At 70.7% G+C, this 112,401-nt stretch carries 104 protein-coding genes and 3 pseudogenes (1 of these 107 running past the window's edge); 72 read left to right on the forward strand and 35 right to left on the reverse strand.

Annotated elements, in window-relative coordinates:
• The 6 genes and pseudogenes from arc to prcA form a co-directional block, all read left to right on the forward strand.
• Nucleotides 1-1,532 carry the 3' portion of a proteasome ATPase gene (gene arc, locus ACFY1U_RS26525; protein WP_099927637.1) on the forward strand. It extends 235 nt beyond the left edge of the window, so 1,532 of the gene's 1,767 nt are visible here — the last part of the coding sequence; the start codon falls outside the window, past its left edge; its stop codon occupies nt 1,530-1,532.
• 245 nt (nt 1,533-1,777) lie between these two features.
• A complete protein-coding gene (gene dop, locus ACFY1U_RS26530) occupies nt 1,778-3,289 on the forward strand; it encodes a depupylase/deamidase Dop (protein ID WP_390696635.1) in 1,512 nt (503 codons plus the stop codon).
• Nucleotides 3,290-3,445: 156 nt separating this feature from the next.
• Nucleotides 3,446-3,664: a ubiquitin-like protein Pup gene (locus ACFY1U_RS26535; RefSeq protein WP_016325855.1), complete on the forward strand. Its 219-nt coding sequence runs from the start codon at nt 3,446-3,448 to the stop codon at nt 3,662-3,664.
• 9 nt (nt 3,665-3,673) lie between these two features.
• Nucleotides 3,674-4,262: pseudogene (locus tag ACFY1U_RS26540) on the forward strand (endonuclease VII domain-containing protein).
• Entirely contained in the window at nt 4,214-5,059 is an 846-nt protein-coding gene (gene prcB / locus ACFY1U_RS26545; RefSeq protein WP_390696636.1) for a proteasome subunit beta, read from the forward strand. The pseudogene ACFY1U_RS26540 and the gene prcB overlap by 49 nt, the downstream one beginning before the upstream one ends.
• Nucleotides 5,060-5,120: 61 nt before the next feature.
• Nucleotides 5,121-5,873: a proteasome subunit alpha gene (gene prcA / locus ACFY1U_RS26550; protein ID WP_390696637.1), complete on the forward strand. Its 753-nt coding sequence runs from the start codon at nt 5,121-5,123 to the stop codon at nt 5,871-5,873.
• A 71-nt stretch (nt 5,874-5,944) separates the two neighbouring features.
• Here prcA and ACFY1U_RS26555 read toward each other — a convergent pair whose 3' ends face one another.
• Nucleotides 5,945-6,961 carry a LacI family DNA-binding transcriptional regulator gene (locus ACFY1U_RS26555; RefSeq protein WP_390696638.1) on the reverse strand — a complete coding sequence of 339 codons (1,017 nt, stop codon included), beginning with the start codon at nt 6,959-6,961 and terminating at the stop codon, nt 5,945-5,947.
• A gap of 108 nt (nt 6,962-7,069) precedes the next feature.
• Between ACFY1U_RS26555 and ACFY1U_RS26560 the strand changes: the two genes are divergently transcribed.
• The 11 genes from ACFY1U_RS26560 (at nt 7,070) to ACFY1U_RS26610 (ending at nt 18,452) form a co-directional block, all read left to right on the forward strand.
• On the forward strand, nt 7,070-8,329 hold the full coding sequence (locus ACFY1U_RS26560) for an MFS transporter (RefSeq protein ID WP_390696639.1): 1,260 nt from the start codon (nt 7,070-7,072) through the stop codon (nt 8,327-8,329).
• Nucleotides 8,330-8,338: 9 nt separating this feature from the next.
• Nucleotides 8,339-9,700: a Pup--protein ligase gene (pafA, locus tag ACFY1U_RS26565; RefSeq protein WP_340382033.1), complete on the forward strand. Its 1,362-nt coding sequence runs from the start codon at nt 8,339-8,341 to the stop codon at nt 9,698-9,700.
• Between the two features lie 135 nt (nt 9,701-9,835).
• A complete protein-coding gene (locus ACFY1U_RS26570) occupies nt 9,836-10,837 on the forward strand; it encodes an FKBP-type peptidyl-prolyl cis-trans isomerase (RefSeq protein WP_390696640.1) in 1,002 nt (333 codons plus the stop codon).
• 60 nt (nt 10,838-10,897) lie between these two features.
• Complete coding sequence (locus ACFY1U_RS26575; protein WP_030945962.1) at nt 10,898-11,269, forward strand: FKBP-type peptidyl-prolyl cis-trans isomerase; 372 nt, start codon at nt 10,898-10,900, stop codon at nt 11,267-11,269.
• A gap of 130 nt (nt 11,270-11,399) precedes the next feature.
• A complete protein-coding gene (locus ACFY1U_RS26580) occupies nt 11,400-12,353 on the forward strand; it encodes a WYL domain-containing protein (protein ID WP_099927628.1) in 954 nt (317 codons plus the stop codon).
• An 18-nt stretch (nt 12,354-12,371) separates the two neighbouring features.
• Nucleotides 12,372-13,397: a helix-turn-helix transcriptional regulator gene (locus ACFY1U_RS26585; RefSeq protein ID WP_390696641.1), complete on the forward strand. Its 1,026-nt coding sequence runs from the start codon at nt 12,372-12,374 to the stop codon at nt 13,395-13,397.
• An 82-nt stretch (nt 13,398-13,479) separates the two neighbouring features.
• Entirely contained in the window at nt 13,480-13,764 is a 285-nt protein-coding gene (locus tag ACFY1U_RS26590; protein ID WP_266953660.1) for a hypothetical protein, read from the forward strand.
• Between the two features lie 10 nt (nt 13,765-13,774).
• On the forward strand, nt 13,775-13,969 hold the full coding sequence (locus ACFY1U_RS26595; RefSeq protein WP_390696642.1) for a hypothetical protein: 195 nt from the start codon (nt 13,775-13,777) through the stop codon (nt 13,967-13,969).
• A gap of 261 nt (nt 13,970-14,230) precedes the next feature.
• Complete coding sequence (gene tatA / locus ACFY1U_RS26600; protein ID WP_390696643.1) at nt 14,231-14,518, forward strand: Sec-independent protein translocase subunit TatA; 288 nt, start codon at nt 14,231-14,233, stop codon at nt 14,516-14,518.
• Nucleotides 14,519-14,610: 92 nt separating this feature from the next.
• A complete protein-coding gene (tatC, locus tag ACFY1U_RS26605; protein ID WP_390696865.1) occupies nt 14,611-15,492 on the forward strand; it encodes a twin-arginine translocase subunit TatC in 882 nt (293 codons plus the stop codon).
• 98 nt (nt 15,493-15,590) lie between these two features.
• Complete coding sequence (locus ACFY1U_RS26610; protein ID WP_390696644.1) at nt 15,591-18,452, forward strand: DEAD/DEAH box helicase; 2,862 nt, start codon at nt 15,591-15,593, stop codon at nt 18,450-18,452.
• Here the strand turns inward: ACFY1U_RS26610 and atzF are convergent.
• Genes atzF through ACFY1U_RS26630 form a run of 4 tightly spaced genes read right to left on the reverse strand, consistent with a single transcriptional unit; the run spans nt 18,434 to nt 25,072 of the window.
• Nucleotides 18,434-20,143 (reverse strand): allophanate hydrolase, encoded by a 1,710-nt coding sequence (atzF, locus tag ACFY1U_RS26615; RefSeq protein ID WP_390696866.1) that lies wholly within the window; start codon nt 20,141-20,143, stop codon nt 18,434-18,436. The genes ACFY1U_RS26610 and atzF overlap by 19 nt on opposite strands.
• Nucleotides 20,140-23,652, reverse strand: coding sequence for a 5-oxoprolinase/urea amidolyase family protein (locus tag ACFY1U_RS26620; RefSeq protein ID WP_390696645.1), 3,513 nt, complete (start codon nt 23,650-23,652; stop codon nt 20,140-20,142). The genes atzF and ACFY1U_RS26620 overlap by 4 nt, the downstream gene beginning before the upstream one ends.
• Nucleotides 23,649-24,251, reverse strand: a complete 603-nt coding sequence (locus ACFY1U_RS26625; RefSeq protein WP_390696646.1) for an urea amidolyase associated protein UAAP2 — start codon at nt 24,249-24,251, stop codon at nt 23,649-23,651. Before ACFY1U_RS26625 ends, ACFY1U_RS26620 begins: the two co-directional genes overlap by 4 nt.
• Complete coding sequence (locus ACFY1U_RS26630; protein ID WP_390696647.1) at nt 24,248-25,072, reverse strand: urea amidolyase associated protein UAAP1; 825 nt, start codon at nt 25,070-25,072, stop codon at nt 24,248-24,250. Before ACFY1U_RS26630 ends, ACFY1U_RS26625 begins: the two co-directional genes overlap by 4 nt.
• Before the next feature lie 605 nt (nt 25,073-25,677).
• Here ACFY1U_RS26630 and ACFY1U_RS26635 point away from each other — a divergent pair.
• The 6 genes from ACFY1U_RS26635 (at nt 25,678) to ACFY1U_RS26660 (ending at nt 31,267) form a co-directional block, all read left to right on the forward strand.
• Complete coding sequence (locus tag ACFY1U_RS26635; protein WP_390696648.1) at nt 25,678-26,313, forward strand: TetR/AcrR family transcriptional regulator; 636 nt, start codon at nt 25,678-25,680, stop codon at nt 26,311-26,313.
• Between the two features lie 316 nt (nt 26,314-26,629).
• A complete protein-coding gene (locus ACFY1U_RS26640) occupies nt 26,630-28,222 on the forward strand; it encodes a sensor histidine kinase (protein ID WP_390696649.1) in 1,593 nt (530 codons plus the stop codon).
• Complete coding sequence (locus ACFY1U_RS26645) at nt 28,219-28,626, forward strand: roadblock/LC7 domain-containing protein (RefSeq protein WP_016434374.1); 408 nt, start codon at nt 28,219-28,221, stop codon at nt 28,624-28,626. The genes ACFY1U_RS26640 and ACFY1U_RS26645 overlap by 4 nt, the downstream gene beginning before the upstream one ends.
• Nucleotides 28,623-29,045 carry a DUF742 domain-containing protein gene (locus tag ACFY1U_RS26650; protein WP_390696650.1) on the forward strand — a complete coding sequence of 141 codons (423 nt, stop codon included), beginning with the start codon at nt 28,623-28,625 and terminating at the stop codon, nt 29,043-29,045. The genes ACFY1U_RS26645 and ACFY1U_RS26650 overlap by 4 nt, the downstream gene beginning before the upstream one ends.
• Entirely contained in the window at nt 29,026-29,646 is a 621-nt protein-coding gene (locus ACFY1U_RS26655; protein WP_390696651.1) for an ATP/GTP-binding protein, read from the forward strand. Before ACFY1U_RS26650 ends, ACFY1U_RS26655 begins: the two co-directional genes overlap by 20 nt.
• Before the next feature lie 130 nt (nt 29,647-29,776).
• The gene (locus ACFY1U_RS26660) at nt 29,777-31,267 is read left to right on the forward strand and encodes a cytochrome P450 (RefSeq protein ID WP_390696652.1); all 1,491 of its coding nucleotides are present in this window, start codon (nt 29,777-29,779) and stop codon (nt 31,265-31,267) included.
• Here the strand turns inward: ACFY1U_RS26660 and ACFY1U_RS26665 are convergent.
• On the reverse strand, nt 31,261-32,211 hold the full coding sequence (locus ACFY1U_RS26665) for an RluA family pseudouridine synthase (RefSeq protein WP_390696653.1): 951 nt from the start codon (nt 32,209-32,211) through the stop codon (nt 31,261-31,263). The two genes, ACFY1U_RS26660 and ACFY1U_RS26665, sit on opposite strands and share 7 nt — an antisense overlap.
• A gap of 68 nt (nt 32,212-32,279) precedes the next feature.
• Here ACFY1U_RS26665 and ACFY1U_RS26670 point away from each other — a divergent pair, with 68 nt between their 5' ends.
• Nucleotides 32,280-32,861 (forward strand): GNAT family N-acetyltransferase, encoded by a 582-nt coding sequence (locus ACFY1U_RS26670; RefSeq protein ID WP_390696654.1) that lies wholly within the window; start codon nt 32,280-32,282, stop codon nt 32,859-32,861.
• 54 nt (nt 32,862-32,915) lie between these two features.
• Here the strand turns inward: ACFY1U_RS26670 and ACFY1U_RS26675 are convergent, their stop codons facing one another.
• Nucleotides 32,916-34,202: a hypothetical protein gene (locus tag ACFY1U_RS26675; protein ID WP_390696655.1), complete on the reverse strand. Its 1,287-nt coding sequence runs from the start codon at nt 34,200-34,202 to the stop codon at nt 32,916-32,918.
• A gap of 239 nt (nt 34,203-34,441) precedes the next feature.
• Entirely contained in the window at nt 34,442-36,001 is a 1,560-nt protein-coding gene (locus ACFY1U_RS26680) for an amino acid permease (RefSeq protein ID WP_390696656.1), read from the reverse strand.
• A gap of 252 nt (nt 36,002-36,253) precedes the next feature.
• Here ACFY1U_RS26680 and ACFY1U_RS26685 point away from each other — a divergent pair, with 252 nt between their 5' ends.
• From ACFY1U_RS26685 to ACFY1U_RS26695, 3 genes are all read left to right on the forward strand, one after another.
• Entirely contained in the window at nt 36,254-36,874 is a 621-nt protein-coding gene (locus ACFY1U_RS26685; protein ID WP_390696657.1) for a PadR family transcriptional regulator, read from the forward strand.
• A 184-nt stretch (nt 36,875-37,058) separates the two neighbouring features.
• On the forward strand, nt 37,059-38,075 hold the full coding sequence (locus ACFY1U_RS26690) for an ATP-binding cassette domain-containing protein (RefSeq protein WP_390696658.1): 1,017 nt from the start codon (nt 37,059-37,061) through the stop codon (nt 38,073-38,075).
• Nucleotides 38,072-38,848: an ABC transporter permease gene (locus ACFY1U_RS26695; protein ID WP_390696659.1), complete on the forward strand. Its 777-nt coding sequence runs from the start codon at nt 38,072-38,074 to the stop codon at nt 38,846-38,848. The genes ACFY1U_RS26690 and ACFY1U_RS26695 overlap by 4 nt, the downstream gene beginning before the upstream one ends.
• A gap of 70 nt (nt 38,849-38,918) precedes the next feature.
• Here ACFY1U_RS26695 and ACFY1U_RS26700 read toward each other — a convergent pair whose 3' ends face one another.
• From ACFY1U_RS26700 to ACFY1U_RS26710, 3 genes are all read right to left on the reverse strand, one after another.
• A complete protein-coding gene (locus tag ACFY1U_RS26700) occupies nt 38,919-39,767 on the reverse strand; it encodes a siderophore-interacting protein (RefSeq protein ID WP_390696660.1) in 849 nt (282 codons plus the stop codon).
• 102 nt (nt 39,768-39,869) lie between these two features.
• Nucleotides 39,870-40,799, reverse strand: a complete 930-nt coding sequence (locus tag ACFY1U_RS26705) for a 5'-3' exonuclease H3TH domain-containing protein (RefSeq protein WP_390696867.1) — start codon at nt 40,797-40,799, stop codon at nt 39,870-39,872.
• 21 nt (nt 40,800-40,820) lie between these two features.
• Nucleotides 40,821-41,174, reverse strand: a complete 354-nt coding sequence (locus tag ACFY1U_RS26710) for a hypothetical protein (RefSeq protein ID WP_390696661.1) — start codon at nt 41,172-41,174, stop codon at nt 40,821-40,823.
• A 141-nt stretch (nt 41,175-41,315) separates the two neighbouring features.
• On the opposite strand from ACFY1U_RS26710, the gene ACFY1U_RS26715 reads away from it, so the two are divergent.
• The 4 genes from ACFY1U_RS26715 (at nt 41,316) to ACFY1U_RS26730 (ending at nt 46,957) form a co-directional block, all read left to right on the forward strand.
• Nucleotides 41,316-42,365, forward strand: coding sequence for a glycine betaine/L-proline ABC transporter ATP-binding protein (locus tag ACFY1U_RS26715; RefSeq protein ID WP_390696662.1), 1,050 nt, complete (start codon nt 41,316-41,318; stop codon nt 42,363-42,365).
• Nucleotides 42,358-44,967, forward strand: a complete 2,610-nt coding sequence (locus ACFY1U_RS26720) for an ABC transporter permease/substrate binding protein (protein WP_390696663.1) — start codon at nt 42,358-42,360, stop codon at nt 44,965-44,967. Before ACFY1U_RS26715 ends, ACFY1U_RS26720 begins: the two co-directional genes overlap by 8 nt.
• A gap of 689 nt (nt 44,968-45,656) precedes the next feature.
• Nucleotides 45,657-46,232, forward strand: a complete 576-nt coding sequence (locus ACFY1U_RS26725; RefSeq protein WP_390696664.1) for a helix-turn-helix domain-containing protein — start codon at nt 45,657-45,659, stop codon at nt 46,230-46,232.
• Between the two features lie 5 nt (nt 46,233-46,237).
• Entirely contained in the window at nt 46,238-46,957 is a 720-nt protein-coding gene (locus ACFY1U_RS26730) for a helical backbone metal receptor (protein WP_390696665.1), read from the forward strand.
• Here the strand turns inward: ACFY1U_RS26730 and ACFY1U_RS26735 are convergent.
• A complete protein-coding gene (locus tag ACFY1U_RS26735) occupies nt 46,869-48,041 on the reverse strand; it encodes a TDT family transporter (RefSeq protein ID WP_390696666.1) in 1,173 nt (390 codons plus the stop codon). The two genes, ACFY1U_RS26730 and ACFY1U_RS26735, sit on opposite strands and share 89 nt — an antisense overlap.
• A 69-nt stretch (nt 48,042-48,110) precedes the next feature.
• On the opposite strand from ACFY1U_RS26735, the gene ACFY1U_RS26740 reads away from it, so the two are divergent.
• Both ACFY1U_RS26740 and ACFY1U_RS26745 read left to right on the forward strand, forming a co-directional pair.
• Nucleotides 48,111-49,034, forward strand: a complete 924-nt coding sequence (locus tag ACFY1U_RS26740; protein ID WP_390696667.1) for a LysR family transcriptional regulator — start codon at nt 48,111-48,113, stop codon at nt 49,032-49,034.
• A gap of 257 nt (nt 49,035-49,291) precedes the next feature.
• Nucleotides 49,292-50,257: an aminoglycoside phosphotransferase family protein gene (locus tag ACFY1U_RS26745; protein ID WP_390696668.1), complete on the forward strand. Its 966-nt coding sequence runs from the start codon at nt 49,292-49,294 to the stop codon at nt 50,255-50,257.
• On the opposite strand, the gene ACFY1U_RS26750 is transcribed toward ACFY1U_RS26745, so the two are convergent.
• Nucleotides 50,232-50,945: a gamma-glutamyl-gamma-aminobutyrate hydrolase family protein gene (locus tag ACFY1U_RS26750; RefSeq protein ID WP_390696669.1), complete on the reverse strand. Its 714-nt coding sequence runs from the start codon at nt 50,943-50,945 to the stop codon at nt 50,232-50,234. The two genes, ACFY1U_RS26745 and ACFY1U_RS26750, sit on opposite strands and share 26 nt — an antisense overlap.
• An 85-nt stretch (nt 50,946-51,030) precedes the next feature.
• Entirely contained in the window at nt 51,031-51,765 is a 735-nt protein-coding gene (locus ACFY1U_RS26755; RefSeq protein WP_351466300.1) for an FCD domain-containing protein, read from the reverse strand.
• 95 nt (nt 51,766-51,860) lie between these two features.
• On the opposite strand from ACFY1U_RS26755, the gene ACFY1U_RS26760 reads away from it, so the two are divergent.
• The 4 genes from ACFY1U_RS26760 to ACFY1U_RS26775 are packed head-to-tail and all read left to right on the forward strand — an operon-like array spanning nt 51,861 to nt 56,656.
• Nucleotides 51,861-53,231 carry a glutamine synthetase family protein gene (locus ACFY1U_RS26760; RefSeq protein ID WP_390696670.1) on the forward strand — a complete coding sequence of 457 codons (1,371 nt, stop codon included), beginning with the start codon at nt 51,861-51,863 and terminating at the stop codon, nt 53,229-53,231.
• Nucleotides 53,232-53,238: 7 nt separating this feature from the next.
• Complete coding sequence (locus ACFY1U_RS26765; RefSeq protein ID WP_390696671.1) at nt 53,239-54,603, forward strand: aldehyde dehydrogenase family protein; 1,365 nt, start codon at nt 53,239-53,241, stop codon at nt 54,601-54,603.
• A 6-nt stretch (nt 54,604-54,609) separates the two neighbouring features.
• Nucleotides 54,610-55,392, forward strand: coding sequence for a 3-oxoacyl-ACP reductase (locus tag ACFY1U_RS26770; RefSeq protein ID WP_115909236.1), 783 nt, complete (start codon nt 54,610-54,612; stop codon nt 55,390-55,392).
• A gap of 25 nt (nt 55,393-55,417) precedes the next feature.
• Entirely contained in the window at nt 55,418-56,656 is a 1,239-nt protein-coding gene (locus ACFY1U_RS26775; protein WP_390696672.1) for a haloacid dehalogenase-like hydrolase, read from the forward strand.
• 29 nt (nt 56,657-56,685) lie between these two features.
• On the opposite strand, the gene ACFY1U_RS26780 is transcribed toward ACFY1U_RS26775, so the two are convergent.
• Nucleotides 56,686-57,888, reverse strand: a complete 1,203-nt coding sequence (locus ACFY1U_RS26780; RefSeq protein ID WP_390696673.1) for an amino acid deaminase/aldolase — start codon at nt 57,886-57,888, stop codon at nt 56,686-56,688.
• Between the two features lie 1,219 nt (nt 57,889-59,107).
• On the opposite strand from ACFY1U_RS26780, the gene ACFY1U_RS26785 reads away from it, so the two are divergent.
• Entirely contained in the window at nt 59,108-60,229 is a 1,122-nt protein-coding gene (locus ACFY1U_RS26785; protein ID WP_390696674.1) for a hypothetical protein, read from the forward strand.
• The gene (gene mycP / locus ACFY1U_RS26790; RefSeq protein ID WP_390696675.1) at nt 60,226-61,392 is read left to right on the forward strand and encodes a type VII secretion-associated serine protease mycosin; all 1,167 of its coding nucleotides are present in this window, start codon (nt 60,226-60,228) and stop codon (nt 61,390-61,392) included. Before ACFY1U_RS26785 ends, mycP begins: the two co-directional genes overlap by 4 nt.
• A gap of 13 nt (nt 61,393-61,405) precedes the next feature.
• Here mycP and ACFY1U_RS26795 read toward each other — a convergent pair whose 3' ends face one another.
• On the reverse strand, nt 61,406-62,410 hold the full coding sequence (locus ACFY1U_RS26795) for a serine hydrolase (RefSeq protein ID WP_390696676.1): 1,005 nt from the start codon (nt 62,408-62,410) through the stop codon (nt 61,406-61,408).
• Between the two features lie 160 nt (nt 62,411-62,570).
• Here ACFY1U_RS26795 and ACFY1U_RS26800 point away from each other — a divergent pair, with 160 nt between their 5' ends.
• A complete protein-coding gene (locus ACFY1U_RS26800; protein ID WP_390696677.1) occupies nt 62,571-63,299 on the forward strand; it encodes an SseB family protein in 729 nt (242 codons plus the stop codon).
• Nucleotides 63,300-63,303: 4 nt separating this feature from the next.
• Here the strand turns inward: ACFY1U_RS26800 and ACFY1U_RS26805 are convergent, their stop codons facing one another.
• Nucleotides 63,304-63,672 (reverse strand): DUF1844 domain-containing protein, encoded by a 369-nt coding sequence (locus ACFY1U_RS26805; protein ID WP_266953624.1) that lies wholly within the window; start codon nt 63,670-63,672, stop codon nt 63,304-63,306.
• Between the two features lie 338 nt (nt 63,673-64,010).
• On the opposite strand from ACFY1U_RS26805, the pseudogene infC reads away from it, so the two are divergent.
• From infC to ACFY1U_RS26855, 10 genes and pseudogenes are all read left to right on the forward strand, one after another.
• Nucleotides 64,011-64,710: pseudogene (infC, locus tag ACFY1U_RS26810) on the forward strand (translation initiation factor IF-3).
• Nucleotides 64,711-64,821: 111 nt separating this feature from the next.
• On the forward strand, nt 64,822-65,016 hold the full coding sequence (gene rpmI, locus ACFY1U_RS26815; protein ID WP_004933563.1) for a 50S ribosomal protein L35: 195 nt from the start codon (nt 64,822-64,824) through the stop codon (nt 65,014-65,016).
• Between the two features lie 111 nt (nt 65,017-65,127).
• A complete protein-coding gene (gene rplT / locus ACFY1U_RS26820; protein ID WP_004933571.1) occupies nt 65,128-65,511 on the forward strand; it encodes a 50S ribosomal protein L20 in 384 nt (127 codons plus the stop codon).
• A gap of 92 nt (nt 65,512-65,603) precedes the next feature.
• The gene (locus tag ACFY1U_RS26825) at nt 65,604-66,452 is read left to right on the forward strand and encodes a TrmH family RNA methyltransferase (protein ID WP_390696678.1); all 849 of its coding nucleotides are present in this window, start codon (nt 65,604-65,606) and stop codon (nt 66,450-66,452) included.
• Nucleotides 66,453-66,507: 55 nt separating this feature from the next.
• Nucleotides 66,508-67,653 (forward strand): ATP-binding protein, encoded by a 1,146-nt coding sequence (locus ACFY1U_RS26830; RefSeq protein ID WP_390696679.1) that lies wholly within the window; start codon nt 66,508-66,510, stop codon nt 67,651-67,653.
• 150 nt (nt 67,654-67,803) lie between these two features.
• Nucleotides 67,804-68,925: a phenylalanine--tRNA ligase subunit alpha gene (gene pheS, locus ACFY1U_RS26835; RefSeq protein WP_365835940.1), complete on the forward strand. Its 1,122-nt coding sequence runs from the start codon at nt 67,804-67,806 to the stop codon at nt 68,923-68,925.
• A complete protein-coding gene (gene pheT / locus ACFY1U_RS26840; protein ID WP_390696680.1) occupies nt 68,925-71,438 on the forward strand; it encodes a phenylalanine--tRNA ligase subunit beta in 2,514 nt (837 codons plus the stop codon). The genes pheS and pheT overlap by 1 nt, the downstream gene beginning before the upstream one ends.
• A gap of 302 nt (nt 71,439-71,740) precedes the next feature.
• Nucleotides 71,741-72,868: a PP2C family protein-serine/threonine phosphatase gene (locus ACFY1U_RS26845; RefSeq protein WP_390696681.1), complete on the forward strand. Its 1,128-nt coding sequence runs from the start codon at nt 71,741-71,743 to the stop codon at nt 72,866-72,868.
• 265 nt (nt 72,869-73,133) lie between these two features.
• A complete protein-coding gene (locus ACFY1U_RS26850; RefSeq protein WP_390696682.1) occupies nt 73,134-74,474 on the forward strand; it encodes a transcriptional regulator in 1,341 nt (446 codons plus the stop codon).
• A 74-nt stretch (nt 74,475-74,548) separates the two neighbouring features.
• Complete coding sequence (locus ACFY1U_RS26855; protein ID WP_344405642.1) at nt 74,549-75,088, forward strand: NUDIX hydrolase; 540 nt, start codon at nt 74,549-74,551, stop codon at nt 75,086-75,088.
• Between the two features lie 53 nt (nt 75,089-75,141).
• On the opposite strand, the gene ACFY1U_RS26860 is transcribed toward ACFY1U_RS26855, so the two are convergent.
• Entirely contained in the window at nt 75,142-75,399 is a 258-nt protein-coding gene (locus ACFY1U_RS26860) for a hypothetical protein (protein ID WP_390696683.1), read from the reverse strand.
• Nucleotides 75,400-75,623: 224 nt separating this feature from the next.
• The gene (locus tag ACFY1U_RS26865; protein WP_390696684.1) at nt 75,624-76,484 is read right to left on the reverse strand and encodes a 3-hydroxybutyryl-CoA dehydrogenase; all 861 of its coding nucleotides are present in this window, start codon (nt 76,482-76,484) and stop codon (nt 75,624-75,626) included.
• Nucleotides 76,485-76,669: 185 nt separating this feature from the next.
• On the opposite strand from ACFY1U_RS26865, the gene ACFY1U_RS26870 reads away from it, so the two are divergent.
• Nucleotides 76,670-77,929 (forward strand): glycoside hydrolase family 10 protein, encoded by a 1,260-nt coding sequence (locus tag ACFY1U_RS26870; RefSeq protein WP_390696685.1) that lies wholly within the window; start codon nt 76,670-76,672, stop codon nt 77,927-77,929.
• A 19-nt stretch (nt 77,930-77,948) separates the two neighbouring features.
• On the opposite strand, the gene ACFY1U_RS26875 is transcribed toward ACFY1U_RS26870, so the two are convergent.
• Entirely contained in the window at nt 77,949-78,143 is a 195-nt protein-coding gene (locus ACFY1U_RS26875; RefSeq protein WP_099927555.1) for a DUF1918 domain-containing protein, read from the reverse strand.
• Nucleotides 78,144-78,238: 95 nt separating this feature from the next.
• Nucleotides 78,239-79,189 carry a DMT family transporter gene (locus ACFY1U_RS26880; protein WP_390696686.1) on the reverse strand — a complete coding sequence of 317 codons (951 nt, stop codon included), beginning with the start codon at nt 79,187-79,189 and terminating at the stop codon, nt 78,239-78,241.
• On the opposite strand from ACFY1U_RS26880, the gene ACFY1U_RS26885 reads away from it, so the two are divergent.
• The 3 genes from ACFY1U_RS26885 to ACFY1U_RS26895 all read left to right on the forward strand — a co-directional run bounded on the left by ACFY1U_RS26885 (nt 79,188) and on the right by ACFY1U_RS26895 (nt 81,901).
• Nucleotides 79,188-80,627, forward strand: coding sequence for a PLP-dependent aminotransferase family protein (locus ACFY1U_RS26885; RefSeq protein ID WP_390696687.1), 1,440 nt, complete (start codon nt 79,188-79,190; stop codon nt 80,625-80,627). The two genes, ACFY1U_RS26880 and ACFY1U_RS26885, sit on opposite strands and share 2 nt — an antisense overlap.
• Before the next feature lie 139 nt (nt 80,628-80,766).
• Nucleotides 80,767-81,204 (forward strand): GNAT family N-acetyltransferase, encoded by a 438-nt coding sequence (locus ACFY1U_RS26890; protein WP_390696688.1) that lies wholly within the window; start codon nt 80,767-80,769, stop codon nt 81,202-81,204.
• A 103-nt stretch (nt 81,205-81,307) separates the two neighbouring features.
• Nucleotides 81,308-81,901, forward strand: coding sequence for a histidine phosphatase family protein (locus tag ACFY1U_RS26895; RefSeq protein WP_390696689.1), 594 nt, complete (start codon nt 81,308-81,310; stop codon nt 81,899-81,901).
• On the opposite strand, the gene ACFY1U_RS26900 is transcribed toward ACFY1U_RS26895, so the two are convergent.
• Both ACFY1U_RS26900 and ACFY1U_RS26905 read right to left on the reverse strand, forming a co-directional pair.
• Nucleotides 81,883-82,326 carry a DUF6314 family protein gene (locus tag ACFY1U_RS26900; protein WP_390696690.1) on the reverse strand — a complete coding sequence of 148 codons (444 nt, stop codon included), beginning with the start codon at nt 82,324-82,326 and terminating at the stop codon, nt 81,883-81,885. The genes ACFY1U_RS26895 and ACFY1U_RS26900 overlap by 19 nt on opposite strands.
• Nucleotides 82,327-82,328: 2 nt before the next feature.
• Entirely contained in the window at nt 82,329-82,604 is a 276-nt protein-coding gene (locus ACFY1U_RS26905; RefSeq protein ID WP_390696691.1) for a hypothetical protein, read from the reverse strand.
• Between the two features lie 33 nt (nt 82,605-82,637).
• Between ACFY1U_RS26905 and ACFY1U_RS26910 the strand changes: the two are divergent.
• Nucleotides 82,638-82,971 (forward strand): annotated as a pseudogene (locus tag ACFY1U_RS26910) (alpha-L-arabinofuranosidase C-terminal domain-containing protein); the annotation flags it as partial.
• Here ACFY1U_RS26910 and ACFY1U_RS26915 read toward each other — a convergent pair.
• Genes ACFY1U_RS26915 through ACFY1U_RS26925 form a run of 3 tightly spaced genes read right to left on the reverse strand, consistent with a single transcriptional unit; the run spans nt 82,961 to nt 85,112 of the window.
• On the reverse strand, nt 82,961-83,401 hold the full coding sequence (locus ACFY1U_RS26915; RefSeq protein WP_390696692.1) for a carboxymuconolactone decarboxylase family protein: 441 nt from the start codon (nt 83,399-83,401) through the stop codon (nt 82,961-82,963). The pseudogene ACFY1U_RS26910 and the gene ACFY1U_RS26915 overlap by 11 nt on opposite strands.
• On the reverse strand, nt 83,398-83,829 hold the full coding sequence (locus ACFY1U_RS26920; RefSeq protein ID WP_390696693.1) for a MerR family transcriptional regulator: 432 nt from the start codon (nt 83,827-83,829) through the stop codon (nt 83,398-83,400). Before ACFY1U_RS26920 ends, ACFY1U_RS26915 begins: the two co-directional genes overlap by 4 nt.
• Nucleotides 83,830-83,879: 50 nt before the next feature.
• The gene (locus tag ACFY1U_RS26925) at nt 83,880-85,112 is read right to left on the reverse strand and encodes a cysteine desulfurase (RefSeq protein ID WP_390696694.1); all 1,233 of its coding nucleotides are present in this window, start codon (nt 85,110-85,112) and stop codon (nt 83,880-83,882) included.
• An 81-nt stretch (nt 85,113-85,193) separates the two neighbouring features.
• Here ACFY1U_RS26925 and ACFY1U_RS26930 point away from each other — a divergent pair, with 81 nt between their 5' ends.
• From ACFY1U_RS26930 to ACFY1U_RS26970, 9 genes are all read left to right on the forward strand, one after another.
• Nucleotides 85,194-85,790, forward strand: a complete 597-nt coding sequence (locus ACFY1U_RS26930) for an ABATE domain-containing protein (RefSeq protein ID WP_390696695.1) — start codon at nt 85,194-85,196, stop codon at nt 85,788-85,790.
• Nucleotides 85,791-85,963: 173 nt separating this feature from the next.
• Nucleotides 85,964-88,558 (forward strand): YfhO family protein, encoded by a 2,595-nt coding sequence (locus ACFY1U_RS26935; RefSeq protein WP_390696696.1) that lies wholly within the window; start codon nt 85,964-85,966, stop codon nt 88,556-88,558.
• A gap of 22 nt (nt 88,559-88,580) precedes the next feature.
• Nucleotides 88,581-89,531: a glycosyltransferase family 2 protein gene (locus ACFY1U_RS26940; RefSeq protein ID WP_390696697.1), complete on the forward strand. Its 951-nt coding sequence runs from the start codon at nt 88,581-88,583 to the stop codon at nt 89,529-89,531.
• 26 nt (nt 89,532-89,557) lie between these two features.
• Entirely contained in the window at nt 89,558-89,929 is a 372-nt protein-coding gene (locus tag ACFY1U_RS26945; protein WP_390696698.1) for a GtrA family protein, read from the forward strand.
• 45 nt (nt 89,930-89,974) lie between these two features.
• On the forward strand, nt 89,975-91,003 hold the full coding sequence (gene argC / locus ACFY1U_RS26950) for an N-acetyl-gamma-glutamyl-phosphate reductase (RefSeq protein ID WP_390696699.1): 1,029 nt from the start codon (nt 89,975-89,977) through the stop codon (nt 91,001-91,003).
• Nucleotides 91,000-92,151, forward strand: coding sequence for a bifunctional glutamate N-acetyltransferase/amino-acid acetyltransferase ArgJ (gene argJ / locus ACFY1U_RS26955; protein WP_390696700.1), 1,152 nt, complete (start codon nt 91,000-91,002; stop codon nt 92,149-92,151). Before argC ends, argJ begins: the two co-directional genes overlap by 4 nt.
• Nucleotides 92,148-93,062, forward strand: coding sequence for an acetylglutamate kinase (gene argB, locus ACFY1U_RS26960; RefSeq protein ID WP_115909264.1), 915 nt, complete (start codon nt 92,148-92,150; stop codon nt 93,060-93,062). Before argJ ends, argB begins: the two co-directional genes overlap by 4 nt.
• Nucleotides 93,059-94,252 (forward strand): acetylornithine transaminase, encoded by a 1,194-nt coding sequence (locus ACFY1U_RS26965; protein WP_390696701.1) that lies wholly within the window; start codon nt 93,059-93,061, stop codon nt 94,250-94,252. The genes argB and ACFY1U_RS26965 overlap by 4 nt, the downstream gene beginning before the upstream one ends.
• 7 nt (nt 94,253-94,259) lie before the next feature.
• A complete protein-coding gene (locus ACFY1U_RS26970) occupies nt 94,260-94,799 on the forward strand; it encodes an arginine repressor (protein ID WP_115909266.1) in 540 nt (179 codons plus the stop codon).
• An 83-nt stretch (nt 94,800-94,882) separates the two neighbouring features.
• Here ACFY1U_RS26970 and ACFY1U_RS26975 read toward each other — a convergent pair whose 3' ends face one another.
• The 5 genes from ACFY1U_RS26975 to ACFY1U_RS26995 all read right to left on the reverse strand — a co-directional run bounded on the left by ACFY1U_RS26975 (nt 94,883) and on the right by ACFY1U_RS26995 (nt 99,854).
• A complete protein-coding gene (locus tag ACFY1U_RS26975; protein ID WP_390696868.1) occupies nt 94,883-95,623 on the reverse strand; it encodes an FAD:protein FMN transferase in 741 nt (246 codons plus the stop codon).
• A 55-nt stretch (nt 95,624-95,678) separates the two neighbouring features.
• A complete protein-coding gene (locus ACFY1U_RS26980; RefSeq protein ID WP_390696702.1) occupies nt 95,679-96,500 on the reverse strand; it encodes an FMN-binding protein in 822 nt (273 codons plus the stop codon).
• A gap of 30 nt (nt 96,501-96,530) precedes the next feature.
• Nucleotides 96,531-97,913 (reverse strand): ferric reductase-like transmembrane domain-containing protein, encoded by a 1,383-nt coding sequence (locus ACFY1U_RS26985; protein ID WP_390696703.1) that lies wholly within the window; start codon nt 97,911-97,913, stop codon nt 96,531-96,533.
• A 74-nt stretch (nt 97,914-97,987) separates the two neighbouring features.
• Nucleotides 97,988-98,485 (reverse strand): FMN-binding protein, encoded by a 498-nt coding sequence (locus ACFY1U_RS26990; protein WP_390696704.1) that lies wholly within the window; start codon nt 98,483-98,485, stop codon nt 97,988-97,990.
• Between the two features lie 16 nt (nt 98,486-98,501).
• Entirely contained in the window at nt 98,502-99,854 is a 1,353-nt protein-coding gene (locus ACFY1U_RS26995) for a ferric reductase-like transmembrane domain-containing protein (RefSeq protein ID WP_390696705.1), read from the reverse strand.
• Between the two features lie 150 nt (nt 99,855-100,004).
• Between ACFY1U_RS26995 and ACFY1U_RS27000 the strand changes: the two genes are divergently transcribed.
• Nucleotides 100,005-100,745, forward strand: a complete 741-nt coding sequence (locus ACFY1U_RS27000) for a response regulator transcription factor (RefSeq protein WP_390696706.1) — start codon at nt 100,005-100,007, stop codon at nt 100,743-100,745.
• Nucleotides 100,742-102,202 carry a sensor histidine kinase gene (locus tag ACFY1U_RS27005; protein ID WP_390696707.1) on the forward strand — a complete coding sequence of 487 codons (1,461 nt, stop codon included), beginning with the start codon at nt 100,742-100,744 and terminating at the stop codon, nt 102,200-102,202. Before ACFY1U_RS27000 ends, ACFY1U_RS27005 begins: the two co-directional genes overlap by 4 nt.
• Here the strand turns inward: ACFY1U_RS27005 and ACFY1U_RS27010 are convergent.
• The 3 genes from ACFY1U_RS27010 to ACFY1U_RS27020 form a co-directional block, all read right to left on the reverse strand.
• A complete protein-coding gene (locus tag ACFY1U_RS27010; RefSeq protein WP_390696708.1) occupies nt 102,189-102,899 on the reverse strand; it encodes a L,D-transpeptidase in 711 nt (236 codons plus the stop codon). The two genes, ACFY1U_RS27005 and ACFY1U_RS27010, sit on opposite strands and share 14 nt — an antisense overlap.
• 3 nt (nt 102,900-102,902) lie before the next feature.
• On the reverse strand, nt 102,903-103,490 hold the full coding sequence (locus ACFY1U_RS27015; protein ID WP_390696709.1) for a pyridoxamine 5'-phosphate oxidase family protein: 588 nt from the start codon (nt 103,488-103,490) through the stop codon (nt 102,903-102,905).
• A gap of 125 nt (nt 103,491-103,615) precedes the next feature.
• On the reverse strand, nt 103,616-104,500 hold the full coding sequence (locus tag ACFY1U_RS27020; protein WP_390696710.1) for a hypothetical protein: 885 nt from the start codon (nt 104,498-104,500) through the stop codon (nt 103,616-103,618).
• Nucleotides 104,501-104,699: 199 nt separating this feature from the next.
• On the opposite strand from ACFY1U_RS27020, the gene ACFY1U_RS27025 reads away from it, so the two are divergent.
• The 6 genes from ACFY1U_RS27025 to ACFY1U_RS27050 all read left to right on the forward strand — a co-directional run bounded on the left by ACFY1U_RS27025 (nt 104,700) and on the right by ACFY1U_RS27050 (nt 111,625).
• On the forward strand, nt 104,700-105,896 hold the full coding sequence (locus ACFY1U_RS27025; protein WP_390696711.1) for an argininosuccinate synthase: 1,197 nt from the start codon (nt 104,700-104,702) through the stop codon (nt 105,894-105,896).
• Between the two features lie 67 nt (nt 105,897-105,963).
• Nucleotides 105,964-107,394, forward strand: coding sequence for an argininosuccinate lyase (gene argH / locus ACFY1U_RS27030; protein WP_390696712.1), 1,431 nt, complete (start codon nt 105,964-105,966; stop codon nt 107,392-107,394).
• Between the two features lie 195 nt (nt 107,395-107,589).
• Entirely contained in the window at nt 107,590-108,408 is an 819-nt protein-coding gene (locus ACFY1U_RS27035) for an alpha/beta fold hydrolase (protein ID WP_390696713.1), read from the forward strand.
• A 95-nt stretch (nt 108,409-108,503) separates the two neighbouring features.
• The gene (locus tag ACFY1U_RS27040; protein WP_390696714.1) at nt 108,504-109,475 is read left to right on the forward strand and encodes an aldo/keto reductase; all 972 of its coding nucleotides are present in this window, start codon (nt 108,504-108,506) and stop codon (nt 109,473-109,475) included.
• Between the two features lie 81 nt (nt 109,476-109,556).
• Nucleotides 109,557-110,105 (forward strand): TetR/AcrR family transcriptional regulator, encoded by a 549-nt coding sequence (locus ACFY1U_RS27045; protein WP_390696715.1) that lies wholly within the window; start codon nt 109,557-109,559, stop codon nt 110,103-110,105.
• Complete coding sequence (locus ACFY1U_RS27050; RefSeq protein ID WP_390696716.1) at nt 110,102-111,625, forward strand: MFS transporter; 1,524 nt, start codon at nt 110,102-110,104, stop codon at nt 111,623-111,625. Before ACFY1U_RS27045 ends, ACFY1U_RS27050 begins: the two co-directional genes overlap by 4 nt.
• Before the next feature lie 69 nt (nt 111,626-111,694).
• Here ACFY1U_RS27050 and ACFY1U_RS27055 read toward each other — a convergent pair whose 3' ends face one another.
• Entirely contained in the window at nt 111,695-112,366 is a 672-nt protein-coding gene (locus tag ACFY1U_RS27055; protein ID WP_115909279.1) for a lysophospholipid acyltransferase family protein, read from the reverse strand.
• Between the last annotated feature and the right edge of the window lie 35 nt (nt 112,367-112,401).

The following is a 112,401-nucleotide window of genomic DNA, read 5'->3' on the forward strand; positions in this document are numbered from 1 at the left end:
ACCAGATCGTGGCCCTCAAGGAAGAGGTCGACCGGCTCGCACAGCCACCGGCCGGCTTCGGAGTCTTCCTCACGGCGAACGAGGACGGCACGGCCGACATCTTCACCGGAGGCCGCAAACTCCGCGTGAACGTCAGCCCCAGCGTCGACCTCGAAGAGCTGAGGCGCGGCCAGGAAGTAATGCTCAACGAAGCGCTCAACGTGGTCGAGGCCATGGAGTTCGAGCGCGTCGGGGACATCGTCACCCTCAAGGAGATCCTCGAGGACGGCGAACGCGCCCTGGTGCTCGGGCACACCGATGAGGAGCGGGTGGTACGGCTCGCCGAGCCACTGCTGGACGTGAACATCCGCCCCGGTGACGCCCTGCTGCTCGAACCCCGATCCGGCTATGTCTACGAGATCGTTCCGAAGAGCGAGGTCGAGGAACTCGTCCTCGAGGAAGTTCCCGACATCGGCTACGAGCAGATCGGCGGTCTCGGCGGCCAGATCGAGGCCATCCGCGACGCGGTCGAGCTGCCGTACCTCTACCCGGACCTGTTCAAGGAGCACGAACTGCGGCCGCCCAAGGGCGTCCTGCTGTACGGGCCCCCCGGATGCGGAAAGACGCTCATCGCCAAGGCCGTCGCCAACTCGCTGGCCAAGAAGGTCGCCGAAGTCACCGGCCAGGCCGCCGGCAAGAGCTTCTTCCTCAACATCAAGGGCCCCGAGCTCCTCAACAAGTACGTCGGCGAGACCGAGCGGCAGATCCGCCTCGTCTTCCAGCGTGCGCGGGAGAAGGCCAGCGAGGGCACACCCGTCATCGTCTTCTTCGACGAGATGGAATCCCTCTTCCGCACCCGTGGCTCCGGTGTCAGCTCGGACGTGGAGAACACCATCGTCCCCCAGCTGCTCGCCGAGATCGACGGCGTGGAAGGCCTGCAGAACGTGGTCGTGATCGGCGCCTCCAACCGAGAGGACATGATCGACCCCGCCATCCTGCGACCCGGCCGCCTCGATGTGAAAATCAAGATCGAGCGCCCCGACGCCGAAGCCGCCAAGGACATCTTCGGCAAGTACCTCACAGAACGCCTCCCCCTGCACGCCGACGACCTCGGCGAACACGGCGGCAGCAAGACGACCACCGTCGAAAGCATGATCCAGACGGCCGTCGAGCACATGTACGCGGAATCCGAGGAGAACCGCTTCCTGGAGGTCACCTACGCCAACGGCGACAAGGAAGTCCTCTACTTCAAGGACTTCAACTCCGGCGCCATGATCGAGAACATCGTCGGCCGCGCCAAGAAGATGGCGATCAAGGACTTCCTCGACCACAACCAGAAGGGCCTCCGCGTCTCCCACCTCCTCCAGGCATGCGTGGACGAGTTCAAGGAGAACGAAGACCTCCCCAACACCACCAACCCGGACGACTGGGCCCGAATCTCCGGAAAGAAGGGCGAACGGATCGTCTACATCCGCACCCTCATCACCGGAAAGCAGGGCGCCGACACCGGACGCTCCATCGACACGGTGGCGAACACCGGTCAGTACCTGTAAAAAACAGGGCGGCTGCGGGTGCCCTCACCGGGTACCCGCAGTCGACTGTTTTTCAGGCCAAGACCGCAACAAGAGGCGCGCAAGGCAATGACGCAAATGATCTCCCCACCAGCGCAAAGCCGTTCTAGGCTCTTCGGTACCGCCGAGTCGCGCAGTGCGGGGACGGGCACCGCACACGCACCGGAGCGCCAGCGGTACTTGAGCAGCGTCCCCGACCGAGGGCGCCGCCGGGCAAGGAGGGCCGCATGACCGTACGGCGAGTAATGGGCATCGAGACGGAGTACGGCATCTCCGTCCCCGGCCACCCCAACGCCAATGCCATGCTCACCTCGTCCCAGATCGTCAACGCCTACGCGGCGGCGATGCACCGGGCCCGCCGGGCCCGCTGGGACTTCGAGGAGGAGAACCCGCTGCGCGACGCGCGAGGCTTCGACCTCGCCCGCGAGGCCGCCGACGCCAGCCAGCTCACCGACGAGGACATCGGCCTCGCCAACGTCATCCTCACCAACGGCGCACGACTCTACGTCGACCACGCACACCCCGAATACAGCGCCCCCGAGGTCACCAACCCCCGCGACGCCGTCCTCTGGGACAAGGCCGGCGAACGCATCATGGCCGAAGCCGCCGAACGGGCGGCCGCCCTCCCTGGCGCCCAGCCGATCCACCTCTACAAGAACAACACCGACAACAAGGGCGCCTCCTACGGCACACACGAGAACTACCTGATGAAACGGGAAACCCCGTTCTCGGACATCGTGCGCCACCTCACGCCCTTCTTCGTCTCCCGCCAGGTCGTCACCGGAGCCGGCCGCGTCGGCATCGGCCAGGACGGCCACGAACACGGCTTCCAGCTCAGCCAGCGCGCCGACTACTTCGAGGTCGAGGTAGGCCTGGAGACCACCCTCAAGCGCCCCATCATCAACACCCGCGACGAGCCCCACGCCGACGCCGAGAAGTACCGCCGCCTGCACGTGATCATCGGCGACGCGAACCTCTCCGAGATCTCCACCTACCTCAAGCTCGGCACGACGGCGCTCGTCCTGTCCATGATCGAAGACGGCTTCATCGCCGTCGACCTCGCCGTGGACCAGCCCGTCCGCACCCTCCACCAGGTCTCCCACGACCCCACCCTCAAGCGCCTTGTCACCCTCCGCAGCGGCCGCACACTCACCGCCGTCCAGCTCCAGATGGAGTACTTCGAGCTCTCCCGCAAATACGTCGAGGAGCGCTTCGGCTCGGACGCCGACGACCAGACCAAGGACGTCCTGGCCCGCTGGGAGGACACCCTCAACCGCCTGGAGAACGACCCCATGAGCCTCGCCGGCGAACTGGACTGGGTCGCGAAGCGGGAACTCATGGAGGGCTACCGGCGCCGCGACGGCCTCGACTGGGACGCCGCAAAGCTCCACCTCCTCGACCTCCAGTACGCCGACGTACGCCCCGAAAAGGGCCTCTACAACCGTCTCGCGGCCCGCGGCCGCATGAAGCGCCTCCTGGACGAGAACGAGGTCGAGAGGGCCCGTACGAAGCCCCCGGAGGACACCCGCGCCTACTTCCGCGGACGCTGCCTGGAGCAGTACGCGGACGACGTCGCGGCCGCCTCCTGGGACTCCGTGATCTTCGACCTCCCGGGCCGGGACTCGCTCCAACGCGTCCCAACCCTGGAACCGCTTCGCGGAACGCGAAATCACGTCAAGGAGCTCCTGGACCGCTGCCGTACGGCGGAAGACCTGGTCAGGGTGCTGTCCGGCGGCTGAGCAGGCGCCAGGGCGGAACCGGCCGGACAGGGTGGAAAGTCCATCGTCCGGGAATCATCGAGGTGGCCCCCGTACGTTGTAGCAACTGCGGGGCCGATGTCGGACCCTGCTTGTAGGGTCTGATCAAGAACGTCGAACCGAGCGGGGTGAGGGGTTATGGCGACCAAGGACACCGGCGGCGGCCAGCAGAAGGCGACGCGCTCCACTGAGGAGGTCGAGGAGCAGGCGCAGGATGCGCAGGCATCCGAGGACCTCAAGGAGCGCCAGGAGAAGCTGAGCGATGACGTGGACTCCGTCCTGGACGAGATTGACGACGTCTTGGAGGAAAATGCGGAGGATTTCGTACGTTCGTTCGTTCAAAAGGGTGGACAGTAAGACACATCCATGAACGACGGGGGGTTGAAGAAGTGCTCGGCATGCCAGGAGTTGCTCCCGGTCGGCGCATTCGCGGCGAACAGATCGCGGCCTGACGGTTTGCAGGCCAATTGCCGTGAATGCGCGGCCGAGTACTACCGGCGGCGCCAGGAAGCCAGGGGTAGGACGGTTCGGGAGAAGGTGGACGTGCCCGAGGGGCACAAGCTCTGCCGGACATGCGGCGAGATCAAACCCCACAGCGAGTGGCATCGCAACGCAACTGCGTCTGACGGTCTCTCGACGCGCTGCAAGGCGTGCCGAGCCGCCCAGAGTCGGCAGGACCATCTGAAGCGCCAGTACGGCATCACCGAAGCCGAACGTGACGAGTTGATCGCCTCAACGGGGCGTCTGCTGCATATGTTTGTCGGCTGTGCCCGAGCATGTGGATCACTGCCACAAGACGGGTAGGGTCCGAGGCGTACTGTGCTTCAGCTGCAATGCCGCACTGGGGCAGTTCAAGGATCGGCCCGATGCCATAAGGCGGGCTGCTGCTTATGTGGAAGGAATCGCGTGGAAGCCAACACTCGTAGCACCGGGCGTCTACCAGCTGCCTTCCTGACGCCTGGGTCGTCGTCCTTCATGGACTTCCTGTCCGAGCACCAGCCGGAGATGCTTCCGGGCAACCGGCAGCTGCCGCCCACCCAGGGGGTCATCGAGGCGCCGCATGGCACGACCATCGTGGCCGTGACGTTCCCGGGTGGTGTCGTGCTCGCCGGTGACCGTCGCGCCACCATGGGCAACATCATCGCGCAGCGGGACATCGAGAAGGTGTTCCCGGCCGATGAGTACTCGGCGGTGGGCATCGCCGGTACCGCTGGCCTGGCTGTCGAGATGGTCAAGCTGTTCCAGCTCGAGCTGGAGCACTTCGAGAAGGTCGAGGGGGCGCAGCTCTCGCTGGAGGGCAAGGCGAACCGGCTGTCGACCATGATCCGTTCCAACCTCGGCATGGCCATGCAGGGCCTGGCCGTGGTTCCCCTGTTCGCCGGTTATGACGTGGACCGTGAGAAGGGGCGCATCTTCTCCTATGACGTGACGGGCGGCCGCAGCGAGGAGCACGGTTATGCGGCCACGGGCTCCGGTTCGATCTTCGCGCGCGGTGCCATGAAGAAGCTCTTCCGTGACGACCTGTCCGAGGACCAGGCCACGACGCTTGTGGTGCAGGCCCTCTATGACGCGGCTGATGACGACTCGGCGACCGGTGGTCCCGATGTCGCTCGCCGGATCTATCCGATTGTGACCGTGATCACCGAGGACGGTTTCCGCCGGCTGAACGAGGAGGAGTCCTCCGAGATCGCCCGTTCGATCCTGGAGCGGCGGCTGGAGCAGCCCGACGGTCCGCGGGCCGCGCTGCTGTAGCCGGGTGACCGGCTCTTGTGAAGGTGATCGCGTGACTTCGACAGAAAGGGACGGATAACCGGTGTCGACGCCGTTCTATGTCTCACCCCAGCAGGCCATGGCCGACCGGGCGGAGTACGCCCGTAAGGGCATCGCCCGTGGTCGCAGCCTGGTCGTGTTGCAGTATGCCGACGGCATCGTCTTTGTCGGCGAGAACCCGTCCCGTGCGCTGCACAAGTTCAGCGAGATCTATGACCGGATCGGTTTTGCGGCCGCCGGCAAGTACAACGAGTACGAGAATCTGCGGATCGGTGGTGTGCGGTACGCCGATCTTCGTGGTTACACCTATGACCGTGATGACGTGACTGCCCGCGGTCTTGCCAACGTGTATGCCCAGACGCTGGGCACGATCTTCTCCAGTGCGGCCGAGAAGCCGTACGAGGTGGAGCTGGTCGTTGCGGAGGTCGGGGAGACGCCCGAGGGTGATCAGATCTATCGGTTGCCGCATGACGGGTCGATCGTGGACGAGCACGGTTCGGTCGCGGTCGGTGGTAATTCCGAGCAGATCAGTACCTATCTCGATCAGCAGCACCGTGAGGGCATGTCGCTCGCGGAGGGGCTGAAGCTGGCCGTGCAGGCGCTGTCCCGCGATACGAACGGCACGCAGCGGGACATCCCCGCTGAGCGTCTGGAGGTCGCGGTGCTGGACCGTACGCGGCCGCAGGCGCGGAAGTTCAAGCGGATCGTGGGCCGCCAGCTGTCCCGGCTCCTGGAGGCCGACGGAGCGGCCACCGAGGCCGAGAGCAGTGCGGAGGAGGGCTCGGACGAGGAGTAGTCCGCCTCACCCTCATCCCCGTCCCGCTTCTTGTGTGCCCCGGTCGTCGATGCGGCCGGGGCGCAGGGCGTTCAGGGGGTGCTGGGCGGTGCTGTCGAGCCTCGTACGACGAGTTGGACGGGGATGTCGCCGGCGTCGGGCACGCGTCCCTCCAGGACTGCGAGCAGGGCTTCCATGCCGCGCTCGCCGAAGAGTTCGGCGTCCAGACGGACGGTCGTGAGTTCGGGGTCGAGGGCGGTGGCGAGGGCGAGGTCGTCGAGGCCGGTGACGGAGATGTCGTCGGGGATGCGCAGGCCGAGTCGGCGGGCTGCTTTGTAGGCGCCGGCGGCGAGTTTGTCGTCGTCGCAGACCAGGGCGGTGGGCCGGGGTCCGGGGGCGGACAGGGCTGCTTCGGCGGCGGTGAGGGCGCCTTCGATGGAGATGGGTGCCCGGGTGGTCCGCAGGGAGGTGCCGACGACGGCGCCGACCCGGGCGGCCAGTTCATGTGCGCGTACTTCGAAGGTCCAGGACGCCACGTCCGCCGCGAGGTGCAGGAAGTGGCGGTGGCCCAGGCTCAGGAGGTGTTCGGCGACCTGTCGGACGCCGTCCGTGATGTCGAGGTTCACGGTGGCCGCGCCCAGGCTGCCCTTCGGGTCGCTGTCGAGCATCACGAGGGGGAGTTGGTCGCCGCGGATGGCGGTGAGGGCGTCGGCGGCCATGGAGGAGGCGATGACGCCGTCGAGGGCGGCCTGGGCGGAGGCGAAGGGGTCGCGGGCGGGGCCGATGCCTTCGGGGGAGGGGTAGAGGACGACGCCGAAGCCGTGGTCGGCGGCGACTCGGGCGGCGCCTGTGTAGACGCCGGCGAAGAACTCCGTGGTGAGGGCCGGGACCACGAGGAGGACGGTGCGGGTGCGGCCCAGGCGGAGGTTGCGGGCGGCGAGGTTGGGCCGGTAGCCGAGGTCGCGGGCGGCTTCGCGTACGCGTTCGGCGGTCGCTGCCGAGACGCGGCCGCGCCATTTGTCGCCGAGTACCAGGGAGACGGCGGCCTGGGAGACGCCGGCGGCCTGGGCGACGTCACGGCTGGTGGGTCGGGTGCTGCCGGTTGCCACCGTGGGCCTGCTCCTTCGTCTGGACTGGTGAACAGCGCACATGGTACGTATGACAGAGGACGTTATACGTAAAACTTCCGGCGTCGGTCCGGGTGAGGGGGAGCGGAGATGGCTGCGGGATACGTGGAGATCCTCAGGACTCGGCACGCCGCGCGTCTGCTCGCCGGCACGCTGGTGGGCCGGCTGCCCTGTGCCGTCGCCGCGATCGCCGTCGTGCTGTTCGTGCGGGCGGAGGGCGGAACCTACAGCCTGGCCGGCGGGCTCGCGGCAGTGTACGGGGTCGCCAATGCCGTCGGGCAGCCGTTGCTCGGGCGGCTGGTGGATCTGTACGGGCAGCCGCGGGTCCAGCTGCCCGCCGCGCTCGGCTCCGCGCTGGCCATGTCCGGGTTCGCTTTCGCCGGTATCGATCCGCCGGCGCTCGCGTACGCGTGCGTGGCGCTCGCCGGTCTGTTCACGCCTCCCCTGGAGGGTGGTCTGCGGGCGCTGTGGTCGTCGGTGCTGCCGGGCGAGGGGCAGGTGCAGACGGCGTATGCGTTGGACGCCGTCGCCCAGGAAGTCATGTTCACCGTCGGCCCGTTGCTGGTGACGCTCTGCGTGTCGCTGTGGTCGGCGCAGGTGGCGCTGGTGCTCGTCAATGTCGTCGGAGTGCTCGGTGCCCTCTCCGTGGTCGTCTCACCGCCCTCGCGGGCGTGGCGTTCGGCGCCGCGTGAGGCGCACTGGCTGGGTGCGCTGCGCTCCCCGGGGCTGCTCGTGCTGCTGGGTGCGTTTCTGGCGGTGGGGATGGCGCTGGGGGCCATTGCGGTCGCGGCCGTGGCGTATGCGGACGGCCACGGCGGGGATGCGGTGTACGGGTGGCTGATGGCGGCGATCGGTCTCGGGGCTCTCGTGGGTGGTACGGCGTACGGGGCGCGGCAGTGGAGCGGTGCGCCGGAGCGGCGACTGCGGGTGCTGGTGGCGCTTCTGGCGGTGTGTTATCTGCCGCTCACTCTGATGCCGGGTCCGGTGGCGATGACGGTGCTCGCGGCGGTTGCGGGGCTCTTCCTCGCACCGTGTCTGGCGTGTGCGTTCGTCCTCGTCGACCGGCACGCGCCGCGTGGCACGGTCACCGAGGCGTTCTCGTGGATTGTGACGACGTTCACAGTGGGTTCCTCGGTGGGAACGGGCCTGGCGGGCCCGGTCGTCGAGTGGGGCGGGGCGGTGTGGGGGTTCGCCGTGCCGGGTGTCGCGGGGGCCGTGGCGTTGCTGGTTCTGCTGGCCACCGGGCGGGTCCTCGCAGCTCCCGCGGGGCGTGCGGTGGTTGCGGCTTCATCGGAAAATGATCCAAACCGTGCCGTCGAACCCCGTTTCAGCTCAGGGGATCGGGCGTAATGTTCAGTCATGGACCGCCGCATTTTCGGGCTGGAGAACGAGTACGGCGTCACGTGTACGTTCAGGGGACAGCGCCGCCTGTCTCCCGACGAGGTGGCGCGGTACCTCTTCCGCCGTGTCGTGTCATGGGGCCGCAGCAGCAATGTCTTTCTGCGAAACGGCGCCCGCCTCTATCTCGACGTGGGCTCACATCCGGAATACGCGACACCGGAATGTGACAACGTGACCGAGCTGGTCACCCACGACAAAGCGGGCGAGCGCATTCTCGAAGGACTCCTGGTGGACGCCGAACGACGCCTGCACGAGGAGGGAATCGCGGGCGACGTCTACCTCTTCAAGAACAACACCGACTCGGCGGGCAACTCCTACGGCTGCCACGAGAACTATCTCGTCGCACGTCATGGGGAGTTCTCCCGGCTCGCGGACATTCTCATCCCGTTCCTCGTCACCAGGCAGCTTCTGTGCGGTGCCGGCAAGGTGCTGCAGACTCCGCGGGGCGCGGTGTACTGCGTCAGTCAGCGGGCCGAGCACATCTGGGAGGGCGTCTCCTCGGCGACGACCCGTTCGAGGCCGATCATCAACACGCGCGACGAGCCGCACGCGGACGCCGAGCGCTATCGCCGTCTGCATGTCATCGTGGGCGACTCGAACATGTCCGAGACGACCATGCTGCTCAAGGTCGGGGCGACCGACCTGGTGCTGCGCATGATCGAGGCGGGCACGGTGATGCGGGACCTGACCCTGGAGAACCCGATCCGGGCGATCCGTGAGGTCAGCCACGACATCACGGGCCGGCGCAAGGTGCGTCTGGCGAGCGGCCGCGAGGCGTCCGCCCTCGAGGTGCAGCGCGAGTACTACGAGAAGGCCGTGGACTTCTGCGAGCGCCGCGGTATCCGCACCGGCACCGTCGAGCAGGTCCTGGAGCTGTGGGGCCGCACGCTGGACGCGATCGAGGCGGAGGACCTCGACCGGATCGGCACCGAGATCGACTGGGTGATGAAGTACAAGCTCATCGAGCGGTACCGGGCCAAGCACAACATGACCATGTCGCATCCGAGGGTCGCGCAGATAGACCTCGCGTATCACGACATTCACCGTCGTCGTGGCCTGTACTACCTGCTCGAGAGGAAGGGTCAAGCGACGCGGATCTGCAACGACTTGAAGATCTTCGAGGGCAAGTCGGTTCCGCCGCAGACCACTCGGGCCAGGCTGCGCGGTGACTTCATCCGCAGGGCCCAGGAACAGCGTCGGGACTTCACGGTCGACTGGGTCCATCTGAAGCTCAACGACCAGGCACAGCGCACGGTGTTGTGCAAGGACCCGTTCCGTTCCGTGGACGACCGGGTGGAGAAGCTGATCGCAGGAATGTGAGCTATGTGAACAACGCGTTCCGGTGAAAGGCCGGAACGCAACACGGGCGCCGTACGTTTCCCGTACGGCGCCCTCCTCACGCCGTAGAGTTGCGCGCACGCCATCCACAAGATCGACCGATACGAGGCCTTAACCGTGCGCCGACGCTCCCTTCTCATCGCCGTACCCGCAGGACTGGTCACACTCGCCGGATGCGGTGGCGGCAAGTCCGCCTCGAGCAAGGCCGAAGCGAGTCCGTCGCCCTCCGCACCGGCCACGTCCGCCGCGCCGCCGCCGAAGATCGTCGGCGGGCCGCTGCCGGCGATCACGGCGGGCACGAAGTTCGGTGAGAAGCCGACCGTCGCCAAGGGCACCGGCGAGCCGTCGAAGAATCTCGCGGTCAAGACGCTCATCGCGGGCGGGGGGAAGACGGTCGCGGAGAACGACTATGTGCAGGCCCATTACCTCGGCCAGATCTGGGACACGGCGAAGGTCTTCGACAACTCCTACGACCGCAAGACACCGCTGATCATCCAGCTCGCCGAGGGCAGCATCATCGACGGCTGGCGGTACGGCCTGACGGGCAAGAAGGCCGGCAGCCGTGTCCAGATGGCCGTCCCGCCCACCTGGGGGTACGGCACCTCGGGCAACTCGCAGGCGGGCATCAAGGGCACCGACACGCTGGTGTTCGTGGTGGACGTGCAGGCCACGTTCAACGCCAAGAGCTCCGCCAAGGGCACGGACGTGGCGCAGAAGGACGCGGCGCTGCCCAAGGTCGGCACCAACACCGACGGCGCGGCGCCCTCCATCGACGTACCCAAGAAGGCCGCGCCCACCAAGCTGGTGGCGAACTACGTCATCGAGGGCGACGGCCCCGTGGTCGGCGCGCAGGACACCGTGCTGGTGCAGTACAAGGGCGTGTTCTGGGACTCGGGCAAGGAGTTCGACTCCTCGTACAGCCGGGGGGCGCTGACGTCGTTCGGGCTGCAGCAGGTCGTCAAGGGCTGGGGGCAGGGCCTGACCGGCAAGAAGGTCGGCAGCCGGGTCCTCATCGTCGTCCCGCCGAACCTGGGCTACGGGGACAAGCCGCCGGCCGGCAGCGGCATCAAGAAGGACTCCGTGCTGGTCTTCTCGGTCGACATCCTGGCCAAGATGTAACGGCTCGGTGATGTAAGACTGTGCGTGTTGCCTTTCCGCAGACAAGCAGGAGCTAGAGACGTGAGCATCGAGAAGCCCGAGATCGACTTCCCGGGCGGCGAGCCCCCGGCGGACCTCGAGATCAAGGACATCTGGGAGGGCGACGGCGCGGTGGCGCAGGCGGGCCAGACCGTCACCGTCCACTACGTGGGCGTCGCCTTCAGCACCGGTGAGGAGTTCGACGCGAGCTGGAACCGTGGGACGCCGTTCCGCTTCCCGCTCGGTGGCGGCCGTGTCATCAAGGGCTGGGATCTGGGCGTGCAGGGCATGAAGGTCGGCGGCCGTCGTCAGCTGACGATTCCCGCCCACCTCGCCTACGGCAACCAGAGCCCGACCCCGGCGATCAAGCCGGGCGAGACGCTGATCTTCGTGGTCGACCTCGTCGCGGTCTGATCGCCGCCGCGACCGGACCCGATCACCTGGGGCCCATGCCTGTCCGGGCATGGGCCCTCGGCTTTTGCCGCGCCACCCGGGGGCGGTACGGTCATCGTCGTAAAGCACCATAGGGAGGCGAAGGGCGTCGATGGCCATTGCCAAGGCCGAGCGGCTGATGAACCTGGCGCTGTGTCTGCTCGGGACGCGGCGGCCGCTCAGCAAGCGCGAGCTTCGTGAGTCCATCGAGGCCTACCTCGAAGCGGGCAGTGACGACTCCTTCAGCCGGATGTTCGAGCGGGACAAGGACGATCTGCGCGAACTCGGCCTGGTCATCGAGACGGTGGAGAACCTCGACGGCGAGGTGGGCTATCTGGCCCGCCGTGACAGCAACCGCCTGCCGCCCATCACGCTCGACGCCGAGGAGGCCGCCGCCCTCGGTCTCGCCGCCAAGGTGTGGCAGCAGGCCCGGCTCGCGGGTGCGGCCAGCGGCGCGCTGCAGAAGCTGCGCGCGGCGGGGCTGCCCGAGGACGTCGACCCGTATGAGGCGCACGGCGCGCTGGAGCCCCGTATCCCGGTGCACGAGGTCGCGTTCGAGCCGCTGATGCTGGCCTGCCGCGATCGCCGTCCGGTCGTCTTCGACTACCGCAAGGCCACCGCCGCCCACCCCGAGCCCCGGCATGTGGAGCCGTGGGCGCTGGAGTGCTGGCGCGGCCATTGGTATCTGGCCGGCTGGGACCGCGACCGGGGGGCCGAGCGGGTCTTCAGGCTGTCGCGGATCACCGGCAAGGTGCGCAGCCGCAGCGGGCAGTTCACGGCGGAGATTCCCGATGTCGTCACCGTCCGGGAGACCGTCGCCAGCTGGGCGGGTGAGACCGCCGACCGCTCCGCCCTGATCCGGCTGCGCTCGGGCGCGGGCTACCCCCTTCGGGCGAAGGCCACCGCGGTGCGGGAACTCGGCGACGGCTGGGACGAGTTGGAGATTCCGTACGGGCATGGGCTGGACGCCTGGCTGGTGGAGTTCGGGCCGGACGTGGTGGTCCTCGAGCCGGCCGAGCTGCGCGCGGACGTGGTGGACCGGCTGCGTGCCGTGGCCAAGGGCTGAGGGGGAGCGAGCAGGACAGTGGCAGGCAAACCGGTCAGGCCCGTGAACGCCATCGACCAGACCCGGCGGATGCTCTCCCTGGTGACGTATCTGAAGGAGCGTCCCGGGGCGCGGGTGGAGGACGTCGCGCGCGCCTTCGGCATCAGTGAGGACGAGCTGGTCTCCGACCTGGATGTGCTGCCCATGTGCGGCACCAGCTTCCGCGGCGGCGACCTGCTCGACATCGACACCGACGGCGAGCGGATCTGGTGGCACAACCCTGCTGCCCTCGGCGAGGAAACAGCGGATCCGCTGCGGCTGGCCGCCGACGAGGCGACGGCACTGCTGGTGGCCGCCCGCGCGGTGTCCACCCTGCCCGGGCTGCGGGAGAGTGACCGGCAGGCGCTGCTGCGCGCCACCGCCAAACTGGAGGCCGCGGCCGGTGAGGCGGCGGGCGCCAGCTCCCGGCTGTCGGTGACCTTCGAGTCCGAGGGCGGCGTGTTCGCCGACGTCGACCGGGCGATCTCGGAGCGCCGCCGCCTGTGGATCCGCTACTACTCGCCCGCCCGTGACGAGCTCACCGAGCGAGAGATCGACCCCATCCGCCTCGTCAGCGTCGGGCACACGTATGTGGAGGCCTGGTGCCGGCGCTCCGAGGCGCGCCGCACCTTCCGGCTGGACCGGGTCGCCGAGATCAGGATCCTGGACGAGCCGTCCGCACCGCCGGAGATCGAGCTCAGGGACCTGTCTCAGGCGCTGGTGCAGCCGGCCGCCGAGGACCCGGAGGTCGTCGTCGAGGTCGGCCCGGGCGGCCGCTGGGTCGCCGAGTACTACCCGCACGACAGCGCGGATGAGCTTGCGGACGGCGGACTGCGTATCACCCTGCGGACCCCGGATCCGGCGTCCCTGCGGCGACTGGCGCTGCGGCTCGGGCGGGACGGCCGGATCGTCTCGCCGCCCGAACTCGCCGACAGCGCCCGCCGGGCGGCCCGTGAGGCGCTGGCGGCGTACGACGGCGTCGAGGCGCGGAGTCCGCACGCAGGGCATGCGGGTCACGACGGGTAGTCCGGCGGGCGGGAGTGAGCTGGAAGGGGCGTCGGCCGCGGGGCCCCGGAGGCGATCGGCCTAGGGAAGAGGAGCAGGGGCTTTGAGCGAGTCGTCGGTGTCTGGTGCGGGGGGCATGTCGGTGGCGGCCGCCTTCGCCGGGATGAGAAGCGTGACCCCGGTGACGTTCAGGGCGGGCTGCCCGGACTGCCGCGGCAGCTTCGAGCTCGCCGCCGCGGCCCTGCGCCTGGCGATCGGCGCCACCAGCCGTACGACGTTCTACTCCTTCACCTGCCCCGACTGCGGCGCCTCGGTCCGCAAGCCGGCCGGGGAGCGCATCGTCGAGCTGCTGACCGGCGGCGGGGTCAGGACCCTGCGGACCGTCTAGGCTCGACGTCATGTTCTGGCCGATGTTCGCGGTAGCTGTGGGGTTCCTGGGTCTCGCCGTGCTCGGGGTGTTCGCCGTGCGGGTGTTCGTCGAGGCCCAGCGCCTCGGCCGGCAGGTCACGGAGTCCGCGCGCCGTATCAACCAGGCCGCCGAGGACCTCGAGCGGGCGGCCGTGAGCACCGCCCGCGCCGTGGACTCCCTCTGAGCACCGCTGTGCGAGGCGTGTGAGTGGTGCGCCCCAGGCGGTTTGGGTCACTTCGACCTGTCATCGGGGCCATCATGGCGGGTACGCTGCTGGTCGCGGACCGGAGAACGAGGCCCGGATCGCGGACCGGGAGTACGCACGGGGATTGCCTCACGTTTACCCCTGAGCGTTACGATCGCTGCCAGCACGGCCGATCGGACACTTGTCCGACTGGTCGGACAGCACCCCACCCCAGCCGCCTCGGTGAGAAGGTAAAGACTTATGTTCGGAAGGCTCGGCGCCCCCGAGATCATTCTCATCCTTATCGTCGTCGTCCTGCTTTTCGGCGCGAAGAAGCTTCCCGACATGGCGCGCTCGCTCGGCAAGTCCGCTCGCATCCTCAAGAGCGAGGCCAAGGCGATGAAGGAAGAGGGCAGCAGCACGGCCACCCCGGCCGGCCCGCCCAACACCGACGAGCAGCCCCCGGCTCAGCGCACCATCCAGGCCGCCCCCGGCGACGTGACGAGCTCGCGCCCGGTCAGCGAGCCGACGGACACCACCAAGCGCTGACGCAGGGCCGGACACTTCCGGTCCGCCGCACGAGATGAGGACGTGGGTTGCTCAAGTCTGCCCGCAAGAAGGAGAAGGATCCCGAGGGGCGGATGCCGCTCGTGGATCACCTTCGTGAGCTCCGCAACCGGCTCGCGAAGGGCATGCTGGCCATCACGGTCGTATCCGTGGTGGCTGCCTTTTACAGCTCGCAGCTGATGACCTTCCTCATGAGCCCGGTGCCGAAGTGCACGAAGGGTCTGGGGGAGTCCACCGGCGGCCACTGCGCCGTCATCGCGTACACCGACCTGTTGTCCCCCTTCACCACCACGGTGAAGGTGGTCTTCATGGCGGGCATCGTGCTCTCCAGCCCGGTCTGGCTCTACCAGCTCTGGGCGTTCGTGGCACCGGGCCTGCACAAGCACGAGCGGAAGTACACGTACTGGTTCGTGTCGGCCGCCGTACCGCTCTTCCTGGCCGGTGCCTGGCTCGCCTACACGATCCTGCCCATCAGCATGCGCGTGCTCCTCGGGATCACGCCCGACGGCTCGGCGAACATCCTGCCGATGGACAAGATCCTGGACTTCATCGTCCGGATGATCCTCATCTTCGGAGGAGCCTTCGAGCTGCCTCTGATCCTGGTCATGCTCAACTTCGCGGGCATCGTGAGCGGCCGCCGGATGGTCAGCTGGTGGCGCGGTGTCGTCATGGGCGTCTTCGTCTTCGGAGCGGTGGCCACCCCCACCACCGACCCCTTCGGCATGATCGCGCTGGCCGGGCCCATCGTGGTCCTGTACTTCATCGCGGTCGGCGTCGCCATGCTGAACGACAAGCGCCGCCGCCGGGCCAATCCCGACGCCGAGCTGGACGACGACGAGGCCTCCGACCTCGACCTGACACCGCAGCCCATCGGCGAGGTCGAGCGCGTCTCGGCGGCGCCGGCCGCGCCCGAGCAGGCCCATGGGAGCGTCAACGGCTACGACGACGTCACCTGAGCCCCGCCCCGCGGCAACGGCATGAGCAAGGGCCGGACGGAAGACCCGTCCGGCCCTTGTGCTGTGCGCGGACAGTCCCCAGGGGTCCGGAACGGATAATGATCGTCCTGTTGTCAGTGCGGCCCGGTACGCTCGAAAGCACGATGACAGAGGACCTCTCCCCGGCTGAGCGGTACGCGGCTGCCCGCAGGCGCGCTGCCGAACAGGCCACCGCGCTCGCCTCCTTCCGCGAGATGTACGACTTCGGCCTCGACCCCTTCCAGACAGAGGCCTGCCAGGCGCTCGAAGCGGGCAAGGGCGTGCTGGTCGCAGCGCCCACCGGCTCCGGCAAGACGATCGTGGGCGAGTTCGCCGTCCACCTCGCCCTGATGCAGGGCAAGAAGTGCTTCTACACGACACCCATCAAGGCGCTGTCGAACCAGAAGTACGCCGACCTGTGCCGCCGTTACGGGGACGGCATGGTCGGACTGCTCACCGGCGACAACAGCATCAACCCCGACGCCCCGGTGGTCGTGATGACCACCGAGGTGCTGCGGAACATGCTGTACGCGGGCTCGCAGACCCTCCTCGGCCTCGGCTACGTGGTCATGGACGAGGTGCACTACCTCTCCGACCGCTTCCGCGGCGCCGTATGGGAAGAGGTGATCATCCACCTGCCCGAGTCGGTGACTCTGGTGTCCCTGTCGGCGACCGTGTCCAACGCCGAGGAGTTCGGTGACTGGCTCGACACCGTCCGTGGCGACACCGAGGTGATCGTCTCCGAGCACCGGCCCGTGCCGCTGTTCCAGCACGTGCTCGCCGGACGCCGGATGTACGACCTGTTCGAGGAGGGCGAGGGCCACAAGAAGGCCGTCAACCCCGACCTCACACGCCTGGCCCGGATGGAAGCCCAGCGACCGTCGTACCAGGACCGCAGACGGGGCCGGGCGATGCGCGAGGCCGACCGCGAGCGGGAGCGCAGACAGCGCTCGCGGGTGTGGACCCCGGGGCGCCCCGAGGTCATCGAGCGGCTCGACGCCGAGGGCCTGCTGCCCGCCATCACCTTCATCTTCAGCCGGGCCGCCTGCGAGGCCGCCGTACAGCAGTGTCTGTACGCCGGGCTGCGGCTCAACGACGACGAGGCGCGCGCGAAGGTCCGCGACCTCGTCGAGGAGCGCACCGCGGCCATCCCCACCGAGGATCTGCACGTCCTCGGATACTACGAGTGGCTGGAGGGCCTGGAGCGCGGTATCGCGGCCCACCACGCGGGCATGCTGCCGACGTTCAAGGAGGTCGTCGAGGAGCTGTTCGTGCGAGGGCTGGTCAAGGCCGTGTTCGCGACCGAGACCCTCGCGCTCGGCATCAACATGCCCGCACGCTCGGTGGTCTTGGAGAAACTCGTCAAGTGGAACGGCGAACAGCACGCCGACATCACACCCGGCGAGTACACGCAGCTGACCGGCCGTGCGGGCCGGCGCGGCATCGACGTCGAGGGACACGCCGTCGTCCTGTGGCAGCGCGGGATGAGCCCCGAGCACCTCGCCGGGCTGGCCGGCACGCGCACCTACCCGCTGCGCTCCAGCTTCAAGCCCTCGTACAACATGGCCGTCAACCTGGTCGAGCAGTTCGGCCGGCACCGCTCGCGTGAACTCCTCGAGACGTCCTTCGCGCAGTTCCAGGCCGACAAGTCGGTCGTCGGGATCTCCCGGCAGGTGCAGCGCAACGAGGAGGGCCTGGAGGGCTACAAGGCCTCCATGACCTGCCACCTGGGCGACTTCGAGGAGTACGCGCGGCTGCGCCGCGAGCTCAAGGACCGGGAGACCGAGCTGGCCCGGCAGGGCGCGGCCGAGCGGCGGGCCGAGGCCGCCGTCGCGCTGGAGAAGCTCAAGCCGGGTGACGTCATCCATGTGCCGACGGGCAAGTACGCCGGTCTGGCGCTGGTGCTGGATCCGGGGCTGCCCGCCGGGCGCTCCAACGGCCACCGGGGCTTCGAGCACCACGACGGACCACGGCCGCTGGTCCTGACGGCCGAGCGGCAGGTCAAGCGGCTCGCCTCGATGGACTTCCCGGTGCCGGTCGAGGCGCTGGAGCGGATGCGCATCCCGAAGTCCTTCAACCCGCGCTCCCCGCAGTCGCGTCGGGACCTCGCCTCCGCGCTGCGCTCCAAGGCCGGGCACATTCCGCCGGAGCGGGCCCGCAAGAAGCGCTCCCAGGCGGCCGACGACCGCGAGATCGCAAGGCTGCGGACGGCCATTCGGGCGCACCCCTGCCACGGGTGCAACGAGCGTGAGGACCACGCCCGCTGGGCCGAGCGCTACCACCGGCTGCTGCGGGACACCTCGCAGCTGGAGCGCCGTATCGAGGGCCGCACGAACACCATCGCGCGGACCTTCGACCGGATCGTGGCGCTGCTGACCGAGCTGGACTACCTGCGCGGTGACGAGGTCACCGAGCACGGCAAGCGGCTGGCACGGCTGTACGGCGAACTCGACCTGCTGGCCAGTGAATGCCTGCGAGCGGGTGTCTGGAACGGGCTCGGCCCCGCCGAACTGGCCGCCTGCGTCTCGGCGTTGGTGTACGAGTCACGGGTGGGCGACGACGCCATGGCGCCGAAGCTGCCCACCGGCAAGGTGAAGGCCGCGCTGGGCGAGATGGTGCGGATCTGGGGACGGCTGGACGCCCTGGAGGAGGACTTCCGGATCAACCAGACCGAGGGCGTGGGCCAGCGGGAGCCGGACCTCGGGTTCGCCTGGGCCGCCTACATGTGGGCCAGCGGCAAGGGGCTCGACGAGGTGCTGCGGGAGGCCGAGATGCCGGCCGGGGACTTCGTACGGTGGTGCAAGCAGGTCATCGACGTGCTCGGGCAGATCTCGGCGGCGGCCCCCGTCTCCGGCGGGGAGAACTCGACGGTCGCGAAGAACGCCCGCAAGGCGGTCGACCTGCTGCTGCGGGGGGTTGTCGCCTACTCGTCCGTGGGGTGATGGTGCGTCGGCGGGTGCGGGCGGTTCACATGGTTCCGCCAGCTTCCGTACGACGTGATGTCCTCGGCGTCCGTGAGGGCGGACGGTTCGCACAGGAAACCGGGGACCTCGGTTCCGTCCGCCAGTTCGACGCTGCCCAAGGTCATCGGGCGGGGGAGGGCCGCCAGCAGGCGGCCGAGACCCTCCGCCGGTAGGCGCCAGACCTCCGCCTCGATCGCGGCGCCGCCCTCTCCGACATGGACCAGGCCCGGCTTCGACGGGGTCGTGCGCAGGGCGTGCAGGCGGTAGACCGGGGCCGTTGTCGTCGTACGGTCCAGGCGGGCGCCCAGCGCCAGGAGCTGGGGGTTCAGCGGCTGGCCGGTCAGGTGTGCGCCGACCACCGCCAACCGGGCCTCCGGCTGGAGCAGGGCGGCGATCCGCGCCAGGCGGTCGTCCGTGAACGCCGGGCCGATCAGCATCACGCCGAACGGCAGACCGGCCACCTCGCCCGCCGGGACGGCGGCCGCCGCCAGGTCGAAGAGATTGGTGGAGTTGGTGAAGCGGCCCAGGCGGGCGTTGGCGCCCAGCGGGTCGGCGGCCACGGCAGCGAGGGTCGGATGGCCCGGGGTGGTGGGCAGCAGCAGGGCGTCCGCGTCGGCCAGTTCCGCCAGGGCGCGGGTGCGCAGGGCGGCCAGGCGGTCGGTGTCGGCGTAGAGCCGGTGGGCCGGGATGTCGCGGGCGCGGGTGAGGATGCCGGCGACGGTGGGGTCCAGGCCCGCGACACCGTCCGCGAGCGCCTTGTCGACAAAGCTGCCGACCGCCGTGTAGCGCTCGGCCACGAACGCGCCCTCGTAGAGCATCGCCGCGGCCTCGGTGAACGGGGTCAGATCGAGGGTGCGGAGGTCGGCTCCGGCGGCCTCGAGCCGCCGTACCGCTGCCTCGTACGCCTCCGCCCAGCCCTGGTCCAGCTCGCCGAGCTGTTCCCTCGGCGGGACTGCGACGCGCCATGGGCCGGGGGCGCGCTGGGGGAGCGGCGGGAGTTCGCGGTCCGGCGGGCAGGCCATGAAGGACAGCGCCTGCTCGGCCTCCGGGAGGGTGCGGGCGAACACCGTGACACAGTCGATCGAGGCACAGGCGGGGACCACTCCCGCCGTCGGGACCAGACCGCGGGTCGGTTTCAGGCCGACGATGCCGTTGAACGCGGCCGGGACCCGGCCCGAGCCCGCGGTGTCCGTGCCCAGCGCGAGGTCGACGATGCCCAGGGCCACGGCGACGGCCGAGCCGGAGCTGGAGCCGCCGCTGATCCTGGCGGGATCGTGCGCGTTGCGGACCGCGCCGTGGGGCGAGCGCGTGCCCACCAGGCCCGTCGCGAACTGGTCCAGGTTCGTCGTGCCCAGCACGATCGCGCCCGCCGCGCGCAGCCGGGCGACGACCGGCGCGTCCGCCTCCGGCTGGTAGGCGTACGCCGGGCAGCCCGCGGTGGTGGGCAGCCCGGCCACGTCGATGTTGCCCTTCGCCGCGAACAGGCGACCGGCAAGGGGAAGTCGCTCACCCGCCGCCGTACGGGCGTCGATCGCGGCCGCCTCCTTCTCGACCTCGGCCTGCGGGCGCAGGCCGATCCAGATCTCGGGGCGGTCCACCGCCTCGATGCGGGCGTAGGCGGCACGGACACGGTTCACAGCGGACATCTCTTGCTCCTCGGTGTGGTTCAGTGCGCCGCCGGGGCCAGGACGAGAAGTGCCGTCCCCGCCTCCACCTGGTCGCCCGGTCGGGCCAGGATCTCCGCCACCACGCCGTCCACCGGCGCGTGCACCCTGGACTCCATCTTCATCGCCTCCAGGGCGAGCAGAGGCTGCCCGGCGCTCACCTCGTCGCCCGGCTCGACGTTCAACTGCCAGACGGACGCGGCGAATTCGGCCTCCACCAGTCGGCCGCCCGCCGGGACGGTCACCTCGGCCGGGGGAGCGGCCGGTGCGGCCGCCGCCTCGGCCCGGGTGAACTCGCCTGCGGCCTCCCACGCGTCCCGCTCCGCGGCGAAGGCCCGCTGCTGCCGGGCCCGGAACTCACCGATCGACGCGGAGTTCTCCTCCAGGAAGACCTGGTACTCGGCGAGCGAGAAGGTGCCCTCCTCGATGCGCGGTACGAAGCGGCCGGAGGTGATGTCCGCGCGCAGGCCGAGGAGTTCGTCCGCGTCCACCGGATACCACCGGATGCGGTCGAAGAAGCGCAGCAGCCAGGGCGAGCCCGGCTCGAACGCGCCGCGCTGCTGCCATCCCGACCACACCTGCGTCGTACGGCCCACGAACTGGTAGCCGCCCGGGCCCTCCATCCCGTAGACGCACAGGTAGGCCCCGCCGATGCCGACCGAGTTCTCGGCGGTCCAGGTGCGTGCCGGGTTGTACTTCGTGGTCACCAGGCGGTGGCGGGGGTCGAGCGGGGTCGCCACAGGGGCGCCCAGGTACACGTCTCCCAGGCCCAGAACGAGGTACTCCGCGTCGAAGACCGTGTCGTACACGTCGGTGACCGACTCCAGGCCGTTGACCCGGCGGATGAACTCGATGTTCCACGGGCACCAGGGGGCGTCGTCGCGGACGCCCGCCATGTAGCGGGCGATCGCCTCGCGGGTCGCCGGGTCGTCCCAGGAGAGGGGGAGGTGGACGGTGCGGGAGGGGACGACGAGTTCGTCGGTGGGCGGCAGCGTCGCCGTGATCTCCCGTACGGCGGCGAGAAGCCGATGCAGCGGCAGGCGGCCCGGGTCCGTCTGGATCTGCAGGGAGCGGATGCCCGGTGTGAGGTCCGTGATGCCGTCGGGGCCCTCCTCGGCCACCGCCTCCATCAGCGCATGGACACGCATCCGCAGCGCCAGGTCGAGCTGCATGGGCCCGAATTCGACCAGCAGGTTGTCGTCGCCGCTGCGGCGGTAGGTGATGTCCCCGTCACGGGCCAGCACGCCGCCGTCGACGATGTCCGCGCGGGGCGAGCCGTCGACGGTCACCGGCGCGAAGCGCACCGTGTCGCCCGGACGCAGCTGGCCCAGCTTCCACCGCTCCCCGCTGAGAACCGTCGCCGGGCAGACGAACCCGCCGAGGGAGGGGCCGTCCGGGCCGAGCAGCACCGGCATGTCGCCGGTGTAGTCGACGGCGCCGACGGAATACGGGGTGTCGTGGATGTTGGACGGGTGCAGGCCCGCCTCGCCGCCGTCGGTGCGCGCCCAGCGCGGCTTGGGACCGACCAGCCGTACGCCCGTGCGGGCCGAGTTGAAGTGGACCTTCCAGTCGGCGGCGTAGAAGTCGCGGATGTCGTCCTCGGTGAAGAACTCCGGTGCCGCATGGGGGCCTTCGACCGCGCCTATGTGCCATACGGCGGTGAAGGACGGGCGGTCCGGCACAGGCACGGGGGAGCCGTCGGCGACCGTGCCGCCGTGCAGCACGTCGCCCGTGCGCAGCGCCCGGCCGCCGTGCCCTCCGAACCGGCCCAGGGTGAAGGTGCTCGCGCTGCCGAGGAAGGCCGGTACGTCCAGGCCGCCGGCGAGGAGCACGTACGTGCGCAGGCCGTGCTGTGCGGGCGCGCCGATCTCCAGTACGGCGCCTGCGGGCACCGTCACCGGCTCCCACTGCGCGACGGGCGTGCCGTCGACCGTGACCTCGGCCGGGGCGCCCGTCACGCACACCGTCGTCGGGTGTGTGAACCGCAACGACGGCCCCTGCAGCGTGCATTCGAGGCCCGGGGCGCCCTCCTGGTTGCCGAGCGCCCGGTTGCCGAGCCGGAAGGACAGGTCGTCCATCGGGCCGCACGGCGGCACGCCGACCTGCCAGTAGCCGGTGCGGCCCGGCCAGTCCTGCACGGTGGTGAGGGTGCCGCCGGAGACGACCTCGATGCGCGGTGTCGGATCGGTCACCGAGGCCAGCGTCGCCGTGGAGTGACCGGCGGCCCTGACATCGGGGTGGTCCAGCGCCGCGCGCACCAGGCCCAGGTTGGTCTCGATGCCGTCGACGCGGGTGCGCTCCAGCGCCTCGTCCAGTCGCTGGAGCGCGTGGGCGCGATCGGGGCCGTAGGCGATGACCTTGGCGATCATCGGGTCGTACGACGTCGTCACCTCGGTGCCGGTCTCCACCCAGCCGTCGACGCGTACGCCCGGCGGGAACTCGACCCTGGTCAACAGGCCCGCGCTGGGCCGGTGGTCGCGTGAGGGGTCCTCGGCGTAGAGGCGGGCCTCGACGGCGTGGCCGCGGGGTGCGCCCGGTTCGCGTACGACGTCGGACTCGCCACGGGCCAGGCGCAGCATCCAGGCGACGAGGTCGACGCCGTAGATCTCCTCCGTGACCGGATGCTCCACCTGGAGGCGGGTGTTGACCTCGAGGAAGTACGCCTCCTCGCTGGCGGCGTCGTAGACGAACTCGACGGTTCCGGCGGACCGGTAGCCGACCGATGCGCACAGGTCGCGGGCGCTCGCGGCCAGTTGATCGCGTACACGATCCGGGAGGCCCGGGGCGGGGGCCTCCTCCAGCACTTTCTGGTTGCGGCGCTGGAGGGAGCAGTCGCGGTCGCCGAAGGTGACGACCCGGCCCTCTCCGTCGCCGAAGACCTGCACCTCGACATGGCGGGCGTGCTCGACGAGCCGTTCCAGGAAGACGCCGGCCAAGGAGAAGGAGGCGGCGGCGACGCGCTGCACCCGCTCCCAGGCGTCGGTCAGTTCGTCGGCGGATCGACAAGCCGACATACCGATACCGCCGCCACCGCCGGTCGCCTTGAGCATGACCGGGTAGCCGATCACGGCGGCCCGCGCGAGCGCCTCCTCGACGGAGCCCAGCAGGCCCGTTCCCGGAGCCAGCGGCACCCCTGCCATGTGGGCCGCCGCGCGCGCCGTGTGCTTGGCGCCGAACAGCTCCAGCTGCTCGGGCGTCGGTCCGACGAACACGATCCCGGCGTCCTCGCAGCGGCGCGCGAAGGCCGCGTCCTCGGACAGGAAGCCGTAGCCCGGGTGGATCGCACCCGCGCCGCTGTCCTTGGCCGCCTTCAGCACCAGGTCGGCGTCGAGATACGACTCCTTCGCGGGCGCCGGGCCGAGGCGTACCGCCTCGTCGGCGAGCCGCACGTGGGGCGCGGAGCGGTCCGCGTCGGAGTACACGGCGACCGTGCGCAGGCCGAGTTCGCGGGCGGTGCGGATGATCCGGACCGCGATCTCGCCGCGGTTGGCGACCAGTAGCGTGTCGAAGCTCATCCGGCTTCCCCGATCGTCATCTCCACCGCCGTCGGCTCGAAGCCGTTGCACGGGTTGTTGATCTGGGGGCAGTTGGAGACCAGGACGAGGACATCGCGCTCGGCGCGCAGGGTCAGCTTCAGGCCCGGCGCCGAGAGGCCGTCGACGATGCCGAGGGTGCCGTCCTTCTCGACGGGCACGTTCATGTACCAGTTGATGTTGGAGACGAGGTCGCGCTTGCCGAGGCCGTGCCTGGCGCCCTCCGCGAGGAAGTTGTCCACGCAGGCGTGCTGGGACCAGGTGTGGTGGCCGTAGCGGAGGGTGTTGGACTCCTTGGAGCAGGCGCCGCCGACGGTGTCGTGGCGGCCGACGTCGTCGGCGGTCAGCGTCATCAGCGGGGTGTGCTCGTTGGACATCAGCACGCTGCCCGTGGTCAGGAAGATGCTGCCCTGGGCGTGGATGGTGTCGGGGGCGCTGTAGCGGACCGAGGTGTCGTGGGCGTCGTAGACGAGGAAGTCGACGGCCTGGTTGCCGTGCAGGTCGGTGATGGTCAGCGTCTGGCCCGTGCGGATCACGGACGACCAGGCGGCGCGGGCGGGAACCACGGTCTTCGCGCTCATGCGAGCCCCCTCGCGGAAAGGAATTCGGCGGTGTTGAGGAAGGCGCGGCGGCCTTCGGGCGTGGCCTCCCACAGCGGGTCGCCCGGCGGGGTCGGTGCGGCGCGCCAGGCGAGGACCTCCAGCGGGGTGCTGACGTAGTCGGGGCGCGGGTCGGCCGGGTGCGGCACATTGGCGATCAGTACGGTGACGTCCTGTTCGGCGCGGAGCGTCACGCTGCCGCCCGGGCCGGTGGACCCGGTGAAGTCCAGGGCGCCGTCCTCGCGCACCTCCACGCCCTGGAAGAACGACAGCGACGGCGGCAGGTCGCGCGGCTGTAGGCCGTTCTTCGCGGCCGCCAGCTTGAACAGCTCCCGGCCCGCGGGGGAGGCGGACTGCGGGGTGCCGTCGCCGTACCGCCGCGTGTTGCGTACGAGGGTGGAGGTGCCGCACAGCGCGTCGTGCCGCCCGGAGGCGTCGGCGACGACGCTCGCGAGCACGCGCCCCTGGTCGGACAGCAGGAGCCGGCCCTCGCCGAGGTAGGCGTTCCACTGGACCTTCACCGTGTCGGCGACGTTCAGCCGTTCCCAGGGCCGGTCGGCCACGAACAGCAGCAGATGGGCGCAGGCATCGCCGTTGAGGTCGGTCAGGCGCAGCTCGGTGCCGCGGGCGAGCACCCGGTGGGTGTAGTTGCCGCCCGCCACTGTCTCCGCCCACACCAGATGGCCCGCCGCGCAGGGCGGGTCGGGCCAGTCGGCCGCCGGGACGACGGGCATGGCCTCGGCATGGGTGCCCTCCTGGGCGCGTGCGTGGTCGCGGGCTCCGTAAGTGGTCGCTGTCGCCATCGCGGGACCTCCGGCTCCGGTGTCGTCTCTTCCGGGGTTGTTTCTGTCGCCCGACAGAAATTAGGAGCCGGTCGGGTCGCGAGCATTGCCCAAGCGTTGCCAGCGGGTTACCGAGCCCTCACGGGGACCGTCGGGAGATCACAAGAGGCCGCGGGTCTGCCCGGGTGCCGCCTGGCGGTGGCCGGGGTCGCCCGAAGACGCCTGGGGGCGCGGAGGCGAACAGCCGGCAGCGCAGGCTGCGCCGGGCCGTGCCGAGCGCGCGCAGCCCGGCCACCGCCCCGGTACCGAGGCCCGCGCCCGCGACTCCGGTGCGGCTTGGGGTCCTGGAGGTGGGCCGGTGTTGCTCGGGGTCTCGGGGGTGGGCCGAGGTCCGGGGGTCCTGGGGGTGGGCCGAGGTCCGGGAGTCCTGGAGGTGGGCTCGGTGTGGCCCGGGACTGGAGGGGGCCCGGGCGCCTGGGGGCCTCGAGGCGGCTGCTGGAGCCCCGAGATGCCCGAATGCCGCCCGGAGCTCGCCGGAGACCGCACAAAGGCCCCCAGGCCGCCGGTGGATCTCCGGTGAACCCGCGGGAGATCACCCTGCCCCGCCGTGTGCGAGGATCGAACGCATGGGAACGCCGGGTGAAGGAGGCGGCCGCCGGGTCGGCAGGCCGCGGGCCGCGCAACGGCCGGACAGTGGTCTGCAGCCGCGCGACGAACTTCTCGCGGCCGCCGCCGAGTTGTTCACCACCCGTGGGTACGCGGCCACCACCACCCGCGCGGTCGCCGAGCGCGCGGGGATGCGGCAGGCCTCCATGTACCACTACGTCTCCGGCAAGGAGGAACTCCTCGCCGAGTTGCTGGAGTCCACGGTCACGCCCTCGCTGACCTACGCCCGGCAGCTCCTCGCCGATGACGCGACCCCACCCGAGAACCGGCTGTGGGAGCTGTGCCGGACGGACGTGGAACTGCTGTGCGGCGGCCCGCACAACCTCGGCGGGCTGTATCTGCTGCCCGAGGTGCGGGCCGAGCGGTTCGCCGGCTTCCACGCTGTGCGCGCCGAACTCAAGGACGCCTACCGGCAGTTGCTCGCCGGCACGGCCGCCGGAAGCGCGCTCGCCAAGACCGAGCTCGATCTCCGTACGGACCTGTTGTTCGGTCTGATCGAGGGCGTGATCCTCGTGCACCGCTCCGACCCCGACCGCCCGGTGTCGGTGTTCGCCGAGGCCACGGCGGACGCGGCGCTGCGGATCGCCGGCATCTGACCGACAACCGCGGAACCTGATCTTCACTCGTCACGGCGAGTGGTTTTCGTACGCCCGTACGTCGTGACGTGGCGTGTTCGAGCGACCGCTGAGTGTGTAAATGGAGCCGAGAGTACCCCTTGGTCCGGTCCCATTTCAGGTGCTTGCTGAATATGACACGGCGATGATCCGGTCGGACTAAGCTCGCCCGCAGCGCACCGAGTTGAGGCATATTCGTGCGCTTGTTCCCAAAAATACCGAAGATCCAGCGCAGTCCCATGCGTACCCCACTTGCAAGCTCCCCAGACACCCAGCCGATCTTTTTCAGAGGGCCTACATGGTGAGTGTTCAATCCCCTCCCGGGCGCCGTGAACTTCCTTACGCGCGCGTGCTGTTGCTGCCCGCCATACTGATGGCCGCAGCGACCGGAACAGCCGTCGCCCTGGTGGCCGTGCCGGCCCGCGCGGCCGTCGTGTGGTGCGGCGCCGTCGCCACGCTCCTGGTGATCGCGACGGCGGCCGAAGCGGTACGCCGCGGCCGCACCCTGCGGGCCGAGCGCGAGGAGAGCGCCCGTCACCGTGCGTACATGGAACGGCGGATCGCCGGACACGAACAGGAGATCCACCGCCTCTCGCACGAGATCGTCCCCACCGCCATCGAATACCTGCGCGGCGGGCATACGCCCAGAGAAGTGGTCCGCCTCCTCGGCGACATCGACCCCGCCTACGGCGACCTGCCCAAGGCCCAGGTGGCCTTGGTCAGGCGGATGCTCGACATCATCGACACCGAGGAAGCCCTGCGGGACTCCTCGGCGCGCTCCTTCGTCAACATCGCCCGCCGCGTCCAGGCGATCGTGCACCAGCAGGCCAAGGAACTCCGGGAGATGGAGGAGGACCACGGCCGCAACCCCGAGGTCTTCGACGACCTGCTGCGCATCGACCACGGCACCGCGCTGATCGGCCGCCTCGCCGACTCCATCGCGGTGCTCGGCGGCGGCCGCCCCGGCCGCCAGTGGCCACAGCCCGTACCGCTGTACAGCGTGCTGCGCGGCGCCATGTCCCGGATCCTGGAGTACAAGCGCATCTCGCTCGACAACATCGCCAAGGTCAACATCCGCGGCATCTCCGTCGAGCCGGTCATCCACGCCTGCGCCGAACTCCTCGACAACGCCACGCGCTACTCGCCGCCGCAGACCAAGGTCCACGTCATCGCGACCGAGGTGCAGACCGGCATCGCCATCGAGATCGAGGACGCCGGCGTCAGCCTCAGCGAGGAGGCCCGCGCCAAGGCCGAGTCCATGCTGGAACGCGCCAAGGCCGGCGTCGACCTCCAGGAACTCGGCGACTCCCCCCGCCTGGGCCTGGCCGTCGTGGGCCGCCTGTGCAAGGCGTTCGACATGCAGATCTCGCTGCGCGCCTCCGCGTACGGCGGAGTCCGTGCCGTCCTCGTGATCCCGCGTGTGATGGTGACCAGCGACGAGGCGCCCGGCCTCGCGCACGGCATCGGCGCCACCGCGGCGCCCAAGCTCGAACTCGGTGCGCTCGAAGGTCCCAAGCGCGCACCGAAGAGGCGGCGTCCCACCAGCCCGCGCATCCCGGCCGGCGTGTCCATGGAGGACGAGATCCCCGAGGTCACGGAGTGGACCGCGGGCGGCCTGCCGCAGCGCCGCAGCCGGGTCAAGATCCCGCTCAGCCAGCGGCTCGCCGAACAGGCCGCCGCCGAAGCGGCCGAGCGGGAGGCCCTGGCGAGCAGGCCCGCCTGGGCGACGCCCGTGCCCGAGCCGGAGCCGCAGACCAAGGAAACCGAACCCGGGCTGTGGGTCGAGGCGTTCTGGGAGGGCCTCAAGGGCGACCCGGACCCGACCGCATTCACCCAGCCGACCAACGAGCCGGCCCATGTCGAGGCCGACGACGAGAGGGACCACAAGTGATCCAGCAGCGAGCCAACTTCGACTGGATGCTCAAGGATCTCGCCGACGGAGTACCGGGCATCGAGATGATCGTGGTGCTCTCCGCCGACGGCCTGCGCATCGCTCGCTACGGGGGCGATCCGGACGCCGCCGACCGCGTCGCCGCGGCCTGCGCGGGACTGCAGAGCCTGGCGGGCGCCGTCGCCCATGAGATCCCGGGCAGCGACGGCCGGATGAAGCTGGTCATCATCGAGATCAACGGCGGCTACTTCTATCTGATGGCCGCCGGAGCCAACGCCTACCTCGCGGTGCTCTCCGACGTGGTCGCCGAACCCGGTCTGATGAGCAACCGCATGCGCGATCTCGTCGTACGCATCGGGGCCCATCTCACGAGCCCGCCCCGGCGCAACGGGCAGACCGTATGACTCCTCCGCAACGCCGGCGGCGACATCCCGGTCAGGACACCGCGGCACCTTCCCTGACACCCCTCTCCAAAGAGGGCAAAGGCAAAGACGGCGACGAGAAGGCCCCGGAGCGGCTCTACGTCGTCGCCGGACCGGACGGGGAGCGCGCCGACATCGACCTCGTCACGTTAATCGTGGCGCGCGCCGACCCGCCGCCCTCCGCCCCTCCGGAGCAGACGGCGATGCTCCGGCTCTGCACGGCCCCCCTGTCGGTGGCCGAGCTCTCGGCCTATCTGAGCCTGCCGTTCAGCGTGGTGACCGTACTGCTGACCGACATGCTGACGGCAGAACTGGTGCAGGCGCGCGCCCCGATCGTGCGGCAGGCGCTCCCCGACCGTTCCCTTCTCGAAGCGGTGATGCATGGACTTCAAAGGCTCTGACACCATCCCCGGACCACGAACAGAGGATCATCTGCCGCACACGGCCCAGGCCGCGGTGAAGATCGTGATCGTGGGCGGCTTCGGAGTCGGCAAGACGACGATGGTCGGCTCGGTCAGCGAGATCAGGCCGCTGACCACCGAGGAGACCATGACGCAGGCCGGCGTCGGGGTCGACGACAACTACGGCTCCGAGTCCAAGACGGCCACCACCGTGGCCATGGACTTCGGCCGTATCAGCATCACCGACCAACTGGTGCTGTACCTCTTCGGCACGCCTGGCCAGGAACGCTTCTGGTTCCTGTGGAACGGCCTGTTCGAGGGCGCGCTCGGCGCGGTCGTGCTGATCGACACCCGCCGGCTCGAGGTCAGCTTCGACGTCATAGGGCGGCTGGAGGAGCGCGGCGTCCCCTTCGTGGTCGCCGTCAACTCCTTCCCGGACGCGCCCCGTTACCCCATCTCCGATCTGCGCACCGCACTCGACCTGGCCGAGGAGATCCCGATCATCGACTGCGACGCGCGTCGCCGGGCCTCCAGCCGGGACGTCCTGATGACGCTGCTGCGCTTCCTGCATGCACTGGCGCGGGCCAAGGCCGGCACATAAGCCCCGCGCACTACTTCTCCCGTATACCCGGCCATCCCACATTCCGGGCCATCCCGTGGTCCCGGCTTCGCTCGAACCGGGCCCCATCACCTCCTGTACACCGGATCCAATCAGCTTCGGAGCGACGATCGTGACGCCTGAACCCCTCTCCCCGACCGGTACGGACGAGTCCCTGGCCGGCCCGCCTCCGGGCTGCCCCGCGCACGGAAAAGGCATCGGCCCCGGCGGACTGCGCCGGCTGTACGGCCCCGGGGCGGAGAACCTGGGAGCCGTGTACGAGAAGCTCCGCGAGGAGCACGGTCCCGTGGCTCCCGCGCTGCTGCACGAGGACGTGCCGATCTGGGTGGTGCTCGGTCACAGCGAGAACCTGCAGATGGTGAGCACGCCCGCGCAGTTCTGCAAGAACAACAGGTTGTGGAACCCGATGCGGGACGGGACGGTCAAGCCCGACCACCCGCTCATGCCGCACTTCGCCTGGCAGCCCATCTGCGCCCACGCCGAAGGCGACGAGCACGTGCGGCTTCGCGGGGCGGTCACTGCCGCCATGTCGACCATCAACCAACGGGGCGTCCGCCGCCACATCAACCACGCGACCCAGCACCTCGTGAACAAGTTCTGCGAGAAGGGCAGGGCTGACCTGGTCGGCCAGTTCGCCGAATACCTGCCGATGGCGGTGATGTGCGAGGTCCTCGGCATGGCCGACGAATACAACGATCGGATGGTGCACGCCGCCCGCGACATGCTCAAGGGCACCGAGACCTCCATCGCCAGCAACGCGTATGTCATGGACGTCCTGATGCGGCTCACTGCCCGCCGCCGGGCCGAACCCGAGGACGACTTCACCAGCCACCTGATCAACAACGAGGCGCGGCTCAACGACGAGGAGGTCGGCCAGCACCTGCGCGTCGTCCTGATGGCGGCGTACGAGGCCACCACCAACCTCATCGCCAACGTGCTGCGCATGGTGCTCACCCACCCGGGGTTCCGCGCCCAGCTCAACGGAGGCCAGATGACCGTGCCCCAGGCGGTCGAGCAGTCCCTGTGGGACGAGCCGCCGTTCAGCACCGTCTTCGCCTACTTCGCCAAGCAGGACACCGAGCTGGGCGGCCAGCGCATCCGCAAGGGCGACGGCCTCCTCCTGGGCATCGCGCCGGGCAACGTGGACCCGCGCGTCCGTCCGGACCTGTCGGCCAACATGATGGGCAACCGCTCCCACCTCGCCTTCAGCGGCGGCCCGCACGAGTGCCCGGGCCAGGACATCGGCCGCGCCATCGCCGACGTCGGCGTCGACGCGCTGCTGAACCGTCTTCCCGACGTCCAACTCGACTGTGACGAGGACGAGTTGCAGTGGGTGACGGGCATCTCGAACCGCCACCTGGTGGAACTGCCGGTCCGCTTCGAGCCGAAGCCACGGCAGGACGTGAAGGCCAAGCCCGGCCTCGCCCCCGTCCCGGCGCAGCGCACCGACTGGCAGGTCGGCAGCAAGCAGCCCGAGCCGGTCGCCCCCGCCCCCGAGCTGCAGCCGGCGGCACCGCCCCAGCAGGCCGCGTCGGCACCTGAGCAGCCGGCTCGCCCGAAGGGTGCCTGGCGGCGCCTCCTGACCTGGTGGCGCGGCTACTGACCAGCCCAGCCGCCGTAGGAGCTCCAGGCCTCCAGAGTCCGCGCACTCCGGAACCTGTGCTCCACCCCAGTGACCGGATCGGTGAACTCCAGCGTCCGCGCCAGCAGTTGGAGCGGTCGCCGGAAGTCACCGGCCGGCATGGGGTCGGTCACCACCGGGTAGAGCGGATCGCCGAGGATGGGCACCCCGAGCGCGTTCATATGGACACGGAGCTGATGGGTCTGCCCGGTGCTGGGAATCAGCCGGTACCGCCCCAGGCCGTCGGCACGGTGCTCGACCAGCTCCACCCTGCTGACCGCGTTCGGCTCGCCCTCCACCTCGTAGGCGGCGAGTACCCCACGCTCCTTCACGATGCGGCTGCGCACCGTCCGGGGAAGGTCGAGACCCGGATCGTACGGCGCCACCGCCTCGTACTCCTTCGCTATCCGCCGGTCGCGGAACAGTGCCTGGTACGCGCCGCGTTCCTCGGGCCGCACCGTGAACAGCACGAGCCCGGCGGTGAGCCGGTCCAGCCGGTGCGCGGCCCCCAGCGTGGGCAGGCCCAGTTCCCGGCGCAGGCGCGCGAGCACGGTCTCGGTGACGTGGCTGCCGCGCGGGGTGGTAGCCAGGAAGTGCGGCTTGTCCGCGACGACGATGTGCTCGTCCCGGTGCACGACCCGAAGCGGGTCCGGCACCGGTACCTCCTCGGGCAGCTCGCGGTGGAACCACAGAAACATGCCGGGTTCGTACGCCGCGTCGGGCGCGACGGCCCGCCCGTCGGTTCCGACGATCTGCCCCGCGTCGAACATCCCGTCGACGGCCCCTGCGCCCGCCCCGCTCAGCCGCTCGACCAGATGCTCGCGCACGGTGGCCCACGGCCCCCCGGCGGGCAGCCGCACCCGCACCGGATCCACCCCTCGCCGTTGCGGCAGCGGGGCGGGCGGGATCCGTGGCTTGCGTCTCATCACGATCAAGCGTACGGCGCCGGAAAAAACGGTTGGACCGGCCGCGCCCCACGGGCAGGATGCGGATCATGCCGTACACCACCGGACCCGTGCTGCCCTCTGGAAGCCTCGCCCGATCCCCGCAGCCTGTGCTCTCCACCGGCGACGGGCTGGTGCTGCGCCCCTGGCGGGCCGAGGACGCGCCCGCAGTGCACGAGACCTTCCAGGATCCGCTCATGCACCAGTGGCATCTGCGGACCAGCGACTCGGAGGCGGAGGCCGCGGGCTGGATCGAGGGATGGCTGAAGGAGTGGGAAGGCGAGCGCATCGCCCAGTGGGCCGTGACCGACGCAGACAGCGACCGGCTGCTGGGGCGGGTGGCGCTGCGCGAGATCGTGCTCTTCGACGGTCTGGCCAAGGTCGCGTACTGGACCACGGCGGCGGCCCGCGGCCGGGGCGTCGCCGCACGTGCGACCGGCACCCTCACCCGCTGGGCCTTCGAGGAGATCGGCTTTCACCGCCTCGAACTCCTGCACGCCGCCGCCAACTTGGCCTCCTGCCGGGTCGCAGCCAAGACCGGCTTCGCCCTGGAAGGGGTCAAGCGCAGCGCCTTCCTGCACCCCGACGGCTGGCACGACATGCACCTGCACGCGCGCGTGCAGGGCGACTGACCCTGCACACACGTGTGCGAGAGCTGTCCGCATATGCGTTTGTGACAGAACTTGTCATCCGGCGCGACGGTGCGACCACATGAATCGGCGAGCTGAATCCTCTTCGCCGCTGTGGAACATTTTCTCCAGCCATTCATCCGTCGGCATTTCGCCGAAGAGGCGCTTGAGTTCGCGGGCCATCGGCGGAGCCAGCGGGAATCGCCCGCCATGCCGACGTTCCTGGTACCGGTCCTGTATCTGCACGAAGAGAAAACCGCTGCGGCCGAAGTGTACCAACGGCTCGGGCGCACCGGTGAAGACCAGATCGTCGATGAGATCGAGATAGATCGACCGGTAGCTGGCCTTCCTTTTCTCCGACCGGTGGCCGTTCGAGGTCGGCTGGTGATTGTCCATCGAGTAGATGCCGAGCGTCGACTTGCACAGGTCCATCGAGAGGCAGTCGCACACGGCACTGTCCATGAGCCAGGGGAAGGAGACCGGGCCGGTTTCGCTGTTCCGGGCGACCATGATCGCAGTGCCATATGCATTTCCAGTGTTCCCCCGGAATATGACACCGTCCCACATGCCCGGCGAGTTCTGCAACGCCTCGTGGAGTCCGACGTGTCCGTCCCCCGGCCGGAAGTCCATCTTCTCCGCGTACTGCGCAATGGACTGTCGGATCAGAGACAGCAGCGCATGGACCGCGTCGCGCCCCCAGCCGGCCGCGTCCATCGACTCCACGAGATCGCCGACGGAGCGGCCGTACATGCGGAAACGGCCGCTGACCAGATCGAGTGGAGGTACGCAGATGTCGTCGAGGATGGTGGCGAAGGCGATGTAGTGCAGCCCCAGTGGATCTGCGCCGTATCGCTCGCCGACCCAGCAGGCCATCCACTGGATGGTGTCACGGCACGCGCGTGACACCGTGTCGGCGGCGGTGGCATCGCGCTTCTTCGTCCAGTCGGCATAGTGCTGCGGGGTCCCGCCGAGCTGCCCCTCCACCGAATCCCACCGCTCCACGACCTCTTCCAGTAACGGCCACACGTTAATCCGGTGACGCTGCGCGATCGGGCCCACGTAACCGTCCCCGCCCATCACCGTGTACAGGTGGGCGGTCTGCTTGTTGTAACGGGACCTCGTGGTCGATGGACGAACAGCTTCCACGGGTTTTCGCGGGTAATGCAGGAATGTGCAGGCCGTATCGCGATCGCAATTCGGTCCGCACCAGAGTTCATGCGAACGGTGCAGCAGTTGCTGAATGCTGCGTGCTTCTGACATATGCGCCAGGGCCTCCTGCGCGGAGCCCTTCCAAGCGAGCACGTCCGGGGTTACTGCCGCCACTTCGACGCAACTTGATGCCATGACCACGAGCCTCCGCAAGAACATCCCACTTCTGGCTTCAATCCCCAGCGTGCGCGCGACGTCGTTCCCCGTGAAGGAGCGTAGGAGGAGCGTACGACGGCACGCGAGGGCGCACTTGGTTGAAATGTTGTCATGTGTGGCATCGATCCGAAAGTGTTGGGTCCCACTCGTTCATGGCTGTGCGAGTGAACTGGTGGGAAATGCGCGACACTTGTTGCATCTGTGCACGAAGCGTCCGGCTATCGAGTCGGATCCGGGAGGGCCGGAGCGGCTTCCCGGGCGGCGTGCGCGCGCCGAGTGCGCCCCCACCGGTACAGGGCCCCGATCCCTACGCTGGCCGCGAGGAACAGCACCGTGAACCACTGGAAGTACCAGTGCCCGCCCGCCGGGTCGTACACCGCCGCCCTCGGCCAGGCCAGGTTGACCGTCATGAGGAGGCCGTAGAGGAGGGCGAGGGCGTTGACCGGGATGCCCCAGCGGCCGAGGGAGAAGAGCCGGCCGCCCGTCTCGTCGGTGCCTTCGGCGGTGAACTCCCCGCGCAGACGGCGGATCAGAAGCGGACCCGTGACCATCGCGTACGCCAGGTACAGCATCACGATGCAGGTGGTGCCGATGGCCAGGAAGGCGTCCGGGGAGACGAAGTTGAGCAGCAGAAGGGCCGCGGCGAGGATGCCGACGACGAGGGCGGGGGCGCTGGGCATGCCCGTGCTCGGGTTGACGCGGGCGAGGCGGCGGGAGAAGGGGAGCTGGCCGTCGCGGGCCATGGAGAACAGCATCCGGCAGGCCGCGGTCTGGATGGCGAGGGTGGCCACCGCGATCGCCACCACCACGTCGGCCAGCAGGACCTTGCCGACGCCGTCGCCGAGGCGGCTGGTGAGGACGTAGCTCAGTCCGTCGACGCCCAGCCGGCCGTCGGTCAGGCTGGGCGCGGCGAGCAGGCCGCCGAGGATGACCAGGCCGCCGAGCAGGCCCGCGGCGCCGAGTGCCGTGAGGATCGTGCGGGGCGCCGTACGCCGGGGATGGTGTGTCTCCTCGCTCATCTCGCCCGCGCTGTCGAAGCCGATCATCACGTACGCCGCCGTGAAGGAACCGACGGCAAGCGCCCCGAACAGGCCCGAACTCGCGGCTCCCGTGGTGTGGAAGGTGATGCCGGGGGAGCGCTTCGAGTGGGTGAGCAGCAGCACGACGATGAGCGCCGCACCGATGATCTCGGCGGTCACCCCGACCCGGTTGATCAGGGACATCACGCGGTTGTCCACGATGTTCACGATCGTGGTCAGCACCAGCAGGATCACTCCGAGGACCGCCGCGTTCGCCGCGCCGTCCGCTGACGTCACCGCAGGGTCGGTGCCCACCAGCTGGAAGCCCGACCAGATCGCCGGCAGCACCATCTGCAGCGCCAGCGCCGCCGCCGCGACCACCACGATCTGTCCGATCACCATGATCCAGCCGGCGAACCAGCCGAAGGTGAGGTTCGAAAGCCGGGAGGACCACTGGTAGATGGCGCCCGAGATCGGATACCGGGCGGCCAGCTCCGCGAAGCACGCGGCCACCAGCAGCTGCCCGACCAGCACCACCGGCCAGGCCCAGAAGAAGACGGGGCCGCCGAACGCGTACCCGAAGGCGAAGAACTGGAAGACGGTCGTCAGGACGGAGATGAAGGAGAACCCGGCCGCGAAGGAGGCGTACCTGCCCAGGCTGCGGTGCAGTTCCTGGCGGTAGCCGAACTCGGCGAGCGAGCCGTCGTCGGGCGGGTGCGGTGGATCGGGGCGTACGTCGGAGGGGGTGGTTGTCGTCACGGCGGCACCTGCCTTCGGCGCGGGGAGCGGAGAGTGGCGCGGGTTCCTGTCAGGCGACAGAAATTAGGGACGGGCTGTTTCGTACGCGTCACGCCGCCATGTCCACGGCGGGCCCAAGTCCTCACGCCCTTGCTATGCGCATCCTCACGCCCTTGCCATGCCCGTCGAAACGCGATACATCGTGTGCATTGACGCCTGCCTGGCCGTCGCGATATGTTCGGTCACGGATATTCGTAAGCGAGGTGATCGGTCATGGCGATGAAGCGCCGCAAGCTCAGCAATCCGCTGGCGCTCGCCGTGCTGGTCACGCTCTGGCAGAAGCCGATGCATCCGTACGAGATCGCCCAGACGCTGCGCCGGCAGGGCAAGGACGTCAGCACCAAGATCAAGTACGGCTCGCTCTACACGGTCGTGCAGAACCTCCAGAAGCACGGCTTCGTCGAGGTCGCGGACGTCGAGCGGCAGGGCAACCGGCCCGAGCGCACGGTCTACGGGCTCACCGAGGCGGGGCGGGCGGAGATGGCCGACTGGCTGTCCGATCTGCTGGCCGTTCCGGCCAAGGAGTTCCCGATCTTCGAGACCGCGCTGTCACTCCTCGGGGCGCTGCCTCCCGACGACGTGGTGCGGCTGCTCCAGGAGCGGCTGCAGAACCTCGAGGTGGAGGTGGCGAGCGGGCGCGCGGCGCTGCAGAAGCTCGGCGAGACGCTCCCGCGGCTCTTCCTCGTCGAGGTCGAGTACCAGTTGCACATGGTCGAGGCGCAGGCGGAATGGGTCCGCGGTTTCCTGGAGGAGATCGAGAAGGGCTCGCTGCCGGGCGTCGACGGGTGGCGCCGCTTCCATGAAACGGGGGAGCTGCCACCGGAGTTCACCTGACGAAACAGACCCCGGCCGGGCTGTTGCAGCAGCTGGGCCGGGGTCTCGAACCCCGAACTGAATCCGCCGTGAAGCGGCTCCAGGCGATCGAGGTGCGGCACACCCAGGATAGCCCGGCGCTCTTCATGCGGACGGATCAGTTGTCATCCGGTCGTTTTTCATCCGCTCATTCAGGAGAGCAGTCGTGAGTGCTACCCGTGCGCCCGCAGTGCAGGCGCGCCAGCTGATCAAGACCTACCCCGGTGAGGTCACCGCCCTGTGCGGCATGGACGTCACCGTGGAACCGGGCACCGTCTTCGGGCTCCTCGGGCCCAACGGCGCCGGCAAGTCCACCACCGTCAAGATCCTCACCACCCTCGCGAAGCCCGACTCGGGCACCGCCACCGTCGCCGGGCACGATGTGCTGCGCCACCCGGACCGGGTGCGCCGGGCGATCGGCGTGGTCGCCCAGAGCTCCGGCGCCGATCCGGTCGCCACCGGCCGCGAGAACCTCCAACTGCAGGGCAGGCTCTACGGCTTGAAGGGCGCCGCCCTCAGCAGCCGGGTGGACGAGCTGCTCGACCGCTTCAGCCTCGCCGACGCCGCGAAGCGGCCGGTCAAGGGCTACTCCGGCGGTATGCGCCGCCGACTCGACGTCGCCCTCGGTCTGGTGCACCGGCCCGAGGTGCTCTTCCTCGACGAGCCCACCACCGGCCTCGATCCCGAGGCCCGCACGGCGATGTGGGAGGAGATCGACCGGCTGGCGGGGGAGGAGGGTCTGACGATCCTGCTCACCACGCACTACCTGGAGGAGGCCGACCGGCTTGCCGAGCGCATCGCCATCGTCGACCGCGGCCGGGTCGTCGTCGAGGGCACCCCGGACTCCCTCAAGGGCGAACTCCGCGGCGATGCCGTCCACTTGGAGCTCAGGGAGCCGGTCGGCGAGGCCGGCCGTACGCTTCTGAAAGGCGCCCTCGGCGCTCTGCCCGGGGTGCACGAGGTGCTGATCGACGGGCGCCGTGTCAGCGTCCGCGCCGATGACGGGGCGGCTGCCGTACCCGCACTGCTCGGGGCGCTGGAGCGGGCCGGGGTCGGGGTCGCCGCGGCGACCGTCGCCCGGCCCTCCCTCGACGACGTCTACCTCCGCTACGCCGGCCGCCGTTACTCCGAGGCCGACGCCGAAGCCACCGGGAACCTCGTCCTCGCCGGAGGTGCGCGATGAGCACGGCCGTCTCCCAGACCTGGTACATGACGCAACGTCAGCTCATGGTGTTCACCCGGCAGCCGGCGTACGCGGTCATCACCCTGATCCAGCCGGTGATCTGGCTGTTCCTGTTCGGCAACCTCTTCAAGAAGGTTGTCGAGCTGGGCGGCTTCGGGACGACGACGTACCTCGACTACCTCGTGCCGGGCGTGGTCGTGATGAGCGCGCTCAGCTCCAACATGTGGGCCGGGATGGGCACGCTGGAGGAGATCCAGCGGGGCACGCTCAACCGCTTCCTGACCACTCCGGTCAGCCGGGCCGCGTTGATGAACGGCAACGTCGTCAACAACGGCCTGGTCACCGCGTTCCAGTCGGTGGTCATCGTGCTGCTCGCGCTGGCGGGCGGCGCCGACTATCCGGGTGGTCTCGGCGGCATCGCGATCCTGGTTCTCGCCTCCGTGCTGCTCGGCACCGTCTTCGGGGCGCTGTCCAACGCGCTGGGCATGCTGGTGCGGGAGCGGGAGTCGATCATCGGCATCAACACCTTCCTGCTGCTGCCCCTGACGTTCCTGTCCAGTGCCTTCATGGCGCCCTCCCAGATGCCGTCCTGGATGCGGCACATCGCCGACTTCAACCCGCTCAACTGGGCGATGGTCGCGGGCCGTTCGGCACTGTCGGCGCATCCCGACTGGGGTGACGTGCTCAGCCGCGGCGGGGCGCTGCTGGCGCTCGCGGTGGCGGCCGTGTGGCTGTCGATCCGGACGTTCCGCTCGTACCAGCGGTCGGTGTGAGCGCATCGCTCGGTGTGACGGCAGCAGCGAAGGGGCGGCACCTCGACGAGGTGCCGCCCCTTCGGATGTCTCATGCGGCGGACGCCGCGCTCTCCTGCTCCGCCTCGATGCGCGCGTTCCACTCCCGCTTGGAGGCCTGCCAGCCGTCCTCGTTGTGCCCGAGCCGCCAGTAGCCGGAGATCGACAGGTCCTCGCGCGGGATCGCCAGGTCACAGCGCAGCAGCTGGCGCAGCTCCTTCACGAAGTGCGCCTCGCCGTGCACGAACGCTTGCACCCGGCCATCCGGGAATCGCAGCGACCGTACGGCCTCGACGAGTGCCTCGCCGACGGGCCGGTCCCCGCGGTGCAGCCAGACGACCTTCACGTCGGAGTCGATCTTCTGCTCCTCCTCGGGGCCCGAGACCTCCACGAAGGCGTGCGCCGTGACGCCCTCGGGCAGCGACTCCAGGGAGCGCGCGATCGCCGGGAGGGCGCTCTCGTCGCCGACGAGCAGATGCCAGTCGGCGCTGAGGTCCGGGGCGTAGGCGCCGCCCGGGCCCATGAAGTGCACGGTCTCGCCCGGCTGGACGCGCGCTGCCCACGGGCCGGCCAGGCCCTCGTCGCCATGGATCACGAAGTCCAGCGCCAGCTCGCGGTGGACCGGGTCCCAGGTCCGCACGGTGTACGTCCGGGTCACCGGCCACTGCTCGCGGGGGAGTTCCTCGCGGATGCGCTCCAGGTCGAAGGGCTCGGGATAGGCAACACCCTCGGTCGGCGGGAACAGCAGCTTCACATAGTGGTCGGTGCAGGTGTCCGCCGCGAACGCGGCCAGACCCTCGCCACCGAGGACCACGCGCTGCATGTGCGGAGTCAGCCGCTGCGTGCGGACGACCTGCGCGGACTGGGCCTTCCGCGGCTTGCGTGCCGGGCGTTCTGCCATGGCGGCCTCCCTGTTCCCAAGCTTAGGTTTGCCTAAGTTAGCATCTTCCCTCAGTTAACACCTCTCCCATGAAGACTTGATGAGTGCGCATCGCCGGAATCGTCACATCCCGAGCGTCGTCAGCAGACGCTGCAGCGAGCCGCCGAGGCCCCAGCGGACCGCCAGCTCGTCCAGCGCCGCCGAGTCGCGCGGGGCGTGCGGCAGGGCCGTGTCCACGTCCGGCAGCGGCACGTCGTCGGCGACCTTGACGACCTTCGGGGCCACGGCGACGTACGGCCGCGCCTCGTCCAGCCGCTTGCGCTGCGACGGGGTGAGCTTGGCCTTGGGGTCCTCGACCGCGGCCATGATCCCGGCCAGGTCCCCGAACTCGGCGAGCAGCTTCGCGGCCGTCTTCTCGCCGATGCCCGGCACGCCCGGCAGGCCGTCGCTCGGGTCGCCGCGCAGCAGCGCCAGATCCGCGTACCCCACGCCGTCCACCCCATACTTCTCGCGCAGCCACGCCTCGTCGGTGAGCTGCAGTGTGCCGACGCCCTTGAGCGGGTAGAGCACGCGCACCCCGCGCGCGTCGTCCACGAGCTGGTACAGGTCGCGGTCGCCGGTGACGATGTCGACCGGGCCCTTCGCCCGCGCGGTGAACGTGCCGATCACGTCGTCCGCCTCGTACGGCTCGACGCCCACGCGCGCGATGCCGAGCGCGTCGAGGACCGCCTCGATGACCGGCACCTGCGGAGACAGCGTGTCCGGCACCTCCTCCTCGTCCGGGCCCACCTCGTGCTCCTCGGCGACGCGGTGCGCCTTGTAGGAGGGGATCAGGTCGACCCGCCACTGCGGGCGCCAGTCGGCGTCCATGCATGCCACCAGATGGTCGGGGCGGTGGTCCTTGACGAGGCGGTCGATGAATTCGAGGAGCCCGCGCACGGCGTTCACCGGGGTGCCGTCCGGGGCCTTCACGGACTCCGGCACGCCGAAGTAGGCGCGGAAATAGAGCGAGGCGGTGTCGAGGAGCATCAGTCGTCCGGTCACGCCTCGCATCATGCCGTACGGCACTGACAGTCACGCGCCGGCGAGCAGCCACCGCCAGCGCGGACGTTCCGTCACCAGGGTCGCGGCGGCCAGCAGCGACACGAGGACGGCCGCCCAGGCGGGAAACAGCCACCACGCGGAGGCCACCGCCGCGACGAGCTGGAGCAGTACGAGCAGGATCGTGACCGGGCCCGGAACGGGCACGATCACGTTCGCCTTGTCACCCGGAGTGGAGAAGACGGTCGGCAGACCGATCAGCACCAGCACCGCGAGGACGGCGAGCGGCCACGAGTGCGGCCACAGGGCCCAGGGCGTGGCGATCCAGGCCACCAGCTCCGTCGCGAAGCGCAGCACCGACGCGCGTCTGTCGTCCGGTCGTTCCACGGTCGCCCCCCAGACACACCGATGTGAAGCACCGGCGGTGATCCTACGCACTGGTTGTGAACTGAACCACTTCCGAGTTTGCCCTGGTCGGCCGGGGGCAGGCGCGGCCATTGTCCCCCCACCCCGTGATGAGAGGCAGACGTGTCATCCAGGCTTGAGGCCGAGCACCTCTACAAGGTGTTCGGCAGACGACCCGACGACGCAGTCGAGCGGCTCCGCAAGGGAGCCGACCGGGAGGAGCTGCGTGCCGACGGCACCACGGCCGCCGTGATCGACGCATCCTTCACCGTGGAACCGGGCCAGATCTTCGTCGTCATGGGCCTGTCCGGCTCCGGCAAGTCCACGCTGCTGCGCATGCTCAACGGCCTGCTGGAGCCGACCGCCGGACAGGTCCGCTTCGACGGCCAGGACCTGACCGCGCTCGGCGACCGCGAACTGCGCGCCGTCCGCGCCCGGAAGATCAGCATGGTCTTCCAGCACTTCGCGCTGTTCCCGCACCGCAGCGTCCTCGAGAACGCCGCCTACGGCCTGGCCGTGCAGGGCGTGCCCCGCGCCGAGCGCGAGCAGCGCGCCGGCGAGGCGCTCGCCCTGTGCGGGCTGGCCGGCTGGGAGAAGTCCTGGCCCGACGAGCTGTCCGGCGGCATGCAGCAGCGCGTCGGCCTCGCCCGCGCCCTGGCCACCGACGCCGATCTGCTGCTGATGGACGAGTCGTTCAGCGCCCTGGACCCGCTGATCCGCCGGGACATGCAGGACCAGCTGCTCGAACTGCAGCGGAGCCTGAAGAAGACCATCGTCTTCATCACCCACGACCTCAACGAGGCCATGCGCCTGGGCGACAGCATCGCCGTCATGCGCGACGGCCGCATCGTCCAGACCGGCACCGCCGAGGACATCCTGCTGCGGCCCGCGAACGACTACGTCGCCTCCTTCATCCAGGACGTCGACCGCTCCCGCGTGCTGACCGCGTCCGCCGTCATGGACACGGAGGTGAGCGGCGACGAGGCCGACTGCGGCTGCACGAGCGACTGCGAGACCGCGACGCCCGACACGCCGTTCACCGAACTCTGCGCGATGAGCGCCCGGACGACGCACCCCGTGGCCGTCCTCGACGCCCAGCACAAACTCGTCGGAGTGGTCCCCACCCAGCGCCTGGTCGCCTTCCTCGGCAACGAGGAGGCCGTCCATGCCTAGGATCCCGCTCGGCGACTGGGTCAACAGCACCGTCGACTGGCTGCTGGGCCATGTGTCCTGGCTCTTCGACTTCTTCAAGACCGTCTTCTCGGGCACCTACGACGGCATCAACGCCGTGCTGCAGGCCCCCGAACCGCTGCTGCTCGCGGGCATCTTCGCCGTGCTCGCGTTCTGGCTGCGCGGCAGCCTGGCCGGTGTCCTGACCTTCGTGGGATTCGCCTTCATCGACTCCCTCGAACTGTGGGACGACGCGATGGTCACGCTGTCGCTCGTCCTCGTCGCCACCATCATCGCGCTGGTGATCTCGGTGCCCGTCGGCATCTGGGCCGCGCGCTCCAACCGGGTCAGCGGGCTCGTCCGGCCCGTCCTGGACTTCATGCAGACGCTGCCCGCGATGATCTACCTCATCCCGGCGATCCTGTTCTTCGGCACCGGCGCCTCCGCGGGCATCGTCGCCACCCTGATCTTCGCGCTCGCCCCCGGCGTGCGCATGACGGAACTGGGCATCCGCCAGGTCGACAAGGAACTGGTCGAGGCCGCCGAGGCCTTCGGCACCACGCCCCGCGACACCCTTCTGCGCGTCCAGCTGCCCCTCGCACTGCCCACCGTCATGGCCGGTGTGAACCAGGTCATCATGCTCGGCCTGTCCATGGCCGCGATCGCCGGCATGGTCGGCACCGGCGGCCTCGGCGGCGACGTCAACGAGGCCATCGGCCAGCTCAACGTGGGCCTCGGCTCCGAGGCCGGTGTAGCGATCGTCATCCTCGCGATCTACCTCGACCGGATGACGAGCGCCCTGGGCACCCACGTCTCCCCGCTGGGCCGCCGCGCCGCCGCCAAGGCCCGCGCCGCCCAGGGCCTGAAGATCTGGTCCTACCGGCCCAGTCCGCAGATCGCGGTCATCGGTGTCGTGATCCTCGCGCTCGTCGCGGGTGGCATGGGCGTCTTCGGCGGCACCAGTGGCTCGACCCCGGTGGCCGGCGTCAAGAACGTCGGCCAGGGCAAGAAGATCAGCATCGGCTACATCCCCTGGGACGAGGGCGTCGCCTCCACCTACCTCTGGAAGGAGATCCTCGAGGAGCGCGGCTACCAGGTGGACGCCAAGCAGTTCGACGCCGGCCCGCTCTACACCGCTCTCGCCCAGGGCACCGTCGACTTCGAGACCGACTCCTGGCTGCCGACCACGCACGCCCAGTACTGGAAGAAGTACGGCAGCAAGCTCGACGACCTCGGTGCCTGGTACGGCAAGACCTCCCTGGAGCTGAGCGTCCCCGCGTACATGAAGGGCATCGACTCCCTCGACGACCTCAAGGGCAAGGCGGGCACCTTCGACGGGAAGATCACCGGCATCGAGTCCAGCGCCGGCGAGATGGGCCTCCTCAAGAGCAAGGTCCTGAAGGACTACGGCCTCGACAAGGAGTACCAGGTCGTCGACAGCTCCACCCCGGCGATGCTGGCCGAGCTCAAGCGGGCGTACAGCCAGAAGCAGCCCATCGTCGTCACGCTCTGGTCGCCGCACTGGGCGTACAACGACTACAAGCTGAAGAAGCTGAAGGACCCCAGGGGCGCCTGGGGTGGGGGCGACGGCGTGCACACGCTCTCCCGCAAGGGCTTCGCGGGCGACAACCCCGTCGTCGGCAAGTGGCTGAAGAACTTCAGGATGAACGAGAAGCAGCTCACCAGCCTCGAGGCCGAGATCAACAAGGCGGGCAAGGGCAAGCAGCAGGATGCCGTGCGTGCCTGGCTGAAGGACAATCCGGGGTTCGTGGACAAGGCGGCCCCCGTCCCGCACAACTCCGCGTCCGCCGAGGCCAAGCGGCCCGTGAACGTCGCATGGTTCCCCTGGGACGAGGACATCGCCGTCACCTACCTCTGGAAGAACGTCCTGGAGCGGCGCGGCTACAGGCTCAACCTCAAGCAGATGGACGTCGGCCCGGTCTACACCGGACTCGCCTCCGGCGACCTCGAGGTCAACTTCGACGCCTGGCTGCCGTACGCGCAGAAGAACTACTGGGACAAGTCCAAGGACAGACTCAAGGACCTCGGTACCTGGTACCAGCCGACCTCGCTGGAGGTCGCCGTCCCCTCGTACGTCAAGGGCGTGAAGTCCTACGAGGACCTCAAGGGCAAGGCGGGCCTCTTCGGCGGGAAGATCATCGGGATCGAGCCGGGCACCGGTGAGATGAACCTGCTCAAGACGAAGGTGCTGCCCGGCTACGGCCTGGACAAGGAGTACAAGGTCGTCGACGGCTCCACCCCGGCGATGCTGGCCGAGCTCAAGCGCGACTACGCCCAGAAGAAGCCCGTCGCCGTGGTGCTGTGGTCGCCGCACTGGGCGTACAGCCGGTACGACCTGACCAAGCTGAAGGACGACAAGAAGCTCTTCGGCGAGGGCAACACGATCCGCACCATCTCCAACGAGAAGTTCCCCGAGCAGTACCCGCAGCTGACCAAGTGGATCAAGAACTTCAGGATGAGCGAGGCCGAGCTCGGCAGCCTGGAGGCCGAGATCAACAAGCACGGCCAGGGCCACGAGGAGGAGGCCGTCGCCGCCTGGATCAAGGAGCACCCGGACATGGTCGGCCGGATGACCCCCCAGTAGGCAGGACGACACCTCCGCAGGGAAGCACGCGCGCGTGGGCGGTCCGTTTCGCGACGGGCCGCCCACGCGCGCGTGAAGGGCGTACGAAAAGGATCCGGCCAACCACGGAGCGCCATGTCATCGCCCAAGCCTCATCGCTCCCCGGGCCGGAAGTGCCGAGCGCACATGCGCCGCGCCGCGCACCCTGGCCGGCCCCGCCGAAGCCGCCCCCGACGTCACCTCGATGCATGGCGGCACCATCGAACTGACCAGCCATGACCGGCCGGATCGCGACACGGGGTGCCAACTGGGCGCCGCCCCGCCGACGTCGGCAGCCGGCGGACGTATGCCCGCGGTCCCGGCACCGGCCGGCCCGACCGGAGCCTCGTCCGCCCGCCCGCGGACGGCAGATCCCGCACCGACGGCCGACGGCCCCCACCATCGGCCCCGCCCGCCCTCCGGCCCCGCTGGTCAGCGGCTTCGTCCCGAAGGAGGAATCCGCGCCCGCCGAGTGGGCAGAGCCCATCCACGGGTCAGAGTTGGCGAATTGACCGCACGCAGTGTTTACGGGGATGTGACGGGCGCATGAAACGGTTTGCCGAACCTGCGTAAGGTGCAGAGAACTCATCAAAGAGCCGCACCCGGACACCGGTGCACGGCATACGGAACCGCGCCACACGGACACACGAGCGAAGGAGGGAGCCGGAGCGATGGGCGACCACAAAGACGACCACAAGGATCAGCCCCTGCGAGTGGGCGCGGCCGTGCGGCGACGCCGTCGGGCGCTGCAGCTCACCCTCGCCGTGGTGGCCGAGCGCAGCGGCCTGTCCGTTCCCTTCCTGAGCCAGGTCGAGAACGACCGGGCGCGGCCCAGCACAACGTCCCTCGAGAAGGTCGCCGACGCCCTGCGCACCACCGCCGTCGAGCTCCTCGCCGCCGCCGACCCGGCGTGCAGCGTCGACGTCGTGCGCGCCGAGCCCGAGCCCGCGGCCGAGCCGCGGGTGCGTTCCCTGGTCCGGGGGCACCACCAGATGCACGCCTCGGAGTTCACCGGGGACCATGACGCGGGCCGCGAATTCCAGTACCGCAACGACCAGTTGATGTACGTCGCCGACGGCGCGGTGGAGATCGAGGCCGAGGGGCGGGCCTACCGGCTCGGCCGCGGCGACACGCTGTATCTGACGGGCGGTGTACGCCACCGGTGGCGGGCGACCGTGTCGGACACGCGCGTGGTCGTCGTCGCGGTCGCCGAGCACGTCGAGGCGGTCCAGAACCGGTCGCGGTAGTGCCGGTGCGCGTCGTCTCCCTCGTCCCGTCGCTGACGGAGGCCATCGCGGTCTCGGTACCCGGCGCCCTCGTCGGTGCGACCGACTGGTGCACGCACCCCGCCGACCTGGACGTGCCCCGCATCGGCGGCACCAAGAACCCGAAGCTCGACCGCATCCTCGCGCTCACCCCCGACCTGGTGGTGGCCAACGCGGAGGAGAACCGCGAACCCGACCTGGCGGCGCTGCGCGCGGCGGGCGTCGAGGTCCTGGTGACGGTGGTGTGTGACGTACCCCAGGCGTTCGCAGAGCTCGCCCGGGTGCTGGAGGCCTGCGGGGCGGCCTCCCGCCCCCGCTGGCTCGACGAGTCCGAAACGATCTGGTCCCGCCTGCCGCGCCCCGAGCGCCGTACGACGGCCGTGGTCCCGATCTGGCGCCGTCCCTGGATGGTCCTGGGCCGGGACACCTTCGCGGGCGACGTACTGTCCCGCCTCGGCGTCGACCACCTCTACGCCACCCACCCCGACCGCTACCCCCGTATTCCGCTCGACGAACTGCGGGCGGCCGCCCCGGACGTCGTCGTACTGCCGGACGAGCCGTACCGCTTCACGGCCGACGACGGCCCGGAGGCGTTCCCGGGACTGCGGTGCGCCCTGGTCAGTGGACGCCATCTGACGTGGTACGGGCCGTCGTTGACCGAGGCGCCCCGGATGCTGGGCGGGGCCCTGCGAGCAGCGCTCCCCTGACCAGGCCGCGGGCCGTGTGCAGGGCGGCGGTGGTCCAGGCGGCGACGAGCAGGACGTACAGCCCGACCCCGAGCCAGTCGTAGGTGACGAGCCCGGTGTGCCGGGCGAGCGACTCGGCGCCCGTGACACAGGTCCCCACCGGGAAGGTGAACGCCCACCATGTCATCGCGAAGCCCATGCCCTGCCGGCGCGCCCGCACCACATGCGCGGTGGCGAACACCAGCCAGAGCAGCGCGAAGCCCATGACCGGCACGCCGTACAGGACGGCGAGGATGCCGAATCCCTCGCTGTACGAGGCGGGTACGACCCCCGGTGCCACGTCCGCGAACCTGCCGACCGCGGTGGTGGACTGCCCGAGCGGCCCGAGCACCAGGAACAGCGTCGGGGTCAGGACGAGGGGCAGCGGACCGCCGGTGATCAGCCGACCGAAGATCACCGGCAGCATCAGCAGGGTCGCGAGGAGACTGAGCCCGAACATCGCGACGCAGGCGAACAGGAGCGTCTGCCGGGGCTGCCCGGCCGGCAGGTGCGGCACGAGGAGCGGCCCGAGCGCCGCCGACACCATGGGCGCGACGACGGGCAGCAGCCACACCGGCGTGGCCTGGTCCGGCTCCACCCGGTGTCGTACGGCCATGAGGTACGGCACGGCGACGGCGGCCGCGAGCCCCACCGCCGTCCCGGCGGTGAACAGCACGGCGTCGACAAGGAGCGCGTCGGCCGGTCCGATCCAGTACCGGCCGACGGTGACGGCACCGCCGCCGACGGCCAGCAGGGCCATGGCGAGACACCCGTAGAACGGTGCGGTCGCCGGGTCGAGGAGGTGGGCGCGGGCCTGGTCGCGGTGGTGCCTCCAGTGCAGGGCGCGGGCGCCGAGCAGAGCGAGCAGGAGGCCGAGGGAGAGGGCCCACACGGCCGCGCAGGCGGTGCGCAGGCCGGGGATGCCGAGGGGGAGCGCCGAACCTGCGGTGGCGACGATGGCGGTGCCCATGACGGTGGCGTACCAGTTGGGCCCGAGATGACGGACGGCCGTGGCGCGCGGAGGGCGTGCGGTGGCACGCGGAAGGGGCTGGGCTGCGGTGACCATGCCTCACGGTCTCGCTGCCGAACCCCCGCGACCAGGGAGTATGGCTCTATGAGGGCATAAGCTGGAGTTATGAGCAACAGGGAGGAGCCGCCGGCCGTCGTCGTCTCGCTCGCGCACCGGGTGCCCGATCTCGGGGCGCTGGAGCTGCTGCTGGCGGTGGCGCGGCTCGGCAGTCTGGGCGGGGCGGCGCGGGAGCTGGGGATCACCCAGCCGGCGGCGAGCAGCCGGATCCGGTCCATGGAACGGCAGTTGGGTGTGGCCCTAGTCGACCGTTCGCCGCGCGGCTCGCGCCTCACGGACGCCGGTGCGCTGGTCACGGACTGGGCGCGGCGGATCGTCGAGGCGGCGGAGGCCTTCGACGTGGGGGCGCAGGCGCTGCGGGACCGGCGGGACTCCCGGCTGCGGGTGGCGGCGAGCATGACCATCGCCGAATACCTGCTCCCCGGCTGGCTGTTGGCGCTGCGTGCCCAGCGCCCCGACACGGCGGTGTCCCTGCTTGCGGGCAACTCGGCAGCGGTGGGGGAGCGGTTGCTGTCGGGCGAGGCCGACCTGGGTTTTGTGGAGGGGGTGGGTGTGCCGCCCGGTCTGGACTCGACGGTGATCGCCCACGACCGTCTGATCGTGGTGACGGCACCGGGGCACGCGTGGGCCCGGCGCCGGCGTCCGCTGGAGGCGGCGGAGCTGGCGGCGACGCCGCTGATCCTCCGTGAGAAGGGCTCGGGCACCCGGCAGGTCCTGGATGCGGCGCTGGGTGGGCTGGCGCGGCCGCTGATCGAACTGTCGTCGACGACCGCGGTGAAGGCCGCGGCGGTCAGTGGGGCGGGCCCGGCGGTGCTGAGTGAGCTGGCGGTGGGGGAGGAGCTTGCGATGCGGAGGCTGGTGCCGGTGCCGGTCGACGGCGTCGCGCTCGCCCGGGAGCTGCGGGCGGTGTGGCCGACGGGGCACCGGCCGGTGGGACCGGCCCGGGATCTCCTGTCGCTGACCCGCGGGTAATGACCTTTCTCGCCCCCGCCGCCCCTTCCCGTCCCGACCCTGGGGGCTCCGCCCCCAGACCCCCGATCGGCCTGAACGGCCTCGTCCTCAAACGCCGGACGGGCTGAAAGATCAAACCCCCGGCCGGCGAAAATCCAGCCCCTCCGGCGTTTGAGGAGCGGGGGTCCGGGGGCTGGCCCCCGGGAAGGGACGGGTAGGGGCGGCGGGGGCGAAAACCCCTTGGCGGGCGGGCGTCGCCGGGTGACACCCTGAACCGCATGACCACCCCCGCCCCGCCCGCCGCGGGCGTCCGCACACCCTGGGAGGCACTCCCACCCACCGTGCGCAACGCCGTCGCAGACGTGCTCGGCGGCACCCCCGTCACCCACGCCGTCACCCAACCCGGCGGCTTCTCCCCAGGCACAGCCGCCCGCATCCGAACCGCCGCCGGCCGCCGCGCCTTCGTCAAGGCGGTGAGTGCGGACACCAACCCGCACAGCCCCACCCTGCACCGCACCGAGGCCCGCCACACCGCAGCCCTCCCGCACACCGTCCCCGCGCCCCGCCTCCTCGGCACCTACGACGACGGCACCTGGGTCGCCCTGGTCCTGGAGGAGATCCCGGGCCGCCAGCCCCATGTCCCTTGGCGGAAGCGGGAGTTGGCGCGAGTCCTCGACGCCGTGGCAGAGCTCAGCCGCACCCTCACCCCGTCCCCCGTGGCCGCACCGCCCGTCGCCGAGGCCCTCGCCGACGACTTCTCCGGCTGGCAGCGCCTGCGCGCACAGGAGACGCACGAACTCCGCGGCCGCCTGGACGAATGGGCCCTCGCCCACCGGTCCCGCCTCGCCGACCTGTCCGCCGGCTGGGCGGCCGCCGCCTCCGGCGACACCCTCGCCCACGCCGACCTGCGCGCCGACAACATGCTGCTCACCGCCGACGACCGCGTCGTCTTCGTCGACTGGCCGCACGCCGTGCGTGCGGCGCCCTGGTTCGACCTGCTGGTGATGCTGCCCTGCGTCAGGGCGCAGGGCGGACCGGACTCGGAGGAGGTGTTCACCGCCCATCCCGTCGGCCGGGAGGCGGACCCGCACGCCGTCACCACCGCTCTCGCCGCGCTGGCCGGCTACTTCGTCGCGCACGCCCTGCGGCCGCCGCCACCCGGCCTCCCCACCCTGCGCGCCTTCCAGCGCGCCCAGGGTGACGCCGCCCTCGCCTGGCTCAGGAGACGGCTGAAGGCCTCGTAGCCGAAGAAGCCGCCTCCACCAGCGCCCGCATCACCCGCAGGTCGTCCCCCATCTCCGGATGCCACTGCACGCCCAGCACCCAGCCGTCGGCGGACGGCAGTTCCAGTGCCTCCACCGTCCCGTCCGCCGCGTGGGCCGAGGGGATCAGGCCGGTGCCGAGCCGGTCGACGGCCTGGTGGTGATAGGTCGGTACGGACGTCTCCTCGGGGACGGCGGCGGCGTACCGCGTGCCGGGCACCGGCTTGACCGGGTGGTGGCCGAAGACGCCGACGACCTCGGCGTGGCCGTCGATGTGCTGGACGAGCGTGCCGCCCAGGGCGACGTTCAGGAGCTGCATGCCCCGGCAGATGCCCAGCAGGGGGATCCGGGCGGCCAGGGCCGCGTCGATCAGCGCCAGTTCCCAGGCGTCCCGGGCCCGGGCCGGCGGGCCCGTCCGAGGGTGGGGCTCCGCGCCGTAATGGACCGGCTCGACGTCCGGGCCGCCCGCGATCACGAGACCGTCGAGACGCGCCACGGCCGCGGAGGCGTGCTCGGGCGCGTCCGGCGGCACCATCGCGGCCAGCCCGCCCGCCCGCTGCACCAGCCGCGGATAGCCGGCCGGCAGCAGCGCGGCCTCCAGCTCCCACACGCCCCAGCGCGCCCCGGCCTCCAGATACGTGCTGATGCCGATCAGCGGCCCGTCCGCCATGCGTCCTCCAGGTCCCGCAAAGGATTGTATTCATACCTTTGCGGAGGGGGCCCCTCGAAGGCAAGGTCCCCGAGAAAGCGGCTCCTCACGCCAGGAAGCCCCTGAGCAGCGCCGCCGTCCCCGCGCAGTGCTCCCGCATCATCTCCCGTGCCCCGTCCGCGTCCCCGTCCAGGACCGCCTCCACCAGCGCGACGTGCTGTCGCTGCGAGTGCTCCAGGTTGCGGACGAGCAGCGGGATGCAGTCGAGCAGGTCGTTCACCGTCGCCCGGACCGCCGCGTACTGCGCGGTCAGCGTGGGCGATCCGCACAGCTCGGCCAGCGTCAGATGCAGCATCGTGTCCAGCCGCCGGTAGTCGGCGAGCGGTGCGTCGCCCGTGCGGGCCAGGGCCTCGCGCAGCCGGTCCGCCTGCTCCTTGCCCAAGCCGTGCGTCGCGCACAGCCCCGCCGCCCCGACCTCCAGCACCTCCCGGAAGCGCAGGACGTCCTCGATGTCGACCTCGGCGACCCGGCGTCGCAGCTCGTCCTCGCCGCCCGCGTCCGCGCGCGGCAGGACGAACGTGCCGCCGTAGCGCCCGCGCCGGGACTCCACCAGACCCTGGTCCTGCAGCACCTTCAGCACCTCGCGCAGCGTCACCCGGCTGATCCCGAGCCGCTCCGCCAGCTCCCGCTCGGCCGGCAGCCGCTCGCCCCCCGGCACCAGGCCCAGCCGTACGACCTGCAGGATCTGCTCCAGAGCCTCCTCGAAGCCGTTGCCCGCGCGCACCGGCCGCAGTACCGGTGTGAGCCGGTCCTCCAGGCTGCCGTCCGGATCCAGCGACATCCCGCCGCACCCCCTTCCCAAGCAATGGTTCTCCGCAATACCTTATGGCTTCCGGCCCGGTCGAAAAAGCGAGCAGAAGCCGAAGGAGCTCTCCCGTGGCAGACCGCACACCCCCGCTCGGCGTCGAGGAGCTGCATGCCCTCGTCGCGAGCGGTGAGATCGACACTGTCGTCCTGGCCTTCCCCGACATGCAAGGGCGGCTCCAGGGCAAGCGGTTCGCCGCACGTTTCTTCCTCGACGAGGTCCTCCACCACGGCACCGAGGGCTGCAACTACCTCCTCGCCGTCGACACCGAGATGAACACGGTCGACGGCTACGCGATGTCCTCCTGGGAGCGCGGCTACGGCGACTTCGCCATGCACCCGGACCTGCGCACCCTGCGCCGGGTGCCGTGGAACGCCGGTACGGCCATGCTGATCGCCGACCTCGCCTGGAACGACGGCTCGCCCGTGGTCGCCGCCCCGCGGCAGATTCTGCGCCGCCAGCTGGAGCGCCTCGCCGAGCACGGCTTCACCGCCCAGGTCGGCACCGAGCTGGAGTTCATCGTCTTCAAGGACACCTATGAGCAGGCCTGGGACGCCAACTACCGAGGGCTCACCCCGGCGAACCAGTACAACATCGACTACTCGGTGCTCGGGACCGGGCGCATCGAGCCCCTGCTCCGCCGCATCCGCAACGAAATGGCGGGCGCCGGACTGACCGTCGAGTCCGCCAAGGGCGAGTGCAACCCCGGCCAGCACGAGATCGCCTTCCGCTACGACGACGCCCTCGTCACCTGCGACCAGCACGCCATCTACAAGACCGGCACCAAGGAGATCGCCGCCCAGGAGGGCGTGTCGATCACCTTCATGGCCAAGTACAACGAGCGCGAGGGCAACTCCTGCCACATCCACCTCTCGCTGGCGGACGCGGCCGGCAACAACGCCATGGCGGGCTCCTCCGAGGACCCCGGCGGCATGTCGGACGTCATGCGGTACTTCCTCGCCGGACAGCTCGCCGCCCTGCGGGACTTCTCGCTCCTCTACGCCCCCAACATCAACTCCTACAAGCGGTTCCAGCCGGGCTCCTTCGCCCCGACCGCCGTCGCCTGGGGGTACGACAACCGCACCTGTGCGCTCCGGGTCGTCGGCCACGGCCGCTCGCTGCGCTTCGAGAACCGGCTGCCGGGCGGTGACGTCAACCCGCACCTCGCCGTCGCCGGGCTGGTCGCGGCCGGGCTGCACGGCATCGAGCAGAAGCTGGAGTTGCCCGAGCCCTGTGCGGGGAACGCGTACACCGCCGAGTACGAGCACGTCCCGACCACCCTGCGCGAGGCCGCCGAGCTCTGGGAGAACAGCCCCATCGCGAAGGCCGCCTTCGGCGACGAGGTCGTCGCGCACTACCGCAACATGGCGCGCGTCGAGCTCGAGGCCTTCGACGCCGCGGTGACCGACTGGGAGCTGCGCCGCTCCTTCGAACGCATGTGAGGCCCTGTTGTCTGCCGAGCACGAACTCGTCGTACTGAACCCCGCCACCGAGGAGGTCCTCGCCACCGTCCCCGCCGCCGACGCGGCCGAGGTGGACCGCGCCGTCGCCCGCGCGGTGGCCGCCCAGCGGACCTGGGCGGCCGCCGCGCCAGCCGACCGGGCCCGGCTGCTGCGCCGCTTCGCCGACGTCGTCGACGCGCACGTCGAGGAGCTGGCCCAGCTGGAGGTCCGCGAGGCGGGCCACGTCCTCGGCAACGCCCGCTGGGAGGCCGGCAACGCCCGCGACCTCCTGCTGTACTCCGCGGGCGGCGCCGAACGCCTCCTCGGCCAGCAGATCCCCGTGACCGGCGGCTGGGACGTCACCTTCCAGGAGCCGCTCGGCGTGGTCGGCGTCATCGCCCCCTGGAACTTCCCGATGCCCATCGCCGCCTGGGGTTCCTTCCCGGCCCTCGCCGCGGGCAACGCGGTCGTCCTCAAGCCCGCCGAGACCACCCCGCTGACGGCCCTGCGCCTGGCCGAACTCGCCCTGGAGGCGGGCCTGCCGGAGCATCTCTTCCAGGTCGTCCCGGGCTACGGCCACACCGCGGGCCGCGCCCTCGTCGACCACCCCGACGTGGCGAAGATCGTGTTCACCGGCTCCACCCGCACCGGCCGCGAGGTCATGGAGCGCTGCGCACGCCTGGTCAAGCCGGTCACCCTCGAACTCGGCGGCAAGAGCCCCAACATCGTCTTCGCCGACGCCGACCTCAAGACCGCCGTGGACCCCTTCTCCTTCCTGGACAACTCCGGCCAGGACTGCTGCGCCCGCACCCGGATCCTGGTCCAGGAAGCGGTGTACGACGAGGTCCGCGAACTGCTCGCGGACGCGCTGTCCGCGGTCGTGGTGGGCGACCCGGCCGACGAGAAGACCCAGATGGGCCCGCTGATCAGCCGTCAGCAACTGGACCGGGTACGGTCCTTCGTGCCCGACGAGGCCCCGGCCCTGCGCGGCAGCGCCCCCGACGGGCCCGGGTTCTGGTTCCCGCCGACCGTCCTCACCGGCGAGCGGCACGACTCCGACGCGGCCCGCGAGGAGATCTTCGGCCCGGTCGCCGTCCTGCTGCCCTTCACCGACGAGGCCGACGCGATCCGCCTCGCCAACGACACCCCGTACGGACTGGCCGGCTCCCTGTGGACCCGTGACCTGGGCCGCGCCCTGCGCGTCTCGCGGGCCGTCCGCGCCGGCAACCTGTCCGTCAACTCCCACTCCAGCGTCCGCTACTGGACCCCCTTCGGCGGCTACAAGCAGTCCGGCCTGGGCCGCGAACTCGGCCCGGACGCCCTGACCGCCTTCACCGAAACCAAGAACGTCTTCATCAGCACGGAGGCCTGACCACTCATGACCGAAGACAACATCTGCCGCCGTCTGGTGGGCCGTACGGCCGTCATCACCGGAGCCGGCAGCGGCATCGGCCTCGCCACCGCGCGCCGGCTCGCCTCCGAGGGCGCGAACATCGTCTGCGGCGACGTCGACGAGGCCCGCGGCAAAGCGGCCGCCGACGAGGTCGGCGGGACCTTCGTGAAGGTCGACGTCACCGACGCCGAGCAGGTCGAGGCCCTCTTCAGGACGGCCTTCGACACCTACGGCAGTGTCGACATCGCCTTCAACAACGCGGGCATCTCGCCGCCGGACGACGACTCCATCCTGGAGACCGGTCTGGAGGCCTGGAAGCGCGTCCAGGAGGTCAACCTCACCTCCGTCTACCTGTGCTGCAAGGCCGCCATCCCCTACATGCGGCAGCAGGGCAAGGGCTCCATCATCAACACGGCGTCCTTCGTGGCGCGGATGGGTGCCGCCACCTCCCAGATCTCGTACACGGCCTCCAAGGGCGGCGTGCTCGCCATGTCCCGCGAGCTGGGCGTGCAGTTCGCCCGCGAGGGCATCCGCGTGAACGCCCTCTGCCCGGGCCCGGTCAACACGCCGCTGCTCCAGGAACTGTTCGCCAAGGACCCGGAGCGGGCCGCCCGCCGTCTGGTGCACATCCCGGTCGGCCGGTTCGCCGAGGCCGAGGAGATCGCCGCCGCCGTCGCCTTCCTGGCCAGCGACGACTCCTCCTTCGTCAACGCCACCGACTTCCTGGTGGACGGCGGAATCGCGGGCGCGTACGTCACGCCCCTGTAGGGACGAAACGGTACGGTCCACGCGTATGCGACACCTTCTCGCGTGGACCCTGGCCGCGGCCGCCGCCCTGGCGGCCGCGCCCACCGCACCGCACGTCTCCCCGCACTCGAACTGCCCCCGCCTGACCGGCAGCTGGTACGGCGACAACCGCGCCCGCCTCCAGCAGGTGATCGACGAGCGCGGTACCTGCTCGGGAGCCGGCGGCCACCCGGTCGCCGTCTTCGACTGGGACAACACCGTTACCAAGAACGACGTCACCGACGCCACCCTCTCCTGGTCCCTCAGACACGACGGACTCCTGCGCCCGGCGCGCTGGAAGGACACCAGCCCCTGGCTCACGGACGCCGCCGACCGCGCGCTGACCGAGGCCTGCGGGACCGGCACCCCCGAACCCCTGCGCACCTCGACGAACGCCCGCTGCACGGACGAGATCCTCGACATCCGCGAGAACGCCACCACCGCGAGCGGCGCCCCCGCCTTCGCCGGCACCTGGAACCACCGCCGCACCGTCCCGCAGTACGCCTGGGTGCCCCAGCTCTTCGCCGGCCGCACCCCCGCCGAACTCGCCTCCTACGCCCGCCAGGCCCGCACCGAGGCCCTGGCGGCCCCCCTGGGCGCCACCCGCACCCTCGGCACCCACACGGTGCCCGCCTACGTCCGCTACTACGACCAGCAGCGCGACCTCATCCGTACCCTCCAGCGGGCCGGATTCGACGTCTACATCGTCTCCGCGGGCTCCGAACCGGTCACCGAGGTCTGGTCCCGGGCCGTCGGCATCGATGCCGCCCACACCATCGCCATCCGCTCGCTCCTCGACCGCCGCGGCCGCATCACCCCCAGCAACCAGGGCTGCGGCAACGTCCCCGCGACCCGTGGCACGGCGATCCCGTACATCGACGGCAAACGCTGCTGGATCAACCAGGAGATCTACGGCGTCCACGGTGCCGCGGCCTGGCAGCGGCAGCCGTGGGCGCGGCGCCCGGTCCTCGCGGCCGGGGACGCCGACACCGACGTCACCTTCGTCGGCGACGCGACCGGCGCGCACCTCGTCCTCAACCGCAACAAGCCGGAACTGATGTGCCGGGCCTACGACAACGCCGACGGCCGTTGGCTGATCAACCCCATGTTCATCGACCCCCTGCCGCGCAGGCCGGACCCGTACCCGTGCTCGACCAAGGCCCACAACGCGTCCGACGGCGCCAAGGACGCCCTCCTGCGGGACGACGGCTTCGTCGTCCCGGACCAACCGGACACCGTGTACTGACCGGCACCGGCCAACCCGCCGGGTGCCGGCTACAGGAAGGTGTGGCCCTCCCCGCGGTACGTCGGGACGGTCGCCGTCACCGCGTCCCCCTCGATCAGATGCAGCACGTCGAAGCGCTCGCACAGCTCACCGGCCTTGGCGTGCCGGAACCACACCTTGTCGCCGATCAGCAGGTCGTCGGCGGCGGAGCCGAGCAGCGGGGTCTGCACCTCGCCGGGCCCTTCCTGGGGGTCGTAGCGCAGCCCCTCGGGCAGGTGCGGGACGGGCAGCCGGTCGCTGCCGGCCGCACCGGAGGCGGGGTATCCGCCGCCGAGGACGGTGACGACCCCGACCCCCGGCCGGCGTACGACGGGCTGGGCGAACAGGGCCGCCGGACGCCCGCTGAACGACGTGTAGTTGTCGAACAGCCGGGGCACGTACAGCCCCGAACCGGCGCCGATCTCGGTGACGGCGTCCTCGGCGGCGGTGTACTGCACACTGCCGGTGCCGCCGCCGTTGACGAACTCCAGATCCGGTACGACCGCCCGCACCGCCCGCACCACCTCGCCGCGCCGCTCGGCCAGCTCCCGGCGGGCCGTCGCCTGCATCAGCCGTACGGCACGCGACCGCAGCGGCCGCCCGGCGACGGAGTCACCGACGCCCGCGATATGGCCCTCGTACGCCATGATCCCCACGACCTTGAACCCCGGCCGCCGGGCCACCAGCCGGGCCATGTCGGCGACCTGGGCGGGCGAGTGCAGCGGCGAGCGGCGCGCCCCGACGCGCACGCGCCCCCCGAACAGCTTCAAAGCGGTGTCCAGCTCCAGGCAGACCCGGATGACTTCACGCCCGCCGTCGCGGGCCTCGTCGATGAGCCTCAGCTGTGCGGGGTCGTCGATCATGACGGTCACGGCGGCGGCGAGCTTGGGGTCGGAGGCCAGCTCGGCGAAGCGGGCGCGGTCCGCGGACGGATAGGCGAGCAGGATGTTGTCGAAGCCGCCGCGTGCCAGCCACAGGGACTCGGCGAGGGTGAACGACATGATGCCCGCGAACCCGTCCCGCGCGAGGACCCGCTCCAGCAGGGCCCGGCAGCGGACGGACTTGCTGGCGACCCGGATCGGCTTGCCGCCCGCGCGGCGCACGAGATCGTCCGCGTTGGCGTCGAAGGCATCCAGGTCCACGATGGCGAGAGGGGCGTCGAGATGGGCGGTGGCCCGGTCGTAACGGACCCGGTCGGCGGCGCGCGCAGTCATGAACGAAGCCTGCCAGACAGGATTACCGCAGGGTAGGGGGACGTTCCGGGCAGATGCCTCGTGCTCGTGGACTGGTTCCCGTTCCGACAGGGGCAGCCCGTAGAGTGACGCGCACGTACGGCGGAACGGCGGCGGTTGCACATGCATCCGGATGCCGGTCCGTTCGTGCGGGTATGCGTGCCCGGGACGGACTGGCCCGGCGTCGATCGGTTGAGCGCAAGGACGACGGCCCGCGTACAGGTAGACGGCCCGGGCGCGAGGAAACGGGGGGCGCATGAGCACGGAAGCGCAGCACGCCTCCATTCCGCCGCGCCCTGCCCAGCCGCCGACGGCAGGGTCGTCGCCGTCGGAAAGCCGTCCGCAGGACGCCGAGACGGCCTCCGGCGGCGGGGCCTGGTCCCCATGGCGAGGTTCCGAACGCTTCGAGGCGTTCGGCCACCGCACCCCTTCCATGAACTCCATGGGTTCGAACACCGAAGCCGGGCCCGACTCCGCCGCCGAGCCCGGAGCGACTCGGCACGGTGTCGTGGGGGGCGAATCCTGGTCCGGTCCGCAGACCCCGCCCCCGCCGCCCGCCTCGGCCCGCTTCCCGGACGCCCCTCCGGCGTCCGGCCCCGAGGAGGCCCGCAACAGCGCCGGCGCGCCCGCACCGGGCACCGCCGCCGTCCCTCCACGCCCGAGCCACCGCCCCACAGCCGCGCCCAGCGCCACGAACGCCCCCGCGGAAACCCCTCAGGAATCCACCACGCGCCTACGTCCGGTCCCGCCCGCCGCTTCGGACGCTCCCACCGACTCGGGCCCGCGCCCGGGACCGCCCTCTGCCGACCCACGGCGTCACGCTGATTCGCCTGTCGGCCCGCGTACGGCCTCGGGTTCTGGCGGGGCCGTGCCGCCGAGTTCGGGTACGCGGTCGGGGTCGCCGTCCGGTGACCCGCGGCGCCACGCTGATGCGGCTGCGGGCCGGATGCCTTCTGCGCGTGCGGGTTCGGGTTCTGGTTCGGTTGTTCCGCCGGCCTCGGACGGTTCGGCTGGTTCCGGTGCGCGGCCGGGGTCGTCCTCCTCGCCGGCCGCCGACCCGTCGCGCCGGTCGGAGTCGGCCGCCGCCTCCGTGCCTCCTGCTCGTCCGGCGGGGCCCCCTGCCGGTTCGACCACGCCCCCGGTGAAGGCCGCCCCGGCTCCCGTCGATCCACCGCGGCGCCCGGGTTCGACTCCCGGGCCCATGCCTCCTGCTCGTCCGGCTTCCCGCCCCGGTGCGGCCGCGCAGCCGGACGGCGGCACCCCGCCGTCGGCGGATGCCCGCCCGGGCACGGCCCCGCCGCCACCCCGCCCGGCCACCGCCCCCGCCGAACCGGCCCGTCGGCCCGGCGCGGCCACACCTCCCATGCCCTCCACCCGCCCGAGCTCCGGTCATGCGTCGCAGTCGCCGCCCATGCCGCCCCTGCCGGGCACCCGGGTGGAAGGCGTGGGGCCCGATCCGGCGTTCTCCTGGAGTGCTCCGGGGCCGCCCGGGGGGCTCGGGCGGCCCGTGGTGTCCTTCGGGGAGCCCGAAGGGTACGACGAGCGGGTCCGGCCGCGGCCGCTCGGGAGGCGGGTGCGTTCGCGCACGGTCGCCGTCGCCGCCTGCGTCGTGCTCGGGCTCGGGCTCATCGGCGGGGCCGTGACCGGGAGTTGGCTGGTCGGCGGTTCCGGGGACGACGGCGGGCAGGACACGTTCGCCGCGGCCGGGGACCTGTGGCACAACGTGCCCGTGGACCAGCTGTTCCCGCGCACCGTGCAGGGCACGGGTGCCGGACCCGGCGGCGCCGACCGGACCTGGACTCGCATCGCCGTCGCACCGGACAGCGGCTGCAGGAACGCGTTCGACCCCCTGCTGCAGAAGGCCCTCGCACCGGTCGGCTGCCGGCGACTGCTCCGCGCCACCTACACCGACGCCACCCAGAGCTTCGTCACCACCGTCGGCCTCCTGTTCACCGAGGCCGACACCGCGTCCATGACCTCCCTCGCCAGACGCTTCCAGAGCCAGGGCCTCGGCACCCGCACCGACCTCATGCCCCGCCCCTACGCCGCGAAGAACACCGCCGCCGCCCGCTTCGGCAGCAAGCAGCGCGCCTCCTGGACCGTCTCCGTCCTCACCGACGCCCCCGTCGTCGTCTACGCCGTCTCCGGCTGGGCCGACGGCCGCAGCGTCGACACCCCGGTCCCCGCCGAGCAGGCCACCCAGGCCGGCGCCACCGCGGCCCCCGCCCAGGCAGGCCTCGGCAACGAGGCCCAGGGCCTCGCCGACCGCATCGAACGGGCCCTGCGCAAAGACGTCACCTCGCCCACGGAGAACCCCTCGTGACGCGACGCATCGCCGCGCTGAGCGTCCTGCTCGCCGCCTCCCTCGCCCTCGTGCCGTCCACCGTCGCGCACGCCGACGGCATACGCGCCCAGCAGTGGGCCCTCGACGCCATGCACACCCAGCAGGCCTGGCAGATCACCAAGGGCAGAGGCATCACCGTCGCCGTCCTCGACACCGGCGTCGAGGCCGACCACCCCGACCTCGTCGGCAACGTCCTGCCCGCCCAGGACATGATCGGCTTCGGGGCCAAGCAGGGGGACCGGGCATGGGCCCGGCACGGCACGGCCATGGCCGGCATCATCGCCGGGCACGGACACGGCCCCGGCGACTCCGACGGCGTCATGGGCATCGCCCCCGAGGCGAAGATCCTGCCGGTGCGGGTGATCCTCGAAGACGGCGACACCGCCCGCGGCAAGGCCCGCTCCACCCGCGGCAACGCCCTCGCGGAAGGCATCCGCTGGGCCACCGACCACGGCGCCGACGTCATCAACCTCTCCCTCGGCGACGACTCCGCCTCCGCCCACCCCGAACCCGCCGAGGACGAGGCCGTCCAGTACGCCCTGAAGAAGAACGTGACCGTCGTCGCCTCGGCCGGCAACGGCGGCGACAAGGGCGACCACGTCTCCTACCCGGCCGCCTACCCGGGCGTCATCGCCGCGACCGCCGTCGACCGCTTCGGCATCCGCGCCTCGTTCTCCACCCGCCGCTGGTACGCCACCGTCAGCGCCCCCGGCGACAAGATCGTCATCGCCGACCCCGACCACAAGTACTACGAGGGCTGGGGGACCAGCGCCGCCTCGGCGTTCGTCTCGGGCGCGGTCGCCCTCATCAAGGCCGCTCACCCCGGGCTCACCCCCGCCCAGATCAAGCAGCTTCTCGAGGACACCGCCCGCAACCCTCCCGCCGGGGGCCGCGACGACTCCCGCGGCTTCGGCATGATCGACCCGGCCGCCGCGATCAAGGCCGCCGGCCGCCTCAAGCCCAAGGCCCTGCAGGCGGTGTCGTACGGCGAGAAGTACTTCGGCCCCGGCCCGGACGCGTCCACGTCCGGTGACGACACCAGCGGTTGGGCGGCCCCGCTAGCGGGCAGCCTCGGCGGGGTACTGCTCGTCGCGGCGGTCTTCCTGTGGCGCGGCCGCCGCGCACGCTTCGACGGCTTCTGAGGCCGCCGGCCCGTCACTCCGGGACGGACGCGGAGGGGGAAGCAGAGGCGGACGAGGACGAGGTCTCGCCCGTCAGCGCCGAAACCGCCGCCTTCGCCACCGACTCGACCAGCGAAATCCCCTTCGCCTGCGTCGAGTTGCCCTTGGACAGTACGGCCACCAGGTGGTCGCGGCCGTCGACCGTCACCCGCCCGATGCTGTTGACGTCCCACAGCCCGGTCGTGCTGCGTGGCAGCCAGCCGTTCTTCAGCGCCCAGGCGGAGCCGTCGGCCGCAGCCGACACACCCCAGTGCTGGTCGGCCTCGATCCGTCCCATCAGCCCCTGCAGATACGTCTGCGAGGACTCGCTCAGCTTCGAGTCGTCTCCGAACACCTGCTGCAGCAGGGTGAGTTGATCGGTGGCCGTGGTCTGGGTCAGCCCCCACAGCATGCCGTCGCCGCCCTCGGTGTCCGTGAGCCCCAGCCGCTCGTTCGCGGCATCGAGACCCTCCGCCTCGCCGATGGCCCGCCACAGCTCGGAGGCAGCGGTGTTGTCGCTGTTCTCGATCATCGTGGTGGCGTACGACTTCTCGCTCGCCGTGAGGTGCCGGCCCGCGTCCTGCGCCTGGAGCAGCAGCGCCGCCAGGATGTCGACCTTGACGATGCTCGCCGTGTCGAACGCGCCGTCCCCGTACGAGGCGCTCTCACCCGAGTCGAGGTCCAGCACGGCCACCGACACCTCGGCGCCGTCCTCGGCGGGCACCGACCGCACGGCCTCGGCCAGCAGCGCGTCGTGGTCCACAGCCGGCTCCGCCACAGGTTCCACCGCATCCTCCCCGTGCGCCGTGCCCGAGGTGGAGGCCGACGCCGTCGCCGACGACGATACGGGGATCGCGCCGGAGTGCGCCCGAGCCTTCACATACACGGTCCCGGCGGCCGAACCGCCGACGACGGCCACGACGGCGAGGGCCGAGTGGAGCAGGATGCGCGTCCTGGACGGACGGGCGCGGCGGCTGCGGCGGGCTCTGGGGGACTCCATCCCGCGATGCTGGAGGCGGCGACTGTGCGCGCCGTTAGACCGACGTTAGATGTGCGTCAGGGAAATCTGAGAAAGCCGTGAATCCTGTGAACCTGCGGTTTCCGGGGCCGCACAAGCCCAGCAGCATCCCCCCGATACCCGCCCGATAGGGTCGGTGACCGTGGCGAACAAGAACATTCCCGACTCCGGCTTCTCCGACGACGACGGCACCGCCGACCCCCGGCTGGCCGCCGCGCTCACCGCCTGGGCCGAGGACCGCACCGCCGTGGGCCCCGTCCTGGAGGCGCTCAAGGGCGCCCGGCTGCTCGTTCCCGTGGTGGCCGTCCTCGGCGAGGTCGAGGAGGACGAGAACGGGCTGCGCCGCGAGAAGACCAGCGACATGGCCGTACCGACCCTCAAGGCGGGCTCCCGCACCGCCCTGCCGGCCTTCACCTCCACCGACTCCCTGGCCCGCTGGGACCCGGCGGCCCGCCCCGTCGCCGTACCCCTGCACCAGGCGCTGCAGGCCGCCGCGCACGAGAAGGCGGACACGATCGTGCTGGACCTGGCCGGACCCGTGCCGTACGAGTTGACGGGCTCCGCGCTGCTCGCGCTCGCCGAGGGCCGCACGACGGCCGACCCGCTCGCCGACCCCGCCGTACGGCAGGCGGTGCGGACCGCGGTCGCCGCCGAGCCCGCCGTGCTGCGTGCCCACCTCGGGCCCGGCCAGGCCGACGGCACCCTCGCCCTCGTACTGGACGAGTCCGCCGCACCCGCCGAGGCCGCCCGTGCCGTCGCCGAACGCCTCGCCGCCGACGAAACACTGAGGGCCCGCCTGGTGCGCGGCCTCGACTTGGCACTGCTGCCGGCCGGGGCGACGCCGCCGGGCGAGCCCCTGTACGTACGGTGATCGACTAGCCGTAAACGGGGCCCGTGTACTTCTCGCCCGGGCCCTGGCCCGGCTCGTCCGGGACGAGGGACGCCTCGCGGAACGCCAGCTGCAGCGACTTCAGGCCGTCGCGCAGCGGCGCCGCGTGGAAGGAGCTGATCTCGGTCGCGCTCGCGTCCAGCAGACCGGCCAGCGCGGTCACCAGCTTGCGGGCCTCGTCCAGGTCCTTGTACTTGTCGCCCTCCTCGGTCAGACCGAGCTTCACCGCGGCGGCGCTCATCAGGTTGACGGCGACCGTCACGATCACCTCGACGGCGGGGACCTCGGCGATGTCGCGGGTCATGGCGTCGAAGTCGGCGGGGGACTCGGAAGACTCAGGAGGGGTGTCACTCATGCCCCACACGATAGGGCCCGGTGCAGGCCGGTTAGCACCACCCCCGGGTTGCTGCTAACCTTGTGTGACGACCGGCTGGACGCTCGCGTGTCCGGCCCACAAGTGGAGGCTCCGATCTCCCACCTGACCGTCCCCCGGGGCGGCGGGTCACCCCGGTCAGGCGGCCACCATCGTTCCGTACGGACGATGGAGTCGCCCGAAAGCGCGCCCCGCGTCATCGCGGCGGTGCTCCGGTAGTGCTTTGGAGCCCCGCCTGTGATCGTCCGGGGCATTTTTCATGCTTCGGCGCGGTTAGGTCTAACGAAAGAGAGACATACACGGCTGTCCGCCAGACCGCCGTGTGGTGCTAACCGAGGAGGATCCATCAGCGCCGAGCCCCGCATCAACGACCGGATTCGCGTTCCCGAGGTGCGACTTGTCGGTCCCAGTGGCGAGCAGGTGGGCATCGTCCCGCTGGCCAAGGCACTGGAGCTTGCGCAGGAGTACGACCTGGACCTGGTCGAGGTCGCGGCGAACGCCCGTCCGCCCGTGTGCAAGCTCATGGACTACGGGAAGTTCAAGTACGAGTCGGCCATGAAGGCCCGTGAGGCGCGCAAGAACCAGGCGCACACGGTCATCAAGGAGATGAAGCTCCGGCCGAAGATCGACCCGCACGACTATGACACCAAGAAGGGTCACGTCGTCCGGTTCCTCAAGCAGGGCGACAAGGTCAAGATCACGATCATGTTCCGTGGTCGCGAGCAGTCCCGGCCGGAGCTCGGCTACCGACTGCTGCAGCGTCTCGCGGAGGACGTCCAGGACCTCGGCTTCGTGGAGTCGAACCCGAAGCAGGACGGCCGAAACATGATCATGGTTCTCGGTCCGCACAAGAAGAAGACCGAGGCGATGGCCGAGGCCCGCCAGGCGCAGGAAGCCCGCAAGGCAGACGCGAAGGCCAACCCCGGCAAGTCGCAGAACGCCGCGGAGACCGAGCATGCCGTGGCGACCGAGGACTCCGTGGAGACCGAGGCTCCTGCCGAGGCTTCCGCCGAGGCGTGATCCCGGGGGACGCAAGTCCCCAGGATGTAACCGAAATACGAACGACGCTCCACCGTGCCCGGTTTTCGCGACCGGGCACCGGAGCGCCACCGACGAGGAGAGAACGGCGCTATGCCGAAGAACAAGTCGCACAGCGGTGCCAGCAAGCGCTTCAAGGTCACCGGCTCCGGCAAGGTGCTCCGTGAGCGCGCCGGCAAGCGCCACCTGCTCGAGCACAAGTCGTCCCGCGTGACGCGTCGCCTGACCGGCAACGCCGAGATGGCCCCGGGCGACGCCGCGAAGATCAAGAAGCTTCTCGGCAAGTGACGTAAGCGGCGCCTGATCATTCGATCGCCGAGCGCCGTACGTCTGGACCGGGACCCAATCGTTTCCGGGCCGTGTGAGTCCAACCACGGCCCCGCTACAAGGAGTTAACAAGTGGCACGCGTCAAGCGGGCAGTCAACGCCCACAAGAAGCGCCGGGCGATCCTCGAGCAGGCCTCCGGCTACCGCGGTCAGCGTTCGCGCCTGTACCGCAAGGCCAAGGAGCAGGTCACCCACTCGCTGGTCTACAACTACAACGACCGCAAGAAGCGCAAGGGTGACTTCCGCCAGCTGTGGATCCAGCGCATCAACGCCGCTGCCCGCGCCAACGGCATCACGTACAACCGCTTCATCCAGGGTCTGAAGGCCGCGAACGTCGAGGTCGACCGCAAGATCCTGGCCGAGCTGGCCGTCAACGACGCCACCGCGTTCGCCGCGCTGGTCGAGGTTGCGCAGAAGGCCCTTCCGGCCGACGTCAACGCCCCGAAGGCCGCGTGACGCTGCACCGGCTCTGAGCCGACGTGACATGAGGGACCCGCAGGCCTCCGGGCTTGCGGGTCCTGTTGTGTAGCTTTCCGAAAGTGAGCCCCATGCCCTCCGCCAGCCCCGAGCTGATCTCACCCCGTTCCCCTCGCGTCTTGGCCGCCCGGCGGCTCGCCCGGCGGAACTTCCGGGGCAAGGAGCGGCTGTTTCTCGCCGAGGGCCCGCAGGCCGTGCGGGAGGCGGCGGCCTACGGGGACACGTTGGTCGAGCTGTTCGCGACGGTCGAGGCAGCCGAGCGGTACGCCGACATCATCGGCGAGGCACGAGCCACCGGCGCCCGGGTTCATCTCGCGGCCGACGACGTGATCGCCGACATCTCGACCACCGTCACCCCGCAGGGGCTCGTCGGTGTCTGCCGGTTCATCGACACACCCTTCGAGGAGATCCTGGCCGCCGAGCCGAAGCTGGTGGCCGTACTCGCCAACGTGCGCGACCCCGGGAACGCCGGGACCGTGCTGCGCTGCGCCGACGCCGCCGGCGCCGAGGCCGTCGTACTGACCGACGCGTCCGTCGACCTCTACAACCCCAAGGCCGTACGGGCCTCCGTGGGCTCGCTGTTCCATCTGCCCGTCGCCGTCGGCGTCCCCGTGGAGGAGGCCGTCGAGGGGCTGAAGCGGGTCGGTGTGCGGATCCTCGCCGCGGACGGGGCCGGTACCGACGACCTGGACGACGAGCTCGACAAGGGGACCATGGGCGGGCCGACCGCCTGGGTGTTCGGGAACGAGGCGTGGGGGCTTCCCGAGGAGACCCGCGCACTCGCGGACGCCGTGGTGCGCGTGCCGATCCACGGGAAGGCCGAGAGCCTGAACCTCGCCACCGCGGCCGCCGTATGTCTGTATGCGTCGGCCCGTGCACAGCGCGCCTCCACAGGGTGCCGTTCCGTCACCGAGAGCTAGTAGGGTGACCAGCTCGGGGGCCACCTGCGCCGTCTGAAGGGTGGGGTTGCGGGGAATGAGTGTCGGCACGAGCAGGGCACGGGGATCACGGGACGCGCGGCATGCGCCCGGGCCCCGGCAGGGCGATCTCGCCGAGCTCGGCATCGACCCCGACGAACTGCCCGACGGCCTGGTCGTCGCCGACGAGCACGGCCATGTCATCTGCTTCAACGCCGCCGCCGAGCGCATCACCGCCGTCCCCGCCCGCGACGCCCTCGGGCAGCGGCTGGAGAAGGCGCTGCCGTTAGAGGACCTGGAGGGGCGGCGCTGGTGGCAGCTCACCGACCCGTACGGCGGGCTCGCCATTCGCAGGCGGCAGCCCGAGCGGAATCTGCTGCTTCCCGGTGGACGCGAGGTCCTCGTATCGGCCCGGTACGTCCGCGGTGAAGCCACCGGTCCGGTCCGCCGCGTCGTCGTCTCGCTGCGCGACACGGAGGCCCGCCGCCGCACCGAGCGCAGCCACGCCGAGCTGATAGCGACCGTGGCCCATGAACTCCGCTCGCCCCTGACCTCCGTCAAGGGCTTCACCGCCACGCTCCTCGCCAAGTGGGAACGGTTCACCGACGACCAGAAGCGGCTGATGCTGGAGACCGTCGACGCCGACGCCGACCGGGTCACCCGGCTCATCGCCGAGCTGCTGGACATCTCGCGCATCGACAGCGGGCGGCTGGAGGTGCGGCGCCAGCCCGTCGACATCGGGGCCGCCGTCGGACGGCACATCCAGGCCTACGTCGCCGCCGGCCAGCCCGCCGACCGGTTCCTGCTCAGGATCGAGCAGCCCCTGCCCGCCCTGTGGGCCGACCCCGACAAGATCGACCAGGTGCTCAGCAACCTGCTGGAAAATGCGGTGCGGCACGGCGAGGGAACCGTCACGATTGACATCACGGCCACGGCGTCCCCCCGCGAGGGCGAAGGCCATGAAGCAGCAGCCACGTCGGTCACGGTGAGCGACGAGGGGCCCGGCATCCCGGAGGAGTCCATGAACCGCGTCTTCACCCGCTTCTGGCGGGGCAGCAAGCGCGGCGGCACCGGCCTCGGGCTCTACATCGTCAAGGGCATCGTCGAGGCCCACGGCGGCACCATCACGGTCGGCCGCGCCTCTCAGGGCGGGGCGGAGTTCCGATTTACGTTGCCCGTGGCGGCCCCGGCGTATCTCACCTGAGAGCCGGAGAGCGGCCCACGGGCGCATTCGTACACCTCCACCCCGTTAGACTCGGCCTTTGGCACCTTTGTGTCCCAGGGACGGCCCTCTGACCTCTGTGTGAGTCGGTGACGGGGACCTTCAGCCAGCCAATCGGAAGCACGGGAAGAGATGTCGGCACCGAATAAGTCGTACGACCCTGTAGAGGTCGAGGCGTTGAAACCGGAAGAGATCGAGCGCATGCGGGACGAGGCGCTCGCCGCCTTCGCCGCAGCGAGCTCCCTCGACGCGCTCCAGGAGGCCAAGGTCGCCCACACCGGGGGCACCTCCCCGCTGGCCCTCGCCAACCGCGAGATCGGCGCCCTGCCCCCGCACGCCAAGGCCGCCGCCGGCAAGCTGGTCGGCCAGGCCCGCGGCGCCGTCAACAAGGCCCTCGCCGGCCGCCAGGCCGAGCTGGAGGCCGAGCGGGACGCGCGCGTGCTGGTCGAGGAGTCGGTGGACGTCACGCTGCCGTACGACCGCGTACCGGCCGGCGCCCGCCACCCCCTGACCACGCTCTCGGAGCGCATCGAGGACGTCTTCGTGGCCATGGGCTACGAGGTCGCCGAGGGCCCCGAGATCGAGGCCGAGTGGTTCAACTTCGACGCCCTGAACATCGGCCCGGACCACCCGGCCCGCGGTGAGCACGACACCTTCTTCGTCGAAGGCCCTGAGGGCGGCACCGAGTCCGGTGTCGTGCTGCGCACCCACACCTCGCCGGTCCAGATCCGCTCGCTGCTCAGCCGTGAGCTGCCGGTCTACGTGATCTGTCCGGGCCGGGTGTACCGCACCGACGAGCTCGACGCCACGCACACCCCCGTCTTCCACCAGGTCGAGCTGCTCGCCGTGGACGAGGGCCTGACCATGGCCGACCTCAAGGGCACCCTGGACCACATGGTCCAGTCGCTGTTCGGCGAGGGCATGAAGACCCGGCTGCGGCCCAACTTCTTCCCGTTCACCGAGCCGTCCGCCGAGATGGACATGGTGTGCTACGTGTGCCGCGGCGAGTCCGTCGGCAACCCCGACCGGCCCTGCCGCACCTGCTCCTCCGAGGGCTGGATCGAACTCGGCGGCTGCGGCATGGTCAACCCGCGGGTGCTCACCGCCTGCGGCGTCGACCCGGAGAAGTACAGCGGCTTCGCCTTCGGGTTCGGCATCGAGCGGATGCTGATGTTCCGCCACAACGTCGAGGACATGCGAGACATGGTCGAGGGTGACGTCCGGTTCACCCGGCCGTTCGGGATGGAGATCTGATGCGGGTCCCGCTTTCTTGGCTGCGGGAGTACGTCGACCTGCCGGCGACGGAAACCGGCCGTGACGTCCAGGAGAAGCTCGTCTCGGCGGGGCTCGAGGTCGAGACCGTCGAGCACCTCGGCGCCGACCTCAAGGGCCCGCTCGTGGTCGGCAAGGTGCTGACCATCGAGGAGCTGACGGAGTTCAAGAAGCCGATCCGCTTCTGCACCGTCGACGTCGGCCGGGCCAACGGCACCGGCGAGCCCCAGGAGATCGTCTGCGGCGCCCGCAACTTCGCCGTCGGCGACAAGGTCGTGGTCGTACTCCCGGGCGCCACGCTGCCGGGCGGCTTCTCCATCTCCGCGCGCAAGACGTACGGCAAGACGTCCCACGGCATGATCTGCTCCAGCGACGAGCTGGGCATGGGCGACGACGGCACGCACGGCATCATCGTGCTGCCGCCGGAGGCCGAGGTCGGCAAGGACGCCATCGAACTGCTCGAGCTGGTCGACGAGGTCCTGGACATCGCCGTCACCGCCAACCGCGGCGACTGCCTGTCCATCCGCGGCGTCGCCCGCGAGACCGCCATCGCCTACGGTCTGCCGCTGCGCGACCCGGCCCTGATCGACGTACCCGGCCCGAACGCGTTCGGCTACCCGGTGCAGGTCTCCGACCCGCTCGGCTGCGACCGCTTCACCGCGCGCACGGTCACCGGGCTCAGCCCCGAGGCGCGCTCCCCGATCTGGCTGCAGCGCCGGCTGCAGAAGGTCGGCATGCGCCCGGTCTCGCTCGCCGTCGACGTCACCAACTACGTGATGATGGAGCTCGGCCAGCCGCTGCACGCCTACGACCGCTCGCTGGTCCAGGGCACCATCGGCGTGCGCCGCGCCGAGCAGGGCGAGAAGCTCGTCACGCTCGACGGCGTCACCCGCACCCTGGACGCCGAGGACCTCGTCATCACCGACGAGCGGGGCCCCATCGGCCTCGCGGGCGTCATGGGCGGCGCCAACACCGAGATCGCCGACCACGACGACACCGAGAACTCGACCAGCGACGTGGTGATCGAGGCCGCGCACTTCGACGCGGTCTCCATCGCGCGCACGGCCCGCCGCCACAAGCTGTCCTCCGAGGCCTCCCGCCGCTTCGAGCGCGGCGTCGACCCGCAGGCCGCGGCCGCGGCCGCACAGCGCACGGTCGACCTGCTGGTCCTGCTCGCGGGCGGCACCGCCGAGGCCGGCGTCACCGAGGTCATCACGCCGTCCGCGCCGCACACCATCACCGTCGCGGCCGACCACCCGGACAAGGTGGCGGGCGTCGACTACGGCCGCGAGACCGTCGTACGGCGGCTGCAGGAGATCGGCTGCGACGTGTACGGGCAGGACGAGCTGATCGTCACCGTGCCGTCCTGGCGGCCCGACCTCCTCGAGGTCAACGACATCGCGGAAGAGGTCATCCGCCTGGAGGGCTACGAGAACCTGCCCTCCACGCTGCCCAAGCTCCCCTCGGGCCGCGGACTGACCCACCGCCAGCGGCTGCACCGCCGCGTCGGCCGCGCGCTGGCCGGGGCGGGCTATGTCGAGGCGCCGAACTACCCCTTCGTCAGCGAGCAGGTCTTCGACCAGCTGCTGCTGGAGGCCGAGGACCCCGGCCGCCGCGTCGTGAAGCTCACCAACCCGCTCAGCGACGAGGAGCCCGCGCTGCGCACGTCGCTGCTGCCGGGCCTCCTTGGTGCCCTGCGGCGCAACAACGGCCGGGGCTCGCACGACCTCGCGCTGTTCGAGACCGGGCTGGTGTTCCTCCCGCGCGAGGAGCAGAGGACCGCCGTCGCCCTGCCCGTCGACCGGCGTCCCACCGACGAGGAGATCGCCGAGCTGAACGCCGCGCTGCCCGAGCAGCCGCGCCACGTCGCCGTCGTCCTCGCGGGCGCCCGCGAGCAGGCCGGCTGGTGGGGCAAGGGCCGTCCGGCGGACTGGGCCGACGCGGTTGAGGCGGGCCGCGTCGCCGCGCGGGAAGCCGGAGCCGAACTGACCGTGCGCAAGGGGCAGTACGGTCCGTGGCACCCCGGCCGCTGCGCCGAGTTCGTGGTCGTCGTCGACGGCACGGAGACGGTCGTCGGCCACGCCGGTGAGCTGCACCCGCGCGTGGTGAAGGCCCTGGGTCTGCCCGAGCGCACCAGTGCGATGGAGATCGACCTGGATGTGCTGGAGCAGGTCGGCAACGACACCCCGCAGGCACCGGGCATCTCCACGTTCCCGGTGGCCACGCAGGATGTCGCGCTGGTCGTCGACAAGTTCGTGCCGCATGCCGACGTGGAGGCTGCGCTGCGGGAGGGGGCGGGGGAGCTCCTGGAGGCGATCCGGCTGTTCGACGTGTATGAGAACGCCGAGCAGTTGGGTGAGGGGAAGAAGTCGCTGGCTTATGCGCTGCGGTTCCGTGCCCCCGACCGCACTCTGACCGTTGACGAGGCTTCTGCGGCTCGGGATGCGGCGGTTGCCCTCGCGGGCGAGCGTGCCGGAGCGGTTCTTCGGGGCTAGTTCGCCCAAGGGGCGGGGAGCTGTTGTTCGTTGGCGGCTGCGGGTTTGTCGTGGCTGGTCGCGCCCACGCGGCGGTAGCCGCAAATTGAACACAGCCCCGCGCCCCTTTAGGGGCGCACCTCCCCCTGCTCGGTGAATATGCCCCCCACCTGCATAAATGCGGGTGGCCTGGAGGTTGTCACTCGTTCGGGTGGCAACTTGGGGTGATCTGGCCCGTTGCGGCCATGCGCTGGACAGAATCGGACCGGCCTTTCGGGGTCGGTCCGTCTGTGCTTCTGGGCCTAAATGGGGGGCCAATCGGCATGATCCGCATCAAGGCTGGGGTTCCCCGCGGGGCGGGGCGGCTGCCGTTGCGCCGGGTGCTCTCGCTGGGGCTGCCCGCGGTGTGGGGCGCCATGGCGATCACGTACAAGCTGGCCTGTCCGCTCGCCCAGCAGAACGGGCTGGGGGCGCGCATCGGCACCAGTGCCGTCTTCTTCGCGGTGGGCACCGGGCTGATATTCCACGTCCGGCATGTCATGCTCCGCGAGCTCAAAGAGGTGCGGCAGGTCGCGGGTGCCGCGCAGAGTGTGCTGCTGCGGCCGCTGCCGCCGCGGATCGACGGCCTGAACATCGCCGCGGCCCAGCTGTCGGCGGACCGCTGTGCGGCCATCGGCGGGGATCTGTACGAGGTCATCGCCACCGAGCACGGTGTGCGGGTCGTGATGGGTGATGTGCGCGGGCACGGACTCGCCGCCATCGGTACGGTCGCCGCCCTGCTCGGCAGCTTCCGCGAGGCCGTGCACGACGAGGCCGAACTCGGCAGTGTGCTGCGGCGGCTGGAGCGGGCGCTGGCCCGGCACCTGCGGGAACGGGCCCGCGCCGAGCACCCCTCGGCCGGAGCGGAGCCGGACCACCCAGTCGCCGAGGAGTTCGTCACCGTACTGCTGCTGGAGATCCAGCCGGACGGCGAGGTGCGCGTCCTCAACTGCGGGCACCCCTGGCCGTATCTGCTGGGACCGGCCCGGGCCGAGTTGCTGACCCGGGCCGAACCGCTGCCTCCCCTCGGGCCGTTCCCGTTGCCCGCCGAGCTGCCCGCCGTCCCGTGCGGACGGCTGCTGCCCGGCGAGGCACTGTTCCTGCACACGGACGGTGTCGAGGACGCCCGTGACGGACGTGGCCGGTTCTTTCCGCTGCCGGCCGCGCTCGCCGAGGCCGTGGGCGCCGGGCCGGTCTCCCCGCAGTCGGTACTGCGCGCCGTCTTCGCCGGGCTGCTGCGCCACGCAGGGGGAAGACCCGCCGACGACGTGGCACTCCTGGTCCTGCGCAACGACCGCCGCCCTCTTTCAGGGGCGCGGGGCTCTGTTGAATCTGCGGCTACCGCCGCGGGGGCGCGAACAACCACGATGCACCCTCAGCCGACGACGCACGGTCGATGCCATGGCGCCTAGTCGCACCGCCAAGCTGCCGCCGGCGCACCGTCCGCCCCGCCACGGAGTGTCGGGCAGGCAGCTGGGCGGACGGCGCGGAATCGGGCCGCCGCACTGTACGAGGGGGAGCCGGCGGCCCGGCCGGCCTCTTGCGAGGCATTTCAGTCAACCGGCTGGAAACTCTCCGCGACAGTGCGCGTACGCTGCGGATTCGAGCACTCCGTTCACACCCCGTGTGAAGGCGTTCGCACTACGCTGACGGCACCGAGCGATCCGGGGGGCACCTATGCAGCCCAACACTCTGCTCGACGCGATCCTGGACGAGGCCGGGATCTCGCATGCGGGGCTGGCGGCACACGTCAATCAGGCGGGGCGGGCACGCGGCCTCGCGCTCCGGTACGAACACACCGCCGTAGCACGGTGGTTGAAGGGGCAGCGGCCCCGAGGGCAGGTACCCGACCTGATCTGTGAAGTGCTCGCGGGACGGCTGCACCGTCCGGTCACCCTCGACGACATCGGCCTCGGGATGCCCGGCGAACCGTCCACCCCGCACGGCACCTCGCTGTCCGGCTTCGTCGAGCGTGCCACCGCCCTGTGGCGCTCCGACGAACAGCAGCGCCCGCACATCCTGGGCGCGCCCGCGGTCACCGGCACGCCCGCCGTCATGCCCGTGTGGGAGTGGGAGAACCCGCCCGAGGACGTGGACGTCTCGCGCGGCGGCCGGCACCGGGTCACCCCCGGCGACATCGAGATGCTGCGCGCGGCCCGCACCCACTACGAGCAGATGTACCGCAAGGCCGGCGGCATAGCCACCCGCACGCGGATCGTCGGCTTCCTCAACGCCGAGGCCGCCCCGCTGCTGCGCGGCAGCTACACCGACGCCACCGGCCGCCAACTGCACCGGGCCACGGGTGGTTTGGTGGCCATCGCGGGCATCTGCGCCTACGACTCCGACGCACACGGGCTCGCCCAGCGCTACTTCCACCAGGCGCTCAGGCTGGCGAAGGCCAGCGGTGACCGGGGACTTGGCGCCTATGTGATCGCGCTGCTGGTCAACCAGGCGCTGTTCATGCGGGAGTTCCGTCAGGCGGTCGCCTTCGCGGAGGCCGCGCTGCGCGCCGCCGGCAAGCACATCACCCCCGCCCTCGCCTCCGATCTGTACGCGATGCAGGCCAAGGCGTACGCACACCTCGGCGACGGCACGAGCGCCCTGTCCTGCATCCGGCGTGCCGAGCAGGCCGCCGAACGCATCCGGCGCGGGTACGAACCCGACGAAACCGGCTATGTCCAGCCGGGTCTTGTCAACGTCCAGGTGGCGGAGGCGCTGCTCAGCCTCGGCGAACTCGTGGCCGCGGGGGAGCACGCCGCGGCGGCCGTCGACAACCCCGCCCACGACCGCGGCCGGGTGCACCGGCTCGCCATGCTCTCCACGATCGAACTGCGCCAGGGCAACGCAGACAAGGCCGTGGCCACCGCGGTGCAGATGGCCGAACAGGCCCGCGGAATGGAGTCTCAGCGGCTGCGCGACAGACTCCGCGCGGTACGCGAGTACCTGGTGCGCAGCGGCTGTGCGGGCACCGCCGAAGCCGCCGAACTCATCGACGGCGCACTGCGCGTACCGCTGTAGTCAGGTTCCTGAGCGCCGACACCCACAGTCCCTGCTGCGATATTGCCACTTACTCGACGGAAGGTGGCAGAACCGTGCAGTGGACGAAACAGAACGAACAAACTGTGTATGAAAACCGCTGGTTCACCGTCAACCTGGCAGATGTGGAACTGCCGGACGGGCGGCACCTGGACCACTTTCTGATACGGCTGCGGCCCGTCGCCGTGGCCACGGTGGTGAACGAGGCCAATGAAGTCCTCCTCCTGTGGCGCCACCGCTTCATCACCGACAGCTGGGGGTGGGAACTCGCTGCGGGCGTGGTCGAGGACGGCGAGGACATCGCCGTCGCGGCCGCCAGGGAACTCGAGGAAGAGACCGGCTGGCGGCCGGGACCTCTGCAGCACCTCATGAGCGTCGAGCCGTCCAACGGCCTCACCGACGCCCGGCATCACATCTACTGGGCCGACGAAGGCGAGTACGTCGGACATCCCGTGGACGACTTCGAGTCGGACCGCCGGGAATGGGTCCCCCTCAAACTCGTCCCCGACATGGTCGCCCGCGGCGAGGTCCCGGCCGCGAACATGGCGGCCGCGTTACTGCTCCTGCACCACCTCAGGCTCGGGCAGGACGCCTGACTCCGATCCCCCCACCGCGCCCACCCTGATTCCCCCCACCACGCCCTTGTCCCTCAGTGGCCCAGGGCTTGCCATACCGTCACGACGAGCGCGCCCACTGCCGTCAGCGCCGCGACCGCGGGCAGCGGCCAGCGGGCGTGCTCCAGGGCGACGATCCGTGCGCTGAGATCGTCGACTTCCTTGTGTGTCTCCTCGGTGCGATGGTTGAGCAGGGCCAGCCCTCCCTCGACGCGCGCGTACGCGACATCGAGGCGGCGGCGTAACTCTGCGAGTTCTCCATGGACCACGGGATGCTCCGGGTCGACGGTCACGAGTCCACTCCTTTGCGTAGTCGTCACATCCCTTGCATTGCGCATGGAGAGTCAACTCGCCTGGTGGGTGCGTGGGGAGCGTGTGCGAGGGGCATATGCGGGCCCGTCGCGCACACGGTGTGTGAATGGCACGGGCCCGGCACTCCGAAGAGCGCCGGGCCCGTGCTGGTCGCACTGTGTAATCAGCACCCTGGAACGGGCACTGTGCACCATGCCGGCCGAGGTCAGCCGTAGGTGTAGAAGCCCGAGCCGGTCTTCCGGCCGAGCCGGCCCGCGTCGACCATGCGCTGCAGCAACGGGGGAGCGGCGTACAGGGGCTCCTTGTACTCGGCGTACATCGAGTTGGCGATGGACACGACGGTGTCCAGGCCGATCAGGTCCGACAGCTTCAGCGGGCCCATCGGGTGGGCGCAGCCCATCTCCATGCCGTTGTCGATGTCCTCGCGGCCCGCGATGCCCGACTCGAACATGCGGATGGCAGAGAGCAGATACGGCACGAGCAGCGCGTTGACCACGAAGCCGGAGCGGTCCTGGGCGCGGATCGCGTGCTTGCCGAGGACCTTCTCCGCGAACAGCTGGGCCCGGCCGAGCGTGCCCTCGGAGGTGGTGAGCGCCGGGATCAGCTCGACCAGCTGCTGCACCGGGGCCGGGTTGAAGAAGTGGATGCCGACGACGTGGTCCGGGCGGGAGGTGGCGACCGCCAGCTTCACCAGCGGGATCGAGGAGGTGTTGGAGGCCAGGATGGCGTCCGGGCGGGTCACCACCTGGTCGAGCACCTGGAAGATCTCCGTCTTCACCTGCTCGTTCTCGACGACGGCCTCGATCACCAGATCGCGGTCGGCGAACTCGCCCAGGTCGGTGGTGAAGCTCAGCCGTGCCTGCGTCTCGTCCCGCTCCTGCTCGGTGATCTTGCCGCGCTCGGCCGCCTTGCCGAGGGAGCTGAACAGCCGGGTCCGGCCGATCTCCAGGGCCTCCCCGGTCGTCTCGGCGACCTTGACATCCAGACCGGCCCGGGCGCACACCTCGGCGATGCCCGCTCCCATCTGGCCGCAGCCGACCACTCCGATGCGCTCGATGTCGGTCACATCGTCCCCTTCGCTGATCTACGAATCCGGCAGCGCCCCGGTGGTTCGGTGCCTGCTCCAAACCTGCACGTTACCTCCGGCGATCGTTGATCGATCGTTCGGGTCCGCGTGGCAGTCTGACGCGGGAGGCGGCCCGGGTCGAGAATCTCCCCCGGTCACGCACATCGGCGCATGGAGGTAGGGGAATGCTGCACCGTAGGTCTCGGCTGTCCCGGCGGGCGTTCGCGGCGACGGCCCTGTCGGCTCTCGTGGCGGGGGGCGGTGCAGTGGCGGCGAGTGCGGCGATGGCGGGCGGCGATCCCGGGCGCCGGCGGTCCGTGCGGGAGATGCGGGGCGTCTGGGTGGCGACCGTGGCCAACCGGGACTGGCCCTCCAGGCCGGGGCTGACCGCGGCCGAGCAGCGGGCCGAGCTGATCGCCGTCCTGGACCGTGCCGTGCACAGCCGCCTCAACGCCGTGATGTTCCAGGTGCGGCCGACGGCCGACGCGCTGTGGCCCTCCCCGTACGAGCCCTGGTCGCAGGTCCTCACCGGCACCCAGGGCCAGGACCCGGGCTGGGACCCGCTGGGCACGGCGGTGCAGGAGGCCCACGCCCGCGGTCTGGAACTGCACGCCTGGTTCAACCCGTACCGCATCGCCAACCACACCGACGTGACGAAGCTGGCCGCCTCCCACCCCGCACGCAAGCACCCGGAGTGGGTGGTGCCGTACGGCGGGAAGCTCTACTACAACCCGGGGCTGCCGAAGGTCCGGGCCTTCGTGCAGAACGCGATGCTCGACGCGGTGCGGAAGTACCCCGTGGACGCCGTCCACTTCGACGACTACTTCTACCCGTATCCCGTGACTGGCCAGACCTTCGACGACGACGTGGCCTACGCCCGCCACGGCAAGGCCTTCCCGGACCGCAACGCCTGGCGTCGCAACAACATCGACAAGCTGGTGTCCGAGATCGCCACGCGGATCAAGCAGGTGCGGCCGGGCACGCGCTTCGGCATCAGTCCGTTCGCGGTGTGGCGCAACGCCGCCACCGACGCCCGCGGCTCCGACACCCGGGCGGGCGTACAGACGTACGACGACCTGCACGCGGACACCCGCAGATGGGTACGGGAGCACTGGATCGACTACATCGCCCCGCAGGTCTACTGGAACATCGGCTTCGCCGCCGCCGACTACGCCAAGCTGCTGCCCTGGTGGTCGGAGGTCGCGCGCGGCACCGGCACGCAGGTGTACGTGGGTGAGGCCCTGTACAAGGCCGGCGACCCGGCCCAGTCCGCGGCCTGGCAGGACGTCGCCGAACTCTCCCGCCACCTCACCCTGGCCAAGGACTATCCGCAGGTGCGCGGGCACATCTTCTTCGCCGCCAAGGACGTGGCGACGGACCGGATCGGCGCGATGGCGCGGGTGGTCGCCGACCACTACCAGCAGCCGGCGAAGCCCCCGCGCTGATCCGCGCCCGGCGGATCGCTCAGTGTTGGATTTCCCTGTGGCGGATCTCGGTGTCCGGGCCCGGCGAGCAGATGCCCGTGTGCCCGTCCTCGAAGCGGACGCGGTACGGAGGGTTGCCCTCCTGGCCCAGTACTTCGACGATCTCGCCGACCTTGTCGTGTTGGCCGACCACCCTGCCGTGCTGGACAAGCTGGTCGCCCACGGTTGCACGCATCTGTAGGGCCTCCTCACCAGGTGCGGGAGCAGCGGTCCGTGGCCTTGAGTCTACGGCGCGGGGCCACGGTTGGAACCGGCGCGTACCTGCGCCGCTCAGCCCCGCGCCCGCTGCGTGACGGCGATGCACACCAGCACCGCCGCGGCCGTCAGCGGGGCGGCCACCGTCAGGTGCTCGCCCAGCAGCAGCACCGACCACACCAGTGTGAGCAGGGGCTGGGCCAACTGCAACTGGCTGGCCTTGGGAATGCCGATCGCCGCCATCCCCCGGTACCAGACGACCAGGCCGAGGAACTGGGAGCCCGCCGCGACCCACAGCAGCCCGGCCACGCTGTGCGCACTCAGCCGTACGGGCTCGTACGACAGCGCCAGCGCGGCGGCCGGCACGCTCAGCGGCAGGCACAGCACCAGCGCCCAGCCGATGACCTGCCAGCCCGGCATGACCCGGGCCAGTCGGCCGCCCTCGGTGTAACCGGCCGCGCACACCAACAGGGCGCCAAACAGATACAGGTCCGCGGTGGTCAGCGCGCCGCCGCTCTGCTGCACCGTGAAGGCGACGACCGCGGCCGCGCCCGCGAGGGCCGCCGTCCAGAAGGTGCGGGAGGGGCGGCTGCCCATCCGCAGCGCGGAGAACAGGGCGGTCGTGAGCGGGAGCAGACCGACCACGACGGCCGCGTGCGCGGTGGTCGAGGTCTGCAGGGCCAGCGTGGTCAGCAGCGGGAAGCCGACGACGACTCCGGCGGCCACGACGGCCAGGCCCGCCAGATGCCTTCGGCCGGGCAGCGGCACGCGCAGCACCAGCAGACAGGTTCCCGCGATCAGCGCCGCGAGAACGCTGCGCACGGCCACCAGGGACCAGGGACCGAAGCCCTCCAGGCCCCAGGCGGTGGCGGGGAAGGTGAGGGAGAAGGCGACCACACCGAGGCCGGCCAGGAGGGTGCCGGTGCGGCGGTTCGCCGCGGTCGCCCGGGTGCCCGCGGCGGTCGGCCGGGTTTCACTGCCGACCGCTATCCGACTGGGGGTAGTAGCGCTACTCTGTGCTCTCATGCAAGAGCGTAGCAGTGTCGGTGAACTGGTGAAACAGCTGCGGCGGGAACTGGATCGCTACTCTCCTGGTGGAAAGCTCCCGTCGAGTCGGTCCCTCGTCGAGCGGTACCGGGTCAGTCCGGTGACCGTCTCGCGCGCCCTGGGGCAACTGGCCGCCGAGGGGCTGGTGGTGACCCGGCCGGGCGCCGGCGCCTTCCGTGCCGAGCCGCGCGGCGGTGCCGCTCCCTCCGGCGACACCTCCTGGCAGGAGGTCGCCCTCAGCGCGGACGGGGCCGCCGACCTCGTGCCGCGCTCCGTGGACGCCTCCGGGGTCACGGTGTCCCTCGCCGCCCCGCCGCCCGGAGTCGTCGAGTTCAACGGCGGCTATCTGCACCCGTCCCTGCAGCCCGAGCGGGCGATGGCGGCGGCCCTGTCCCGGGCGGGCCGTCGCCCCGGCGCCTGGGGGCGGCCGCCGATGGAGGGGCTGGTGGAGCTGCGCGAGTGGTTCGCGCGGAGCATCGGCGGCCAGGTCACCGCCGCCGGAGTGCTGATCGCCGCGGGCGGCCAGTCCGCGCTGACCACCGCGCTGCGCGCGCTCGCCCCGCCCGGAGCGCCGGTGCTCGTCGAATCGCCTACGTATCCCGGGATGCTGGCGATCGCGCGGGCGGCGGGCCTGCGGCCGGTGCCGGTCCCGGTGGACCCGGACGGGGTCAGGCCCGCGCTGCTCGCGGACGCGTTCCGGGCCACCGGCGCGCGGGTCTTCGTGTGCCAGCCGCTGTTCCAGAACCCGACCGGTGCCGTGCTGGCCCCCGAACGGCGCGGGGAGGTGCTGCGGATCGCCCGCGAGGCCGGTGCGTTCGTCGTCGAGGACGACTTCGTACGACGGCTCGTGCACGAGGACGCGGGGCCCCTGCCGAGCCCGCTGGCCGCCGACGATCCCGACGGGGTCGTCGTCCATGTCTGCTCGCTGACCAAGGCGACCTCGCCCAGCTTCCGGGTGAGCGCGCTGGCCGCCCACGGGCCGGTCCTGGAACGGCTGCGTGCCATCCAGGTCGTCGACACCTTCTTCGTCCCCCGCCCGCTGCAGGAGGCGGCCCTCGAACTCGTCGGCTCGCCCGCCTGGCCGCGTCATCTGCGGGCGATCTCCGCGGAGTTGAAGAGCCGCCGTGACGCCATGACGGCGGCGCTGCGGCTGCGGCTGCCCGAACTGTCCCTGCCGCACATCCCCTCGGGGGGCTATCACCTGTGGCTCCGGTTGCCCGATGGCACGGACGAATCCGCTCTCGCGGCGGCGGCGCTGCGGGCGGGCGTCGCCATCACCCCCGGCCGTCCGTACTTCAGCGCGGAGTCCTCGGCGCCGCACGCCCGGTTGAGCTTTGCCGCGGTCGCGGGGAGCGGGGAGATCGCGGAGGGGGTGCGGCGGTTGCGGGTGGCTTGTGACGAGGTGCTGCCGGGATAGGTCGTCTTTCGGCCGCGGCGCCGTCGTGGCTGGTCGCGCCCGCGCGGCGGAGCCGCATATCGGCACAGCCCCGCGCCCCCGCGCCTGTGCCGGGTGAAAACCGTTCGACGTCTTCGTTCCCGCCTGCCAGTGTCCCGACATGACCGACACCCCGAGCCTTCCCGAAGGCTATGAGATCTCCACCGACCCCGACCGTCTCGACGTCGACCGCGTCCACCGGTGGCTGGCCACCGACGCGTACTGGGCCAAGGGCCGGGAGCGCGAGAAGCACGAGCGGGCGATGGCCGGGTCGCTCAACTTCGGGGTGTACGAGGTGGTTTCGGGGGAGCAGGTCGCTTATGCCCGGGTCGTCACTGACCGTGCCACCTTCGCCTGGCTGTGCGACGTCTACGTCGACCGGTCCGTACGCGGCAAGAACATCGGTACGGCCATGGTGGGCGCCGTGCGTGATCATCTGGAGCCGTACGGGCTGCGGCGCATCCTGCTCGCCACCGCCGACGCGCACGGGGTCTACGCAAAGCTCGGATTCGAGCCGCTGGCCCAGCCGGACATCTGGATGGCCCTCGTTTTCGAGTGACTTGTCCGGCAGGTCCTGACCTTGAAGTAAGGTTTCGGGCACCGTCGGTGAACGCTCACCAACACCCCTTGACCTGCGCACTTTCCCGACACACCATCGCCGCATGCAACTTCGGGTCACTTTCGTCGCCGCCGCGCGCAGCTCCCCGTTGCTCGCCGAGCGCTTCGAGGACGACCGTCCGCTGGACCAGGCCGGCTGGGACGAGGTGCAGCGCGTCGCCCGCGACCTGATTCCGCTGGCGGCGGCGGAGCTGCGCTACTGCTCGCCCACACCGCGCAGCCGTGCCACCGGCGACGCCCTCGGCTATGCGCCGCTGGTCCAGCTCGCCCTGCGGGACTGCGACATGGGCCGCTGGCGCGGGCTGACCCTCGGCGAGGCGATGGCCCGTGAGCCGGAGGCGGTGGACGCCTGGCTGGCCGACCCGCGGGCCACCCCGCACGGCGGCGAGTCGCTGATGGCCTTCATCGCCCGCGTCGGCAACTGGCTCGACACCCGGCCCGTCGAGGACGGCGGCCGCATCGTCGCCGTGGCCGAGCCGTCCGTGGTTCGCGCGGCCCTGGTGTACGCGCTGAAGGCGCCGCCGTCGACGTACTGGAACATCGATGTGCGCCCCCTGTCGACGACCACCGTGACGGGGCACGCCGGGCGGTGGAACCTGCGCTTCGACGGGGCTCCGGTTCAGCCCTCGCGGGCGTAGTCGGTGGTCAGGACGAGGTCCTTGGCGGGGCCGCCCACCCGCCACACCGTCCGCCAGTGGTCGGCGTCCCGGACGGTGAACTCGCCGCGGTAGAGGTCCGCCGCGCAGGGGTGGTCGGCGACATGGTGCCCGGCGGTCAGGTCCAGGTGGTGGAAGGGGCGCCCGTCGGCGAAACGCACGTCCGCGGTGCCGGGTGAACCGCCGGGCAGGAAGCGCAGGGTGCGTTCGGCGGGGCGCGCGACGCCCTGCCAGGTGAACGTGCCGGACTCCTCGTGCAGCAGCCCGCCCTCGGGGAGCGGACTGAAGAGGGTCGTCCCCTCGAAGCGGCCCTCGTCGCCGCCCGCCAGGTCCCGCACGGTGCGCTCCACACGCCAGCGCCCGGCGAGATGCGCCAGCACGTCCGCCACGGGCCAGAACTCGCCCATGCTCAGCTCCTCTTCCGCCGCGGTCGCAAGGGTTCGGGGGAGCCGGTGGGTGTCTTGCGGTCGGCCTGGGCGCGGATCTCGTGGTGCGCGGCGTGACTGGTGGCGCGGAAGGCCTCCTCGTACGCGGCGAGCGCCCCGCCGAGTCCGCCGCCGGCCGTGCCACGGCGAGGGATCCGCAGCGCCAGTCCGGTGAAGGCCGCCGTCACGACGACCAGACCGCCGGCCAGGAGGAGGTAGGGCGTCAGCGCATCCATGCCGTCGACCCTACGCCCGCGCATGTGCGCCCCATTGACGTGCTCACACCCCTTCCGGGCTTGGCCTCGACGCTGATCGCCAAGCCGGGGTCGGTCGAGACGGGCCGCACCTACGACATCGACGTAAAGGTGCGCGGCCGTCAGGTGACGCTGTACCTCGACGGGAGGTGGTCAACGCCCAGGCCTCGGCGGCCCGTACGGCGATCGACCTCGGTGGCGCGAAGGTCGCGTCCAGGGCCCGGGTGACCACGCTCGCGGCCGCGCCCGACGCGGTGAACACCGAGACGTCCACCGTGGTCGCGCCCGTGACGTCCACCTTCGAGGGGTCGCCGACAGGTTCTCGTACACCTTCCCGGCGAACTCGGTCACCTTCCTGCGGATCAGGCAGAGGCAGCAGCGGTCTCCTGCGCGGGCTGCTGTCCGAGCGGCAGCAGCCCGCGTTCGGCGAAGACCTGCTTCGCGACGAAGGTCGCGTTCAGCGCCTTCGGCATGCCGCAGTACACCGCCGAGTGGGTCAGGGCCTCGATGATCTGCTCGGGGGTGAGGCCCACGTTCAGGGCCGCGTTGACGTGCACGTCGAGCTGGGCCTCGCAGCCGCCGAGCGCGGTGAGCATGCCCAGGGTGACCAACTGGCGGTCGCGCGGGGCGAGTCCGGGCCGGTCGTAGATCTCGCCGAAGGCCCAGGCGACGACCTGGTGGCCGAGTTCGGGGTTGATGTCGGCGAGGGACTCGACGACGCGTTGGCCGGCTTCGCCGTCGACCCTCTTCAGGACCTCCAGGCCGTGGGCGAAGCGGTCTTCGCGGGTGGTGCTCTCGCTCATGTCTGCTCTTCCGTTCCCGGCCGCTCGTGCATCGTGGCGAGCAGTCGTTCGTAGTGGACGATCTTGTCGTCCAGCGCCCGTGCGTTGCGGCGCAACGCCCTGATCCGGTCGGCCAGTTCGGCGCGGTGCTCGCGGAGCATCGCCAGCCGGTCGGCGACCGAGACGTCCCCCTGCGCCCGCAGGTGTGCGTACCGCTGCATCCCGGCGATCGGCATACCGGTCTCGCGCAGCCGCAGCAGGAACTCCAGCCAGGCCAGGTCGGCCGCGTCATAGCGGCGCTGGTTGCCCGTGGTCCGGCCGACCCGCTCGATGAGGCCCGCCTTCTCGTAGTAGCGCAGGGTGTCGTGTGAAAGGCCCGTGCGCTCGGCGACCTCGGCGATGGTCAGGGTCGGCTCCCGGTCCTGCGGGAGGGGGTGTCCGCTGGTCATGAGCACACCGTAGAACCTGGAGCGCGCTCCAGGTCAAGCCCGCTTCTCGATCAGCCACCGAAATACTTCTGAGCTGCACGAACACCCTCGGCCAGCGCATCCACCTCGGCCTCGGTGTTGTACACGTAGAAGCTCGCCCGGGTCGTTGCCGGGATGCCGTAGCGTCGCACGATCGGGCGGGCGCAGTGGTGGCCCACGCGGACGGCGATGCCGCGCTCGTCCAGGACCTGGCCGACGTCGTGCGGGTGGATGCCGTCGACCGTGAAGGAGACGGCCGAGCCGCGGGCGGTGAGGTCGCGGGGGCCGATGATCCGTACGCCGGGGATCTCCTGGAGCGACTGCAGTGCCTGGGCGGTGAGGCGGTCCTCGTGTGCCGCCACCTCCGCCATGCCCAGGGCCTCCAGATAGTCCACGGCCGCCGCGAGGCCCACCGCCTGGGACGTCATGGGGACGCCCGCCTCGAAGCGCTGCGGGGGCGGCAGGAAGGTGGTGCGGTCCATCTCGACGACCTCGATCATGGAACCGCCGGTGAGGAACGGCGGGAGGTCCGCGAGGAGTTCGCGGCGGCCCCACAGCACGCCGATGCCGTTCGGGCCGAGCATCTTGTGCCCGGAGAAGGCGAGGAAGTCCGCGCCCAGCTCGTGCACGTCCACCGGGCGATGGGGGACCGACTGCGCGCCGTCGACCACGACCAGCGTGCCGAACGCATGGGCGCGGTCGGCGAGTTCGCGCACCGGGTTGATCGTGCCGAGGACGTTGGACTGGTGGGTGACCGCCAGGACCTTCGTGCGCTCGTCCAGGAGTTCGTCGGTCCTGGACAGGTCCAGGCGGCCCTCGTCGGTCAGGCCGAACCAGTCCAGTGTCGCGCCCGTGCGCTCGGCCAGCTGCTGCCAGGGCACCAGGTTGGCGTGGTGCTCCATCTCCGTCACCACGATCCGGTCGCCGGGTCCGAGCCGGCGCCCGTTGCCCAGGGCGTAGGCGACGAGGTTGATGCCCTCGGTGGTGTTCTTGGTGAAGACGATCTCGTCGTCCTGGGCCCCGACGAAGCGGGCGACGGTGCGCCGCGCGTCCTCGTACGCCTCCGTCGCCTCACCGGCCAGCTGGTGCGCGCCCCGGTGCACCGCCGCGTTGTGCGTCAGGGAGAAGTCCCGCTCCGCGTCGAGGACCTGGAGCGGTTTCTGGGCGGTGGCGCCGGAGTCCAGGTAGACGAGACGGGCGCCGCTGTCCACCGTCCGCCGAAGGATGGGGAAGTCCTCGCGCAGCGCGTCCACGTCGAAGCCCACGGCCTCTCACCTCTCACGGTTTCGTCATCAGTTTTCCGTGAGGCACGCTAAGCCTCCTCATGGAGAATCGCAAGCATTACCATGAGAGCCGTGGATCACGAGGCCCCCGTCCATCTGCACCAGCTCCCGGTCCCCGGCGAGGAGCGCTATCTCTCGCTGGCCCTGGTCAACACCCGTTTCACCCTCAGTCACGGCCAGGTCGACCTGCTCGACGACACCGAGGCGGGGCATCTGTGGCTCGTCCGGCACGAGCTGCTGCCGGACCGGGTCACGCTGAACGGCAGGCAGCTCGGGAGGCTGCTCGGCCTGCGCGAGGCGCTGCGCGCGCTCTTCGAGGCATACGGCGCCCGGGTCCGGCCCGCCGCCGAGGACCTCGCCACTCTCAACGCCGCGCTCGCCGCCGCCCCCTCGACCCCGCGGCTCGCCTGGAGCGCCGACGGCCCGCACCGCGCCGACGAACCCGACTCCGCAAACCCGGCCGCCGCCGCGCTCTCCCTGCTCGCCGAGGACGCCGCCGACCTCCTCACCGGCGCCGAGGCCGAACAGCTCACCGAGTGCGCCGCCCAGGGCTGCGCGCGCTGGTTCCTCCGCTCCCACGGGGCCCGGCGCTGGTGCACGACCAAGTGCGGGAACCGGGTGCGGGCCGCGCGGGCATATGCGGCACGCAAGGCGCGCTGAATTTCACCGTCAAATAACTCGCCGGGAGAGTTCTGTTTCCCGTTCGTTCACCATTTCATTAGCGCCCGCTCGTATTCGGAATTGACTGCACTACTTTCTGTAGACGGCACAACCAAACAGAAACGGAGTCCGTCTAAGCCGTCGAATCGATAACCCGCGGGGAGTACCAAGGAATGGATCGCTCGACCCTGTCCACAGCCGTTTCGAGCGGTCATTTCTCACCGAAGAAGGCCGCGGTCCTGCTCGCGGCCGTCATCTCCACCGCAGTGTTCTGCGCCGCCGACGCCGTCGCCCGCAGCTACCCCTTCGGCCCCCGCACCCGCAGTGTCAACGACCTCGGCAACCAGTACGTGCCCTTCCACGCGCACCTGTGGGACCTGCTGCACGGCCGGGCCGACGGCGGCCTCTTCGTCAACTGGCAGTCCGGCTTCGGCTCCAGCTTCCTGCCCGACCTCGGCACCTACCTCAGCAGCCCGTTCGCCCTGCTCGTCGCCCTGTTCCCCCGGGACGAGATCGATCTCGCGGTCTATGTGATCACCGTGCTGAAGATCGCCTCCGCGGGTGCGGCGATGGCCTGGCTGCTGCTGAGTCTGCGCCCCGGCCGCTGGTGGGGCGCCGGGCTGCTGGGGGCCTCGTACGCCCTGTGCGGCTGGACTGTGGCGCTCGGCGACTACAACCCGATGTGGCTCGACGGACTCGTCGCCCTGCCGCTGCTGTGCCTGGCCGGCGAGTGGGCCCTCCAGCGCCGGCGCCCGCTGCTCGGCGTGCTGATCGTGGCCCTCGCCTGGATCGCCAACTTCTACACCGCGTACATGGCCACCCTCTGCGCCGGCCTGGTGCTGCTGCTCCGGCTGTGGCTCTGCGACCTTTCCCGAAGGCAGCGACTCGTGGCGGCGGGTCGCGCCGCCGGCACCGTCGCCCTCGGCATGGGCCTGGCCGCGCCACTGGTGACCGTCGTGTACTTCGGCACCAAGCACGCCTACCCGGGGCGGGTCGTGCAGTTCGCGCCCGTGGGCACCCAGGACCTGCTGGCCCGTCTCCTGCCCACGACGTACAGCTTCGGTACTCCGGCCCTTTACGTGGGCATGGCGGCGCTGCTCCTCGCCCTCGCGCTGCCCTTCCACCGGGCGGTTCCCGGGCGGGTGCGCACCGGGTGGACGCTGCTCGTCGCCGCGGTCGCGTTGTCCCTGCAGTGGGGGCCGACCCATCTGGTCTGGCATGCCTTCGTCACTCCCCAGGGCAGCCCCTACCGGCAGACCTTCGTCCTGTGCGCGCTGCTGGTGATGGCCGCCTGGCAGGCCCTGTCCTACGGCCTTCCCGACCGGCGCGCGCTGGCAGCCGCGGGAGCGCTGCTCGCCCTGATCACCGCCGTGGCGAGCCTCAGTGACCTGGTGAAGCCGGTGGCCTGGCCGATCCTGGTGCTCGCCGTCATCGGTGCGGCGGGCGGGCTGCTGCTGTTGCGCCGCGCCGACGGCCGCGGCCGTACCGCCATGGCCGGGCTCGCCCTGGTGCTGCTGTTCGGCGGGCAGTTCGGAGAGGCGGCGGCCACTTCCGCCGTCGCCACCCGGGTCCGCCTCGGTCACATGGACGACTACGCGCCCTGGGGAGCCCGGCAGGAGACGCAGGCGGAGGCGATCGCACGGGCCGACGGCTGGCCGCGGTACCGCACCGACCCGGGTCGGGAGCAGACCGTCGCCAACGACCCGATGATGGTCGGCGGCGAGGGCGCCCAGTACTACAGCAGCCTCACCGCGGACGTCCTCACCCGCACCCTCACCGCCCTCGGCGACGGCTGGACCTCTCGGGGCCGCAACCTGCAGAGCCTCGACAACCCCGTCACCGACTCGGTCTTCTCCGTCGGAGCGCGGGTGCACTCGCCCACCGACCCCCACCAGGCGTACCTGCCGCAGCTCGGCGGCCCGTTGTCGGTCTCCCGGCAGGACGTGCCGCCTCTGGTGACCGTACGCGGCACGCCCGGCCGGGCGGCCTTCGGGCCGTCGCCGTACCGCAACCAGGAGCTGCTGCTCGGCGCCCGCGTCTACACCGTCCCCCGGACCGCCGTCCACGACGACAACGGAAACCCGCTCCGTGAGAAGGACCGGGTCGGTTACGGGACCGCCCTCACCCACCCGACGATCACCGCCGACTGCCCGGCCGGCAGCCAGGTCTACCTGTGGGCCCCGCACTACTCCGGCACCGCGCGCCTGGCAGGTCACACCGTGCTCTTCCAGGCCCAGTACCCGCGCAACCGCGCCGCCATGGCGCCGCTCGGCCCGGCCCCCGCCGCCGGACGGCTGCGCATCGAACTGACCCCCGACCTCCCCGGGCGCATCCCGCGCGGTGCCGTCGGCTGCCTGAACACCACCCGGCTGCACAAGGCCGTCGAACACCTCAAGGCCACCGGGGCCACCCACGTCTCCGTCTCCGACGCCACCGTCCGGGCCGAACTCCCCGCGGGCAGCAGGGGAATCGCGGTCGTCGCGGCTCCCCGCATCGCGGGCTGGCGCTGCGCCGCGGGCGACGGCGCCGCCGTACCGGCCAAGCAGTTCCACGGCCTGATCGCCGTCCCCCTCGACGGCTCCTCGACCAGCGTCACCTGCCAGTTCCATCCGCCCGGCCTGCGGCTCGGCACGGCCGTCGGGGCCGCCTCGCTGCTGACCCTCATCCTGCTCGGCGCCGTCACCGCCGTACGCCGACGGCGTACCACGACGCCCACCCCACCGACCACCCGCACCCGCCCGCGCGAGCCCATGACCGGGGTTCTCTGACCGCGTCCCCAGGGGATAAGCCATGCTCATATCGATCGTCGCACCCTGCTACAACGAAGAAGACGTCATCGAGCGCTTCCACGACCAGGTCCAGAAGGTCGCGGAGGAACTCCTTCCGCTCGGCCACGACATGGAGTTCGTGTACGTCGACGACGGCAGCCGCGACCGCACGCTCGCCGCGCTGGAGCGGCTGTCCGGCCGGGACGCGCGCGTGCGCTACCTCTCCTTCAGCCGCAACTTCGGCAAGGAGGCGGCGCTGCTGGCCGGGCTGCGCCACTCCTCGGGAGACTCCGTGATCGTCATGGACGCGGACCTCCAGCATCCGCCGGAGCTGATCAAACGCATGGTGGACCTGCGCAAGGAGGGCTACGACCAGGTCATCGCCAAGCGCACCAGGACCGGTGACCGGATGACCCGCACCGTCACCGCCCGCCTCTACTACCGGCTCATCAACCGCCTCGTCGACGTGGAACTCGTAGACGGCGTCGGCGACTTCCGGCTGATGTCCCGCCGCGTGGTCGACGCGGTCCTTGAGCTCACCGAGTACAACCGCTTCTCCAAGGGCCTGTTCGCCTGGGTGGGCTTCCCCAGCACCACCTTCGAGTACGAGAACGCCGTACGCGAGGCCGGCAGCAGCTCCTGGAACCTGCGCAGCCTGCTCAACTACGGCATCGACGGGCTGCTCTCCTTCAACAACAGGCCCCTGCGGCTCGCCCTCTACCTGGGCATGGGGCTGCTGATGTGCGCCCTCCTGTACACCGCGTGGATCGTCGGCGCCGCGCTCGTCAACGGTGTGCAGACGCCCGGCTATGTCACGATCATCACCGCCGTCACCGGTGTCGCCGGAGTGCAGATGATCATGCTCGGGGTCATCGGGGAGTACACCGGCCGGATCTACTACGAGGTCAAACGGCGCCCGCACTTCCTGGTGAAGGCGAGCAATGTGGACCGGGCGAAGGACCTCATTCCCTGATGCGCAGTGCACTTGTCTCGAGGCAGATGATCACTTTCGCCGTGATCGGTGTCGTCAACACGGGCACGTATTACGGTGCCTACCTGTTGCTCCTCACTCGTTTGCCGTACCTTCTCGCCCATATCCTCGCGACCGCGATCAGCCTGACGGGTTCATTTTTCCTCAATGCGCGATTCACCTATCGGACACGCCCGACGCTGCGGAAATTCATGCTGTTCCCCCTGACGAACGCCGCGAATTTCGTCATCACGACGGCCGGCGTCTACGTCCTCGTCGACCTGCTGCACTTCAGCAGCCGGTTCGCCCCGCTGCTCGCGTCCCTGGCGGCCGTCCCGGTGACCTTCCTCGTCTCCCGCCGGATCATGCTCCCTAAGGCGGACCCCGCCCCGATTGCATAAACGTGCATCGTTACGTATAGTCATGCCGTCCAGGAGGAGGATGACATGGCGGTACGTGCGGCAGTGGCCGGAGCGAGCGGATACGCGGGCGGAGAGCTCCTGCGTCTGCTCCTGGCGCACCCCGAGATCGAGATCGGGGCCCTGACCGGCAACTCCAACGCGGGCCAGCGGCTCGGCGCGCTGCAGCCGCATCTGCTGCCGCTGGCCGACCGGACACTCCAGGAGACCACCCCCGAGGTGCTCGCCGGGCACGACGTGGTCTTCCTCGCCCTGCCCCACGGGCAGTCCGCCGCCGTCGCCGAGGAGCTCGGCCCGGACGTGCTCGTCGTCGACATGGGCGCCGACTTCCGGCTCAAGGACGCGGCCGACTGGGAGCGGTTCTACGGCTCCGCGCACGCCGGTACCTGGCCCTACGGCCTCCCCGAACTGCCGGGTGGCCGCGCCGCGCTGGAGGGGTCCAAGCGCATCGCGGTACCCGGCTGCTACCCGACGGCCGCCACCCTCGCCCTCTTCCCGGCCTACGCCGCAGGTCTCGCCGAGAACGAGGCCGTGATCGTCGCCGCCTCCGGCACCTCCGGCGCGGGCAAGGCGCCCAAGCCGCATCTGCTGGGCAGCGAGGTCATGGGCTCCATGTCGCCGTACGGCGTCGGCGGCGGCCACCGGCACACCCCCGAGATGATCCAGAACTTCAGCGCGGCGGCCGGGGAGCGGGTCTCCGTCTCCTTCACGCCGACCCTCGCGCCGATGCCCCGCGGCATCCTCGCCACCTGCAGCGCGAAGGCGAAGCCCGGGGTCACCGCCGAGTCCGTGCGCGCCGCCTACGAGAAGGCCTTCGCCGACGAGCCCTTCGTCCACCTGCTGCCCGAGGGCCAGTGGCCCGCGACGGCGTCCGTCTACGGTTCCAACGCCGTTCAGGTGCAGGTCGCATACGACGAGGCGGCGGGCCGCATCATCGCGATCAGCGCCATCGACAACCTGACCAAGGGCACCGCGGGCGGTGCCGTCCAGAGCATGAACATCGCCCTGGGATTTGACGAGGCCACCGGCCTTTCGACGATCGGAGTCGCACCGTGAGCGTCACGGCAGCCAAGGGATTCACGGCCGCGGGCATCGCGGCCGGAATCAAGGAGAACGGCAACCCGGACCTGGCCCTCGTGGTCAACAACGGGCCCCGCCGCGCCGCCGCCGGTGTCTTCACCTCCAACCGTGTGAAGGCCGCGCCGGTGCTGTGGTCCGAGCAGGTCCTCAAGGGCGGCCAGGTCTCCGCCGTCGTCCTCAACTCCGGTGGCGCCAACGCCTGTACGGGCCCGAAGGGCTTCCAGGACACGCACGCGACCGCCGAGAAGGCGGCCGAGGTCCTCGGCCGGGGCGCCATCGAGATCGCGGTCTGCTCCACCGGGCTCATCGGCGTACTGCTCCCGATGGACAAGCTCCTCCCGGGCGTCGAGACCGCCGTGTCCCAGCTGTCCGAGCACGGCGGTGAGAAGGCCGCCATCGCCATCAAGACCACCGACACCGTCCACAAGACGTCCGTCGTCACCAAGGACGGCTGGACGGTGGGCGGCATGGCGAAGGGCGCGGGCATGCTCGCCCCGGGCCTCGCCACCATGCTGGTCGTCCTCACCACCGACGCCGCCCTCGACAGTGACGTACTGGACAAGGCGCTGCGGGCGGCGACGCGCACGACCTTCGACCGGGTGGACTCCGACGGCTGCATGTCGACCAACGACACGGTTCTGCTGCTGGCGTCCGGCTCCGCCGAAGTCACCCCGGAATACGAGGAGTTCGCGGAGGCCGTACGGACCGTCTGCGACGACCTCGGCCAGCAGCTGATCCGGGACGCCGAGGGTGCCAGCAAGGACATCAAGGTCGAGGTGATCAACGCGGCGAGCGAGGACGACGCCGTCGAGGTGGGCCGCTCCATCGCCCGCAACAACCTCCTCAAGTGCGCCATTCACGGCGAGGACCCCAACTGGGGCCGCGTGCTCTCCGCGATCGGCACGACGAAGGCCGCCTTCGAGCCGGACCGGCTGAACGTCGCCATCAACGGCGTCTGGGTCTGCAAGAACGGCGGCGTCGGCGAGGACCGCGAGAAGGTCGACATGCGCTACCGCGAGGTGCACATCGTCGCCGACCTCGCCGCCGGGTCCGAGACCGCCACCATCTGGACCAACGACCTCACCGCCGACTACGTCCACGAGAACAGCGCGTATTCGTCATGAGCACCACTCGGAAGCACACCGCGCTCCCCAAGGCCCAGATCCTCATCGAGGCGCTGCCCTGGCTGGTCAAGCACAACGGCAAGACGGTCGTCATCAAGTTCGGCGGCAACGCCATGATCGACGAGGACCTGAAGGCCGCCTTCGCGCAGGACGTCGTCTTCCTGCACCACGCGGGCCTCAAGCCGGTCGTGGTGCACGGCGGCGGCCCGCAGATCAGCGCGGCCCTCGACCAGCACGGCATCGTCAGCGAGTTCAAGGCCGGCCTGCGCGTCACCACCGAGGACGCCATGGACGTCGTACGCATGGTGCTCGCCGGTCAGGTCCAGCGCGAACTGGTCGGGCTGCTCAACCAGCACGGCCCGCTGGCCATAGGCCTCACCGGCGAGGACGCGCACACCATCACCGCCACCAAGCACCAGCCCGAGATCGACGGCGAACTGGTCGACATCGGGCGGGTGGGCGAGATCACCGCGATCGACACGGGCGCGATCGAGGCACTGCTCGCCGACGGCCGCATCCCGGTCGTCTCGTCGATCGCCCGTAGCCAGGACGACGGACATGTCTACAACGTCAATGCTGATACGGCGGCTGCGGCACTCGCTGCTGCTCTTGGAGCGGAGACTCTCATGGTCCTCACGGACGTCGAGGGTCTCTATGAGGACTGGCCCAACAGCGACGAGGTGATCAGCCGCCTGACCGCTTCCCAGCTGGAGAAGCTGCTGCCGGAGTTGAGCTCCGGCATGGTGCCGAAGATGGAGGGCTGTCTGCACGCCGTCCGCAACGGCGTCACCACCGCCCGCGTCATCGACGGCCGGGTCCAGCACTCGATCCTGCTGGAGATCTTCACTGACGAGGGCATCGGCACGATGGTCGTGCCCGACGAGAATCCGCACGTACAGGGGGAGTCGTGAGCAACGAGGAACTGACCGCGCGGTGGCAGGGCGCGCTCATGAACAACTACGGCACCCCGCTGCTGCCCCTGGTGCGCGGCGAGGGCGCCAGGGTGTGGGACGGCGACGGCAAGCGGTACGTCGACTTCGTCGGCGGCATCGCGGTCAACGCGCTCGGCCACGCCCACCCGGCGATCGTCGAGGCGGTCAGCCGGCAGATCGGCTCGCTCGGCCACATCTCGAACTTCTTCATCTCCGAGCCCTCCGTGACCCTTGCGGAGCGGCTGCTGCAGCTGTTCGGGCGGGACGGCAGGGTGTTCTTCTGCAACTCGGGCGCCGAGGCCAACGAGGCCGCCTTCAAGATCGGCCGGCTGACCGGGCGGACCCATGTCGTCGCCACCGAAGGCGCCTTCCACGGCCGCACCATGGGCGCCCTCGCGATGACCGGCCAGCAGGGCAAGCGGGAGCCGTTCCTGCCGCTGCCGGGTGACGTCACCCATGTGCCGTACGGCGACGCGCAGGCGCTCGCAGCCGCCGTCACCGAGGAGACCGCGCTGGTCATCCTGGAGCCGATCCAGGGCGAGATCGGCGTCGTCACCCCGCCGCCCGGCTATCTCAAGGCGGCCCGTGCGATCACCGCCGCGACCGGTGCGCTGCTGGTCCTGGACGAGGTGCAGACCGGAGTCGGCCGTACCGGCCACTGGTTCGAGTACCAGGCCCACGAGGGCGTCCTGCCGGACGTCGTCACTCTCGCCAAGGGCCTCGGCGGCGGACTGCCGCTGGGCGCGACCGTCGCCTTCGGGCGGGCCGCGGAGCTGCTGCAGCCCGGGCACCACGGCACGACCTTCGGCGGCAACCCGGTCGCCTGCGCCGCCGGGCTCGCCGTCCTGGACACGATCGCGAACGAGGGGTTGCTGGAGAACGTCAAGCAGCAGAGCGAGAAGCTGCGGGACGGAATCGAGTCACTGGGCCACCCGTTGATCGACCATGTCCGGGGCGCGGGCCTCCTCCTGGGTATCGTGCTCACCGAGCCGCTCGCGCCCCAGGCGCGCCAGGCGGCTCAGGAGGCCGGATTCCTGGTGAACGCGCCCGCCCCCGACGTCGTACGGCTGATGCCGCCGCTGACTCTCGGCGACGACGAGGTGGACGCGTTTCTCCGGGCGCTCCCCGGCATCCTGGACAAGGCCAACGGGGACGGATCCGGAGAATGAGACGACGATGAGTCACGCGCAGGACGACGCACAGCACGCCGGGCCTGCCGTGCCGCAGACCCGCACCGCACGCCACCGCCGGATCGTGGACATCCTCAACCGGCAACCGGTGCGCTCGCAGAGCCAGTTGGCGAAGTTGTTGGCCGACGACGGCTTGAATGTCACGCAGGCGACGTTGAGCCGGGACCTGGACGAGCTCAACGCGGTGAAGATCCGCAACAACGACGGCGACCTGATCTACGCGGTGCCGAGCGAGGGGGGTTTCCGGACCCCCCGGGCGCCGCTGGGGGAGTCGGCGAAGGAAGAGCGGATGCGGCGGTTGTCGCAGGAGCTGCTGATCTCTGCGGAGGCGTCCGCGAATCTTGTGGTGCTGCGGACGCCGCCGGGGGCTGCGCAGTTCTTGGCCTCGGCCATCGATCAGGCCGAACTGCACGACATTCTCGGCACGATTGCCGGTGACGACACGTTGTTGCTGATCAGCCGGGATCCCAGTGGAGGGAATGCGCTGGCCGAGCATTTGCTGAGGCTGGCTCAGAACGGGCACTGAGAGGGGGCTTGCGGTCCTTCGCCGGCTGCGGGTCGTGGGGGTTGCTCGCGCAGTTCCCCGCGCCCCTAAAAGGGGCGCTCCAGTCAGCCCAGGCGAGCAGCGAGCCCCCCTGTGCACCTCACCTCGTCGCCCGCCGTGATCAGCAAGGCTTCCACGTCCGGGAGGGACTCCAGCCAGCGCAGGCCCTGGTTGGAGCCCATGGCGAAGGCTGCCGTGGCCCAGCAGTCCGCCCAGGTCAGCTTGGGGGCCACCACCGTCACCGCCACCAGGTCGGTCACCGCGGAGCGGCCCGTGCGCGGGTCGACGATGTGGGCGCCGCGCTCGGCGGTGCCGGAGGTCGCCACCGCCAGTTCGTCCGCGCCGGCCGCGGAGACGACCGCCGCGAGCCCGCCCGGGCGCAGCGGGTCCGCCACCCCGACCCGCCAGGGCCGGTGCGGTTCGGGCACGCCGAGCAGCTGGACGTCCCCGCCGCCGTTCATGCTCACGCCGCTCACGCCGGGGGTGGCCGCCAGCAGCCGGGCCGCGCGCTCGGCGGCCCAGCCCTTGACGATGCCGGTCGGATCCAGCCGCCCTTCGTAGCGCATGCTGAACCAGCCGTCGCTCACCCGCTCCGCCTCGGCGCCCAGTGCGAGCACCTCGGCGACCTCGGGATCGCACTGCTCCGCGGACAGCTCGCCCCGCGCGAGCCGGGAGACCTGGCTGTCGTCGCGGTAGGTGCTGAACACCTCGTTCACCCGGTGCAGCCCGGCGATCGCCTCCGCCAGCGCCGCCTGCACCGCACCGGGATCCCCGCCGCGGACGTCGAAGGAGAAGACGGTCCCCATGACCTCCTCCGCATGACGCACCGCGGCGGGAGCTTCTGCCGACTCGGCCACGGACTCAGCCACCGGCCTGGTCCAGTGCCGACTGCAGCGACTGCGTATAGCCGCTGCTCGTGTACGTGGCACCCGACACCGCGTCGATCTTCGCGCTGCCGGCCGCCACCGCCTCCTGGTTGAGCTTGGGGATGGCCATCGCCGTCTTCTGGTCGCTGAGCCCGCCCTTGGGCGCCTGCACCGCCTCGGCCTTGGTGATCTTGCCGTTCGCCACCGTGATCCGGACCTGGACCGGCCCGTACTGGGTCTGCGCGACACTGCCGGTCACGGTCCTGGCCTGGGTGCTCGCGGAGCCCGAGCCCTGGGACTTGCCGGACGAGGAGCCCGCGCCGCCGCCCTGTGAGGGGCTGGTGCTGCCCTGCGAGGAACCGGCGCTCGCCTTCATCTTGTCGATCGCCGACTGTAGCGACTGCTTGTAGCCGTTGCTCGTGTACGTCGCCCCGGAGACCGAGTCGATCTGGGCGCTCTGCGCGGCGACCGTCTCCTTGGTCAGCTTGGGTATGGACAGGGCGGTCTTCTGGTCGCTGGTGCCGCCCTTGGGCGCCTGGATGGCCTCGGCCTTGGTGATCTTGCCGTTGGCGACGGTCAGCCGGACCTGGACGTTGCCGTACTGGGTCTGGGCCACGCTGCCGTCGACCGTGCCGCTCCCGGCGCCCGCGGTGCCGCCCTGGGGCGACTCCTGCGCGGCCGCGGTCTGCTGCGGGGCCGCGCCCGCCGCCTGGGCGTTCGGGTCCGACGCCGGTTTCAGCGACAGCAGCAGTACGACGCCCGACACGGTGGCGGCGGTGGCCAGCACGACACGCCGGATGGGGTGACTCTTCTTCATCGCTTTCCCAGACTCCTGAAGTCCCGTCGCTCACATCTCGAACGACTCGTGATGGATGCGGCGGGCGGGCACTCCCGCGCCGCGCAGTGCTTCGTACACGGTCTGCGCGAAGCCGGCCGGCCCGCACATGAAGACGTCGTGCTGTTCGATGTCCGGCAGCTTCTGCCGCAGCCGCTCCGCCGAGATGTCCGGGCGCTCCCCGTCCGGGCTGTTGACCGCGTACATCAACCGGGCGCCGCGGTCGTCGGCGATGGCGGCGAGCTCGTCCCACAGGGCCAGGTCCTGCGTGGTGTTGGCCCGGTAGAGGAGCGTGATGTCGCCGGAGGCGCCGGGCAGCGTCTCGAACAGGGCCCGCATCGGCGTGATGCCGACGCCGCCCGCCACCAGCAGCACCTTGCCGCGGCTGCGCCGCTGCGCGGTCATCGCGCCGTAGGGGCCCTCGGCCCACACCTTGGTGCCGGGCGTCAGCTCGCGCAGCCGGGCACTGTGGTCGCCGATCGCCTTGACGGTGATCCGCAGCATGTCGGGGCGGGGCGCCGCCGACAGCGAGTACGGGTGGGAGGAGAACCGCATGCCCGGCGCGAGGAACCGCCACCGGAAGAACTGCCCGGCCTCCGCGCCCATCCGGTGCAGCTTCCGCCCGCCGATCAGCACCGACACGATGCCCGGGGTCTCCTCGATCACGGCCTCGACGCGCATACGGTGCCGCAGGTTCAGCCGGATCGGGGTGAGGATCCGGTACCAGATCACCAGCGCGGTCACCGACCCGTACAGCACGTACCAGAAGGTCTTCGCGGTCGGCTCGACGGCGAAGTCGTTGCCGGTGGTGATCTGGTGCCAGAACGTCAGGAACACGGCCCCGTACGTCAGCAGGTGGACGTGATACCAGGTGTCGTACGGGATCCTGCGGCGGACCGGACCGATCGACGTCAGCCCGATGAGCACGAACAGGCCGGTGCCGATGGCCGCCTTGCCCATGTCCGGCAGCTGGTTGATGGAGTCGATCGTCTGCTGGACGATGTCGCCGAGCGACTTGCCCGCCTGCAGCGCGTAGCCCCACATGATGAGGAAGACGTGTGCGAAGACCAGGCAGAGCGTGTAGCGGCCGCTCATCGCGTGCCAGCGCGCCACCCGGTCGGAGCCGACGCGCCGTTCGAGAGCGGGCACGCGGGCCATCTGCAGCACCACGAGTGCCATCAGATAGCCCGCCAGCAGGCCGGTGATCCGGCCCGCGTTGAGGATCTTGCCGTTCTGGTCGGCGATGGACGGCGTGTTGTGCCACCACAGCCACAGCACACCGACCGCGCCCGCCCATACGGCGAGCAGCAGGACGGTCGCCGGGGAGCGGCGCGGGCGGATGCGGCGCATCGTCTGGCGGCGGGCGGCGCGGCCGCCTGCGAGCGTGGTGGTCACTGTTCCTCCGGGGCGGGGCAAGGGGGCTGTCGTGGTCCCTTGGCCCTGAGATACGTGGCGCGACGCCGGTGTGTTCAGCCGCGTGCCGAGTCCAGCGCGGACTGGAGTGACTGGCGGTAACCGCCACTGGTGTACGTGGCCCCGGAGACGGTGTCGATGTTCGCGCTCTGGGCCTGCAGCGCCTCGCTGCGCAGCCGGGGGAGGGCGTAGCTGTTGATCTGCTGGTCCCGTGGGTTGTCCGTCGGGTACTGGACGGCCGTCACGTCGGTGAGCTTTCCGCCCTTGATGGTGACGCGGACCTGGACGGGCCCCCACTGGGTCTGGACCGTGTCGCCCGTGACCGTCTTCGTGGCGGTGGTGGTCGATCCTCCGGAGCCGCCGGACCCGGTCGAGCCCGTCGAACCGGTCGAGCCGCTTGACGCGCTCGAACTGCTGCTGGGCGCGGGCACCGCCAGAGCTGTCGTCGGCGAGGCGTGCGGCTTCAGCGAAAGCAGCAGCACCATGCCGGAGACGGTGGCGGCGCTCGCCAGCACGATGCGGCGCAGCGGACGGTTCTTCTTCAGCGCGTGCACTTGACGGCCTCTGCTCTCAGAATTCGAACGACTCGTGGTGGATACGGCGGTCCGGCACACCGGCGTCGCGCAACTCCTCGTACAGGTCCTGGGCGAAGCCGTGCGGACCGCAGATGTAGACGTCGTATACGGCCAGGTCGGGGAAGGTGGCCCGCAGGTTCTGCGCGGTCAGGCGGGGGCGCCGGCCGTCCTGCCCGTTGAGCGCGTACAGCACCTTCGCGCCGCGCCAGCGGGCGATGGCCTCCAGCTCGCCGCCGAGGGCGAGGTCCTCGGCGGTGCGCGCCCGGTACACAAGCGTGACGTCCCCGGGCAGCGTCTCGAACAGTGCGCGCATCGGTGTGATGCCGACACCGGCGGCGATCAGCAGCGACTTCGGCGAGGTCTGCCGGTCCTCGGTCAGCGAACCGTAGGGGCCCTCGGCCCACACCCGGGTACCGGGCCGCAGCAGGGAGACGGCCGCGCTGTGGTCGCCGAGCGCCTTGACGGTGATGCGCAGCAGGTCACGGCGGGGCGGCGCCGACAGCGAGTACGGCGTCGATGTCCAGCCCATGCCCTCGCCGAGGAACCGCCAGCGGAAGAACTGGCCCGCCCGCGCCCCCATCTCGTCGAGCCGGTGCCCCTGGACGACGACCGAGTAGACGCCCGGCGCCTCGCGGTGCACGGACTGGACGCGTAGCCGGTGGCGCAGGTTCAGCCGGACCGGGGCGAGGATCCGGAACCACAGCACCAGGGCGGCGACGCCCAGGTACAGCGCGTACCAGGCGGCCGTGGCGAACGCGTGGCCGTTGAAGTCGTTGCCCAGCGCAAGCTGGTGGCCGAAGGACAGGAATACGGCCGCGTAGGTGAGCAGGTGGACGTAGTACCAGAACTCGTAACTGGTCCTGTGCCGCACTGCACGGGCCGAGGCGATGCCGACCGCGAAGAGGATGACCGTCCCGGCCGTGGCCTTGAGCATCTCCGGGTAGTCCAGGACCACCGTGACCGCCTCGTGCAGGAGCGAGGCCTGGTCCTGGGCGGCGTAACCGAGCAGGATCAGCACGACGTGCGCGACCAGCAGGCTGATCGTGTAGCGGCCTGCCATCGCGTGCCAGCGCGCCACCCGGTCCGAGCCGATCCGCCGCTCCAGCAGCGGCACCCGCGCCATCAGGCCGACCAGCCCGGCGCAGGCGTACCCGCACAGCAGCCCGGCGATCCGCCCGGCCCCGGTCAGCCAGCCGGCCGTGCCCACCACCGAGCCGGTGTCCGTCCACCACAGGGCGACCACGGCCGCCGCCCCCGCCCACAGCAGGGCGAGGACGGGGCCCGCGGGGGAGCGCCGCGCGGCCGGCGCCACGGCCGGTGCCGTCCGCCGCTCGTACACGGTGGTCATATGTGCGTCCTTTCGCCTGTATCCGGACGCAACTGTGCCGCCGCAACCTCTCAGCAGGCTCTGAACGGGCACGCTCTGAGCCCACTCAGAGGAAACTCAGAGCCCCGGCGACCACCGCCCGCCTCGGCGAGGAGCCATCCTGGTAGCGAGATGAACACCACCCGCTCCGGCCGCCCCGCCCTGACCCGCCCCGACGGCACCCCGCTGCGTGTCCTCGTCGTCGACGACGACCCCGACCTGGCCGAGGTGCTCTCCGGTGCCCTGCGCTACGAGGGCTGGCAGGTCCGCACAGCCGGCGACGGCGCCTCCGCACTGGCCGAGGCGCGGGAGCTGATGCCGGACGCCGTCGTGCTGGACGTGATGCTGCCCGACACCGACGGCTTCGCCGTGCTGCGCTCCCTGCACACCGTGCAGCCCGACGTGTGCGTGCTCTTCCTCACCGCACGGGACGCGGTCGAGGACCGCATCGCCGGCATCACGGCGGGCGGCGACGACTACGTCACCAAACCCTTCAGCCTGGAGGAGGTCGTCGCCCGGGTCCGCGGACTGCTGCGCCGCGCCGGCATGGCACGCCAGCTGGACGAGGGCCCGCGGCTGACGGTGGGCGACCTGGTGATGGACGAGGAGGCCCGTGAGGTGACCCGGGCGGGCGAGCTGATCGAGCTGTCGCCCACCGAGTTCGAACTGCTCCGCTTCCTGATGCGCAACCCGCGCCGCGTGCTCAGCAAGGCACAGATCCTCGACCGGGTCTGGTCCTACGACTTCGGGGGCCGCGCCCACGTCGTCGAGCTGTACATCTCCTACCTGCGCAAGAAGGTGGACGCGGGCCGCGAGCCGATGATCCACACGGTGCGGGGAGCCGGGTACGTGATCAAGCCGGTGGCGCCATGAGGGTGCAGTTGCGGCGGTTGCCCCGGCCCCGGACGCTCCGGGCCCGGCTCACCGTCGGCCTGGTGGTGCTGTTGGCGGTCAGCTGCGCGGCGGTGGGCCTCGCCGCCGTGATCGAGCTGAACGGCTTCCTGACGAGCCGCCTCGACGAGCAGCTGCAGCAGACCGGGAACCGATTCGCGGTGAGCCTCGAACACGGTGGTCAGTTGCCCAGCGACCACGACGCGGACAACCGCGGCGACGACCGCAGACAGGCCGCCGGCACCTTCGGCGCCCGCCTGGTCGACGGTACGGCCACCAGGGCCGCGGTCATCAAGACCGGCGGAGTCGTCGACGTCGCGCTGACGGCCAGGGACACCAGGCAGCTCGCCGCGGTCCCGGTCGACGGCAGGGGCCACAGCGTCCGGCTCTCCGCGCTTTACGGCTACCGGGTGACCGCGTCCAGAGGTCTCGACGGCGACGTCCTGATCACCGGGCTGCCCCTGGAGCCCGTGGAGGCCGCCGTCCACCGCCTCGAACTGGTCGCCGCGATCGTCTTCGGCGCCGCCCTCACGCTCACCGGCGTCGCGGGCGCCCTCTGGGTACGCTGGTCCCTCAGACCGCTGAGCCGGGTCGCCGCGACCGCCACCCGGGTCAGCGAACTCCCGCTGGCCAGCGGCGAAGTGGCCCTGCCGCCGCGCGCCCCCGAGTCCGACCCGCGCAGCGAGGTGGGACAGGTCGCCGGCGCCTTCAACCGCATGCTCGGCCACGTCGAGGGCGCCCTGACCAAACGGCACGCCAGCGAGGAGCGGCTGCGCAGCTTCGCCGCCGACGCCAGCCACGAGCTGCGCACCCCGGTCGCCTCGGTCCGCGGCCACGCGGAGCTGGCCCTGCTGCACCCCGGTCCGGTACCGCCGGAGATCACCCGGGCCCTGGAGCGCATCGCCGCCGAGTCGTCCCGCATGGGCGAGATGGTCGACGAGATGCTGCTGCTGGCCCGCCTGGACGCGGGCCGCCCCCTGGAGCGGCAACCCGTCGACCTCACCATGCTGGTCCTGGACGCCGTCACCGACGCCCGGGCCGCAGGCCCCGAGCACCGCTGGGAACTGGACCTGCCCGAGGAACCGGTCACCGTCACCGGTGACAGGCACCGCCTCCACCAGGTGGTGGCCAACCTGCTGGCCAACGCGCGTCTGCACACGCCCGCCGGTACGAAGGTCACGGTGACCCTGGAAACCGCGGACTCCGCCGCCGTCCTGCATGTGCACGACGACGGCCCCGGCATCCCCGCGGACGTCCAGCCGGGCGTCTTCGAACGCTTCACACGGGCCGACCACCGCCGTCGCGCGGACGCTTCCGGTGGCGGTGCGGGCCTGGGCCTGTCGATCGTGGCGGCGGTGACGGAGGCGCATGGGGGGAGTGTGGAGGTGCAGAGCAGGCCGGGGTCGACGACGTTCACCGTACGGATCAGTACCGCGTGATCGCCGTACTCCCGCTCGCCGTTCCGACGGCGATGTGCGGCCGCTTCCCGGGAACCGCCCACCTGAGCAGCGCCTGCATAGCGGACCTGGGCACGGACACACAACCCGCGGTGGCCCCACGCCCGTTGACATGCAGGAAGATGCCGGCGCCCCGCCCCCGTACGCGCTGGTGGTAGTTGAACCCGATGACGAACGCATACGCGTACTGCGTCCCGTACGAGGCGAGATGCTCGGACTCGGACGCACGGCAGTCGGCCGGACGAGGATCGGTCCAGCGGTTGTAGGACGTCGAGGGGATGTCCTCGCACCACCACGAACTCTGCCTCACGGCACGGTACTTGTACCGGGTCCCGCGCGGCGCGGACTTGATGCCGAAGGCGTACGGCAGGTCGTACAGCCCGGTCGGAGTCGTGTTCGTGTTCTGCCTGCGCGACGCGCCCTCCACGAGTCCCTTCGCCCCGAACCGCGCGGACGCCGAACCGGCCTGCACCCACCGGCCGCCCCGCAGGTCCCACCAGGTGACCCTGCCGGTCGTCGAGCCCGCCTTCGGGGCCACGGCGGTGATCAGCTGCGTACCACCACCCGTGTCGGCCATCCGGGCGGGAAGAGGCGCACCGGAGGCCGAGGCGGCCGGCACGGTACCGAGGACCAGGAGCGAGGCGCACACCAGAGCGCCGGCGACGAGAGCTGATCGCATGGCTCAGACCGTAGACGGGGGGAGCGGCAACGGCAGCCCGGGTAGGCCATCCAGGCTCTTGGCGATGTGCTCCTTCTTGGCGAAGTACTCGCCGAGCGAGGCGTCGTCCTCCCGCGCGAAACGCTTGCCGTGCAGGTCGCGGTCCTCGTCGTAGGTCATGAACGGCACGGCGTAACCGCAGGTGTCGCGGACTAGTTCCGCCGTCACGAGGATGACGGCCCGCAGACCGTGCGGGGCCGGATCGATGTCCGGGAAATGCGTGAGCAGTTCCTTGAAGCGCGGGTCGTCGCGGAAGACGGGCTCTCCGCGCCCGTGCACCCGCACGATGTTCGGCGGGCCCTGGAAAGCGCACCACATCAGCGTGATGCGCCCGTTCTCCCGCAGATGCGCGATGGTCTCCGCGTTGGATCCGGCGAAGTCCAGATAGGCCACGGTGCGTTCGTCGATCACCGCGAAGGAGCCCTTGAGGCCCTTGGGGGAGAGGTTGACCGTGCCGTCGCCGGAGAGCGGCGCGGTCGCGGTGAAGAAGAGGGGCTGCGCCTCGATGAACGTGCGCAGCCTGCCGTCTATGCGTTCATAAGTCTTTCCCACGCCTCACGATTATGGACGCAAACCTTTCGCCCGTCTAAGGAATTGCGGGCTCCACTTGGCCGCCACCGGCCGTGGCCACCCCGGCCGGCGTTCCATCGGGGCGGCCACAGCGCCTGTCACGCCCGTTACTTGGTGAGCGTGCAGGCGGCCAGGGAGTCCAGGCCGGTCGGCTTGGCCGCGGTGCGGCCGATGGCGGTCGCGATGCGGTCGACGGTCGACTTCCGCTTGTCGGCCAGCGGGCCGAGGATCGCGTTCTGCACGAAGTTCGGGCCGCCCTGGCCGACCGTGCTCTGCAGCCGGTTGTTGGCCTCCTGGATCTGCGTCTGCAGCAGGGTGAGGTTGCGGGTGACCTCGGCCTGTGCGGAGGCGGGGATCGCCGGCAGCTTGGAGGCGACGTCCGGGCAGCTGATGGTGCCCGCGGCGGAGGCGCCCGAGCCGGCGTTGCCCTTGTTGGCGTTGCCCGCGTTCGCGTTGCCCTTGTTGGCGTTGCCCGCGTTCGCGTTGCCCTTGTTCGCGTTGCCCTTGTTGGCGTTGCCGGAGTTGGCACCGGCGTTCGCACCCGCGGCGTTGAGGGTGCACGGCGCCAGCGCGTCCAGTCCGGTCGGCTTGGCCGCCGTACGCCCGATGGCCGTGGCGATGCGGTTGATCGTGGCCACCCGCTTGTCCTTCAGGGGCCCCAGGATGGCGTTGTTCACGAAGTTCGGGCCGCCCTGGCCGACCGTGCTCTGCAGCCGGTTGTTGGCCTCCTGGATCTGCGTCTGCAGCAGGGTGAGGTTGCGGGTGACCTCGGCCTGTGCGGAGGCGGGGATCGCCGGCAGCTTGGAGGCGACGTCCTGGCAGGTGATGGTGCCGGGGGACGCGGCCAGGGTCCGGGCGTTGGTCCCGCTGCTCTTGGACGGCGTCCCGGCGAGGGCGGAACCGGCGATCACCGCTCCGGACAGCGCCACCGCGGCAGCGCCGCCGATGATCGCGACGCGACGCTTGTTGTACTTCGGAAGAGCCCTGGACATGCGGATGCCTCACTTGGGTCAGGAGTGGGTTTACAGACGCGGCGCCGGCGTTCGGGGTGAAGTACGGGTAAGCGGTTTCGTTTGTTCAACCGTCCTTCAGAACTTCTCCACACCCCGGCTGACCCCCGAGGTCGATTGACGAATCATGCAGAGCACTGCATACTCATGCATGTCAGTGAATGCGGTGTGAGGAGACCCCGTGACCGAGCGCGTCGTACTCGCCTACTCAGGCGGTCTGGACACCTCCGTCGCCATCGGCTGGATCGCCGAGGAGACGGGCGCAGAGGTCATCGCCGTCGCGGTCGACGTCGGCCAGGGCGGCGAGGACCTGGACGTCATCCGCAAGCGCGCCCTCGCCTGCGGCGCCGTGGAGGCCGAAGTCGCCGACGCCAAGGACGAGTTCGCCGAGGAGTTCTGCCTCCCCGCGATCAAGGCCAACGCCCTCTACATGGACCGCTACCCGCTGGTCTCCGCGCTCTCACGGCCGACGATCGTCAAGCACCTCGTCGCCGCCGCCCACAAGCACGGCGCCACGACCGTCGCCCACGGCTGCACCGGCAAGGGCAACGACCAGGTCCGCTTCGAGGCCGGCATCGTCGCCCTCGCCCCCGGCCTGAAATGCATCGCCCCGGTCCGCGACTATGCGATGACCCGCGACAAGGCGATCGCGTTCTGCGAGGAGAAACAGCTTCCGATCGCCACCACCAGGAAGTCCCCGTACTCCATCGACCAGAACGTGTTCGGGCGCGCGGTCGAGACGGGCTTCCTGGAGGACATCTGGAACGCGCCGATCGAGGACATCTACGAGTACACCTCGAACCCGGCGACCCCGCGCGACGCCGACGAGGTGATCATCACCTTCGAGCAGGGCGTGCCGGTCGCGATCGACGGCAGGCCCGTCACCGTCCTCCAGGCGATCCAGCAGCTCAACGAGCGCGCCGGCGCCCAGGGCATCGGCCGGATCGACATGGTCGAGGACCGCCTCGTCGGCATCAAGTCCCGCGAGGTGTACGAGGCCCCGGGCGCGATCGCCCTCATCACGGCCCACCAGGAGCTGGAGAACGTCACCGTCGAGCGCGAACTCGCCCGCTTCAAGCGGCAGGTGGAGCAGCGCTGGGGCGAACTCGTCTACGACGGCCAGTGGTTCTCCCCGCTCAAGCGGGCGCTGGACGGCTTCATCGACGAGGCGAACCAGCACGTCAACGGCGACATCCGCATGACCCTGCACGGCGGCCGGGCGGTCGTGACGGGCAGGCGTTCCGAGTCGTCCCTCTACGACTTCAACCTGGCCACCTACGACACGGGCGACACCTTCGACCAGGCCGCGGCCAAGGGCTTCATCGACATCTACAGCCTGTCGTCGAAGATCGCGGCCCAGCGTCAGTCGCAGGCATAGCCTGACCTGACCTCGCGTGAGCGAGGCTGTGCGCAATACCGACCAATCCTCCCTAGGAGCAACGCAAGTGAGCAGCAACAGCGGTGACGTACGGCTCTGGGGCGCCCGTTTCGCCGACGGTCCCTCCGAGGCCCTGGCGAAGCTGTCCGCCTCCGTCCACTTCGACTGGCGGCTGGCGCCCTACGACATCGCCGGTTCGCGAGCCCACGCGCGCGTGCTGCACAAGGCGGGCCTGCTCACGGACGACGAGCTGACGCGCATGATCGCCGGGCTCGACCAGCTCGAGGCCGACGTGGCCGACGGCTCCTTCGTGGGCACGATCGCCGACGAGGACTGCCACACCGCGCTGGAGCGGGGCCTCCTGGAGCGCCTCGGGCCCGACCTCGGCGGCAAGCTCCGCGCGGGCCGCTCCCGCAATGACCAGGTGACGACCCTCTTCCGGATGTACCTCCGGGACCACGCCCGCACCATCGCCGGTCTGATCGCCGAGCTCCAGGACGCCCTGATCGGCCTCGCCGAGGCCCACCCGGACGTGGCGATGCCCGGGCGCACCCACCTCCAGCACGCCCAGCCGGTCCTCTTCGCCCACCATGTCCTGGCCCACGCCCAGGCCCTGTCCCGGGACGCGGAGCGCCTGCGCCAGTGGGACGAGCGCACGGCGGTCTCGCCGTACGGCTCGGGCGCCCTCGCCGGGTCCTCCCTCGGCCTGGACCCGGAGGCGGTGGCCAAGGACCTCGGCTTCGAGCACGGCAGTGTCGGCAACTCCATCGACGGCACGGCCTCCCGCGACTACGTCGCCGAGTTCACCTTCATCACCGCGATGATCGGCGTCAACATCTCCCGGATCGCGGAGGAGATCATCCTCTGGAACACGAAGGAGTTCTCCTTCGTGACCCTGCACGACGCCTTCTCCACGGGCTCGTCGATCATGCCGCAGAAGAAGAACCCGGACATCGCCGAGCTGGCCCGCGGCAAGTCCGGCCGTCTGATCGGCAATCTGACCGGCCTCATGGCGACCCTCAAGGCCCTCCCGCTCGCGTACAACCGCGACCTGCAGGAGGACAAGGAGCCGGTCTTCGACTCCATCGACCAGCTGGAGCTGCTGCTGCCGGCCTTCACCGGCATGATGGCGACGCTCACCGTGCACCGCGAGCGCATGGAGGAACTGGCCCCGGCCGGCTTCTCCCTCGCCACCGACATCGCCGAGTGGCTGGTCAAGAAGGGCGTCCCGTTCCGCGTGGCGCACGAGGTCGCCGGCGAGTGCGTGAAGGCCGCCGAGGCCGAGGGCAAGGAACTGGACGAGCTGACGGACGAGCAGTTCGCCAAGATCTCCGCCCATCTGACCCCCGAGGTGCGCACGGTCCTGAACGTGCCGGGCGCGCTGGCCTCGCGCAACGGCCGCGGCGGCACGGCGCCCAGCGCGGTTTCCGTCCAGCTCGCCGAGGTCAAGGCGGACGTGGCGGCACAGCACGCGTGGGCCACGGCCAAGCAGGCCTGAGGGCCGCACCGCAGCGCACAGCAGGGCCCGGACCTCCCGTCCGGGCCCTTTGTGCTGCCCGGACCGCCAGGTAACAGATGAGATTCGGCCACTGGCTGGAACCTTGACGCGGCTGTACTCGGAGGTAACCATTCCGGTTACCCGGTCGACAATGCCGAACACCGGTCGATCGCAGCCGAGCATGAAAGGGACGTCATGCGCGCCAGAGGTACCAGACGAACCGCCCGCCTTCTCGCCGTCACCGCCATAGCCGCCTTGTGCGCCTTCGGGCTCACCGCCCCCGCGGGCGCCGCCGACACACCGCCGCCCGGCGCCAACGACTGGTCCTGCACACCGGACTCGGCCCATCCGCAGCCGGTGGTCCTGGTGAACGGCACCTTCAAGACCTCGTACGAGAACTGGCTGACCCTCTCGCCGGCGCTGGCGAACGCCGGCTACTGCGTCTTCTCCTTCGACTACGGCGGCCTGGAGACCGCCCCGATCCCGGACTCGGCGGCCGAACTGCGGGACTTCGTGAACGCCGTGCTCGGCGCCACCGGCGCCAAGAAGGTGGACATCGTCGGGCACAGCCAGGGCGGCATGATGCCCCGCTACTACGTGAAGTTCCTCGGCGGCGCGACCAAGGTCGACGACCTCGTCGGCATCGTGCCCTCCAACCACGGCACCACCAACCCCCTTGCACTCGCGGCGGGCGCCACCGTCTGCGACTCCTGCGTCGACCAGACCGCCGGCTCGGCCTTCCTGCAGAAGCTCAACTCCGACCCGGAGACCCCGGTGGGCCCCGACTACACGGCGATCGCCACCAAGTACGACGAGGTCGTGGTGCCGTACACCAGCGCCTTCCTCAAGGGTCCTGACTCGTACGTGACCAACGTCCTCCTCCAGGACCGCTGCCCGCTCGACACCACCGAGCACGATCAGGCACCCAAGTCGCCGCTGGTCGAGCAGTGGGTGCTCAACGCCCTGGGACGCAAGGGGCCGGCCGACCCCGCCTTCGTCCCGCGCTGCGTCTGACCAGGGCGGGCTGAACCGCACGAGGCTGGGTAGATTGGTGCGGGATCCCCCCTCCTGACGCGGGATCTCCTCCGCCGATCGTGCAGGGAGCCACCATGCCCTTCAGCCGCCTGGCCCACGCGACCACGCCCACCGCGCACATCGGACTGGGTCTCGCCGCCGTCGGCCGTCCGGGCTACATCAATCTCGGCCGGGAGGACGACCTCCCGGCCGAGCGCACCGTCGACGCCCTGCGCCTGCGCACCCACGAACTCCTCGACGCCGCCTACGCCCAGGGCGTCCGCTACTTCGACGCGGCCCGCTCCTACGGCCGCTCCGAGGAGTTCCTCGCCGACTGGCTGAACGCCCGGCCTTCCTTCGACGACATCGTCGTGGGCAGCAAATGGGGCTACACCTACACCGCCGGCTGGTCGGCGGACGCCGAGACGCACGAGGTCAAGGACCACAGCCTGCAGACCTACGAGCGCCAGCGCGCCGAGAGCGCCGAACTGCTCGGCGACCGCCTCGACCTCTACCAGATCCACTCGGTGACCCCGGACAGCCCGGCCCTCACGGACAAGGAACTCCACGCAAGGCTGGCGGAGGCGGCCGCCCAGGGCACCACCATCGGCTTCTCCACCAGCGGCCCCGCGCAGGCCGACGCCATCCGCGCCGCCCTCGCCGTGACGGTCGACGGCGAACCCCTCTTCCGTACCGTCCAGTCGACGTACAACGTCCTGGAGACCTCGGCCGCCCCCGCCCTGGCCGAGGCGCACGACGCCGGACTCACCGTGATCGTCAAGGAGGGCATGGCCAACGGCCGCCTCGCGGACCCCTATGCCCCCGCCGCCCTGAAGGCCGTGGCCGCAGAAACGTCTCTGGGGTGCGACGCGGTGGCTCTCGCCCTGATCCTGCGCCAGCCCTGGGCCGGAGTCGTGCTCTCCGGCGCGGCGACCGCCACCCAGCTCGCCTCCAACCTGCACGCGGCGGTCGTGGACCTGGACGAGGACCAGCTGGCCCGCCTGGCCGAACTGGTGGAGAAGCCGCAGGCCTACTGGGAGCGGCGCGGACAGCTGCCCTGGCACTGAAATCCGCAGAAAGCCTCACTCCTCTGAGACGCGCACGGCCACATTGAGACACTCATGTCTCACATGCGCTATGGTCGTCTCATGGCCGTCGACCGTGACCACGTACTGCGCACCGCCGCAGCCCTGCTGACCCGCAAATCCACCGCGACCATGGACGAGGTCGCCAAGGCGGCCGGGATCAGCCGCGCCACGCTGCACCGCCACTTCGCGGGCCGTGACGCGCTGGTACGGGCTCTCGAGACGCTCGGCATCGCGGAGTGCGAGGCGGCGCTGGACGCCGCCCGGCTGGACGAGGGAACCGCGAGCGAGGCCGTGCGCAGGCTGGTGAGCGAGATCCAGCCCGCAGCCGGACTGCTCGCCTTCCTGTACGGCGAGAGCCAGCTCTGGGAAGCCGGCCAGGACGCGGGCTGGCAGCGGCTCGACACCCGCATGGGCGCGCTGTTCGTCCGCGGCCAGCAAGCGGGCGAGTTCCGTATCGATCTCACCCCCGTCTGGCTCACGGAGGCGCTGTACGGCCTGATCGCCTCGTGCGCGTGGGCCATGCACGACGGCCGCGTCGCCCCCAAGGACTTCACCCACATGGTCGCCGAGCTCCTGCTCGGCGGCGCGCTACGGAGAGAGGAATCATGACCAGCACCCTGCAGCCGGCGACCACGACCGAGGCGGTGAAGCGCCCGGGCCGCTGGCTCGCGCTGTCCGTCCTGGTGCTCGCCGTGCTGCTGGTGGCCGTCGACGCGACCGTCCTCGGTCTCGCGACCCCCTACATCAGCGAGGACCTCAAGCCCTCCGGCACCCAGCTCCTGTGGATCGGAGACGTCTACTCCTTCGTCATCGCGGGCCTGCTGGTGTCGATGGGCAGCCTCGGCGACCGCATCGGCCGCAAGCGGATCCTGCTCGGCGGCGCCACGGCGTTCGGCGCGATATCGGTCCTCAACGCCTACGCGACGACACCCGAGTTGATGATCCTGGCCCGCGCCCTGCTCGGCGTCGCGGGCGCCACCCTCATGCCCGCCACCCTCGCCCTGATCCGCAACCTCTTCCACGACCCGCGCGAACGCAGCCTCGCCGTGGGCATCTGGGGCGCCACCGCCTCCGCGGGCACGGCCGTCGGCCCGATCGCGGGCGGTTTCCTGCTCGAACACTTCTGGTGGGGCTCGGTCTTCCTGATCAACCTCCCCGTGATGGCGGTCCTGGTCCTCGTCGGCGTCCGCACGCTGCCCGAGTCCCGCAACCCGAACCCGGGCCCGTGGGACCTGACCAGCGTCGCCCTGTCACTGGTCGGCGTGATCGGCGTCGTCTACGCGGTCAAGGAGGCCGCGACCCACGGCTTCGAGTGGCCCACGCTCGCCGCGGGCGGACTGGGCGCGGCGGCGCTGTACGGGTTCATCCGCCGCCAGCTCACGCTTCCCACCCCGCTGCTGGACATGCGCCTGTTCCGCAACCGAGGCTTCAGCGCGGCGGTCCTGGCCGACCTGCTGACCATCCTCGGCCTGTCCGGCCTGGTCTTCTTCCTCTCCCAGTACCTGCAACTCGTCCAGGGCAGGCGCCCGTTCGAGGCGGGCCTGGCCGAACTGCCCGCGGCGGTGGGCGCGGTGGCGGCCGGCCTGATCGCGGGCCGCGCGGCGCGCCGCTTCTCGGTGCGGGCGGTGGTTGCGGGCGGCCTGGCGGCGGTGGGGCTCGCACTCGCCGCCCTCACCACGCTGGACCGGTCGACGGGCTATCCCGTCCTGGGCGCCGCCCTGCTGGTCGTGGGCATCGGCGCCGGCTTCTCCTTCACCGTGACAGCCGACGTCATCCTCTCGTCGGTACCGAAGGAGCAGGCGGGCGCGGCATCGGCGGTCTCGGAGACGGCGTACGAACTGGGCGCGGCCCTGGGAATCGCCGTACTCGGCTCGATCGTGACGGGCATCTACCGCGGCTTCGCCGCTCCGGCGGCAACTCCCGCAGGGGCGCACGAGTCACTGGGCGGTGCGGTGGAAGCGGCGGCCGGTATGCCGACGGATGCGGCACAGACGATGCTGTCGTCCGCCCGGGAGGCCTTCGTGAACGGCCTCGCGCTCGCGTCGGGAGTGGGCTCCGCGGTCCTACTGGCAACGTCAGCGGCAGCCTGGTTCATGCTGAGAGACGAGCGGTTGGGCACCAGACCTTAAGGGGCGCGGGGAACTGCGCGATCAACCCCCACGCACCCGCACCCGAAGGACGGCCAACCGCCGGAGGCATTACGCTGCCTTCGCCTTGGTGGCATACATGTCGACATATTCCTGGCCCGACAGGCGCATGACCTCAGCCATCACGGAGTCGGTAACCGCCCGCAGTACATACCGGTCGCGATCCATGCCGTCGTACCGCGAAAACTCCATCGCCTCACCGAACCGAACAGTGACCCGCCCGGGACGGGGCATCCCCGCCCCGCCCGGCTGCAACTTGTCCGTCCCGATCATCGCGAACGGAACCACCGGCGCCCCCGTCATCAGCGTCAGCCGCGCGATGCCGGTACGCCCCCGGTACAGCCGCCCGTCGGGCGACCGCGTGCCCTCGGGGTAGATCCCGAAGACCTTGCCCTCCTCCAGCACGCGGCGCCCGGTCATCAGCGCGGCCACCCCGCCCCGGCCGCCGTCGCGGTCCACCGGGATCATGCCGACACCGGTGAAGAACCAGGCCATCAGCCGGCCCTTGAGGCTCTTGCCGGTGACGTACTCGTCCTTGCCGATGAAGAACACCTGGCGGTCGCAGACGAGCGGCAGGATCATCGAGTCGATGAAGGTCAGGTGGTTGCCGGCCAGGATGACCGGGCCGTCGCCCGGGATGTGCTCCGCGCCCTCCACCCGTGGGCGGAACATCAGGCGCATGATCGGTCCGAGCACTGCCTTGATGAGCACGAAGCGGGACAACGGGCCCTCCGGTGTCAAGGGATTCGGTATGAGTC

This window comes from Streptomyces sp. NPDC001351, from assembly GCF_042896045.1.
Lineage (GTDB): Bacteria > Actinomycetota > Actinomycetes > Streptomycetales > Streptomycetaceae > Streptomyces.

Excerpts from the sequence above, each read along its gene's own strand:
- dop (WP_390696635.1), top strand. The coding sequence starts at position 1,778 with ATGACCGTACGGCGAGTAATGGGCATCGAGACGGAGTACGGCATCTCC.
- ACFY1U_RS26535 (WP_016325855.1), top strand. The coding sequence starts at position 3,446 with ATGGCGACCAAGGACACCGGCGGCGGCCAGCAGAAGGCGACGCGCTCC.
- ACFY1U_RS26560 (WP_390696639.1), top strand. The coding sequence starts at position 7,070 with ATGGCTGCGGGATACGTGGAGATCCTCAGGACTCGGCACGCCGCGCGT.
- pafA (WP_340382033.1), top strand. The coding sequence starts at position 8,339 with ATGGACCGCCGCATTTTCGGGCTGGAGAACGAGTACGGCGTCACGTGT.
- ACFY1U_RS26580 (WP_099927628.1), top strand. The coding sequence starts at position 11,400 with ATGGCCATTGCCAAGGCCGAGCGGCTGATGAACCTGGCGCTGTGTCTG.
- ACFY1U_RS26595 (WP_390696642.1), top strand. The coding sequence starts at position 13,775 with ATGTTCTGGCCGATGTTCGCGGTAGCTGTGGGGTTCCTGGGTCTCGCC.
- tatA (WP_390696643.1), top strand. The coding sequence starts at position 14,231 with ATGTTCGGAAGGCTCGGCGCCCCCGAGATCATTCTCATCCTTATCGTC.
- tatC (WP_390696865.1), top strand. The coding sequence starts at position 14,611 with ATGCCGCTCGTGGATCACCTTCGTGAGCTCCGCAACCGGCTCGCGAAG.
- ACFY1U_RS26610 (WP_390696644.1), top strand. The coding sequence starts at position 15,591 with ATGATCGTCCTGTTGTCAGTGCGGCCCGGTACGCTCGAAAGCACGATG.
- ACFY1U_RS26620 (WP_390696645.1), bottom strand. The coding sequence starts at position 23,652 with ATGAGCTTCGACACGCTACTGGTCGCCAACCGCGGCGAGATCGCGGTC.
- ACFY1U_RS26625 (WP_390696646.1), bottom strand. The coding sequence starts at position 24,251 with ATGAGCGCGAAGACCGTGGTTCCCGCCCGCGCCGCCTGGTCGTCCGTG.
- ACFY1U_RS26630 (WP_390696647.1), bottom strand. The coding sequence starts at position 25,072 with ATGGCGACAGCGACCACTTACGGAGCCCGCGACCACGCACGCGCCCAG.
- ACFY1U_RS26635 (WP_390696648.1), top strand. The coding sequence starts at position 25,678 with ATGGGAACGCCGGGTGAAGGAGGCGGCCGCCGGGTCGGCAGGCCGCGG.
- ACFY1U_RS26640 (WP_390696649.1), top strand. The coding sequence starts at position 26,630 with ATGGTGAGTGTTCAATCCCCTCCCGGGCGCCGTGAACTTCCTTACGCG.
- ACFY1U_RS26650 (WP_390696650.1), top strand. The coding sequence starts at position 28,623 with ATGACTCCTCCGCAACGCCGGCGGCGACATCCCGGTCAGGACACCGCG.
- ACFY1U_RS26655 (WP_390696651.1), top strand. The coding sequence starts at position 29,026 with ATGGACTTCAAAGGCTCTGACACCATCCCCGGACCACGAACAGAGGAT.
- ACFY1U_RS26665 (WP_390696653.1), bottom strand. The coding sequence starts at position 32,211 with ATGAGACGCAAGCCACGGATCCCGCCCGCCCCGCTGCCGCAACGGCGA.
- ACFY1U_RS26670 (WP_390696654.1), top strand. The coding sequence starts at position 32,280 with ATGCCGTACACCACCGGACCCGTGCTGCCCTCTGGAAGCCTCGCCCGA.
- ACFY1U_RS26675 (WP_390696655.1), bottom strand. The coding sequence starts at position 34,202 with ATGGCATCAAGTTGCGTCGAAGTGGCGGCAGTAACCCCGGACGTGCTC.
- ACFY1U_RS26685 (WP_390696657.1), top strand. The coding sequence starts at position 36,254 with ATGGCGATGAAGCGCCGCAAGCTCAGCAATCCGCTGGCGCTCGCCGTG.
- ACFY1U_RS26695 (WP_390696659.1), top strand. The coding sequence starts at position 38,072 with ATGAGCACGGCCGTCTCCCAGACCTGGTACATGACGCAACGTCAGCTC.
- ACFY1U_RS26700 (WP_390696660.1), bottom strand. The coding sequence starts at position 39,767 with ATGGCAGAACGCCCGGCACGCAAGCCGCGGAAGGCCCAGTCCGCGCAG.
- ACFY1U_RS26705 (WP_390696867.1), bottom strand. The coding sequence starts at position 40,799 with ATGCGAGGCGTGACCGGACGACTGATGCTCCTCGACACCGCCTCGCTC.
- ACFY1U_RS26720 (WP_390696663.1), top strand. The coding sequence starts at position 42,358 with ATGCCTAGGATCCCGCTCGGCGACTGGGTCAACAGCACCGTCGACTGG.
- ACFY1U_RS26725 (WP_390696664.1), top strand. The coding sequence starts at position 45,657 with ATGGGCGACCACAAAGACGACCACAAGGATCAGCCCCTGCGAGTGGGC.
- ACFY1U_RS26735 (WP_390696666.1), bottom strand. The coding sequence starts at position 48,041 with ATGGTCACCGCAGCCCAGCCCCTTCCGCGTGCCACCGCACGCCCTCCG.
- ACFY1U_RS26740 (WP_390696667.1), top strand. The coding sequence starts at position 48,111 with ATGAGCAACAGGGAGGAGCCGCCGGCCGTCGTCGTCTCGCTCGCGCAC.
- ACFY1U_RS26745 (WP_390696668.1), top strand. The coding sequence starts at position 49,292 with ATGACCACCCCCGCCCCGCCCGCCGCGGGCGTCCGCACACCCTGGGAG.
- ACFY1U_RS26750 (WP_390696669.1), bottom strand. The coding sequence starts at position 50,945 with ATGGCGGACGGGCCGCTGATCGGCATCAGCACGTATCTGGAGGCCGGG.
- ACFY1U_RS26755 (WP_351466300.1), bottom strand. The coding sequence starts at position 51,765 with ATGTCGCTGGATCCGGACGGCAGCCTGGAGGACCGGCTCACACCGGTA.
- ACFY1U_RS26770 (WP_115909236.1), top strand. The coding sequence starts at position 54,610 with ATGACCGAAGACAACATCTGCCGCCGTCTGGTGGGCCGTACGGCCGTC.
- ACFY1U_RS26775 (WP_390696672.1), top strand. The coding sequence starts at position 55,418 with ATGCGACACCTTCTCGCGTGGACCCTGGCCGCGGCCGCCGCCCTGGCG.
- ACFY1U_RS26780 (WP_390696673.1), bottom strand. The coding sequence starts at position 57,888 with ATGACTGCGCGCGCCGCCGACCGGGTCCGTTACGACCGGGCCACCGCC.
- ACFY1U_RS26785 (WP_390696674.1), top strand. The coding sequence starts at position 59,108 with ATGCCTCCTGCTCGTCCGGCTTCCCGCCCCGGTGCGGCCGCGCAGCCG.
- ACFY1U_RS26795 (WP_390696676.1), bottom strand. The coding sequence starts at position 62,410 with ATGGAGTCCCCCAGAGCCCGCCGCAGCCGCCGCGCCCGTCCGTCCAGG.
- ACFY1U_RS26805 (WP_266953624.1), bottom strand. The coding sequence starts at position 63,672 with ATGAGTGACACCCCTCCTGAGTCTTCCGAGTCCCCCGCCGACTTCGAC.
- rpmI (WP_004933563.1), top strand. The coding sequence starts at position 64,822 with ATGCCGAAGAACAAGTCGCACAGCGGTGCCAGCAAGCGCTTCAAGGTC.
- ACFY1U_RS26825 (WP_390696678.1), top strand. The coding sequence starts at position 65,604 with ATGCCCTCCGCCAGCCCCGAGCTGATCTCACCCCGTTCCCCTCGCGTC.
- ACFY1U_RS26830 (WP_390696679.1), top strand. The coding sequence starts at position 66,508 with ATGAGTGTCGGCACGAGCAGGGCACGGGGATCACGGGACGCGCGGCAT.
- pheS (WP_365835940.1), top strand. The coding sequence starts at position 67,804 with ATGTCGGCACCGAATAAGTCGTACGACCCTGTAGAGGTCGAGGCGTTG.
- pheT (WP_390696680.1), top strand. The coding sequence starts at position 68,925 with ATGCGGGTCCCGCTTTCTTGGCTGCGGGAGTACGTCGACCTGCCGGCG.
- ACFY1U_RS26845 (WP_390696681.1), top strand. The coding sequence starts at position 71,741 with ATGATCCGCATCAAGGCTGGGGTTCCCCGCGGGGCGGGGCGGCTGCCG.
- ACFY1U_RS26850 (WP_390696682.1), top strand. The coding sequence starts at position 73,134 with ATGCAGCCCAACACTCTGCTCGACGCGATCCTGGACGAGGCCGGGATC.
- ACFY1U_RS26870 (WP_390696685.1), top strand. The coding sequence starts at position 76,670 with ATGCTGCACCGTAGGTCTCGGCTGTCCCGGCGGGCGTTCGCGGCGACG.
- ACFY1U_RS26875 (WP_099927555.1), bottom strand. The coding sequence starts at position 78,143 with ATGCGTGCAACCGTGGGCGACCAGCTTGTCCAGCACGGCAGGGTGGTC.
- ACFY1U_RS26885 (WP_390696687.1), top strand. The coding sequence starts at position 79,188 with ATGCAAGAGCGTAGCAGTGTCGGTGAACTGGTGAAACAGCTGCGGCGG.
- ACFY1U_RS26880 (WP_390696686.1), bottom strand. The coding sequence starts at position 79,189 with ATGAGAGCACAGAGTAGCGCTACTACCCCCAGTCGGATAGCGGTCGGC.
- ACFY1U_RS26890 (WP_390696688.1), top strand. The coding sequence starts at position 80,767 with ATGACCGACACCCCGAGCCTTCCCGAAGGCTATGAGATCTCCACCGAC.
- ACFY1U_RS26895 (WP_390696689.1), top strand. The coding sequence starts at position 81,308 with ATGCAACTTCGGGTCACTTTCGTCGCCGCCGCGCGCAGCTCCCCGTTG.
- ACFY1U_RS26900 (WP_390696690.1), bottom strand. The coding sequence starts at position 82,326 with ATGGGCGAGTTCTGGCCCGTGGCGGACGTGCTGGCGCATCTCGCCGGG.
- ACFY1U_RS26905 (WP_390696691.1), bottom strand. The coding sequence starts at position 82,604 with ATGCGCGGGCGTAGGGTCGACGGCATGGATGCGCTGACGCCCTACCTC.
- ACFY1U_RS26915 (WP_390696692.1), bottom strand. The coding sequence starts at position 83,401 with ATGAGCGAGAGCACCACCCGCGAAGACCGCTTCGCCCACGGCCTGGAG.
- ACFY1U_RS26920 (WP_390696693.1), bottom strand. The coding sequence starts at position 83,829 with ATGACCAGCGGACACCCCCTCCCGCAGGACCGGGAGCCGACCCTGACC.
- ACFY1U_RS26930 (WP_390696695.1), top strand. The coding sequence starts at position 85,194 with ATGAGAGCCGTGGATCACGAGGCCCCCGTCCATCTGCACCAGCTCCCG.
- ACFY1U_RS26935 (WP_390696696.1), top strand. The coding sequence starts at position 85,964 with ATGGATCGCTCGACCCTGTCCACAGCCGTTTCGAGCGGTCATTTCTCA.
- ACFY1U_RS26940 (WP_390696697.1), top strand. The coding sequence starts at position 88,581 with ATGCTCATATCGATCGTCGCACCCTGCTACAACGAAGAAGACGTCATC.
- ACFY1U_RS26945 (WP_390696698.1), top strand. The coding sequence starts at position 89,558 with ATGATCACTTTCGCCGTGATCGGTGTCGTCAACACGGGCACGTATTAC.
- argC (WP_390696699.1), top strand. The coding sequence starts at position 89,975 with ATGGCGGTACGTGCGGCAGTGGCCGGAGCGAGCGGATACGCGGGCGGA.
- argB (WP_115909264.1), top strand. The coding sequence starts at position 92,148 with ATGAGCACCACTCGGAAGCACACCGCGCTCCCCAAGGCCCAGATCCTC.
- ACFY1U_RS26970 (WP_115909266.1), top strand. The coding sequence starts at position 94,260 with ATGAGTCACGCGCAGGACGACGCACAGCACGCCGGGCCTGCCGTGCCG.
- ACFY1U_RS26975 (WP_390696868.1), bottom strand. The coding sequence starts at position 95,623 with ATGGGGACCGTCTTCTCCTTCGACGTCCGCGGCGGGGATCCCGGTGCG.
- ACFY1U_RS26980 (WP_390696702.1), bottom strand. The coding sequence starts at position 96,500 with ATGAAGAAGAGTCACCCCATCCGGCGTGTCGTGCTGGCCACCGCCGCC.
- ACFY1U_RS26995 (WP_390696705.1), bottom strand. The coding sequence starts at position 99,854 with ATGACCACCGTGTACGAGCGGCGGACGGCACCGGCCGTGGCGCCGGCC.
- ACFY1U_RS27000 (WP_390696706.1), top strand. The coding sequence starts at position 100,005 with ATGAACACCACCCGCTCCGGCCGCCCCGCCCTGACCCGCCCCGACGGC.
- ACFY1U_RS27005 (WP_390696707.1), top strand. The coding sequence starts at position 100,742 with ATGAGGGTGCAGTTGCGGCGGTTGCCCCGGCCCCGGACGCTCCGGGCC.
- ACFY1U_RS27010 (WP_390696708.1), bottom strand. The coding sequence starts at position 102,899 with ATGCGATCAGCTCTCGTCGCCGGCGCTCTGGTGTGCGCCTCGCTCCTG.
- ACFY1U_RS27020 (WP_390696710.1), bottom strand. The coding sequence starts at position 104,500 with ATGTCCAGGGCTCTTCCGAAGTACAACAAGCGTCGCGTCGCGATCATC.
- ACFY1U_RS27035 (WP_390696713.1), top strand. The coding sequence starts at position 107,590 with ATGCGCGCCAGAGGTACCAGACGAACCGCCCGCCTTCTCGCCGTCACC.
- ACFY1U_RS27040 (WP_390696714.1), top strand. The coding sequence starts at position 108,504 with ATGCCCTTCAGCCGCCTGGCCCACGCGACCACGCCCACCGCGCACATC.
- ACFY1U_RS27045 (WP_390696715.1), top strand. The coding sequence starts at position 109,557 with ATGGCCGTCGACCGTGACCACGTACTGCGCACCGCCGCAGCCCTGCTG.
- ACFY1U_RS27050 (WP_390696716.1), top strand. The coding sequence starts at position 110,102 with ATGACCAGCACCCTGCAGCCGGCGACCACGACCGAGGCGGTGAAGCGC.